The sequence below is a fragment of the Antribacter sp. NEAU-D49 genome (assembly GCF_057158775.1).
In genome coordinates this window covers 1-96735 of record NZ_JBXTSN010000020.1, presented here as the reverse complement: position 1 = coordinate 96735, position 96735 = coordinate 1, and the positions used below count along the sequence as shown (strand labels likewise).

Sequence of the window (96735 nt, the reverse complement as noted above, 5' to 3'; positions counted from 1 at the left end):
TGTCGCCACAGCCATACCCACAGCGAGCGACGAGGGGCGTGTGTCAGTGGGCGAGGTAGCCCAGGAGGTCGTGGCGGGTCAGCACGCCCGCCGGGTTGCCGTCCTCCACCACGAGCACCGCGTCCGAGTCCTGCAGGGCTGCGCGCACGGCGTCGAGCCCTTCGCCCGCCCCGACGAGCGGGAAGCGGTCCTCCATGTGGTCGCCCACCCGGTCGGCCAGGCCCGCCTTGCCGGAGAACACGGCGTCGAGCAGCGCCCGCTCGGTCACTGCGCCCGCCACCTCGCCGATCTTGACGGGCGGCTCGGCCACCACGACCGGCATCTGCGACACCGAGTACTCGTGCAGGATCTCGATGGCGTCGCGGACCGTCTCGCTCGGGTGCGTGTGCACCAGCTGCGGCATCCCACCGGACTTCGCCTTGAGGACGTCGCCCGCCGTGGCGCCCACCTCGGCGTCGAGGAACCCGTACGAGCGCATCCAGGCGTCGTTGAAGATCTTGGACAGGTACCCGCGGCCGGAGTCGGGCAGCAGCACCACGATCACCGCCTTCGCGGCCGCCTCGGGGTCCTCCTCCTCGAGCCGACGGGCGAGGCGCAGCGCAGCCACCACGGCCATGCCGCACGAGCCGCCCACGAGCAGCCCCTCCTCGCGGGCGAGGCGCCGGGTCATCTCGAACGAGTCGGCGTCGGACACCGCGATGATCTCGTCAGGCACCTGGGGGTCGTACGCCGTCGGCCAGAAGTCCTCGCCCACGCCCTCGACCAGGTAGGGGCGGCCGTCGCCCCCCGAGTAGACGGAGCCCGCCGGGTCGGCGCCGACCACGCGCACCGGTCCGCCGCCGGCCGCCGCGCGGGAGGCCGACACGTCGTGGAGGTAGCGGCCCGTGCCGGTGATGGTGCCGCCGGTGCCCACGCCGGCCACGAAGTGGGTGACCTTGCCGTCGGTGTCGGCCCAGATCTCCGGGCCGGTGGACTCGTAGTGCGACGCCGGGCCGTTCGGGTTGGAGTACTGGTCGGGCTTCCAGGCGCCGGGGATCTCCCGGACGAGCCGGTCGGACACGGAGTAGTACGAGTCGGGGTGGTCCGGCGGCACCGCCGTGGGCGTGACGACCACCCGCGCGCCGTACGCCGCGAGCACGTCCCGCTTGTCCTGACTCACCTTGTCCGGGCACACGAACACGCAGTCGTAGCCCTTGCGCTGCGCCACGAGGGCGAGGCCCACGCCCGTGTTGCCGCTGGTGGGCTCGACGATGGTGCCGCCCGGACGCAGGGCGCCCGACTCCTCCGCGGCCTCGATCATCTTCAGGGCGATGCGGTCCTTCACGGAGCCGCCGGGGTTGAGGTACTCGACCTTGGCGAGGATCGTCGCCGACAGGCCTTCGGTCACCGTGGTCAGCCGGACGAGCGGGGTGCCGCCTACCAGCTCGGAGATGTGCTCGGCATATCGCATGCCCTCATCATCCCGCATGCTGGACAGTCCGCCTGGTGTTGCCGCGGCGACGCGGGCCTCGGCCCTCAGCCGACGCCGGCCCGTGCGGCGGCGGCATACTGGTTCGCCCGGGCGGCGACGTCGTCGGCGTACTCCGCGGAACGGTTGTACGTGAGGACGGCGGCGCGCCACGACGCGGGCGTGCGCAGGTCGTGGTCCGCGCAGAGGTAGCGGGCGGCGGCCAGCGCGGCGTCGTCGACCTGGTGCGGGTCGGCGGCGCCGTCACCGTCCGCGTCGGCGCCCCAGCGCACCCAGGTGGAGGGGATGAACTGCAGGGGGCCGACGGCGCGGTCCCACACCGCGTCGCCGTCGAGCCGGCCGCCGTCGGTGTCGGGGATCGAGGCGACCCCCTCGCCGCCGTCGAGCGGCACGCCCACGATCGGCGGGTCTGGCCGGCCCTCCGCCGTGAGGACGGCGCCGCCGTAGCGACCGTGCCCCGACTCGATCGCGCCGATGCCCGCAAGGGTGTTCCAGCCCAGGCCACAGCCCGGCTGCTCGCGCTCCACCGTCAGGTCCGCGGTGGCGTACGCCGCGAGCGCGCGGGCGTCCACGCCGGTCGCCGCCGCGACCCGCTGCACCCAGACGGGGTCGGCCCGCACCACGCCGGGAGCGGCGGCCAGGCGTGCCGGTCCGACGCCGGACGGGTCACCTCCCGTGGTCGCGTCACCGGGCGGGGACTCGCTGCCGGACGGACTGCCCACCCCGCCGCTCCCGGCCGGGCCGGCTCCGCTCCCCGGCGGGCCGGGCAGGACGCCGTCGGACGCCGGAGCCTCGGTCACGGGTGCGGCGACGTGAACGGGCGCGGCGGGCGCCTCCGCACCCGACCACACCACGAGCAGCACGGGCACGGCTGCGACCCCGAGGAGCACGGCGGCGACCCCGGCCAGGGTGCGCACCTCACCGGCACGTGGTGGCACGGTCCCCTCCGTCAGCAGGCAGACCAGCAGGCTGCCCTGCCCGGGAGAACACCCGGTGAAGCCTGCGCGGTCGCCACGTGACCGAGGGACGACAGGAAACAGTCAGGCCGCCCGGACGACGTGACCACCTCGGCACCCCGGAGGGCGCGAGACAGTCCGTCCGTCCGGACGGCCTGACGACTTCAGCGGGACTGCGGTCAGTCGCTGCTCGAGAAGATCGCGATGAGGCGCAGGAACTCGAGGTACAGCCAGATCAGCGTGACAAGCAGGCCGAAGGCAGCCGACCAGGCGAACTTGGCCGGGACGCCCTGGCGCACGCCGCGCTGGATCGAGTCGAAGTCGACGATCAGCGAGGCGGCGGCAACGCCGATCGCGACGATGCCGATGATGATGCCGAGCGGGCCGGAGCGCAGGCCGAAGCCCTCGAGCACGCCGGTCCACGTCAGCACCATGTTGAGCAGCGCGAACGCGGCGTAGCCCACGAGCGCGATCAGCAGCCAGCGCGTGAACTTGGGCGTCACGCGCACCTTGCCGCTGCGGAACAGCAGCAGCGCACCGGCGAACGTGACGAGCGTGCCGATGATCGCCTGGGTGACCGCACCCGCGGCGATGTCGTTGTAGACGAACGAGATGCCGCCGACGAAAATGCCCTCGAACACCGTGTAGGCGATGATGAGGAACGGGCTGGGGTTCCTCTTGAACGCGTTCACGAGGCCCAGCACGAGCCCGCCGATCATGCCGATGATCCACAGCCCCGGCGCGAAGGTGAACGTCGCCGCCGCGACCACCACGAGAAGGGCGAGCAGGCCGCCTGTCTTGATGATCACGTCGTCGTACGTCATGCGACGCGTGTCGGCAGTGGTGGCGGCCGGCGCGCTGTACATCGCGTCGAGCTGTGCGGCGTCCATCGCGCCGTACTGGCCCGTGGGGTTCTGCGGCGGCGTCCCGTAGGCCGGGGTGCCGTAGGGGTTCTGGGTCGCGGTGTTGCCGCGGGGCGCGCCCGTGCGCTTGGGCTCACCAAAGATGCTGCTGTTCGAAAAGACGGGGTTGCTCATCGTGCTCCTCCTGGTCCGTGAGGTCCATCCTAGGGAACTCCGGCAAGCCCCCGGGAGTTCCCACGAGGACGAATCAGGAACAATGTCACAGCCGGAAGGGACCAAGACATGATCGAGGCCGTAGACCTGAGCAAGAGGTACGGTCCCAAGACCGCCGTGGACGGCGTCTCGTTCACGGTGGAACCCGGCCGCGTGACAGGGTTCCTGGGCCCCAACGGCGCGGGCAAGTCCACCACCATGCGGATGATCGTGGGCCTCGACAAGCCCACCACCGGCCGGGTCACCGTCAACGGCAAGCCGTACGGGCAGCACCGCAGCCCCCTCTCCGAGGTGGGCGCGCTGCTCGACGCCAAGGCCGTGCACACGGGCCGCAGCGCCTACAACCACCTGCACGCCATGGCGCTCACCCACGGGATCCCCACGCGCCGCGTGGACGAGGTGATCGACCTGACCGGCCTCCAGCCCGTGGCGCGCAAGCGCGTGGGCGGCTTCTCGCTCGGCATGGGCCAGCGGCTCGGCATCGCGGCGGCCCTCCTGGGCGACCCCAAGACGCTGATCCTGGACGAGCCGGTCAACGGTCTCGACCCCGAGGGTGTCGTCTGGGTGCGCAACCTGGCGAAGTACCTGGCGTCGGAGGGGCGCACGGTCTTCCTGTCCTCGCACCTCATGAGCGAGGTCGCGCTGACCGCCGACCACGTTATCGTCATCGGGCGCGGGCGCATCCTCGCCGACGCGCCGGTCCAGGACGTCGTCGACGGCTCGTCCCGCCGCATCGTGCGCGTCCGGTCCCCGCAGGCCTCCGACCTGGCCCAGCTGCTCACCAGGGACGGCGCGACCGTCGACGCCGTCGAGCCCAGCCTGCTCGAGGTCACCGGCCCGGACGCGGCCGCCGTCGGCGAGCTCGCCGCCGCCGCACGCATCGTCCTGCACGAGCTCACCCCCGTGGCCTCCACGCTGGAGGAGGCCTACATGGCGCTGACGGCGGACGCCGTCGAGTACCACTCCGAGGCCGTCGGACCGGACGGCGCCCCGGCCGGCGGCGCGAACGACGACGCGCCCGTCGACGCCCCGGTCAGCGCCGGGTCCGCCCCGAGCAACACCCCCACCGAAGGAGACCACCGATGAGCGCGACCGTTGACGCCCAGGGCGAGCGGACGACGTCGGGCACCACGAGCGGCACCCTGGCGCGCAACGTGACCTTCCCGCGGGTCGTGGCGTCGGAGTGGGTGAAGCTGTGGACGCTGCGCTCCACGTGGTGGAGCCTCGCGATCACCGTCCTGGTGGTGGTGGGCTTCGCCCTCGCGTTCAGCGCCGCCATCACGGCGCTCGTGAGCAGCGACCCCGAGGCACAGGCGGGCATCGAGGCGAGCGGCGGCCTGAGCGGGACGGACCTCGTCACGGCCGGCTACAGCTTTGCGGCGCTCGTCCTCGCGGTGCTCGCCGCGCTCTCGATGACCGGTGAGTTCTCGACGGGGATGATCCGCTCCACCTTTGCTGCCGTCCCGGGCCGCATCACCGCGCTGGCCGCCAAGGCGCTCGTGCTCGCCACCGTCTCGTTCGTGGTCTCCGCGATCTCGGTGGCGATCGCCTACGCCATCACGTACCCGATCCTGGACGGCGGGATGTCCGTCGACCTGGGCGACGACCAGCAGCTCCGCGCGCTGGTCGGCGTGCCGCTCTACGTCACCGTCGTGGCGCTCTTCGCCCTCGCCGTGGGGACGCTGCTGCGGCACTCCGCCGGAGCGATCGTGCTGGTCGCGGCCGTGTTCTTCCTGATCCCGACGATCATCGCGCCGATCGCGCAGATCAGCGGGATCGACTGGATCGAGCAGCTCAACAAGTGGTGGCCGAGCGGGGCTGGCGAACGCCTGATCGTGGGCCGCGAGGTCACCCCGGACACCCTCTTCGAACCGTGGACCGGGTTCGGCGTGCTGTGCGCGTACACCGCGGTGCTGCTCGTGGCGGCCGCGGTGTCGCTCCGGAAGCGCGACGCATAGCCTCTTCCGTCGCCGAGAGAGGCCTACGCCTCTCTCGGCGACGGGCGGGCGGCTTGGGTCGCGACATCCGTTGCCCTGGGCGATGGTGGAACGGGACCTGAAGCAGGCCGGGCCCGACCGCCGACCGGAGGGCGACATCATGGCGCGCGACCGGAAGACCGACCGCCACCTCGACCACACACCGGAGCTCCGCGCCCAGGAGGGCGACCGCCTCACCACGGCCCAGGGCGCCCGGGTGGACGACACGGACCACTCCCTCACCGCCGGCCCCCGCGGCCCGGTGCTGCTCGAAGACCATCACCTGCGCGAGAAGATCACCCACTTCGACCACGAGCGCATCCCCGAGCGGGTGGTGCACGCACGCGGCGCCGGGGCGCACGGCGTCTTCCGCGCCTATGGGAACGCCGCGGCCGTCACGAAGGCCGCGTTCCTCGCGACGCCCGACGAGGAGACCGAGGTCTTCGTGCGCTTCTCCACGGTGCTCGGCTCCCGCGGGTCCGCCGACACGGTGCGCGACGTGCGCGGCTTCGCGACCAAGTTCCACACCCGCGAAGGCACGTTCGACCTGGTGGGCAACGACTTCCCGGTGTTCTTCATCCAGGACGCCGTGAAGTTCCCGGACATCATCCACGCGGGCAAGCCCGAGCCCGACCGGGAGATCCCCCAGGCCCAGAGCGCGCACGACACGTTCTGGGACTTCATCGGGTCGCACACCGAGTCCACGCACATGGCGATGTGGGCGATGTCCGACCGCGGCATCCCTCGCAGCTACCGCACCATGGAGGGCTTCGGCGTCCACACGTTCCGGCTCGAGGCCGCGGACGGCGTCACGTCGCTCGTCAAGTTCCACTGGAAGCCGGTGCTCGGGGTGCACTCCCAGCTCTGGGAGGAGGCGCAGATCACCCAGGGCGCCGACCCGGACTTCCACCGCCGCGACCTGGCCGACGCGATCGCTGCCGGCGCCTACCCCCAGTGGGAGCTCGGGCTCCAGATCATGCCCGACACGGCGGAGGAGACCTTCGAGGGGATCGACCTGCTCGACCCCACCAAGATCGTGCCGGAGGAGCTCTGCCCCGTGCAGGCCGTCGGGCTGCTGACGCTGACCGAGAACCCCGAGAACTTCTTCGCCGAGACGGAGCAGGTGGCGTTCCACGTGGACCACCTGGTGCCCGGCATCCACGTCACCAACGACCCGCTGCTGCAGGGGCGGCTCTTCTCGTACCTCGACACGCAGCTCACCCGGCTGGGCGGGCCCAACTTCGCGCAGCTGCCGGTCAACCGGCCGCGCGCCGCGGTGAACGACCTGCTGCGCGACGGCATGCACCAGACGGCGGTGCACTCGGGGGTCGTCACGTACAAGCCGAACCACCTCGACGACGACCAGCCCCGGACTGGCCTGGAGGATGCGTTCGTCACGCCCCCCACGCCCGTCTCGGGCGAGAAGGGCCGGCACCACCCGGTGTCGTTCACCGACCACTTCAGCCAGGCACGCATGTTCTGGCTGTCGCTCACGCCCGTGGAGCAGGCGCACGAGGTGGAGGCGTTCACGTTCGAGCTGGGCAAGTGCCTGCGACAGGAGGTCAAGGAGCGGGTGCTCGCCTCGCTCGCCCGCGTCGACGCGGACCTGTGCGCCCGCGTCGCAGCAGGGCTGGGCCTGCCTGCGCCCGACGGCGAGGTACCGCAGGGGGTCACCCCGTCGCCGGCACTGTCCCAGGTACCCGCGGCACCCGGCCGCGTGGACGGGCGCGTCGTGGGCGTGCTGGTGGCCGACGGCGGGGACCTCGGTCCGGTCGCCGAGCTCCGGGCGGCGTACGCGGACGACCAGGTGGTGGTACGGGTGGTCTCCGACCACGGCGGCGAGGTCGCGGCCGGGTCCGGCGGCCCGCTGTCGAGGACGAGGTCGGAGGTGGTGGACCGCACCCTCCTGACCACGCGCTCCGTGGAGTACGACGCCGTCGTGGTCGCCCCGGGCGTCGCCGGAACCGCGGTCGCCACCGACCCCCGCACCGTCGTGCTGCTGCAGGAGGCCTTCCGGCACGGCAAGGCGCTGGTGGGGCTGGGCGACGGGGCAGACGTGCTCCGCGCGGCGGGCGTGGACACCGCCGCACCGGGCGTCCTCACCGACGACGGGGCCGGCGACGTCGTCGACGCGCTGCGGGAGGAGCTCGGGATGCACCGCTCCTGGGAGCGGCTCGCGCTCCTCGCGGGGGTGTAGGCGCAGCGTCTACGGTTCGGGCATGACCTTCACCCCCGTGGCCGACGGCGTCCTCGTCCGCACCGGCCGGCGCATGTCGACGACCACGACGCTGGCCCTCGGCCGCGACGGCGCCGGGCTGCTCGTCGACCCGTCCTGGGACGCGGACGAGCTCGAGGCCATCGCCGACGAGCTCGACGCCCTGGGCACGCAGGTGGCGGCCGGCTTCGCCACCCACGCCCACTACGACCACCTGCTCTGGCACCCGCGGTACGGGGACGTGCCGCGGTGGGCGTCGGCGGGGACGGTACGGATGGTCCGGGAGCACGGTGAGGAGCTCAGGGACAGGCTTCTCGGCCGGACCGGGTCCGAGGCGTCGGTCGCGCGCCCCTACCCGGACGACGTCCTGGACCTGTTCGCGCACGTCACCGAGGTACCGGCCCCGTCCGCGGGCCTGCCCGACCCCACGGGCGCGCTGCCCGGGACAGAGGTCGTGGTGCACGACGGCCACGCCCCGGGACACAGCGCGTTGTGGCTGCCGGGACCGCGGGTGCTACTCGCCGGGGACATGCTCAGCGACGAGGAGCTCCCGCTCCCCCTCGACCCCGACGACCTGCCCGCGTACGTCGAGGCCCTCGACCGGCTCCGGCCCTACGTCGGGACCGCCGCGGTGCTGGTGCCCGGCCACGGGACGCCGTCGTACAGCCCGGTGGAGCGGCTCGACGCCGACCGGCGGTACCTCGACGCCGTGCTGGCCGGGCGCGACCCGGACGACCCCCGCCGGGCCAACCCCGGCATGGCCGAGGTGCACGAGCGGGTGGTGGGGGTGGCGGGGGTGCTCCGCTGACCCCACCCCCGGTTCGTTGTGGGCATGGCTGTGGCGGGAATTCCGGTCCGATTCCCGCCACAGCCATGCCCACAACGAACAGGGGGTCAGACGGTGGCCGGCTCCGCTGTTCCCGGTGCGCCGGCCGTGGCCGTGCGGGCCGCCGCCCGTGCCGCCCGCCGGTCGCGACGCCGCTCGCCGCCCCGCTCCGCCAGCGTGTAGATGACCGGCACCACGTAGAGCGTGAGCAGCGTGGACGACACGAGCCCGCCGATGACCACGAGGGCCAGCGGCTGCGAGATGAACGCGCCGCCGCCGGTGATCCCGAGTGCCATGGGCACCAGCGCGAAGATCGTGGCAGCGGCCGTCATGACGATGGGCCGCAGGCGCTGGCGCGAGCCCTCACGGACGGCCTCGTCGATGGACCGGCCGTCAGCCCGGTACTGGTTGACGAGGTCGATGAGCACGATGGCGTTCGACACCACGATGCCGACCAGCATCAGGACGCCGATCAGCGCCGGCACCCCCAGCGGGGTGTCCGTGACGAGGAGCGCCACCAGCGCGCCGGTCGCCGCGAACGGCACCGACACCAGGAGGATCAGCGGCTGGCTGATGGACCGGAAGGTGGCGACCATCACGAGGTAGACGATCGCGATGGCGGCGAGCAGGGCGAGGCCCAGGTCGGCGAACGCGTCCGCCTGGTCGGTGGCCACGCCGCCGAGCTCGACGTGGGCGCCGGCCGGCAGGTCGAGCCCGTCCACGAGCGTGGTCAGCTCGGCGGTGACGATGCTCAGGTCCTGCCCGGCGGGCGTCACGGCGACCGTCGCGGACCGCTCGCCGTCCAGGCGCGTGACCGACGACGGCGAGCCGACCTCCTCGACCGACGCCAGCTCCGTGAGGGGCACCAGCCCGGTGGCCGTGGGGATCACGAGCGCCTTCAGCTCGTCCACGGTGGCCGGCGAGGTGGACGCGATGGTCACGTCCACCGGGCCGTCGCCCAGGTCGACCGTCCCGATCGGCTGCGGGCTCATGATCGAGGCGACGGTGCCGGAGATCGCGACCTCCGTGAGGCCCGCCGCCGCGGCGGCGTCGCGGTCCACCGTGACCTGCACGGTGGTCTGCTGGGCGGCGAGGTTGTTCGTCACCTCGGTGGCGATCGCGTCGTCGCCCTCGGCGAGCGGCAGGACGGCGTCGTACACCTCGGTGGCGGCCTCGGTCAGCGTCTCCGTGTCGGGCGCGGTGACGACCAGGTCGACCGTGGTGCTGCCGAACCCGCTGCCGCCCGCGGCGAGCACGACGTCGCCCGTCAGGTCGGCGCCGTCGAGCGCGTCGCGGATCTCGTCCTGCGCGGCGACGCCGTCGGCCTCCTCGTCCAGGGTGATCGCGAACGACGCGCTCGGCGCGCCCCCGCCCCCGCCGAACGCGGCGGCCGCTCCACCCGCGGATCCCACGGTGGTCTGCACGGACTCGACGCTGTCGATCCCGGCCAGGACGTCCTCGACCTCGCGGGCGGCCTCGTCCTGCTCGGCGAGCGCCGTGCCCGCCTCGAAGGTCTGCGTGACGGAGACGGTGTCCTGGCCGGAGTCGCCGATGAAGTTGGTCTTCATGCTGGGCACGAGCGCCAGGGTGCCGCCCAGCACGAGCACGGCGACGCCCAGCGTCACCACAGGGCGACGCAGGGCCGCGTCCAGCGAGGGCACGTAGGCGCGCTGCCAGATCCCGCGACGCTCCTTGGCCTCCGCGGCCTCGCGCAGGGCGTGCCCGCCGTCGGCGCCCACCGCCGGGGACTTCAGGAACCAGTACGCCAGCACCGGCACCACGAGGATGGCGACCACGAGCGACGCGAGCATCGCGATCGCGACCGTCACGCTGAACGGGCGGAACAGCTCGCCGACCATGCCGCCGACCAGCGCGATCGGGGCGAACACCGCGACCGTGCAGATCGTCGAGGCGGTGATGGCGCCACCCACCTCGCGGACGGCGGTCACGATCGCGGCGATCTTGTCCTCGCCGTACGACAGGTGACGCTTGATGTTCTCGATCACCACGATCGAGTCGTCGACCACGCGTCCGATGGCGATCGTCATCGCGGCCAGCGTGAGGATGTTGAGCGTGTAGCCGGTCAGGTTCATGACCAGGAAGGTCACGGCGAGCGACAGCGGGATCGAGATCGCCGACACGAGCGTGGAGCTCATCGACGCGAGGAACAGCAGGATCACGACGACGGCGAAGAGCAGGCCCAGCCCGCCCTCCGTCGCCAGGCCCTCGATGGACTCCTCGATGAACGGCGCCTGGTCGAAGACCACGCCGACGTTCACGTCCTGCGCGTCGAGGTCGTCCGCGAGCCCGTCCAGCGCGGCCTGCACGCCGTGCGAGACGTCGACGGTGTTGCCCTGCGGGGTCTTCGTGATGGACACGGCCAGCGAGGCCTCGCCGTCGAGCCGCGAGTACGAGGTGGCGGGCACGGGCGCGGCGGTCACCGTCGCGACGTCGCCCAGGTGGACGACGGCGGGGCTCGCCGCGGGTGCGCCGGTCGCCCCCGGCACGGGGCCGGCTGCGGCTCCCGCCGCGGCGGAGGCACCGGCGGAGGCGGTTCCGCCGGCGGCGGACGGGGAGGCGACGAGCGGGAGCGCGGCCAGTTCCTCGACCGACGAGATCCGGGAGCCCACCTGGACGCTGAGCGTCTGCTCGCCCGAGGTGACCGTGCCCGCGGGGATGATCATGCCGTTGCTCTGCAGCAGGGACGTGAGCTGGGCGGCGGACATGCCGGACGCCGCGAGCTTCGCCTCGTCGAGGTCGATCACGACCTGCTGCTCGGCGATGCCCGTGACCTCGACGCTGCGCACGTCGTCGACCTGCTCGAACGCGGGCACGATCGTCGAGGTGACGATCTCCGCGAGCTCCTCGTCGGACGCGCCGTCGGCGGAGACTGCGAGCTGGACCACCGGGAAGTCGTCGATCGACCCTGCGATGACCTGGGGCTCCACGCCCTCCGGGAGGCCGGCGGCGTCCCGGGCGGCGCTCTCGAGCGCCTGCGTCGCGTCGTCGAGGTCGGTGCCGAAGTCGAGCTCGACGGTGGTGACCGACATGCTCGTGGACGCCGTGGAGCTGACGCCGGTCACGCCGTCGACCGCCTTCACGGCGCTCTCGACCGGCTCGGACACCTGGTCGGCCACGATCTCGGGCGCCGCGCCGGGGTAGACGGCGACGACGGCCGCGGTGGGCAGCGACAAGGACGGGATGAGCTCCTGCTTCAGGGATCCCATGCTCAGGACGCCGAAGACGGCGATCGCGATCGTCGCGAGCGCGACCACCGCGCGGTTCGCGAGCGATATCCGGGCAAGACGGAACACAGTTCCTCCAGGTAGGGGGTGCCGGGCACGACGTCCTCGGCGCGATAGTTAGCCTAACGCGAAGCATCCCCGGAGGGTTCCCGTTACAGTCACCGGATGACCGACCCCAGGCGCGAACAGCTCGTCGAGGAGCTGACCGCGGCGCAGCGACAGCTCGGCGACCTCTTCTTCGAGACACGCCTGCGGCCGCTGCTCGAGACCGAGCTGACGGTGCAGCAGCTGCGCGCCCTCGCGATCGTCCAGGTGGACGGCGAGACCACGTCCCAGCGGCTCGCGGAGGTGCTCGGGGTCTCCGCCGCCACCGTCTCGGGGATCGTGGACCGGCTGGTGGCCGCCGGTATGGCCGAGCGCCGCACCGACCCGCACGACGGCCGCGTCCGTCTCCTACGCAGCACCGAGAAGGGCGCCGCCGCGATCCGGCGGCTGGTGGCCTTCGAGGACGACACCGATCCCGAGATGTTCGCGCTGCTCGACCTGGACGACCTGGCCGCGCTGACCCGCGGGGTGACGGCCCTGCTGGACGCGGCGCGGCGGCGGGCGCGCGGCTGACGGGCCGGCCGCCGTCAGCGCGTCCCGCGGAACGTGGCGCACTGGCCGATCCCGAGCCGCAGCCGCACCGTCCCGGTGCGGGCCACGCCGGTGAACCCTGCCTCGCGCATCGCGTCGGGGATCCGCTCCCCCGCGTTGCCGGCGGCCATCTCGGCGAGCGGCCCGCGGGTGGCGTCGGCGACGACGTCAAGAAGGTGCAGCTCGCCGCCGGGGCGGAGAACCCGCCAGGCCTCGCGCAGGGCCCGGACCTTCTCGTCGGCGTCGAGGTGGTGGAACATCATCGACGACAGGACCCGGTCCTGGCTGGCGTCCGGGTAGGGCAGCTCCCCCGCGAACCCCTGGTCCCACCGCACGTCGAGCCGACGGCGGCGCGCCTTCCGAGCCGCGACCGCGAGCGCCTTCGGGTCGGGGTCGAGCCCCGTGACGGCCACCGACCGGTCGCGTCCCGCCACCAGGAGCACGAGGCTGCCGGTGCCGCAGCCGATCTCGAGGACGTGAGCGCCCGGGGCGACCGCCGCGGCCTCGGCGAGCTGCCGGTGCGCCGCCCGGCCGCCGGCGAGCCGCGTGAAGACGTCGTAGAGCGGGAGCAGCCGGTCGTGGCCCATGGCCGGGAGGAACCCGTGCCGGCCGTGGGTGTGGTCGCTCGCGGCGCCGTGCGGCGCGTGCCCGTGGTCGGGTGCATGGTCGTCGTGGTGCCCGGTGTGCTCGCTCATGGCGGTCCGCCCTTCGTGATGTGATGATCTTTGCGTGCCTGCTCCCAGCATCGACGGTGCGCCTTCTGGCGCCAAGGACCGATCCTCCGGCGGAGCGGGACGATCTTTCGATCCGGTGAGCCGGCGTGAGGGTGCCGTCCCGGTGCACGGCTACCCGCGGTCACCAGGGACGCCCCCGGTGCGCGCGAACCGGGTGGGCGACCCCCGTCACCTCCCGCGCCCGCTGCCGCACGCGCACGACTTCCTCGTGGTCGGGATGGTGGCGTCCGGCCTCGGCACCCTGCGGATCGACGGCCGGGACCGCCCCTTGGAGACCGGCGACCTGTTCCTCATCGCGCCCGGGGAGGTGGTCGACGTCGGCGACGACGCGGGCGGCCCGCACCCCGACGTCCGGACCGTCTTCTTCCCGCCGGACGCGATCGAGCCGGGAGCCCTGCGCTCGTGGCGTGGCCACCCGCTGCTGCTCCCCTTCGCGCGGGGCCAGGGCGAGGGTGCGCAGCGGCTCCCCGTCCCCGCGGCGGACCGGGCCCGCTTCGCCGGGTACTTCGACGCGATCGAGCGTGAGCTCGACGAGCGAGCGGACGGCTATGCCGAGGCGGCCCTCGCGCACCTCACGCTCCTGCTGGTGGACGTGGCCCGGATCGCGGCGGACGTGGCGGGCGGGCTGCGGTGGCGCGACGAGCCGCTGCTCGCCGACGTGTTCGACCTCATCGAGTCCCGGTACGCGGAGCCGGTCTCGCTGCGTGACGTCGCCGCCGCTGTCGCCCTCACCCCCGCCCACCTCACGACGGTGGTGCGCCGCAAGACCGGACGCACGGTGCAGCAGTGGATCACCGAACGGCGGATGGCCGAGGCGCGGCGCCTGCTCGCCGGCACCGACCTCACCGTGGCCGCGGTGGGGACGCGCTCGGGGTTTCGCGACGCGGGCTACTTCGCACGCACGTTCCGGCGCGAGCACGGCACCACGCCCGCGCAGTGGCGGTCCGCCGAGCGGGGCACCGATATTCATGCATCCCGCAGGTAGTTCGTCTGTACCCTGCACCCATGACGACCACCGGCCGGAGCGCCGACGACGACTCCGCCCCCGACGACGCGGTAGAGCGCGTCGAGCTCCAGGTCGCTCTCCTGCAACGGCGTGCCGACCGGCTCCGGGCCGCGGCCGGCGGAGGCGCCGACAGCCCGGCCCTCGACCGGTCGAGCTATCTGCTGCTCCTGCTGCTCGAGGAGGCCGGTCCGCTGGGCATCAGCGTCCTGGCAGAGCACCAAGGGCTGGACGGGTCGACCGTCACGCGACAGGTGGCCGCTCTCGAGCGGACCGGCCTCGCCCGGCGCGGCCGGGACCCGGAGGACGGGCGCGCCGTCGTCGTCGCCGCCACGCCGCAAGGGCTCGACGCCCTCGCGCGCGAGCGGGAACGCCGCCGCCGACGGTTCGAGGAGATCCTGGCCGGCTGGTCGGCGGCCGAGCGCACCCAGCTCGCCGGCCTCCTGGAGCGGCTCAACGGGGACCTCGACGACTGGAGGCGCCGCCCTCCCACCGCCTGACTCCCCCGGGCCACACATCCAAAGAACTTGTTGCAAAGAAACTCTTGCAAAGACTCCTTTGCATGGGTAGCGTTGTCGTCGTACCGCAGAACGACACCCACCCAGCAGGCCGGGCCACCGGCCGGACCGCCAGGAGATCGCGATGACCAGGTTCGCCCCCGCTGTCCGCACCACCGGCAGCCGCACCACCAGCTTCATCGACCGCGAGCAGGCCCGCCACGAGCGCGAGCGTGCCGCCTACACGGAGCGGGCGCGGGACAACGCCGCCGCACGCCACCCGATGTCGCTCCGCTGAGTAACGTCAGCACCATGAGCACCGACCACGACCGCCCAGCCGCGCGACGCCTCGGCGACGCCATCCGCGAGAAGGTGGCGGACACCGTCGCCGAGGCCCGCGCGGGCGCGGCAGAGGGGGGCGTGGACGGGCTCGCCGAGTCCCTGTCCGGTCTGGGCGACCAGATCGGCGCCGCCGTCGACGACGCTGTGCGCAAGGCGCTCGGACCCGGCGCCCTGAAGGGCCTGGCCCACCCCCTCCGCGTCAAGATCCTCGACCTTCTGGGTACCCACGGCCCGCTCACGGCGAGCGGCCTGGGCGACCTCCTGGGTGAGTCGAGCGGCTCCACCAGCTACCACCTGCGCCAGCTCGAGAAGCACGGCTTCGTCCGCGAGGTGGAGGGCAAGGGCACTGCGCGCGAGCGCTGGTGGGAGCGGCCCCCGGGCCGGTTCTCGATCTCCGACCCCAGCGACCCGGAGGACCACTCCGGCCGCGAGACCGCCTACCTGGTCAACGCGGAGTTCGAGCGTGCGCGGCAGGACAAGATCTGGGCCCTGCTGCGCTCGGGCTACCGGCTCCCGGAGGAGTGGCACGACGTCGGCACGCTCTCGACGGCCAACCTCCGCGCCACGCCGGAGCAGCTCACCCGCGTGATCGAGGCCTGGGAGGCCTTTCACCGCGAGCACCTGGAGCCCCTCACGCGCGAGGCCGACAACCCCGGGGCCCGACCGGTGCAGGTCCACTTCAACGCGTTCCCCTTGTTCGAGCCGGGCGAGCTCCGCCCGGAGGACTCGCGCTGACGCCACCACCCCGGGGGCGCCGCTCTGCCGAGGGCAGATCTGCCGCAGGCCGAAAGCCCTACCCGGCCGGCCGTCGTCGGGCGAGGGTGAGGGCATGAACCAGCCACTGCTGCGGGCCGAGGCGCCCGCTACCGCCAGCCCGTTCGACGACCAGCTCTCCTCCCGGCTGCTGCACCAGCGGATCGTGGTGCTCGGCACCGAGGTGGACGACGCCGTGGCGAACCGCATCTGCGCACAGCTCCTGCTGCTGTCGGCCGAGGACCCGCGCGCCGACGTCGCGCTGTACGTCAACTCCCCCGGCGGCTCGATCAGCGCGGGCCTGGCCGTCTACGACACGATGCAGCTGATCCCGAACGACGTCACGACCGTGGGCTTCGGGCTCGCAGCCAGCATGGGGCAGTTCCTGCTCGCCGCGGGTACGCCCGGCAAGCGGTACGTGCTGCCGCACACGCGGGTACTCATGCACCAGCCGTCGGGCGGGATCGGCGGCTCGGTCGCCGACGTGACCATCCAGGCCGCGAACATGCTCCACACCAAGCGCGTGGTCACGGAGCTGAACGCCCGGCACACCGGCCAGACCCCGGAGACGATCGCCCGCGACAGCGACCGCGACCGCTGGTTCACCGCCGAGGAGGCGGTGGAGTACGGCTTCGTGGACCGGATCGTCGACCGTGTCGAGGACGTCCGGCCCACGGCGGGCCGCCGGGCGGGCCTCTGACCGGTCAGCGGCGGGCCGCCGGGCCGTACGTGCGCCACCGCAGGAGACGTTCGGCCGGTCCGCGCGCTCCCAGGCGCTCCAGCACCACGGCGACCACGACGGTGAGCGCCCAGACGCCCGCACCCACTGCCACGCCGCCCGCCACGGACAGGTCAGGCGCGAGGTCGAGCGCGTAGAGCGGGAAGATGACGCTCCACGCGACCGACTGGAGCAGGTAGCAGGTGAGCGACCGCTTGCCGGTGGCGACCAGCGCACGCACGACGGGTCCCGGACGGCCCTGCGCGCGCGCCGCGACGAGCCCGAGCACGGCCGCGTAACCGAACCCGCCGGCGTAGCCCGTGAGGAGGTGCAGCCACGACGCGGCCGCGCCGACGACCTGTCCGACGTCGCCCACGCCGGCCGCCACGAGGCCCGTTGGCACCCCACCGAGCACGCCGACGGTGACGCCCACGACCGCCGTCCGGCGCAGGAGAGGCAGGTGGTCAGCGGGCCGTTCGAGGACGCCGCGCCGCGCCGCCCACACGCCGACGAGCACAGGGAACACCGAGGTGAGCACCGTGACGGGCAGCATCACGGGCCAGGTCGCGAGGCGGAGCCCGGCGTCGAGCAGCGGGCTGTCGGTGAAGACCGACGACGCGGACGGGTCCGTGGGGACGATCCACTTGGTGACCAGCACGTAGACGAGCGACCCACCGGCGAGCCATGCGAACGCGTGGGCGAGGAGGCGACGGTCGGAGGCCTGGAGCAGGCCGGCGAACAGGACGGCGATCAGCCCGTAGACCCCGAGGATGTCGCCGAAGAAGAGCAGGACCGTGTGCACGAACCCGAGCGCGAGCAGCCACCGGCCGCGGCGCCGGACCAGGGCCCGGGTCCAGGGCCACGGCCTGCCCTCGGCGGTCCGCCGCCGATGGATCCACGCCAGGCCGTAGCCGAACAGCAGCGCGAACAGGGGGTAGCTCCGCGCCTCGAACAGCACGGTGACGGCGGCGCGGGCGAGGGGGTCGAACGCTCGGGACAGCGGTTCGGCCCGGCCGCCGAGCGCCATCTCGCGCAGCAGGGTGGCGTGCACCACGGCGATGCCGAGCAGCATCGCCCCGCGCGCCAGGTCGGGGCCGAGCACACGCCGGCCGGCCTCGACGGGGGCGGGCGGGGGCAGGTGGTCAGGGCCCGGAAACTGTACGGTGCTGGTCATCGGAGCTCGTCTCGTCGGCGTAGCGCGAGTCGCGTACGCGAGGCAGCGAAGATACGGTTCCGTATCTTCCGAACGAGACGAAGATACGACACCGTATCTAAGAAAGGAAGCCCCCATGCCTTCTGCCGAGGACGAGGGCGTGCGCCAGACCCGTCGGCACGGTCAGGACCTCGTCGACGCCATCTACGACGCCGTCCTCCTCGAGGCGGCGGAGCACGGCGTCGCGCGACTGAGCATGGAGGGCGTGGCGCGTCGGGCCGGCACCGCGAAGACGTCCCTCTACCGCCGGTGGCCCGCACCACGCGACATCCTGCTGGAGGCGCTCCACGCGCGCTACCCCCGCGAGCAGCCTGCCCCGGGTGCCGACGACCTCCGCGGCGATCTCGTCGCCGCGCTGCGGCTGCTGCGCGACCTGATGGGCGACAAGCGCCTGGGACCGGCGATGCTCGCCGTCGTCGCCGAGGCGTCCCGTGACCCCGAGCTGCACGAACGGCTGTACCGCGATGTCTTCGACGCCCACGGCGGGCGGTTCACCCGGACCGTGCTCGACCACTACGCGGCGCGGGGACGCATCGACCCCGGCCGGATCACCGACGTGACCGTCGACGTGGGCGAGGCCCTCGTCACGAAGTACGCGATGGACCGCGTCCGCCTGCCCGACGACGCCTACCTCGCGCGCGTGGTCGACGAGGTCATCCTCCCGGCACTAGGACAGGACCCGCGCGGAGGGGCCTGACAGGCCCGGGGGCTCGCCCACCGGGCGGAGTACCGCGGGTCACGCCGCGCGGAGCACGGCACGCCCCCGCTGCCCGACGGCGTCGGCGCGGGCGGGTGCACCGGACTGGGCCGTGTGGAACCCGGCCGGGGCGGCGCGGCGGGTGAGGTCCACGACGCGCGCGTCGTTGACCAGCGCCAGCTCGGTCCAGGCCCGCTCCACCAGGTCGACGAGCCGGAGCCCCAGCGCCTCGCACACGGCGGCCAGCACCTCCGACGACGCCTCCTTGCGCCCCCGCTCCACCTCGGAGAGGTAGGCGGTCGAGACGCGGGCGGCGGTCGCGACGTCGGACAACGTGCGGCGCTGGTCACGCCGCGCGCGGCGCAGGATGCCGCCCACGAGGTGCCGCAGCAGCGGCTCCCTGCCGCGATCCAGCACCGGCTCGTGCGCCGGGCCCTGCGCCGGCACGCTCGCAGCGGTCCGGCCCGTCACCTGGGTCACCGTCATGGTCGTCTCCCCGCCGTCGCCCGTGCTGCCAACCTACCCACCGTCACGCTACCCGCAGCGTCCGACAGTCCCGAAGGGTTCCGCCGTCTGCTGCGGGCGTAAAGGCGGGCGAAGCGCCGGCCCGGGCCCGGGCCGCCGTCGGGCCGCGCCCGGGCCGCCGTCGGGCCGCAAGAAGGTGCCCCCACCCGGGTTCGAACCGGGACTTGGCCGGGTTTAAGCCGGCTGCCTCTGCCAGTTGGGCTATGGGGGCGCACCCCGAAGATTAGCCCGGCAGCGCCGGATCGCCGGTGTCCACCCTCTGCCGGGTGTCCGCCCCGAGAACGCCATCAGGTACCGCTCCCGGGGAGGAAGTGATACCTGATGACGTTCTCGAAGCGGACCGGGGCAAGCCCCGCAGGCTCAGCGCTTGGCGATCGCCGGCTCGGTCCCGCCGGCCTCGGCCGTGGCCGCGGACGACTCCGCCTTCTGCTCGACCTTCTCGCCCGACGGCTTGGGCGGGACGGCGGCGGCGCGGAACTCGGACCGCGGGTCGTGCAGCGAGCCGAGCGAGACGAGCTCGCGGCCCATGAGGAACTGCCCGATCCAGCCGATCATGATGCGGACCTTGCGGTTGCCGGTCGGCATGGCCATGACGTGGTAGCCGCGGTGTGCGAGCCAGGCGAGCGGGCCGCGCAGCTTGAGGAAGCCGAACAGCTCCGCGACGCCCTTGTACAGGCCGAGGGAAGCCACGACGCCGACGCTCTTGTGCTTGTACTCGACGAGCTCGCGGTCCTTGAGCTGCGCCACGATGTTGTCGGCGAGGCGGACGGCCTCGCGGATCGCGTGCTGCGCGTTCGGGGGGCAGAACGAGCCCGGGTTGAGGACGTCCGGCACGGCGGCGCAGTCGCCCGCGGCCCACGCGCCCGCGATGACCTCTCCGGTCTCGGTGGCGACCTGCAGGGTGGGCAGCACCGTGACACGGCCCAGGCGGTCGAACGGCAGGTCCGAGTTCTCCTTGATGACCGGGTTCGCCTTGACGCCTGCGGTCCACACGATGGTGTCGGAGTCGAACTCCACGCCCGTGGAGGTCACCACGTGCCCGTCCACGCAGGACGAGAGGAACGTGTTGAGGTGGAACTCCATGCCGCGCTTCTTCATCTCCTCGAGCGCCCAGAGGCCCATGGGCTCCGAGACCTCGGGGAGGATGCGGCCGGCCCCCTCGATCATGACGAACCGCAGGTCCTCCGGGTCGATCGTGGGGTACTGGCGGGTGGCGTACCGCGCCATGTCCTCGATCTCGGCGAGCGCCTCGATGCCGGCGAAGCCACCGCCCACGAAGGTGAACGTGAGCATCCGCTTGCGGAGGTCGGCGTCCCAGGTGGACGACGCCACGTCGAGTCGGTTCAGCACGTGGTTGCGGACCGCGATGGCCTCCTCCACGTTCTTGAAGCCGATGGCGTTCTCGGCCAGGCCGGGGATCGGCAGCGTGCGGGACACCGAGCCGAGGCCCACGACCAGCTGGTCGTACGACACCTCGTAGTCGGCGCCCTCCTCGGGGTGGATCGACACCTTGCGGTTCGCGTGGTCGATGTTCACGACCTTGCCCTGCAGCACGTCGATGCGCTTGAGCGCACGACGGTGGGGCGCTACGACGTCACGCGCGTCGATCGAGCCGGCGGCCGCCTCCGGCAGGAAGGGGGCGTACGTCATGTACGGCCGCGGGTCCACGACGACGATCGCCGCCTCGCGCTTCTTCAGCTTCTTGCGCAGGCGCCGAGCCACGTAGAGGCCGACGGACCCGCCGCCGAGCACCACGATGCGCGGCACCTTCCGCGGGCGGGGTGTGGGCGCCGCCGCTTCCTGGGCAGGGCTGACCGAGGTCAGGTCGTTCTGAGGCATGATCCTTAGATTACCGCGCATCGGGCCCGGATTCAGACGGGGTCCGGGCCGGCTCACGCCCCGCCCGGGGCACGTGTGAGGACGCGCCCCGCGGGCGGAGCGCCGACCCTGGTCAGAGGGCCGGGCTCGCGCCCGCGCACCGGATCAGTCCGCGTCGGTCGCCTCGAGCGTCGGCGTCGGCACACCCTGGTCGCCGCCCGGGACGGTGCCCGACGCCGGCCGGTCGCCTCCCGGGGCGACGCCGGGCTGGTCGCCGGTCGCCGGGGCGCTCGGTGCGGGGGCGCCCGGTGCGGGCGAGACCTCGGCGCCGTCCGGCTGTTCGTCGGCCCCGTCCGCCGGGGCATCGGGGGCGCTGCCCTTCGACGGGATCTCCGTGGGCGCCTTGAGGAAGGGCCACGGCATGGACTGCGGCCGCACCCCCGTCAGCGGGACGGGGTGGTCGTTCCAGCCGTCGCCGTCCTCGTCGTACACCGTCTCGGTGTCCTCGAGCTCGACCGCCTGGAGGGGGTAGACGTTCCACCGCTCGCGGCCGTCACCGGCGACCGCCGGCTGGAAGACCCAGTTCCCCGGGAGGTCCGGCACCGCCCAGGTCTGGGAGGCGCCCTGGTCGGAGATCGTGCGGACGGGACGGCCGCGGTCGTCGAAGAGCTGGACGTTGCGCAGGGGGTTGCCGTCCTGGTCGAAGGCGAACAGGTTGGAGACCTGCATGCCGTCCACCCAGACGCCGTCGGACCCGGGCACGCCCGGGTAGTCCACGGGCGACGCGCTGAACTGCGCCTGGTTGTAGCCGTCGCTGAAGCCGGCGTCGTAGCCGGAGGGCGCGCCGTCGTACGGGTGCCCCACGGACGCCACGTACAGCACCAGCGGCACGGCCGCCACGGCCGAGCCGACCGAGGCCACCGTCAGCAGGCGCGGCGCCCAGGACCGGCGGGGCAGCCACTTCCCGCGGCCCCACTGCACGCTCAGGACGATCGCGGCGATCATGAGGAACTGCGCGGACGGGTCGTACGGCCACAGCCGGACCGACATGCCGAAGGGCAACAGCAGCACCGTGGCCACCACCCAGCCCCGCAGGATCCACCAGACCGGGACCAGAGAACGCAGGAAGTCGAGGACCGACGACCCGGCGGGCGACACGGCGACCGGCCGCCACGCGGCGGTCCAGCGCTCGGAGACCGCCTCGTACGCCGTGGGGATCCCCCGGCCCACGGCCCAGCGCCGCGGCGGGCGGTACTCCGCGGCCGCGGGCGGCGCGATGCCCGCGGCCGACCGCAGCTCCGCCGCGTAGGCCGCGGCCGGGCCGAAGGTCACGGCGAGGTCGAGGACCGTGGTGACCGGGGCGTCGCCGTCGGCCCGAACGTCTGAGACCGCCGGGACGCGGCCCTGGTCCGGGAGGTCGAGCAGGGCCTCGGTGAGGTCGGCCTCGAGGCCGTCGGTGAGGTCCTCGACGACGTCGGGACCCAGGTCGGACAGGTGCAGGCGGACCGCCTGCGCGTACCCGCGGACGTGCGCGGCGAGCGTGTCCGTGCCGGTGGTGACCATCAGGCTGCCTCGTTCCTGTTGCCGAGGAGTCCCGCGACGGTGCCGGTGAACTCCTGCCACTCCTTGCGCTGTGTCCCGAGCATCTCGCGCCCGTGCGCGGTGATGCCGTAGTACTTGCGGTGCGGCCCCTCGTCGGACGGCACCACGTAGCTCGTGAGTGCACCCGCCGCGTAGAGGCGGCGGAGAGTGCCGTAGACCGAGGCGTCACCGATGTCCTGGAGGCCGGCGGCGCGGAGCCTGCGCAGCACGTCGTAGCCGTAGCCGTCCTCCTGCTCGACGACGGCCAGGACGGCGGCGTCGAGCACCCCCTTGAGCAGCTGTGTCATGTCCACGGTGCCCCTCTCTCTCGCGGTGAACACTACTACGTGATGCGTACTAGCACCAGCGGCTCGCCGCTGCTAGCCCCGCCGAGACAGTAACTTTGTCCGACGAGGTCACTGTCTCGGCGGCGCTCCGGCGCCGAAACAGCAACTTCGTCGGACGGAGTCACTGTCTCGGCGGGGCTCCGGCGCCGAAACAGCAACTTCGTCGGACAGAGTTACTGTCTCGGCAGGGCTCCCCCGCCGAAACAGTGACGTCGTCCGACGAGGTCACTGTCTCGGCGGGGGTGAGGGCAGCTCAGGCGATCGACAGCGCGATGCCGTCCAGGATGTCGTGCTCGCTCGTGACCACCTCGGTGAGCGACCCGCCCGCGGCCTCGACGTCGGCCACGACCCGCCGCACCACCTCGGCCCAGACGAGCGCGCCGGCAGCGATCACGTCGACCCGGCCGGGGTGCATGAACCCCATCGCCGCCCGCTCCTCGCGCGGGGCGGCGAGCAGCGCGTCGCACGCGGCGAGGACGGCGCCGACCGGCAGCATGGACCCGTCGATCCGCTCGCGCTCGTACCGCTCCAGACCCAGGGCGTGCGCCGTCACGGTCGTGATCGAGCCCGCCAGGCCGACGAGGGTGACGGCCTTGCCCAGCGGGACCACGCGGGCGGCGTCGTCCAGGGCGGAACGCACGTCGGCCCGGGCGGCCTCGATCTCCGCCGCCGTGGGCGGGTCGCTCCGGAGGTGGCGCTCGGTGAGCCGGACGGAGCCCACGTCCATCGAATACCCGGCGTCCACGGAGCCGGTGCCGAGGACCAGCTCCGTGGAGCCGCCGCCCAGGTCGACCACGAGGAACGGCCCCGGGTGCGCCGCCCCCACCACGCCGGTGGCCCCGCGGAACGACAGCTGCGCCTCCTCGTCGCCCGTGATCACCTCGGGCTCGACGCCCAGGATCCGGTGCACGCCGGAGAAGAACGCCTCGCGGTTGCGCGCGTCGCGCGTGGCCGACGTCGCCACGAACCGCACCCGCTCGGCCCTCAGCCGCTCGATGACCTCCGCGTACTCGCGCGTCGACGCGAGCGTGCGCTCCAGCGCGTCGGGTGCCAGCTCCCCCGTGCGGTCGACGCCCTGCCCGAGCCGCACCACCTCCATCCGGCGGTCGAGCTCGGTGAGGGTGGAGCCGTCGGCGGGCACGTCGGCCACCAGGAGTCGGATCGAGTTGGTGCCGCAGTCGATCGCGGCGACGCGGGTGGTCATGGTGCAGGCCTCTCGTGCCGGGCGGGTGGGGTGGTGCGTGGTCAGCAGGTGCAGCGGTCGGGGCGCCACAGGGCGCTCGCCCGCTCCAGCGCCTCGTCACCCAGCGGGTTCACCCCGGGACCGGCGGCCAGCGCGTGCCCCATGAGCACGTGCAGGCACTTGACGCGCGTGGGCATGCCGCCCGCCGAGATCCCGGCGATCTCCTCGACGTGGCCCAGCGCCTCCCGCTCCGCGAGGTAGTGCTCGTGGGCGCGCCGGTAGGCCGCCGCCAGCTCCTCGTCCTCGGCCAGGCGGTCGGTCATCTCCTTCATCACGCCGTTCGCCTCGAGGGTCGACGCCGCCGCCACCGCACCCGGGTGGGTGAGGTAGAAGGTGGTCGGGAACGGGGTGCCGTCGGGGAGGCGGGGCGCCGTGCGCACCACCGTGGGCCGCCCGCAGACGCAGCGCGCCGCGACCCCCACCACACCGCGAGGCTCGCGCCCCAGCTGCTCGGCGAGGACCTGGAGGTCAGCGTCCGTCACGGCCTCCCCCGGGTTCGGGGCGGGCTGGCGGTCGTCGGTGCTGTGCGTCACAAGTTGGTCCTCGGGAGGGGAAAGGGGGCGGCTCCATTGTCCCCCACCGGCTACTCGCCGCCGCCCGCGATCCGGACCGAGTCCCACAGCGACGTGTACCAGGGCGTGTCGTCGCCGTCCGTACCCGTCGTCGGCCCCGTCCCCACCGGGCCCGACGTCGGCTCGTCCTCCGGCACCGAGTCCGCGTCCAGGGTGCGCCACACGGTGTCCCCGGGCATGACGAAGCTCAGCCGCGAGCGGGCCTGCTCGATGACGTACTGCCGGTCCTCCCAGCGGGCCAGCTCCACCTCGAGCTGCTCCCTCTGCTGCTGCTGGGTGGTGAGCTCGGCACGCAGGTCACGGAGCTGCGCCTGCTGGGTGATGACCGCGCGGACCGTCGGCAGGAGCAGCACCACCGCCAGCAGCACCACCACCGAGAGCACGATCGCGCGGACCGTCAGCACCTCGGGCAGCACCAGGCCGCTCCGGCCGCGCCGGCGCTCGGAGCGTGCCGGCCGGCGCGTCGCCGCGACGCTGCCGTTCACCGCCCGGCGGGCGCGCGGCTGCACCGGGCGCTTGCCGCCGGCGGGGGCGGTGCGCGGGGCGCTTGCGGCCGGCCGGGACGCGGTGGGGCGCGGGGTGGCGGGCTTGGGGGTCGCCGGCTTGGGCTTCGGGGTCGAGGCCTTCCCTGGGGCGGGCTTCGGCGCGGGCTTCGGCGTCGGACGCGGGGTCGCGCCCTTGCCCGACGACGCAGCACCCCGCGCCGAACCGGCGCCCGACGAACCGGCGCCCGCCGAACCAGCGCCCGCCGAACCAGCGCCCGCCGAACCAGGTCGCGCCGCGGGACGACGCGCCGGACCGGAGGACGACGGACGTCGGGACGAGGGCACGGCTCGATTGTGCCGACCCGCGGCGCCGGAGCGCGTGTACACGCCCGGCGCGGCGGCATTTCATCTGTAAATGTCCATCGCGGGCGCGCGCCCACACGCTCCGAGAACAACATTGCGCAGGCAACGAGGGACCGTTGCCTGCGCAATGTTGTTCTCGCCGCCGATGGGCGAGGCGTCAGCTCACGCCTGGAAGCGCGGGAACGCCGTACGGCCGGCGTAGCGGCCGCCCTCGTCCAGGGCCTCCTCGATGCGGAGGAGCTGGTTGTACTTGGCGATGCGCTCGCCACGGGCCGGGGCACCGGTCTTGATCTGGCCGGCGTTGGTGGCCACCGACAGGTCGGCGATGGTGGTGTCCTCGGTCTCGCCGGAGCGGTGCGAGGTCATCGTCGTGAAGCCGTTGCGCTGCGCGAGCGTCACGGCGTCGAGCGTCTCGGTGAGCGTGCCGATCTGGTTGAGCTTGACCAGGAGCGAGTTCGCCGACTTGAGCTGGATGCCCTTGGCGAGGCGCTCGGGGTTGGTGACGAACAGGTCGTCGCCGACGATCTGCACCTTGTCGCCCACGACGCCCATGAGCTGCGCCCAGCCGTCCCACTCGTCCTCGGACAGCGGGTCCTCGATGGACACCAGCGGGTAGTCGGCCACGAGCTGCTGGTAGTACTCGATCATCTCGTCCGAGGTCTTCTTGCCACCCTCGAACGCGTAGGTGCCGTCGGAGAAGAACTCCGTGGCGGCGACGTCGAGCGCGAGCGCCACGTCGGTGCCGGCGGTGAAGCCGGCCTTCTCGATGGCGACGAGGATCAGGTCCAGAGCCTCACGGTTGCTGGCGAGGTTCGGCGCGAAGCCGCCCTCGTCGCCCAGGCCGGTGGCCAGACCCTTGCTCTTCAGCACGGACTTGAGGGAGTGGTACACCTCGGTGCCGGTGCGCAGCGCCTCGCGGAACGTGGGGGCCCCGATGGGCGCCACCATGAACTCCTGCACGTCCACGTTCGAGTCGGCGTGCGACCCGCCGTTGAGGATGTTCATCATCGGCACGGGCAGCACGTGCGCGTTCGGACCACCGACGTAGCGGTACAGGTCCAGGCCTGCGCTCTTCGCGGCGGCCTTCGCGACGGCGAGCGAGACGCCGAGGATCGCGTTGGCGCCCAGCTTGCCCTTGTTCGACGTGCCGTCCAGGTCGATCAGGGCCTGGTCGATGATGCGCTGGTCCTCGGCGTCGTACCCGATCAGCTCGGGGGCGATCTCGTCGTTGACCGCGGCGACCGCGGCCTCGACGCCCTTGCCCAGATAACGGCCCTTGTCGCCGTCCCGGCGCTCGACGGCCTCGAACGCGCCGGTCGACGCACCCGAGGGGACCGCGGCGCGGGCGAACGTGCTGTCGTCCAGGACGATCTCCACCTCGACGGTGGGGTTGCCGCGCGAGTCCAGGATCTCGCGTGCTCCAACGGCTTCGATGCTAGCCACGGGCTCTCCTTGGAAGGTTTGTTGCTCGGAGGTTACGCACCCAGACTAGTGCCGCAGGGCAGGGGCAGCCTCCCCCGTCTCGCCATGCCGGACGGTTGCCTCCAGCGCACGTGAAGCAGCCCGCAGGGCGCCCTCCGCGTCCACCCCGTCGGCCTCCGCGCGGGCCACGACGGCGAGCAGCTCGCGTCCGTAGCGCTCGGTGAGGTCGCCGCCCGGGGCGTCCTGGACGTCGTCGGGCAGCAGGCCCGCCCGGGTGGCGCGCGAGACCACCTTCTGCGCGCGGGCCAGCGCGCCCTGGGCGAGGGGGATGCCCTCCAGGACGGAGGTGCGCTGCTTCTCCGCCTGCTTCAGCACCTCCCAGCCGGCGAGGACCGCCTCGCTCGTGAGGCCCACCTCCTCGGGGGCCGACGACGCCGCGAACACGTGCGGGTGCCGGCGCACCAGCTTGTCGGAGAGGTCGCGGGCGACGTCCTCGACGGTGAACGGGTCGCTGGTGTCGTCGGCCGCGATGCGCGCGTGGAACAGCACCTGGAACAGCACGTCGCCGAGCTCCTCGCGGAGGTTCGCCCGGTCGCCCGTCTCGATGGCCTCCGCGAGCTCGTGCGCCTCCTCCAGGAGGTAGCGCACGAGCGACTCGTGCGTCTGCTCCCGGTCCCACGGGCAGCCGCCCGGGGAGTAGAGGCGGTCCATGACGTCGATCACTCGCTGCAGCTCGTCCACGGAGACGAACCTAGGCGACGAGAACAACCTTGTGCAGGCAACCGGTGGCGGTTGCCTGCACAAGGTTGTTCTCGCGGGACGTTGTTCTCGCGGGACCGGAACCGCCAGAGACATAGCGGGTCCACAGCGTCGTGCGAGGTGCGGCCCAGGCTCCGCGAGCACGCTCGGAGCATGTTCCTCACCTACCTGCGCCGAGAGCTGCGCAACAGACAGAAGCAGACAGTCGTGGTCGCCGTCGGGCTCGCGGTGGCCATCGCCCTCGTCATCGTCGTCAACTCCGTGGCGGCCGGCGTCCGCGACGCCCAGGCGTCGGTGCTGGAGTCGGTGTACGGCGTCGGGACGGACGTCACCGTCACCCAGGCCGGGGCGCCGGGCGGCGGCGGCCCCGGCAGCTTCGAGTTCGGTGCCCAGGACGGGGAGGCGGCCGAGGACGGGACGCGCAGCCTGTCCCAGGACCGCCTGAGCGTGGCGCGCGGGTCGGCGTCGTTCGACTCCGCGGCCGCCGAGACCGTCGCCGGGATCGAGCACGTCAGCGGGGTGGCGGCGACGCTCACCCTGCAGAGCACGTCGTTCTCCGGCGAGATGCCCGACGTCGAGGCCATGCAGGAGCAGCTCGAGTCGGGCGAGCGGCCGGAGCCGGGCGCCGCAGCGGGCGGCGCCGGCGGGTCGTCGTTCGAGATCACGAGCTTCGACGTGACGGGCGTGGACCCGGCCGCGGACGCCGTCGGGCCGCTCACCACCGTCGAGGTCGCCGAGGGGCGCACGCTCACGGCCGACGACGCCTCGGCGGACGTCGCCGTGCTCGACGCCACCTACGCCGCCCAGGAGGAGCTCGCCGTCGGCGACACGCTGACCGTCGCCGGGACCGGCCTGGAGATCGTCGGCACCGTCGCGTCCACCACCGGCGAGGGCGTGGCCACCGCCTCCGACGTGTACGTGCCCCTCGCCGTGGCCCAGACCCTGGCCGGCCTCGACGGCCAGGTCACCGACCTGTACGTCTCCGTGGACTCCGCCTCGAACGTGGACGCCGTCGCCGCGGCGGTCGCGACCGCCCTGCCGGACGCGTCCGTGAGCACGCAGGCCGACCTCGCCGAGGGCGTCACCGGCTCCCTCTCGACCGCCTCGTCGCTGGTCAGCAGGCTCGGCACGTGGCTGTCGGTCATCGTGCTGCTGGCCGCCTTCGGCCTGGCGATCCTCTTCACCGTGTCGGGGGTCAACCGCCGCACGCGCGAGCTCGGCACGCTCAAGGCGATCGGCTGGTCCCGCAACCGGGTGGTGGGCCAGGTGGCCGGCGAGTCGGTGGTGCAGGGCCTCGTCGGGGGCGTCGCCGGCGTGGTCCTGGGTGGCCTCGCCGTCCTGGCGATCAACCTGGCGGGGATCACCCTCACCGGGTCGTCCGGGTCGTCCTTCGCCTTCGGCGGGGGCGGGTCCGTGGGCGACCGCATGCAGCAGCTCGGGGGTGCGGCGGCCGACGGCGCCGCGGCTCCCTCCGGAGGCGGCGGCCCGTTCGGCGGCGCCCAGGACACCGCCGCGAGCGCCGTCGACGTGGTCCTCTCCGCCCCGGTCAGCCTCTGGATCGTCCTCGCCGCGGTGGGCCTCGCGGTGCTCGGCGGGCTGCTGGCGGGCGTGGTCGGCGGTGGCCGTGCCGCCCGTCTTCGCCCGGCCGAGGCGCTCCGCTCCCTCGCCTGACCCCCTTCCGAAAGGCAACAGCCATGTACGAGATCACCGGTCTGAGCAAGACCTACCAGCAGGGCAAGCGCGTCGTACGCGCGCTGCACGACGTCAGCCTGCGGATCGACGACGGCGAGCTCGTCTCGATCCAGGGCCCCACGGGTGGCGGCAAGTCGACGCTGCTGCAGATGCTCGGCGGGCTGGACCGTCCCACCGCCGGGTCCATCACCCTCGACGGCGTCGACCTGGCGCGGATGAGCGACGCGGAGCTGACCCGGGCCCGGGCCCGCACCATCGGGTTCGTCTTCCAGAGCTTCAACCTCATCCCGACGCTGACGGCGCAGGAGAACGTGGAGACCGCGCTGGTGCCGGAGGGGCTCCCCGCCGCGGAGCGCGCGACCCGCGCGGCGGCCGCGCTGGCGTCGGTGGGGCTGGGCGACCGCGGCTCGCACCTGCCGGGCGAGCTGTCCGGCGGGCAGCAGCAGCGCGTGGCGATCGCCCGGGCGCTGGTGAAGAACCCCAAGGTGCTGCTGGCCGACGAGCCCACCGGGAACCTCGACGAGGACACCCGGGACGAGATCGTGGACCTGCTCGAAGGGCTGTGGAAGGAGCAGGGGCTGACGCTGATCATGGTCACCCACGACTCGGGCGTGGCCCGCCGCATGCCGCGCCGCCTGCGCATCGCGAAGGGCGCCGTGAAGGACCTGACGGCGGTGTGACGCCGGCCGGGCGGGCCGTCTGTCGACGACCCGCCCGGCCTTGGGGGGTAGGTGCCGCGCCCCAGGGGCGTGGGAACGCGTCACCCGTTCTCACGGGTCCCGGGCGGTGGTACCCGGGACCCGTGAAGCTCTCAGCAGGTGCCGGAGTCCTTCCAGGGGCTCCCCTTCGAGGCTCCCGGCTCCTGCGTGCGGCTGTGCCACCTGGCGGTCCACACGTGGCCGTCGTGCACCACGGTGTCGCCCTTCTCGTAGACCCACGTGGAGGTCCACTCGGGGTGCGTGCCCGAGGTGCAGACGATCTCGTCGCCCACCTCGGCCCAGGGTCCCCACGGCGTGCCGGGGGTCTGGTTCCGCGTCCACCACAGGGCCTCGAAGATCGAGCCGTTGTGCTGGACCTGCTCACCCGCGCGGTAGACCGTGCCCGCGTCCCAGGCCGGGACGGCCGGGCCCACGAGCTGTCCCACACCCCAGCGGGCGGTGGACTGGTAGCCCGCGCCCGTCGGGTCGGCCCAGTTGCGGATGGAGCTGCGGACACCGGCGGCCGCGTCGTTGACCTGGAAGTCCATGCCGTGGAACGTGTCCAGGCCGCCGTACTCGAGCAGCGAGACCGACGCCTCGACCCGGTAGCCGGTCTCGGTGCGGGTCGTGGCGCTCACGACGCGGTTGCGCTGGAACGCCTCGTCGCCGGTGCCGAACGAGACGGCGTTCTCCGCGCTGATGCGGATCTGCGTGTCGTCGTACCGGTAGGAGCCGTTCTTGGCGTTGCCCGGGTCCACGTAGAGCTCGACGGAGTCCTGGATCCACGGGTCGGAGCCGCTGACGTCCACGACGGGGTCGGTGACCTCGGCGAGCACGTACAGGGTGCTGCCCTGCCACAGGGTGCGGACCTCGGCGGCGGCGCCGTCGGTGCCCGACACCTGCTTGCCCGTGGTGACCACCTCGGCGTCGGCCCAGGCGGCGTCCACCGTGCCGTCGATCGCCGGGGCCGTGCGGGCCTCGACCACCTCGAGGAACGACAGCTCCTCGACCAGCGTCAGCGTCCCCGTCGCCCCGGGCGTGTTCCACCCGGTCACAGCGTCGTCGTCCGCGACGCGGACGTCGAGGGCGAGCGTGCCGCCCTGCGTGGCGGTGACGGGCAGGTGCACGACGGCGGCCCAGCCGCCCTCGCGCTCGGACGTCACCGCGGGGGCGTCGCCCGAACCGTCACGGTTCACCGTGTACTCGGCCGTACCCACCTGGAAGGTGACGGAGTCGCCCGAGCCGGCGGGGGCGGCGTCGGACACCGCGACGTAGGCCGTCACGTGGTCCGGGGCCCAGCGGAGCTGGAACTTTGCCTTCTCCTCGATGGTGTGGAGCGGGAGCCGCGACCACTCGGGCGAGGACGTGGCGGCCGCGTCGAGCGCGACGTCGCCCCGGAAGACGTTCGCCGTGCGCAGGCGGGCCGGGAGCTCGCCGTCGACGGCGCCGTAGTAGGCCGGCTTGGCCTGGAAGGCGTCGTTGAAGACCAGCGGGTCGCCGTTGTCGGCGCGCCACGAGCGGCCGTCGGTGAGGCCCCACACCGTGACCGAGTACAGGTCCTCGGCGTGGTTCCGGAACGACCGGAACGCGTCCCGGAAGTAGTAGCCCTGCTCGATGAGGTTCGCCTGCGTGACCGGCGAGCCGGTCGTCACGTCGAGCTCGGTGACCACCTGGGTCACCGGCAGGTCCGTGAAGCGGGCGATCGCGCCGTCGAGCGCCGAGACCGGCATGGCGAGCGACACGTGGAACTGGTGCCCCACCCCGTCGAGCGCCACGCCGCGGCTCAGCAGCCGCTCCACCAGCGCGCGGTAGCGGTCCTGCTTGCCACCCTGCTCGGTGTTGTAGTCGTTGATGAACAGCGTCACCGGACGCTCAGCGCCGGCGGCGGCGTACGTGCCGTTGAACGTCTCGTCGGCGTACTGGAACGAGAGGTCGATGAACTCCTCGCCCAGGATCCGGTACCACTCGGACCGGCGCAGGCCGTCCTCGTACTCGCCGCCGTCGCTGACGACCTCGTTCACCACGTCGAACGCCGTGACCGGGTTGCCGCCACCGAACTCGCCGTACGCGCTGAGCGCGCGGGCGACGTTGTCGATGTGGGTGCGCAGACGGTCGCGCAGGATCTGCTTGTCCGCCTCGGACGTGGTCAGCGGGTTGCCCGCCTCGTCCTGGAAGAACCAGGCCGGGGTCTGGCTGTGCCAGGTCAGCACATGGCCGTAGACGCGCAGGTCGTTCGCCTGGGCGTACTCCATGAGCGCGGCGGCCTCGGGGTGGATGCGGAACGTGCGGTCCGCGTCGTACCAGGCCTCCGGCTTCATGTGGTTCTCGGGGGTGATCTGGTTGAAGTGGCGCAGCAGGAGGTCCGACGCCGAGCCCACGGTCTCGCGGCTGTCGATCGCGACGCCCACCGGGAAGGAGGTGGTCTCCTTGATGCCCGTCAGGTCCTGGATCACGGGCGGCTCCGGCACCTCGACGACGATGTCGTCGACGAGGAAGTCGCTCGTGTTGGTGCCGTTGTAGTCCGTCTCGAAGTACAGGTACGCCGACTCCGCGGCACCCATGGTGAAGCTCTGCCGCACCTCGGTCCAGCCGCTGTTCGTCACGGTGTCGAACTGGCCCAGCGTCGAGTAGGACGTGGCACCGTCGACGGTGCGCGCCATGCTCAGCCAGACGGCGTCCGTGGCGGCGCCCGCGGGGAAGCGGACCTTGGCGGACAGGTCGTAGGTGACGCCCTCGGAGAGGAGGCCGGTCACGTCACGGCCGATGCCGTCGCCCTGGTTGTCCCGCCCGCTGACGATCGCGGACTGCGCGCCCGAGGCGGCGTCGGCGGTGGTGATCTCCACCGTGGGGTCGGTCGCGTTGCCCGCGCGCGGGCCCCAGCCGTCCAGGCCGGACTCGAAGTCCGTGCTCAGCGCGACCGAGCCGCCCTGCGGCGGGGTGCCCTGCGGGAAGGTGAAGGTCCAGCCCTCGGCCAGGCGCTCGGTGACGACCGTCCGCACCGCGGCGAGCGTGCCGTCACGGTCGCCGCCGCCGTCGTGCGCGAGCACGACCTCGCCCGGCTTCATGGCCGTGCGGAGGTTCGCCGTTAGCGTCGCGACGTCCTGCGTGGACCAGTCGTTGATCGTGTTGACCACGGCCAGCGGCTGCATGCCCAGGCTCACGGCCACGCCGGGCGTGACGCCCCACGAGCCGTTGGGGGCGCGCCAGAACGGGATCTGCGCGTTCGGGTCGCCCAGCGCGTCGCGGATGATGTTCATGTTGGCGACCAGGTCGGCCTGCACCTGCTCGGCCGTCCAGGAGCCCATGTCGGCGTAGCCGGTCGAGTGGTTGCACAGGACGTGGCCGTCGGCCACGATCCGGCGCAGCAGGATCGCGCCGCCCTCCGCCTGGATGTTCTGGCCGATGACGCAGAAGACGGCCTTGAGGTCGTTCTCGGCCAGATAGTCGAGCAGCTCCGGCGTGGTGCCGGGGTTGGGGCCGTCGTCGAACGTCAGGGCCGAGACGTTGCCGCTGCCCATGGCCAGGCGCACCGGCGTGGTGACGGGGTTGACCGCCCCGCCCGGGACGACGTCGGGCACGCTGCCTCCGTTCTCGGTGGTGACGACGATGTCGTCGACGAGGATCGTGTAGGGCGCGTCCAGGTTGTCGCTGCCGAGGTAGGCCTGGAGCGCTGCCGGGTCGCCGTCGGCGGGGGCCGTCCACGAACCGGTGACGGTGGTCCACTCCGTCGACGACAGGGTCGTGTTGCCGACCCAGTCGTAGGCGGGCTTCACCACGAAGCGGAAGCCGGGCGTGCCCGCCGCGCCCTCGGGGAGCCGGGCGCGGAGCGAGAAGTCGTAGGTGACGCCCGGCTCGAAGATGCCGGTGGGCGACTGGATGCCCTCGTAGTCGGCGGCGCGCGTGATGGACAGCGCCTGGCCGCCCGCCCCGTCGTCGACGAACGCGAGCGCGGCGGAGCCGCTCGGGGTCCAGGTGCCGGTGGTGCCGTCCTCGAAGTCGACGGCGGTGACGGTGGTGACGTCAGGGGTGGGCGCGGTGCCGGTGATCCGGACGTCGTCCACGAGGAACGAGGGGTGGACGCCGTCGACCGGCGCGGCCTCGATGTAGATCGTGGCGCTGCTCAGGGTCTCGGGGAACGCGTACGTGCCGCCGATCTTCACCCACTCGCCGGCGGTGGCCGTGACCGACCCGCCGATCCAGGTGTAGGTGTTGCCGCTGCCGTCGGCGGGCGTCTGCTCGGCCGTGAAGTGGACGCCGGTGCTGCCGGCGGTGCCCGCCGGAAGCTTGACCCACGCCTCGACGGTGTAGCTGCCGCCCGGCTCGAAGAGGCCGGACGAGCTGGTGGCGACGCCCTGCCACTCGGCCGTGCGGCCGGTGACGGCGAGGCTGGCGGCGCCCGCGTGGGCCTCCGCGTCCGTGATCGCGAGCGTCACGCCCCCTCGGGGACCCCAGGGGGCGTAGGTGCCGTCCTCGAAGCCGTTCTCGAGGAGGACCACGTCCTCGGCCGTCGCGATCGAGGCTGCCGTGACCGTCGTGACTGCGCCGGCCAGGACCAGCCCGAGCGCCGCGAGGGCACCGAGGGGTCGGGCTGTAAAACGATTTCTGAGATGCATGAAGCGCTCCCTTGCGCGCAGTTCCCGCTGTGTCTTCTCCGGGGGCGTCCCCGGCGTGCCGGGGGTTCCCTCACCTGGCGGCACCTGTGCCACCCGTCCCGGTGCGCTCGATGCTACAGACGGGCGCCGGGTCCGTCGAGGGCTGGTGGACTATTTTGTGTAACGTTTTCGACGCGGCTCGCCGCGTTCGCCGAGTTCGACGCCCCGCCCGACGAGCCAGGTGCGAGGACGCCGAGGCAGACATCGCCGACACCCGTCTCGCGGACGCACGCTCCGGAGCCGGCTCGGCCCACGTGGTCGCCCCAGGCGACGGATCGTTACCGAGGGTTTACACCGTTCAGCACGCTTTGTGACCGGTCCAGCGGTACTGTCCAAGCCTCCCGGGGGCGAACTCCTCGTTCCGGGAACGATGACGTGGGGAGGCTATGCACGTGAGGCAAGCTCGGATCACCACAGCGGCCGCAGGGTTCGCCGTCGTGGCCCTCGTGGCCACGGGATGTACCGCGGGCGGGGGTGAGGCGGAGACCGACGAGCCGGTGACCGTCCACCTGGCCCTCAACCAGGACGTGGCGACGCTCCTGCCGATGGACTCGAACGTCGACGACAACATCGCCGTCCTGGACGTCGTCTACGACGGCCTGGTGCGCTACGACCCCGAGACCACCGAGCCGTACAACTATGTGGCCGAGGAGATCTCGACCGAGGACAACACCGTCTGGACCATCACCATCAAGCCGGACCTGACGTTCCAGAACGGCGAGCCCGTCGACGCGGCCGCGTTCGCCCGTGCGTGGAACTACGCGGCGTACGGCCCCAACGCGATGGCCAACAACTACTTCTTCGAGCGCTTCGTGGGCTACGACGAGATGCAGGGCGAGACGGACGACGCCGGCGTCGTCACCGTCGAGCCGACGGCGACCGAGCTGTCGGGCGTCAAGGTCGTGGACGACCTCACGCTCGAGGTCACGCTGAACGGCCCGTTCGCGGGCTTCTCGACGATGCTGGGCTACACCGGCTTCTTCCCCGTGGCGGAGGCCTGCCTGGAGGACGTCGAGGCGTGCGACGTCAAGCCCATCGGCAACGGCCCGTTCCAGGTGGACGAGTGGGTCCAGGGCGAGAAGCTGACCGCCTCGAAGTGGGCCGACTACGCCCTCGACGAGGCCCCGTCCTTCGACGCCGTCGAGTGGACCGAGTTTGCCGGCAGCTCCTCCTGGGCCGACTTCATGGCAGGCAACCTGGACGAGGGCGCACCCAGTGCCGCCGACCTGGGCGACGTCGAGGCGGACCCCGACCTCGCCGAGCGCGTCGTCGAGCGCCCCGGTGCCGCCCTCACCTACGTCGGCTTCCCGCTGTACCTCGGCGAGCCGTGGACCAACGTCGAGCTCCGCAAGGCCGTCTCCATGGCGATCGACCGCGAGGGCATCATCGAGGCGATCGTCCCGGGCGAGCGCGTCCCCGCCGACAGCTGGGTGGTCCCGGGTGGCGTCCCGGGCGGCGAGGCCGGGACGTGCGAGTTCTGCACGTTCGACCCGGAGGCCGCCAAGGCCGCTCTCGCCGCGGCGGGCGGCTGGCCCGCCGGTCAGACCCTGACCATCACCGCGGGAACCGACGAGGAGGAGGCCGAGCTGTTCAAGGCCGTCGGCGACTCGATCCAGGAGACCCTCGGGATCCCCTACCAGCTCGAGACCACCGAGGACTTCAGCTCGAAGCGGCGCAACCGTGAGATGACCGGGATCTTCCGGAACAACTGGTTCCCCGACTACCCGCTCAACGAGAACTACCTGGCGCCCGTGTACGCGAGCGGCGACCCCGAGAAGGGCAACACGAACTTCGGCTACTACGGCGCCGAGTTCGAGGCAGCCATCGAGGCCGGCGACGGCGCAGCAACCCTCGACGAGGCCGTCACGCACTACCAGGAGGCCGAGGCCGCCCTGGCGGCGGACTTCCCGACCGTGCCGCTCTGGTTCAGCGTCAGCCGCAGCTACCACAGCGAGCGCCTGAGCAACGTGATCCTCGACCCGTTCAGCGGTCAGATCAAGCTCCGGCCGCTCGAGGTCGCGGCGGAGTAAGCGCACTCCCCTGCCGAGACAGTCACCTCGTCCGACGAGGTGACTGTCTCGGCACGGCACCATCGCCGACACAGTGACTCCGTCCGACGAGGGCACTGTCTCGGCGCGCCCCACAGAACCGAGGAAGACCATTGGGCCGCTACATCCTGAGACGCGTGCTGCAGGCCGTCGGCACGCTGTTCCTGGTGATGGTCGTGCTGCACCTGCTGACGACGCTCGCCATCCAGCTGAACGGCAACCCCGCGCTCGCCTTCTTCGGCGAGCACGAGCCCTCCGCGTCGCAGCTCGCCGCCGTGGAGAAGCGGTACGGGCTGGACGACCCCTGCTACGACCAGGTCGGCAACCCGTGCGCGGGACCGTTCGTGGACCGCCTCGTCGCGTACGCGCAGGGGGACTTCGGCACCAACCTGCGCGGGCGGGACGTCACCGAGATCGTGGCGCAGTCCGCCCCGCACACCCTCCGGCTGTTCGTCGTGGTGACGCTCACCTGGCTCACCATCGGCATGGTGCTGGGCTCGGTCGCCGCACGATGGCGCGGCCGCCCCGCGGACCACGGGATCCGGTTCACCACCGTGCTGGTCGACGCCCTCCCGGTGTTCGTGCTGCTGCTGCTCTACAAGTTCGTGGTCACCGTCCCGGTGCACCAGTGGGCCAGGGACACGTTCGGCAGCGAGAGCTGGCCCGCGCTGTGGTTCCGGCCGTCGTTCGACGCCGACCACCCGTGGGCCACGGTGATCGTCCCCGGCATCCTGCTGGGCGTCTCCGGCTCGGCCGCGTTCGTGCGCCTGGTGCGCGCCAGCCAGCTGGAGTCGTACTCGGGCGAGCACGTGCGGACGGCCCGCTCGAAGGGCCTCCCCGAGCGGTACGTGGTGCTCCACCACGTGGTGCGCAACTCGTCCATCCCCGTGGTCACCGCGATAGGCCTCGTCTTCACCGAGGCCCTGGCCGGCGCGGTCGTGACGGAGGGACTGATGAACATCAACGGCATGGGCGGCGTGCTGTGGGGCGCCGTGAAGGGCAGCGATGTCTCGCTCGTCCTCGGCGTCGTGACGCTCCTCGCCGTGGTGACCGTCGTCGTGATGATCGTGGTGGACGTCCTCTACGCCGCCCTGGACCCGAGGATCCGTTATGAGTGAGGCCCCCGCACGGACCCTGGCGTCCGACGCCTGGCGCAGCCTGCGCTTCCGGCCCGACGTGATCGTCGCCGCCGTGGTGCTCGTGTTCTTCCTGGTGATGGCCGCCTTTCCCGGCCTGTTCACCCGCACCGACCCCCGGCGCTGCGTGATCGGCGACTCCCGCCTGGCCCCGCAGGGCTTCGGTGGCGAGCACCCGTTCGGCACCGACAGCTTCGGCTGCGACCTGCTCGCCCAGCTGGTGCACGGGGCACGCCCGTCGCTCCTGCTCGCGTTCCTCGTGGTGGGGGTCGCGCTCGTCGTCGGCATCACGCTCGGCGTGCTCGCGGCGTACTACCTCGGGTGGGTCGACAAGCTCGTCACCCGCGTCATCGAGGTGCTCCTCGTGATCCCGCTGCTCCTCGCCGCGATGCTGCTGCTCTCCCTGTTCCAGGGCGTGGACCTGGGGTCGGGCACCCTCGGCACGATCCTGCTGCCCGCCCTGGTGCTCACCACGTTCGCCTGGATGGGCTACGCCCGGTACGTGCGGGCGAGCGTGCTCGAGGTCAAGAACCAGGACTTCGTCACCGCGGCCCGGGCGCTCGGCGCGTCCGACCTCCGCATCATGGTGCGCCACCTGCTGCCCAACGCCATCGGCCCCGTCACGGCCCTGGTGCCGACGTCGATCGCGGGCGTGATCGGCGCCGAGGCAGTGCTCTCGTTCCTGGGCATCGGCGTTCGCCCGCCCGCCATCAGCTGGGGACTCATGATCTCGAACGGCTCGGAATGGGTGACCGGCGGTCACCCGCACCTGCTCCTCTACCCGCTGGCCTGCCTCGTCGTGACGGTGCTCGCCCTCGTGGTGCTCGGCGACGCCCTGCGCGACGCCCTCGACCCGAGGCTGGCCGCATGAGCGGGCCCACCACCGAGCCGGGCACGGTGCACCCGGGTGCGCGACCGGCGTCGGGCACGCCGCTGCTCGAGGTGACCGACCTCGCGGTCGAGTTCCGCACCCCCGGCGGCGTGGTGCGCGCCGTGGACGGGCTCACCTACCAGGTCGAGGCGGGACGCACGCTCGCGATCGTGGGCGAGTCCGGGTCGGGCAAGTCGGTCTCGTCGCTGGCCGTGATGGGCCTGCTCGGGCCGACGGCGCGCGTCACGCGCGGCACCGCGCGGCTCGACGGGACGGACCTGCTGGCCCTGACGCCTCGCGAGCACCGCGCCCGCTGCGGGCAGGACGTCGCGATGGTGTTCCAGGACGCTCTCGCGGCCCTGAACCCGGTGCTCACCGTGGGCTTCCAGCTCACCGAGGCCCTGCGCGCCCGCCACCGGATCTCGCGCGGCGAGGCGCGGCAGCGCGCCGTCGAGCTGCTCGACCTGGTCAAGGTTCCGCACGCCCGCGAACGGGTGAAGGACTACCCGCACCAGTTCTCGGGCGGCATGCGGCAGCGGGTGATGATCGCGTGCGCCCTGGCCCTGGACCCCAAGGTCCTCATCGCCGACGAGCCCACCACGGCCCTCGACGTGACCGTCCAGGCGCAGGTGCTGCGTCTCCTCGCGGAGATCCAGGCCGAGCGGCAGATGGGGCTCGTCCTCATCACCCACGACCTCGGCGTGGTGGCCGGCGTGGCCGACGACGTGACCGTCATGTACGCGGGCCGCGCTGTGGAGCAGGCGGGCGTGCTCGGGGCGTTCCGCTCCCCCGCCCACCCGTACACGCGGGCTCTGCTGCAGTCGGTGCCGCAGCTCGGGTCGCGCACGCGCCTCCCCGTCATCCCCGGGCGTCCGCCCGGTCCGGGCGACCGGCCCGCCGGCTGCCCGTTCCATCCCCGCTGCCCCCTGGCGCAGGACGTCTGCCGCGCCGACCCGCCGCCCCCGCTCGTCGAGGCCGCCCCGGACCGCTGGTCCGCGTGCCACTTCGCGGGCGACGTGCTGCGGGGGGCGTCGGCCCCGGCCGAGACCGAGGCCCCGGCCGGGCCGGGCGAGGCCCCGGCCGAGACCGCCCCGGAAGGAGACCCGCGATGAGCGACGTCGTGCTCGAGGTCCGTGACCTGGTCAAGCACTACCCGGTGCGCCGCGGCCTCGTCCTCCGCCGCACGGTGGGCGCCGTGCGGGCCGTCGACGGCGTCTCGCTCAGCCTCCGCCGCGGCAGCACCCTCGGGGTGGTGGGCGAGTCCGGCTCGGGCAAGTCCACGCTGGCCCGCGTGCTGGTAGGCATCGAGGAGCCCACGAGCGGGCAGGTCCTCATGGACGGCACCGACGTCGCCACGATGTCCAGGGCCGACCGCCGCGCCCTTCGCCGTGACGTGCAGATGGTGTTCCAGGACCCGTACACGTCGCTGGACCCCCGCATGTCGGTGTCCGAGATCGTGGGCGAGCCCTTCGCCATCCACCGGACGATCCCCCGCGGCGGGCGCGAGCGGGCCGTGCGGGAGCTGCTGGAGCTCGTGGGCCTCGACCCTGACCACGCGAACCGCTACCCGCACCAGTTCTCGGGCGGGCAGCGCCAGCGTGTGGGCATCGCGCGCGCCCTCGCGCTGCGTCCGCGGATCCTCGTCTGCGACGAGCCGGTGTCGGCGCTCGACGTGTCCGTGCAGGGCCAGGTGGTCAACCTCCTCGCCGACCTGCAGGCGGAGCTCGGCCTGTCCACGGTCTTCATCGCCCACGACCTCGCGGTTGTGCGCAACATCGCCGACTCCGTCGCCGTGATGTACCTGGGCAGGGTCGTGGAGGAGGGTCCCGCCGACACGGTGTACGACGGCGCCCGCCACCCCTACTCGCAGGCGCTGCTCTCGGCGGTGCCGGTCGCCGACCCGACGGTCCGTCTCTCCGACGGCCGCGGCATCCTCCTGGAGGGCGACCCGCCGTCGCCCGTCTCGCCGCCGTCGGGCTGCCCGTTCCACACCCGGTGCTGGCTGGCTCCGACGCTGCCGGAGGCGTCCGTGCCCGTGCCCGAGGGCGAGGAGGTGCAGGCGAGGCGCGTGCCGCCGTCGTGCAGCGGGGAGGTGCCGCTGCTGCTGGGCGACGGCGCGCACCGCGCCGCCTGCCACTTCGCGCGGCCGCTGGCGGAGGTGCGCCCGTGACGCGGGTGCTCGTGGTGCAGAACTCGACCACGAGCGGCGCGGGCCGTCTCGACGGATGGCTCGCCGACGCGGGCCTCTCCCCCGAGCTGGTCCCGGGCGCCGACCTGCCGTCGGACCTCGCCGGCTACGCCGGGCTCGTCCTCCTCGGCGGAGGCTTCATGCCCGACGACGACGCCCGCCACCCCTGGCTGGCGCGCGAGCGCGCGCTGACGTCGCAGGCGCTGGCCGACGGCGTCCCCGTGCTGGGCGTGTGCCTCGGCGGCCAGCTGCTCGCCCACGTGGCAGGCGGGGCCGTGACGGCGGCGTCGGGCGAGACGGAGCGCGGCATGTGCGCGCTGCGCCTGCTGCCCGCAGCCGACGACGACCCGGTGTTCTCGGCCGTGCGTGACGTCGTCGGCGACGGGCCCCTGTGGATGATCGAGAACCACGAGGACTCCGTCACGGCGCTGCCACCGGGGGCGACGCTGCTCGTGTCGTCGGACGTGTGCGCCGTGCAGGCGTTCCGCGTGGGCGACGCCGCCTGGGGGCTGCAGTTCCACCCCGAGGCGCACCCCGAGCGCGTGGCGACCTGGGACGAGGCGGCCCTGTCCGCCGAGGGGGTGGACCGCGCCGCCCTGGCGGCCGCGGCGATGGAGCGGGCGGACGAGAACACGGCACAGGCGTCAGCCCTGGTGGCGGCGTGGGCCGAGGTGGTGCGCTCGTCCGCGGCCGGCCCGCCGAGACAGTGACCTGGTTCGACGAAGTCACTGTCTCGGCGGGGGTGGGCAACGGGATCGGCGATCGAGAGGACGCGACATGGTGTCGACAGGGACGCACTCCGACGGGGTGCCGGTGGTGGCGTACCGGGTGGCGCGGGCATCGGGCGAGGTGCTCGCCGAGCGCCTGCCCGACGAGGAGTTCTACGCCGCCTCGACGGTGAAGCTCGCGGTGCTGGTCGCGGCCGCCCGTGCGCTGGACGCGGGGACGGCGACCCTCGACGAGTCCCTGACCAGCACGCACACCTTCGCGTCCCAGGTGCCGGGGGCGCCGCCGTACACGATCGAGCCGGACGACATCGACCCCGGCATGCCCGCGCCGGGCATGCCGATGCCGTTCGGGGACGTGGTGGACCGCATGGTCACGGTGTCGTCGAACGAGGCCACCAACATGGTGGTCGAGCGGGTGGGCCTGCCCGCCGTGGCGGCCGCGCTGGCCGACGCCGGGGCGTCGTCGAGCACCTTCGGGCGCAAGTACTCGGACCTCGCCGCCGAGGCCGCGGGCGCCTCCCACCGGACCACGGCCGCCGACCTCGCCCGGCTGCTGGGCGCGCTGGTGGCCGGCCGGCTCGCCGGGGCCGAGCGGACGGCGTGGATGCTGGGGCTGCTGCGGCGCCAGGACGACCGGCAGCTCACCGCCGCGGCTCCGCCCGGGCTGGAGTTCGGGTCCAAGTCCGGCTGGGTGGACGGCATCCGGCACGACGTCGCGTACTTCGGCGACCCGGGACCCGGCGCGCTGGTCGTGGCCGTGTGCACCCGCGGCTACGACGCCCCGGCGGCCGAGGAGACGCTCAAGGCGCTGGGCGCGCTGGCGGTGACGCTCGCCGGGCGGTGAGCTGCGCGGCCGCCAGGAGAACGCGCCGGACTGCTTCCAGGCACGCCTAGCACTCGTTGACCGACCCTGGAAGCAGTCCGGCGCGTTCACCTCACGGCTCCGGCCGGAGGACCGCGACGCCCTTCTCGAGGTCGATCGTCGTGCCGGGGTCGGCGTCCGGTGCGAGCTGGACATCGTGCCGCTTGCGCTGAAGCTCCTCGGTGAGGTGCACGCTCGACGGCTGGAACACCTCCACGAGCTCACCGAACGCGCCCGAGGTAGCCCCGCCCTCGACAGTCCCCTCCGGGCGAGGACGCCCGCTCACCAGCAGCCCGATGAGGACCGACCCGACGACGGCCACCCCCGCCACGGCTGCCAGCACCACGAGTCCGGTCACCATGCGCTTCTCCGATCCGACGACGAGCCGCGGTCTGCCCCTGGCTCAACGAACGACGACGCCCCGTGGTTCGAGCGATCCTGCTACGCCGCCAGGCCCTTCGCCTCCGAGCGGTTCGGGTTGTCGTACGCCTCCGCCATGAGGGCGATCTCCTCGGCGGGCAGGCCGACCGACCGGGCGAGATCGGCCCAGCCGGCCGTCGCCGCCTCGACCTCGGCCAGGACGCGGCGCGCCTCGTCGCCGCGGAGGCCGTAGGAGTCTGCAGTGCGCAGAAGGTCGCGCACGTCCCGGTCGAGGCGGTCACCGTTGGGGCGCAGCGGCGTGGACTCGGCCACGGCGAACGGGTTGGGGTTCACGTCGAACAGCGGGGACAGGGTCCACCCGTCGGCCCGGCGCAGGAACCCGTGGTTCTTCATGTGGTCGTCGATGTTGCGGACCAGGAGCGTGAAGGCCACCCGCCGGAAGAGGTCGTGGCCGTCGGTGGCCGGGCGGCCGGAGTGGTCGGCGACCGTCTCCGCGAGCGTCCGGTAGTCGATGGTCTCGAAGAACGCCTTCTGCGTGAGGCTGTCCGCGGAGAGGAATCCGATGCGCGTGCCGTCGGGGGTCCGGTCGAACCGCCGGGTGAGCAGGATGGTGCGGCGCTCGTCCATGCGGTGCAGCCGGGCCACCGGCACCTCGATGCCCGCCCGGGACGCGAGCCGCAGGGTCACGTACTCCCAGGCCTGCACGTCCCAGCGGTCGCCCTGCTCGGGCAGCTTGGCCATCCACAGCGACCCGTCGGCGTCGCGCACCGTCACTTTGGGCCGCGCCCCGCCCATCGAAGTCCCGGCCTGGACGAGCAGCCGCACGTCCTGGTCGGTCTCGCGGTGGTTCGCCACGGCGTCGGCCGCGTCGGTGAGGGTGGGCAGGTCGAGGAGCGACGGCACCTCGGCGCGGGCCGGGGCGAGAAAGGTCTTGCCGCCGTCGACCGACAGCCGTAGCGCCCCCAGCCGCGTGTCGTCCTGGACGCCCAGGAGGAAGTCCACCTCGGTGAGCGTGAGGAGCCGCCGGCCCTCGGCCTTGGCGGTCAGCCGTTCCGCGTGGAACAGGAGGGTACGGCCCCACTGGTCCGGCTGGCAGTCGGCGAACACGCCGAACAGGGGCCGGTCGCCGCTGGAGGGGATGGACCCGGGCGTGAGGGGCAGCTCCGGGCACAGCGGGTACGCCCGCGGGTGGCGCAGGTAGTCGGTGTCGTACCGGAAGCTGGAGCCGATCAGCGCCCCGCCACGGTTCAGCACCATGTCGAGCTCCCCCGCGTGGACGTGCTCCGCGCCGGGAAGCTGCACCGCGACATGGATGGTCATCCGGTCACCTCGGTATCCGGACCCTCTGCGGGAGGGTCCGCTCGGCGTGGAACCGGCCCATCTCGGTGGTGAGCGGGTCGGTTGCTGAGACGACGGCGTCGGCGACGCCCAGGACGCGCAGGACGGCGAGGACGTTCTCGAGGCTGGCCGCGCCGGTACCCGTCTCGATGCCGCGCAACGTGGTGCGGGTGATGCCGGCACGGTCGGCGACGAGCTGGGCGGTCAGTCCGTGGATCTTGCGCCAGGCGCGGAGGTTCTCCCCGAGCTGCAGGAGGTCACGCTGGGTGCGTAGAGAGGTGCGGGCCATGGAGGTCGAGTTCCTTTCCGGTTACCAGGGTAACCGGAAAGCGCCCTAATGGACAGGGTACTGACCATTGTCCGTATCGATTCGATCCGCTCCGGTGCCATCCCGACCGGGTGATCGTCCGGGTGAATCCGCCGTGGACGCCCGGCGCGCCGGTCCCACCACGGGTCCCCGCACCTAGCCTCGACCTGCCCCGCCCCCCATCCGCCTCGCGCCCTACCGACCTGCACCGGACAGGAGCCTCGTGCCCGACAGCCCCACCGCGGCCGCACCGGCGGTCGCGCCCGGCCGCCTGCGCTCCCTGGACGGCCTCCGTGGCGCCGCGGCGCTCGTCGTCGTGCTGCACCACACGCTGATGGTCGTCCCCCAGCTCGCGATGGTGCACCTGGGGCCCGTGCTTCCCGAGCCGGGCTCGCCCGCGTGGTGGATCGTCGGCACGCCGCTGCGGATCGTCTGGGCCGGTCAGGAGGCGGTGCTGGTCTTCTTCGTGCTGAGCGGCTACGTGCTCACCGTCTACGCCGGGCGGCGGCTGGACGGCACGCACCCCGGTGCTGTCCGCGCCTACTACGCGCAGCGGCTCGTGCGGCTCTACGTCCCCGTGTGGGGGGCCGTCGCGCTCGCGCTCGCCGTCGCGCTCGCCGTGCCGCGGGACCCCAGCGCCGCCCGGTGGCTGGCGCTGCACGCCGACCCGGACGTGCTCTCGGTGCTCATGGACCTGACGCTGCTGGGCGGCATCGGGCCCGCCTGGATCAACAGCCCGCTCTGGTCGCTGGCCTGGGAGGTCTGGTTCTCGCTCCTGCTGCCCGTGATGTGGCTGCTGCTCCGCCGGCTCCCCGTGCGCGGCCACGGCGGGCTGTGGATCGCGCTGCTCGTGGCGGTGTCCGTCGCGGCCCCGCACCTGGGCCTGCCCGTCCCGCTCGCCCGGCCGCTGGAGTTCCTGCCGGTGTTCGGGATCGGCATGGTGCTGGCCCACGACGCGGACCGGCTGCACCGCGCGGCCGCCGCAGTGACGGCACGCGGCCCGTGGGCCTGGCCCGCGGTGCTGCTGGTGAGCTGGCTCGCGCTCGTCGCGCCGTCGCCCGGCTGGGGCGTGGCCGGGCAGGCCGCGGGTCTCGCGGCCGACGCCCTCGCGCTCGCCGGCGTGGTCGGCCTCCTGGTCGCCGCGATGACGTGGGAGCCTCTCCGACGAGTGCTCGAGCGGCGGCCGGCCCAGTGGCTGGGACAGCGGTCGTTCAGCCTGTACCTGGTCCACGAGCCGGTGGTCGTCGCGCTCGCGCTGCTCACCGGCACGACCGGCGCCGCGTGGCTGCCGTGGGGCACCCTCGCGGTGGCCGTGTCGCTGGTGCTCGCCGCGGGCTTCTACCTCGCGGTCGAGCAGCCGGCGCTCGGGCTCTCGCGCACCCTGGGCGAGCGCGCCCGCCGGTCCGCCTCGGCACCGGCCCTGGCAGACGAGGTGACGACCTCGGCACCGGCCGCCCGTGCTGCCCGACGCCGGACCGGTCGCCTTCCGCGCGAGGCGACCCGTCCGGCGTCGGGCCCCTGAGGCTGCCGCGGCTCAGGCCCGCGTGCCCACCTTTGCCGCCGCAGCCACGTCCGCGAGGATCACCGCGTCGATGAGCTGGCGAGCCCACGCGAGCACCTCGGCGCCGCGGAGGGGCCGCCCGCCGATCCGCGCCGTGGTGGGGTACGGGACCAGGAACGCCCGGATCGCGGGCTTGAGGATGGTGCCCGGGTAGAGGCGCTTGAGGCGCATCTGCGCGGACTCCGGCAGGTCGACCGGGGCGAACCGGATGAGCTTTCCCTGGGCGGTGATGTCGGACAGCCCGGCGTCGCGGGCGTAGTTGCGGAAGCCCGCGACCTCGAAGAGGGCCTGGGCCACGTCGGGCAGGGCGCCGTACCTGTCCACGAGCTCGGCACGCACCTCGTCGAGCGCCGCGGCGTCGTGCGCGGCGGCGATCTTCTTGTACGCCTCGAGCCGCAGGCGCTCGGTGGCGATGTACGTCTCGGGCAGGTGCGCGTCGACGGGGAGCTCGATGGTGACCTCGGGCTTCTCCTCCTCGCGGTCGCCGCGGAACGCCGCGACGGCCTCGCCCACCATGCGCACGTAGAGGTCGAACCCGACGCCCGCGATGTGGCCCGACTGCTCCCCGCCGAGCAGGTTGCCCGCGCCGCGGATCTCGAGGTCCTTCATGGCGATCTGCATGCCCGCACCGAGGTCGGTGTGGGCGGCCATCGTGGCGAGCCGGTCGTGGGCCGTCTCCGTGAGGGGCCGCTCCGGCGGGTACAGGAAGTACGCGTACGCCCGCTCACGCCCGCGCCCCACCCGGCCGCGGAGCTGGTGGAGCTGCGAGAGGCCCAGGGCGTCGGCCCGCTCGAGGATGAGCGTGTTCGCGTTGGAGATGTCCAGGCCGGTCTCGATGATCGTGGTGCAGACCAGGACGTCGAGCTCCTTCTCCCAGAACCCGCGGATCACCTGGTCGAGCTGGCTCTCGGACATCTTGCCGTGGGCCACGCCGATGCGGGCCTCGGGCACCATCTCGCGCAGGTGGGCGGCAGCCCGGTCGATGGACTCCACCTTGTTGTGCACGTAGAAGAGCTGACCCTCGCGCAGCAGCTCGCGCCGGATCGCCGCGCCGATCTGCTTCTCCTCGTACGGCCCCACGTACGTGAGGACCGGGTGCCGCTCCTCCGGCGGGGTCGCGAGCGTCGACATCTCCCGGATGCCGGTCACCGCCATCTCGAGCGTGCGCGGGATGGGCGTGGCGCTCATCGCCAGCACGTCCACGTTGGTGCGCAGCTGCTTGAGCGTCTCCTTGTGCTCCACGCCGAACCGCTGCTCCTCGTCGATGATGACGAGGCCCAGGTCCTTGAACCGGACCGCGCCGGTGATCAGGCGGTGCGTGCCGATCACCACGTCCACGGTGCCCTGGCGCAGGCCCTCGATCACCGCCTCCGACTCCTTCTCGCTCTGGAACCGGGACAGCGCCTTCACCGTCACGGGGAAGCCGGCGTAGCGTTCGGAGAACGTCTCGAAGTGCTGCTGCACCAGCAGCGTGGTGGGCACCAGGACGGCCACCTGCTTGCCGTCCTGCACCGCCTTGAACGCCGCCCGGATCGCGATCTCCGTCTTGCCGTAGCCCACGTCGCCGCAGACCAGGCGGTCCATCGGCACAGGCTTCTCCATGTCGGCCTTGACCTCGTCGATCGTGGCGAGCTGGTCGGGCGTCTCCACGTAGGCGAACGCGTCCTCCAGCTCCCGCTGCCACGGCGTGTCCGGGCCGAAAGCGTGCCCCTGCGTGGCCATGCGGGCGCTGTAGAGCCGGATCAGCTCCGACGCGATCTCCTTGACGTGCTTGCGGGCCCGGGCCTTGGTGTTCTTCCAGTCGGCCCCGCCCATCTTGCTGAGGCTGGGCGACTCGCCGCCCGAGTACTTCGTGACCTGGTCCAGCTGGTCCGTCGGCACGAAGAGCCTGTCGCCCGGCTGGCCCCGCTTCGACGACGCGTACTCCAGCACCAGGTACTCGCGCGTGGCGGCGTTGCCGCCCGTACCGAGGGTGCGCTGCACCATCTCCACGAACCGGCCCACACCGTGCTGCTCGTGCACCACGTAGTCGCCGGCCTTCAGCTGCAACGGGTCCACCACGTTGCGGCGCCGCGACGGCATGCGCCGCATGTCCCGCGTGCTCGTCCCGGCGCGGCCGGTCAGCTCCTGCTCGGAGAAGACGGCGAGGCGCAGGTCGGGCGCCACGAACCCCTTGCCCGCCGTGGCGGGGACCACGTGGACGATGCCGCCCTCGGGCGCGTCTCCCGCCAGGCTCGCCTCCAGCCGGGCGGCGGTCCCGGCGGCGCCCAGCTGCTCGGTCATGCGCTTCGCGGGGCCGTGGCCCTCCGTGGTGAGGACGAGGGTCCAGCCGGCCTTCTGCAGGGTCTGCACCTCGTCGAGCGCACGCTGCAGGTCGCCGCGGTAGGACTCGACGTCGCGCGCGGCGATCGTGAACAGCGCCTCGCCGTCCAGGTTCGCGGCACCCTGGGCGGGCTGACCGTCCGAGGCGAGCGCGGCGCCGTCGGCCGCCAGCTCCGCGTCCTGCGTGAACGACGACAGGGTCCACCAGCCGAGCCCGCGCCGCGCGGCGACGTCGCGCACCTCGGCGAACGTGGCGAACGACGCGGCCGACAGGTCGATCGGCGCGGCGCCGCCGGCGACCGCGCCCGACCACGCCGCGGCGAGGAACTCCTCGGTGGTGGCGACGAGGTCGTGGGCCCGGCGGCGAACGCGTTCGGGCTCGTTGACGACCAGCAGGGCGTCCTCGGGCACGAGCTCCAGCACCGGGACCATGTGGTCCACGAGCACGGGGGCGAGCGACTCCATGCCCTCGACGGCGATGCCGGCGGCGATGCGGTCCAGCATCTCGACGGCGCCGGGGAGCTGCTCCACGAGGCTCGCGGCGCGCTCGCGCACGGCGTCGGTGAGGAGGATCTCGCGGCAGGGCGGGGCCCAGAGACCCTGGTCGGCGATCTCGAGCGACCGCTGGTCGGCCACGGAGAACCAGCGGATCTCCGTGACCTCGTCGCCCCAGAACTCCAGCCGCAGCGGGTGGTCCTCCGTGGGCGGGAAGACGTCGAGGATGCCGCCGCGCACCGCGAACTCGCCGCGCCGTTCCACCATGTCGACGCGGCTGTAGGCGGCGTCGGTGAGCCGCTGGGCCACGTCGGTCAGGTCGGCGGTGCTGCCGATGCCGAGGCTCACCGGCTCGAGCTCGCCCAGGCCGTCGACGACCGGCTGGAGCAGCGCGCGGACCGGCATGACCAGGACCCGGATCGGGCCCGTCTGACCGGTCTCGGCGGTGGGGTGCGCCAGGCGGCGGAAGACCGCGATACGGCGGGCCACGGTGTCGGCGCGGGGCGAGAGGCGCTCGTGCGGCAGCGTCTCCCACGCCGGGAGGACCGCGACGTCGTCGTCGTGACCGTCGGGCAGGTAGGCGCGGACCGCCGTGGCGAGCTCGTCCGCCTCGCGGCCCGTCGCGGTCACGACCACCAGGGGACGGTGCCGTGCGGCGGCCGCCAGCAGCGGCGGGCGCACCCCCGCCGGGCCCACCACGTCGGCCGCGCCCCGTACCTGGACGTGCTCGACGGCGGCGGCGGCTCCCGGGTCGGCGAGGAGAGCGGGCAGCAGGCCGGTGAGGTTCATGGAGGTCCTTCGTGGCTCGCGGGCGGCGGCAGGTGGTGGCGCATGAGGCGGCTGGGGCGCCTGCAGTGGCCGGCAGCGTGCGGAGGACGCACGACGGCGGGCCCACCTCCCCCTCGGCGGGGGTGGCGGGCTGGATCCAGGTTACTCCTCGGGTCCGACACCGGTGATGCCGCCCGCCCGCCGGGCCCGCGCACGGCCCCGCCCGGCGTCACTCCACCGGCACGTCCGTCAGCCGCAGCGGCTCCGTCCCCGTCGCCTCGCCCAGCTGGAGCGTCACCGTCTCCGCGCCGGGCACGTCGGGGTAGATCGCCACGTAGGTGAGGGTCTGCCCGCCGTCGATGCGCCGCAGCGTGTCGGTCTCGCCGAGCGGGAACCACACCGGCCGCCCGCCGGCGGTCTCGCCCGCCCGGTAGTCCAGCGGGTACACGGCCGTGCCGCCCGACAGCACCGTCAGCGCCATCGCGTCCTTGGGCGAGTCGTTGCCCTCGCCCCGGTACGACCAGATCCCGTTGAGGAACGCCACCCCGAACGCCGAGTCGACCTCCTGGTCCAGGGCCGTGACCTGCACCTCCACCACGAGGTGCCCGTCCACCCGGGTGGCCCGCGGAGCGCTCACCCGGTAGGGGCGCGTCGCCTCCACCTCGACGCCCTCCGGCCCGGTCCCCGTGGGGCCGGCCTCGAACGCCGGCAGGTCGCCCGACGTCGCCACCGGCACCTCCGTCACCACCTCCGACGTCAGCGTGAGCGTGACCCGCCGGTTCAGCGCCCGGTTGGTGTCGCCGTCGTTCGGCACGAGCGGCTCCGCCTCGCCGCGGCCGGAGGTGCGGACCGGGTAGTCGCCCGTGTCGATGCGCTCCGCGAGCGCCGCCGCCACCGCTTCCGCCCGTCGTTCGGACAGGTCGAGGTTGTAGGCCTCGTCGGCGACGTCGTCGGTGTGCCCCACCACGTCGATGGTTCCCGGGGCCCGTCCGGCGAGGTGGGCTGCTGCCGCGTCGACGGCGGCGAGCGCCTCGGGCGCGAGGTCTGCCGAGTCGACGGCGAACAGCACGTCCGCGCCGAGCGTCACGACCACCTGCTCGGTCGAGGTGAGGGTCGACACCGCCCCGTCCAGCTCGCGTGTGTACGACTCGAGGGTGGCGACGGGCGCGTCGGCTATCGCGCCGAGGTCGAGGTCGTTGCCCGACGCCGGGCGGTCGCCTCCAGTGTCCGGGTCGCCTTCGCCCGGGGTCCCCGAGGCACCCGGTGACGCGACCGCCGAAGGCGACCGTTCGCCGTCGGGCAGCGCGTCGATGACCGGGACCTCCGGGAGGTAGGCGCCCGGGAGGAGGAGGCCGGTGGTGTCGCCCTGCGGGGCGGCGTACGCGGCGGAGACGCGGAGGCCGTCCGCGGGGAGCTGGGCCGACGGCTCGAAGGTGGTGACGGCGTCGCCGTCGGCGTCGAGGGCGACGCTGCTGACCGTGCCCGCGGGGAGGTCGACGAGTCGGACGGCCCCGCCGGCGGTGGTCTGGACGCCGATCTCGGTGTCGAAGAGGTCGTGCACGGGGAGGTCGTCCGCCGACGGCTGCAGGTCGAGGGTGAGGACCGCGTGCTCGCCGGCCCGGACGACGGGGTGCACCTCGATGGTCACCTCGCCGCCGCCGGCGACGACGGTGGTGGTCGCGACGACGTCGTCCGGGCTGGGGCCGGTCGGCGAGGCGGACGGGCTGCTGGAGCCAGGGGCCGGCGTCGGGCCGCTGGACGGCGTGGCGGTGCAGGAGGTCAGGGCGAGGGCCGTGACCAGGGCGAGGGCGGGGAGACGGCGCACCCCAGACTCCTACCACGGGCCGGACCGGCGCGCCGAGGACCGCGCCCGGCTCGGGCGAACCGGGCGCGGCCGGGTCTGGCGTGTTGCACTTCAACTCTGTAACCTCTTGCAGCAAGATCCGGAAAGCGCCGTGCAACGCCGCGCGGCTGTGCCGGGAATGCTCGTTAAGGAGCCGCAATGACGCGGAGACTCGTCAGACCTCTCGCTGCCCTCGTCTCGACCCTGACACTGGGCCTGTCGCTGGGCGTCGCCGCCACTCCCCCAGCCACGGCCGCCACCCCGCCGAACGGCGGGGACGACGTGATCCTCAACCTCTTCCAGTGGACCTGGGACTCGGTGGCCGCCGAGTGCACCAGCACGATCGGGCCGGCGGGGTTCGGCTACGTGCAGGTGTCGCCGCCGCAGGAGCACGTGCACGGATCGCAGTGGTGGACGTCGTACCAGCCGGTCAGCTACCGCATCGAGTCCAAGCTCGGCACGCGCGCCGAGTTCGCGGCCATGGTGCAGACCTGCCGCAACGCGGGCGTGGGCGTCATCGCCGACGCGGTGGTGAACCACATGGCGGCCGCGTCGTCGACGTCGACGGGCGTGGCGGGCAGCACGTACGGGCCGGACTCGTTCCCGGGCATCTACGGCTACAACGACTTCAACGACTGCCGCTCCAACATCTCCAACTACGGCGACCGCTACCAGGTGCAGAACTGCCGACTCGTGAGCCTGCAGGACCTGCGCACCGGCTCGAGCTACGTGCAGGACCGCCTCGCCGCCTACCTCAACGACCTGCTCTCGCTCGGGGTGGCGGGTTTCCGCATCGACGCCGCGAAGCACATCCCCGCCGCGGACCTCGCGGCCGTCAAGTCGCGGCTCAGCAACCCGAACGTGTTCTGGGTGCACGAGGTGATCGGCGCGCACGGCGAGCCGATCCAGCCGTCGGAGTACCTGAGCAGCGGCGACTCGCACGAGTTCCAGTACGCGCGCGATCTCAAGACCCACTTCGACGGGCAGATCAAGAACCTGCGCTACATCGGCGACAACAAGCTGCCGTCGGATCGCGCGCAGGTGTTCGTGGACAACCACGACACCGAGCGCAACGGCGAGACCATGACGTACGCCTGGGGCGCGAAGTACACGCTCGCGAACACGTTCCTGCTGTCGTGGCCGTACGGCTCCCCCACCGTGTACTCCGGGTACCGGTTCAGCGGCAACGACACGGGCGCGCCCGGCGCGACGTCCACCACCGTGCCCGACGCGAGCTGCAGCAACAGCCAGTGGGTGTGCACCCAGCGCTGGACCGAGGTACGCGGCATGGTGGGCTTCCACAACGCCGTGACCGGCACCGCCGTGACGAACTGGTGGGACGACGGCAACAACCACATCGCCTACGGCCGCGGCACGCGCGGGTACGTGACGATCAACAACACCGGCTCCGCCGTGACGCGTACGTACCAGACGTCGCTCCCCGCGGGGACGTACTGCGATGTCGTCGCGTCGACGACGTGCTCCGTGACGCGGACCGTGAACTCGGCCGGGCAGTTCACGGCCAGCGTGCCCGCGTACGGGTCGATCGCGCTGCACGTCGGGGCCCTCTCGGGCTCGACGCCGCCGCCCGCCGGGCAGGGCGACGTGTCCTTCGGCGTGAACGCCACCACCGTGTGGGGGCAGAACGTGTACGTGGTCGGGAGCCTCCCGCAGCTCGGGTCGTGGAACCCCTCTGCCGGCGTGGCGATGTCGTCGGCGGCGTACCCGGTGTGGCGGGCCGTCGTGGACCTCCCGGCCGGGACCACGTTCGAGTACAAGTACGTGAAGCGCGACGGGTCCGGGAACGTCGTGTGGGAGAGCGGCGCCAACCGGGTCGCCACGGTGGGCGCCAACGGGGCGCTGACGCTCAACGACAGCTGGCGGTCGTAGGGCGCCGGCGACAGATCCGCGAGTCGGACACACACACTGTCTCGGCGGCCTGGTCGCCGAGACAGTGCCGTCGTCCGACGAACTGACTGTCTCGGCGGGAGGGTCGCGCAGAGTGGCAGTGTCACCCACCCCGCCTAGTATGGCCGGGTGAGCTCCCACCCCTGGCCGACCACCGGCGTGCCCGGCGGCACCGGCCCGCCGGGTGGACGAAGGCCCCGCCTCACGTGGGCCGACGCCGCCCGGGGGCTCGCGATCGTGCTCGTGGTGCTCTACCACGCGGCCGACTGGTTCCGGGTGGCGGGCTTCGACACACGTGACCTCCAGCAGGTCAACATGGCGCTGCGTTCCCTCCGGATGCCGCTGTTCTTCGCGGTGTCAGGCATGTTCGCGGCACGCTGGGTGGCCGGCGGCTGGGGCGCCCTCGCCCGCGGCAAGCTGCTGTTCCTGCTCTGGGTGTTCTGGATCTGGGAGGCCGTCACGGCAGTGGTCCGGCTCGCCCTGGGGATGCGCGGCTCCGCCGAGGAGGTGTGGCCCACCGTGCTCGGCGAGATCCTCCTCGCCCCGCTCGCGCCCCGCACGGAGCTGTGGTTCCTCTGGACGCTGGCGGCGTTCTTCGTCCTCGCCCGCGCTGCTCGCCGCGTGCCACCCGCCGTGCAGGTCGGTGCCGCGGCCGTCGTCGCGGCGTTCGCGCTGGCCGGGTGGGACGTCGAGATCCTCGCCTGGCGCGGGGTCGCGGAGTTCCTGGTGTTCTTCCTCGGCGGCCTGCACCTGCGAGCGTTCCTCGAGCGCTTCGCCGCCTCGCTGACGTGGGTGCTCGGCCTGGGGGTGGTCGTCGCGTGGGGAGCCGTGGTCGCCACCGCACGTCTGCTCGACCTGGAGGACGTGCCGGGCGTCTACCTGCTCTGCGGGGCGGCCGGCGTCCTCGCGGGCGTCGTCCTGGCTCGCGCGCTGTCCGGCCTGGGAACCCTCCGCCGGCTCGGCGCTCGCACGCTACCCATCTACGTGGCGCACGCGGCGCTCCTCCTGCTGATCGCCGTCCCGCTCGGCCGCATCGTCTTCGCCCTGTTCCACCCCCTGGGCGAGGTGCTCCCGCCCGAGCTGCTCGCCGGCCTCCCGGGGCGCGGCTGGGCCACGCAGCCATGGCCCCTGACCAACCTGCTGCCGCTGCTCGCCACCCCGCTCGTGGTCTGGCTGGGGCTGCGGATCCAGGACCTCGCGGAGCAGGCGGGAGCGTGGTGGCTCTACGACCCCCCCTGGCCGCCCGCCTCGCGAGTCACGGCGTGACCGCGGCCTCGACCAGCGACAGGATCCCGTCAGTCTCGGTGTAGCGCTCACCAGTACGCGGGCAGAGCCAGCCGCCGTCGGCCTCCTCGAGCGGCACGCCCGCACGGCCGACCCACCGGATCCGGCGCGCGGGGACTCCCGCCACGAGCGCGAAGTCCGGGACGTCCCGCGTCACGACGGCGCCCGCCGCCACGGTGGCCCAGCGTCCGATCGTCACCGGTGCGACGCACACGGCCCGCGCGCCGATCGACGCGCCGGTCCGCACCGTCACGCCGACGGCCTCCCAGTCGTCGCCCGTCTTGAGCCGGCCCTCCACGGTGACGGCCCGCGGGTAGAGGTCGTTGGTCAGCACGGCAGCCGGGCCCACGAACACCCCGTCCTCCAGGACCGCCGGCTCGTACACGAGCGCGTAGTTCTGCAGCTTGCAGCTGTCGCCGAGCCGCACCCCGGGACCCACGTAGGCCCCGCGGCCCAGGGTGCAGTTCTCGCCGACCACGGCGTCCTCGCGCACCTGCGCCAGGTGCCACACGGACGAGCCCGCGCCGATCGTGGCCCGCTCGTCGACGTCGGCCGACGCCGCGATCCTCACCATGGTCCGCCTCCCGTCCTTGCGCCTTCGCGCGAGGGTAGCCGGGCGCACTGCGCGGCACACCGCCCGGACGGGCCGGCACCGGGGTGAATCCGCGAGTTCACCCCGGCCGCGGTGCCGGTCCGGATGTCGCCCGGACATACAGTGGCGGCGCCCCTGTTCGTCGCGCCGCCGGAGACACCTTGACCGCCGCCCAGACCGCCGCGCCGGCAGCGCACGCACCGCACGGACCCGCACCGCACGGGCCGACGGCGGCCGCCCCGCCCCCTCCCCGCCCGCAGGCACGGCGCTCCGCCCGCACCGCCCGGGTCTCCTCCACCGTGGTCACCCTGGGCATCGTCAGTCTGCTCACCGACGTCTCGTCGGAGGCGGTGGCCGCGGTGCTGCCCCTCTATGTGACGGCGTCACTGGGGCTCACGACGGTCGCGTACGGGTTCGTCGACGGCCTGATGCAGGGGGCGAGCGCCCTCGTCCGGGTCGCGGGCGGCTGGGCCTCCGACCGCGGCGACCACCCCAAGTGGGTGGCGGCGGTCGGCTACGGGCTGTCGGCCCTCACCCGGGCGGGCCTGCTCCTGGCATCGGGGTTCGCCGCGGTCACGGCGCTGGTCGCGATCGACCGGGTCGGCAAGGGCATCCGCACGGCCCCGCGCGACGCGATGATCGCCGCGTCGTCGGACCCCCGCAGCCTCGCCCGCTCGTTCGGCACGCACCGGGCGCTCGACACGGCGGGCGCAGCCCTCGGGCCGCTGCTCGCGTTCGTCATCCTGTGGCTCATCCCCGAGGGCTACACCACGGTGTTCGTCGTCTCGCTGGGCGCCTCGGTCCTCGGCCTCGGCGCCCTGGTCCTCCTGGTCCCGGACGTGCGCCCGCGCCGGGCGGCCTGGCTCGCACAGCACAAGACCCGCGAGGGCCGCGGCCTGCCGAAGTGCAAGGGCTGCACGTGCGACGCCCTCGGCGGGCTGGAGCCCGCGGGCCGGCCCTTCAGCTGGTCGTTCCTGCGCGACGGCGCCACGCGCTGCCTCCTCCTCGTCGCGACCGCTCTCGGCCTCCTCACGGTGGGCGACGGGTTCGTCTACCTCGCGCTCCAGGACCGCGACGGGTTCGCGACCCAGTGGTTCCCCCTGCTCTACGTGGGCACCAACGCGGCGTACATGCTGCTGGCAGCCCCCGCAGGGCGCCTGGCCGACCGCCTCGGCCGCGGTCGCGTCGTCGTCTGGGGCCACGTGCTCCTGGTCGGGGCGTACGTGTGCGCGGCCCTGCCGACGGGCGGCATGGCGCCCACGCTGCTCGCGCTCCTCCTGCTCGGCGCGTTCTACGCCGCGACCGACGGCGTCCTCGCCGCCCTGGCCGGCTCGCTCGTGCCGCTGCCCGTGCGCGCGACGGCGATCGGCACCGCCCAGACCGTCGTGGCCGTCGCGCGCATGATCGCGTCCGCGGCCTTCGGCGTCCTGTGGTTCGCCGTGGGGCGCGAGCCCGCGCTCGTGCTGGTCACCGTGGTCCTGGCCGTCGCCGTGCCGGTCTGCTGGGTCGTGCTACGCCGCGCGGACGCCCGGCCGGACACGCCGGCCGAGACGCCCGACGCGGACGCCCCGTGACCGCGCGGCACCGGGTCGTCGCCTTCGTCGCGCTCCTGGTCGTGGTCGTCGCCGGCGTCGGCTGGTTCGCTGCCGCCGAGCTCGCGCAGTCCCGGGCGCAGAGCACCGCGCCGAGCGACGTCGCCACGGCGGCGCCCGACGACGTCGTCGGCCCCCGGCTCGTGTTCCGCAGCACCGCTCCCGGGGACCTCTACGGGCGGGTCGCCGCCGTGCCGCTCGACGACCTCGACGGTCCGCGGGCGGTGTCCCCCGTGGCGTGCGACCGGGTGGACGCGACGGCCGAGAGCGTCGTCTGCCTGCGGACCCAACGTGGCGTCGTGACCACCTTCGAGGCCCAGGTGCTCGACGCCCGCTGGCAGGCCACCGCCACCTGGCCCCTGCCCGGCACGCCGAGCCGCACCCGCTTCTCGCCGGACGGCGGCCTGGTGGCGACCACGGCGTTCGTCACCGGGCACTCGTACGCGGGCACGGGCTTCTCCACGGAGACGGTGGTGCGCCGGTCCGACGGCGGCGACGCCGTGAACCTCGAGGAGTTCACCCTCCTGGTCGACGGCGCCCCGGCCGCGCCCGTGGACCGGAACGTCTGGGGTGTCACCTTCGTGGACGGCACCACGTTCTACGCCACCGTCCAGTCCCGGTCGCTGGGCCGCACCTGGCTCGTCCGGGGCGACCTCGCCGCGCGGACCCTCACCACCGTGCGCGACGGCGTGGAGTGTCCCTCGCTCTCCCCCGACGGCACCCGGATCGCGTTCAAGCACGACGCCGGCCCCGGAGCCGGGGTGCACTGGACACCCGCCGTGCTCGACCTGGCGACCGGCACGGTCAGCGTGCTCGACGCCGAGACCCGGAACATCGACGACCAGCTCGCCTGGCTCGACGACGGCACCCTGCTCTACGGCGTGCCGCGCACCGAGGAGTCGGGCGTGACCGACGTGTGGTCCCTCCCCGCCGACGGCACCGGGGCTCCCGTCGTGGCAGTCCCCGAGGCCTGGTCACCGGCGGTCGTGCGCCCCTGACCGGCGCCACCCGCCAGGCGAGGAGCGCGCGGACCCCGCCGTCCGGCGTCGTGCAGGTCGAGGGCACTCACCGAGGCCAGGCCTGCCCCGGCGAGGAGCGCCGCGCCCGCCACGGCGGCGAGCACCGTCCCCGCCAGCCCGCCTACCGGGCTCGGGCCGGTTCCGACGACCACGCCAGCGGCGGCCACCCCGGCCGCGGCCGAGAGCGCGAACGGCCAGGCCGAGACCCGGCGGCTGCGGGCGGGGGCTGCTGCGTGCAGCGGTGTGGGCGGGCGCAGCACCGTCAGGGCGACGCCCAGCACGCCCCACCAGCACGCGGCGACGACGAGCGGGAGGACGACGTCGCCGGCGTCGTGCCAGCTGCTCACGACTACGCCCAGCTCGGCGCCCACCACCAGGACGGCGCCCACCGCCGCAACCCGGCCGCGCACCCGGTCCGGGACGGCCACGAGCACCGCGAACAGCGCGCTCGCCGCGGTCGCGGCGTGACCCGACAGCGGCGCCCCGCCCTCGGGCGCGTACGACGGAAAGGGCAGCAGGTCGCGCTTGACGACCTGGGCCAGCAGGAACGGCCCCGCCGTGCCGGCCAGAGCCACCGCGGCCCGCAGGAGCCCACGCCGGGCGACGACGACCAGCGACACCGCCACCACGACGAGCAGCACCGGCGGCATGATCCACTTCAGACCGCCGCGGAGGACGCGCCACAGCCCGTCGGAGTACGGCTCGAGCACGTCGGTGAGCAGGGCCGACCAGGCGTGGCCGGCGGGCGACCCGAACGCCGCGGCCAGGACCGGCGGCAGCACCAGGCAGGCCGCGAGCAGCGCCGACGTCGCGGCCGGGTGCCGACGGCCGGTCACAACCGCGACCCCGTCCGGCCGGAGACCAGTGCGGGCGGCGTGAAGCTCGGCGCCCAGGCGGTCACCTGCCTGCGGAACGAACCGGCCATCCCGACCAGGAGGAACAGCGCCCCCATGGTCATCGGGAAGGCGAACGCGTCGAAGAAGCTCATGCTGACGAACCCCACGGTGACGGAGGCGACCAGGCTGAGCGCCAGGTCCTTGCTGCGCTCGTCGGTGGACTCCTTGCGCGCGTGCAGCAGCACCCCGACGGTCACGAACCAGATACCCAGGAAGAGCAGCGTCCCGACGATCCCGATCGACACGAGAAGCACGAGGTACTCGTTGTCGAAGATCCGGTACTTGGGCAGAAAGGTGCCCAGGCCGCGGCCGAACAACGGGTCACGGGCGATGAACTCGGCGGCCATGCCGAAGCTGTCGGTCCGGGACGTGATGCTCGGGTCGTCCGAGTCGGTGAAGAGGCCGAGGATCGAGTCGAACACCTGGGGCGCGACGGCGAGCCCCGCGAGCGCACCGGCCACACCCAGACCACCCACGACCGCCCGGCGCACCGGCGGCCACCCCGCCATGACGATCAGCAGGCCGATGGCCGCGCCGATGTAGGCGGAGCGTGAGCCGGTCAGCGGCGTGAGGACCAGCAGGAGCACCGCCGGCGTCCACCGGCGGACGGCGGGGCGCTCCCGGTGGTGGAAGGCCACGTGCAGCGCGAGCGGCAGCAGCATCATGACGAGGACGCCGTACTCGAGCGCGTGCGCGGCCGTCCCGGCAGGCCGGTACATGCCGTTGCGCCAGGTCAGGGCAAGGTCACCCGAGCCTGTGAGGCCGGGGATCACGATCCTGTCCACCCAGGCCTGGCCCGTCGCGATCTGCGCGAGCCCGAGCGCCGCCAGCAGGCCGCCCGTGAGAGCGAGCCGCCAGACGAGCAGGTCGAACCGTTCGCGGGACGGGATGCCGTCGTGCGCCACCAGGAGCGTGCCCGACCAGGCGACGAGCGACAGCAGCGCCACGTCCGCCGGGCTGATCTCGTCGACGCTGATCGGCCGGGCCATGGCGAGGACGTACGTGAGGGCCACGCTGAACAGCCAGACGGCCAGGGCGATCCGGATGGGGTGGACCCGCAGCGGGCTGGGCCGGGACGTCCCGACGCCGAGGAGCAGCCACAGGAGGAAGCCCGCGAGGCCGAACAGCATCGAGGGCGCCCCGGCGCTGCCCAGCGGACCCAGGACCTGCTTGGCCGGCACGGCGAACAGCAGGACCAGGTACAGGGTGAGCCAGAGGACGCCGTCGAGCCGCAGACCCGTGCCAAGCTCGGCCCGCTGCCGGAGGGTCAGGCCGCTCGCCGGGCTCCTCACTCGTTCTCCGGGCCGTTCGCGGGCTGCTGACCCCCCTGGCCGACGACGTGCCAGCGCGTCCCGCCGGTGTCGTCCGGGCGCACGCCCGGGCTGACCGGCGGGATGGCGAGCGGCAGGCCGGGGTGAGGCTGCGCGGGCTGCGGAGCCGGCGCCGGCTGCGGAGCCGGAGCCGGGCCCTGCTGGGCGGGCTGCGCGGCCGGCGCGGGCTGCGGCTGGACCAGCGGGACCGGTGCCAGGACCGGCTCGGCAGCCGGAGCCCGGTCGGCAACCGGGCTCGAGGCCTGGGCGGGAGTCTGCGCCCGGGGCTGCACCACGGGCGTCGGCGCCGTGATCGGCCGCGGCTCGGAGGAGGAGGGCGGGGCCGTCGGGGCAGACGCGGCCGTCGGAACGGACATCGGGGGCGCGACCGGGATCGCGATCCGCGGGGTCGGGGCCGCCGGCGTGACGGGGGCCTTGACCGGCGCCGGCCCGGCCGCTGTCGGCCCGCCCGGGTGACCGGCCGCCGTCGGCCCACCCGGCTGACCGGGCGAACCCGGCCCACCTCCCTGGCCCTGGCGCTGCTGCGCCTGCCCCGGCGGGATCGCGAGCGCGGGCGACTGGCCGCGGATCGCCGCGACCGTCGCAGCCACGTCCGTGACGCCGTGGCGCGACGCGGCGCCCGCCACGACCTGTACCGGGCCGTCCACGGCGAGCGGGTCGCCGCCGGAGCGCGACCGGGAGTAGCGGGCGGCGTTGCGGCGGCGCAGGACCAGCCCGTCGATCGCGACGGCGAGGACACCGGTCGCGACGAGGCCGCCGCCCACGGCGGCGATGACCATGCGCAGGGTGCCGCTCGTGTCGGGCTCCGCCTCGGTGTCGAGCGTGAGCTCCATGGTGGTGAGGATGGTCTCCTCCGGCGCGTTCGCCTCGCGCTGCAGCCGCTCGAGCTGGACGGGGACGTCCTCCGCGATGAAGTGGAGCGCCTCGATCGTGGCTTCCGGCGTCTTCTCCGTGACGTCGACGGCGATCACCGGACCCCGGGTGGACTCCTCCATCACCACCGCGAACTGGGCGTCCGGTGCGGCCTCGGCCAGCACCTGGGCCGCCTCGTCGCCCCCGTAGTAGGCGATGACGAGCCGCGCCGGCAGGTCGAGGCCGCTGAGGTTCAGCAGCGGGTTGCCGCCCTCCTGGAGGAGCTGCTCCGAGGGGAGCACGAGGAGCAGTCCCCGGGCGCTGTAGACGGCCGGTGTGGTGAGGTACGCGCCGTACGCGAGCCCTCCGGTCGCGAGGAGGCCCACGAGCACCACGTACCAACGGCGCCTGAGCGCTCCGACGATCGCGGAGAACGACATAGTGCTGGATTCCCTCCCAGGCGGGCAGCCGGCGTGGCGGCCCAACGGTATCGTGCGGCGGGTGCGGCGATAATCGCCGGTGCCAGCCGTCCGCAGGCCGAGCACCAATTCTCCATCCAGAGAGTCCATCGGGGACCGAACATGACGCTGTGGGACCTGTTCGAGCTGGCGGTGCGCCGGTGGCCGGTGGTGCTCTGCGCGCTCGCCGTCACCGCGGGCCTCGGCTGGGTCTCCATCCAGGACGACGGCGTCTACTGGTCGCGCACCCAGGTGGTGTTCCTGGCCCCCCTCAGCGAGGAGAACCCCAACGCGCTGCGGACCCAGTCGGAGTCGCTGATCATCACGGCGGGACTGGTCGCGAAGGAGGTCAACGGGCCGGGGGAGGTCACCAAGTTCGGGTCGCCCGAGGTCACCCTCGTCGGTCTGGGGGTCCGCGAAGGGTGGTCGGTGCGGCAGCCGGACACGGGCGGGCAGTGGGCACCCAACTTCGACCAGCAGGTGCTCTACCTCGAGGTGGTGGGGCCCACCCCGGAGCATGTCGAGGCGCAGCAGAAGGCGGTCTTCGAGCAGATCGCCCAGGAGCTGGACGCACTGCAGCGCGACCTCGAAGTTCACCCGATCAACGACATCGACGTCACGATCGCACCCGAGTCGACGGCCGTCTACCACGCGACCGGCAGCACGGTCCGCGCCCTCGGGATGACCACCGTCCTGTGCGGGGCCGCCACAGTCGCCCTGCTGTTCGCGCTCGAGATGCGGGCCCGCCGGCGCTGGCTGCGCGAGCAGCGCGACACGCCCACCACCGCCATCCCGATCGTCCAGGCCCGTCCGCCGTGGGCGTCCGCGCCCGGGCGAAGTGGGGATGAACTTCGCCGGACGGCGCCTTCAGGGGGCTGACGCCTCGCTAGTCTGCGAGCGCGCCCCGTCGGCGGCGCCCTGGCTACCTGTGGAGGCGCGATGGAGGGGCACCCGCCCCGGGCGAGCGTGGTGATCCCTGCTCACGACGAGGCGGAGACGATCGGCACGCTCCTGGACACGCTGACGGCGTCCGCCCCGGGCGAGCTGGAGGTGGTCGTGGCCTGCAACGGGTGCACCGACGACACAGCCCAGGTCGCCGCCCGGTACGGGGTCACCGTGGTCGAGGTCGCCGAGGCGTCGAAGATCGCCGCCCTCAACGCCGGGGACGCCGCCGCGACCGTCTTCCCCCGCGTGTACCTCGACGCCGACGTCACGGTGACGCTCGCCGCGCTGCGCGCCGTCGTCGCCGCCCTGCACCGTGGGGAGGTGGCCGCCGCGCCGCTGCCCGTCGTGGACACCACCGGGTGCGGCCCGCTGGTCCGCGCCTACTTCGCCGTGTTCGACCGGCTCGGGTACGTCCGCCGGGCAGCGCTCGGCGCGGGCTTCTACGCCCTCTCCGCCGAGGGCCGGCGCCGGTTCGGCGTCTTCCCGGACGTCGTGGCCGACGACGGCTTCGTCTACAGCCTGTTCACCACGGCGGAGCGGCACAACCCGCCCGGCGAGACGTTCGTCGTGCGCCCGCCCCGCACCCTCGCTGCGCTCTGGCGCCGGCAGGTGCGCATCGCGTACGGCAACGTGGAGCTCGAGGCGCGCGGTCACTCGGTCGCCGCGCCCGGACCCGGCTGGGTCGGAGTGGTGGGGGCGCGTCCGTGGCTGGCCCCGGCGGGGTTCGTCTACGCGGCGGTGAACGGGTCGGCCAAGCTGGCCGCGCGCCGTCGGCTCCGGTCCGGCCTCGCGGCCGGGTGGAACCGCGACGAGACGTCGCGCGCCGCGGCGGTGGCCAGGTGAGCCCGCGCCGCGGCCCGCTGGCCGCAGCGTCCCGGCTGCTGAGCCCCGCCACGTGGCGGCAGCTCGCCCGGGTGGTCAACTTCCTGGGGTACGACGGCGCAGGCGTCTCCGACGCCTCCGTCGGAGCCGGGGTGCGCCTGTCCCCCACCGTGTCGGTACGCAACGGCGTCCGGGTCACGATCGGGGCCGGCGCCAACGTGGGCCAGTGGTGCTACCTCTGGGCGGGCGAGACGACCGGCCGGATCGAGATCGGCGCCAACGCGCTGCTCGCCCCCGAGGTCTTCGTCACCGCCTCCAACTACGACGTCGACGCCGCAGACGGCCCGGTCTCCGGCCTCCCCCGCCGCGAGGCGGACGTCCGGATCGGTGCCGACACCTGGCTCGGCGCGCGCGTGGTGGTCCTGCCCGGCGTGACCATCGGCGACGGGACCGTCGTGGCGGCCGGGTCCGTCGTCGCCAAGGACCTGCCGCCGGGCGTGATCGCCGCGGGCGTTCCCGCCCGCGTGCTGCGCCGCCGCGGGGAGCGCCGGTGAGCGCGGGCCTCGGGCACGTCCCCGGGCCGACGGCGTCGCCCGAGCTCAGCATCGTCGTGGTCACCTATCACAGCGCCGGCTGGATCGGCCGCTGCCTCGGTGCGCTGCCGGCCGCGCTCGGTGCCCGGCGGGCGGAGGTCGTCGTCGTCGACAACGCCTCGACGGACGGCACCGCCGACCTCGTCGCCCGGGACCATCCGGACGTGACCCTCGTGCGGAACGCGGTGAACACCGGCTTCGCGTCGGCGGTGAACGCGGGGGTGGCGGCGTCGTCGGCCCCCTGGGTGGTGCTGCTCAACCCGGACACGATCGCCCGGCCCGGCGCCCTCGCGAACCTCCTCGCGTTCGCCGGGTCCCGTCCGGGCCACGGCCTCTACGGGGGCCGGACGCTCACGGAGACGGGCGAGGTGGAGCCGTCGTCGTGCTGGGCCCTGCCGACGGTGTGGAGCACCGCCTGCTTCGCGCTCGGCCTGTCCACCCTCTTTCCGCGGACGCGGCTCTTCGACCCTGAGTCGATGGGACGCTGGCCGCGCGACACCGTGCGCGAGGTCGGCATGGTGACCGGCTGCCTGCTCCTCGTGCCGCGGGCCGTGTGGGACGAGCTCGGCGGGCTCGACGAGCGCTACTTCGTCTACGGCGAGGACGCCGACCTCGGCGCCCGCGCCCGCGCCGCCGGGTACCGGCCGATCATCACGCCGGACGCGGAGGTGGTCCACGCGGTGGGGCAGTCGTCGTCGGGCGACGGCGGGAGCCTGCCGCTGGTCCTCGCCGGCAAGGTCACCTACGCGCGGACGCACTTCCCGGGCCTGTCCGGGGCGGTCGTGGTGGGGCTGCTGCGGCTCGGCGTCGGCGTGCGCGCTGCCGGGGCCCGGGTCAGCGGCCGCGGCCGGAAGTGGGCCGTGGGCTGGCGGCGCCGCGCCGAGTGGTGGCACGGATTCCCGATCGGAGAGAGCGTATGAGCGTCACCCACGTCCTCCTGACCCGCTTCAACCTGCCGTCCAAGGGGGCAGAGGAGCTCATCCGGGCCAAGGAGGGCTGGCTGCGCGAGCGGGTGGCGCTGTTCGAGCGCTACTGCCTGCCGAGCGTCGCGGCCCAGACGGACCGTGATTTCGCCTGGCTCGTCTACATCGACCCGCAGAGCCCCGACTGGTTCCAGACGTGGGTCGACGACGCCGGGGCCGGGCTCTTCCGCGCCGTGCGCCGCGAGGAGGTGCCGCGGGAGGCGCTGCTCGCCGACGTCGTCGAGGTGGCCGGGGGCGTTCCCGAGCGGCTGCTGACCACCAACCTGGACAACGACGACGCGGTGGCGGTCGACTTCGTGGCGCGGCTCCGGGCGGCAGCGGGCGCTGCGGTGGGCTCTGGTGCCGCCGGGGCTGGGGCCGGCGATGCCGCCGGGCGGACCGCGATCTACCTGGAGAACGGGCTGATCCGCGAGGGCGGCCGGCTGTACGAGCACCGGGACCGGTCCAACGCCTTCTGCTCGGTGGCCGAGCCCTGGGACGGCGCCATGAGCTGCTGGGCCGACTGGCACAACCGGCTCGAGCTGCACATGCCCGCCCTGCGCCTGGGCGGGGCGCCCGGCTGGCTGCAGGTGGTGCACGGCACCAACGTGAGCAACCGGGTCCGGGGGCGGCTCACGAGTCCGGCCCCGTACCTCGACCTCTTCGCGGCGGGGCTGGAAGGCCTGCCGGTCCCGGCCGGCCGCGAGCTGGCCGCCGACCGTCTGGTGCGGTCCCCGCTGCGCGCCGGCCGCGACACCGCGCGCGGGCTCGCCAAGCGCTCGATCGAGCTCGTGGGCGGGCGCGACGCGGTGGACCGGATGAACGCGGTGCGGAGGTCTGCGGTGAAGGCGGTCACGGGCCGCTGACGGCGGCCCGCGCGTCCCGTCCGCTTCGAGAACGTCATCAGTACTGGTATCCGCGTCGACGCGATACCTGATGACGTTCTCGAAGCGGACCTCGGTTGCGCGAACCGTCGGCGGGAACGACTACCGCCCGCTCGTCGTGAACCGGCCCTTCAGCCGCAGGAACGGCTCCTCCACGAACCGGTAGGACAGCGCAGGGATCACCACCGTGAGCACGAGCACGACCGGCAGCGCCGGGACCTGCTCCGGCAGCGCGAAGCCGACCAGCGCGGCGATCGGCGGGTTCCAGAGGTAGATGCCGTACGACCGCTTCCCCACCCAGGTGAAGGGGGCGGTCGACAGGAGGCGGGCGGCCGCGCCGTCGGGCCGCTGGACCACGAGGGCGACGAGCGTGGCTGCGGCGAGCGCCGCGAGGGTGGAGCCGCCGTAGCGGTAGAGGGGCGCGGTGAGGTCCGCGGGCGTGACGGCGAAGGCGACGAGCGCCGCGGCGGCGATCGCGCCGTGCCAGGCCCGCACGGGGATGGTCCAGCGGGCGAGCACCACCGCCAGGAGGCAGCCGATCAGGAGCTGCTCCGCGCGGGTGTCGGCGGCGTAGTAGATGCGCTCCAGGTCCCAGCCGGCGAGGGCCGCACCGAGCCGGTAGGCGACGGCGGCGGCCGTGATGCCGGCGATGATCGCGAGCCGGTGCCGCCGGACGCGGGCCAGGAGCACCACGACGGCGGGCCACACCACGTAGAAGTACTCCTCCACGGAGAGCGACCAGGCGTGCAGCATCGACCCGAGCGGATAGCCCGCGGCCGCCAGCGGCGACGACGTGTACGTCACGGCGGCCAGGGCGGCGATCACGCTCTCGCGGCGGTCGGCGCCGTCGAGCAGGAGCAGGTACGCGGTGATGAGCAGCCCGGCGAGCAGGAGCAGCGCGGGGAACAGCCGCAGCGCCCGCCGCACGTAGAAGTTCCGGAACGACACCCCGCCGCGCAGGTCGGTCTCCCGCAGCAGGATGCCGGTGATGAGGTACCCGCTGAGCACGAAGAAGACGTCGACGCCGAGGTACCCGCCGGGTACCCAGGTGACGACGTCGTGGAAGAGGACGACGGCCGCGATCGCGACGGCGCGCAGGCCGTCCAGCGCGGGCCGGTGTGCACCGGAGGGCTGTCCGCCGGAGGGCTGCATGGGGGTCATCCTGTCAGGGTCGCGGCTGGCCGATGGCGGCACCGCGGGCGTCGGCCGCCCCCGGTCCGAAGCGGTAGTTGTCCTGCCAGCGGGACCACCCCGGGCCCGTCGCCACGTAGGTGTCGCCCCAGCCGGTGCCGGTGAGCCGGTTGTTGACGGCCACCATGCCGCTGTACGGGTAGGTCATCTCGTGCAGCACGAGCTGCCATCCCTCGCCCTCGAGCAGGTTGCCCTCGATGTGCACGTTGTCGATCCGGCCGGCGTACGTCTGGATGAAGAAGGCACCGGTCGCGTTGCCGGAGTCGCAGTCGAACCTGTTGTTGCGCACCACGAGGGACCGGTCCGGCCGGGACGCGGCGGAGAAGTCACGGATGGTGAACGCGTCGGAGTGGTTGCCGCTCCCGGCGGCGTCGCCCCAGGCCACGTGCCCGGTGACGTAGTTCCGCTCCACCCGCATGTCGTGCTTCTCGCCCGCATTCATGACGGCGATCCCGCTGCCGAACCCGTGCACGTAGTTGCCGACCAGGTCAGCCACCCCCATGAACGCGACGACCATCGCGGCGGACTGCGTGTCGAGCAGGGAACCGTCGATGTCGCTGTCGCGGATGACCACCCGCTCCGGCGCGATCCCCCCGGTGATGTTGCTCTTCGTGGTGATCACCGGGTTGCCCGCCGACACCTCGCGGGGCTTGACGCAGCTGCGCTCGATCGTGATCCCGCCCGCCGACAGGTCGATGGCCTCGGTGATGAGCATCCCGGAGATGACCGTCCCGCGAGGCACCTGCCACCCGCCCGTGTACACGGGCAGGGCGTCGCACGACAGGCCGTGCGGCCGCAGGCCCACCGTGCTCGCGTCCACCGTCCACCCCGGCCCGGAGGTGCTCGGCGGCACCTGCGGTCCCGCGGCGGCGGGCTGCGGGACGACGGCGGCGGGGGCCCCGGCGTCGGCCCCTACGCCTCCCCCGGCCCCCTCAGCCTCCTGCCCGGTGGGCTCGGGCGTCGGCGACGGGCTCGGCGACGCGGACGACGATGCCGACGGGGAGCCGGACGGCGACGCGGACCCGCCGTCGGACGGCGAGGCCCCGAACGGCAACGGGCCGTCGAAGCCCGGGCGGCCGGGCGTCTGCGCGCCGCTGGCGAGCAGGGGCACGAGCAGGACCGCGCTGAGCAGCGCGACCAGGGTGGTGACGACCCGTCGGCCGGCGCCGGGACCTAGGCGGGTCAGGCGGCTGTGACGAGGTTCTGCGTTCATGGACCGGTCCTTCGGCGGGAGGCGTCCTCGCCCGGAGCCTCGCACGGGCACCCCGGCGCGACAACCGTTCGTCGTGGTTTCACCCTGCTTGTCCGGCGCCTGGCGGGATGCGCGAGTTTTCGCCCGCCGCCTGGGTCGATTTCGCCCGCGAGACCCCGTCCGCGGTGTCCTCGCTCGCCTAGATTGACGTGCGTGACCCACCCCTCCACCGTCCCCGGGCGCGACTGATGTGCGGCATCGCCGGCGTGCGCGACCTGACCGGCGGCGTCGTCCCGGAGACCGCGCTCACCGCCATGGCGGGCCTGCTGTCCCACCGCGGCCCCGACGAGTCGTCCCACTGGTCGGAGCCCGGGACGGGGTTCGCCCACACGCGGCTGTCGATCATCGACCTCTCCGCCTCGCACCAGCCCATGCACTCGGACGACGGCGAGTGGGTGCTCGTCTTCAACGGCGAGATCTTCAACTACCGCGACCTGCGAGCCACCCTCGCCTACCCGTTCCGGACGGACGGCGACACCGAGGTGCTCCTCGCGGGTCTCGCCCTGCGCGGGATCGGGTTCGTCGAGGAGCTGCGCGGGCAGTTCGCGTTCGCGGCGCTCCACCGCCCGTCGGGAACCCTGCACCTGGTGCGCGACCGGCTCGGCGTGCTGCCGCTCTACTACCGGCACGACGGCGACCGGCTCGTCTTCGCGTCCGAGGTCAAGGCCGTCAACGCGGTCGCCGAGGGCACGCCCGCGGTGGACCCGCTGAGCCTCGATGCCTACCTTGCGGGTCGCTCGGTCCCGGCGCCCCGCACCCTGTTCGCGGGCGTCCACAAGCTGCCCGCCGCCCATCGCGCGGAGCTCGCGGCCGACGGGACGCTCACCGTGCGCCGCTACTGGTCGGCCCCTCCGGTGGACGCGGGCAGGCGGTGGTCGGACGCCGAGGTGGTGGACGCCGTGGACGAGGCCGTGCGCGACGCCGTCGCGGCCGCCCTGGTGGCCGACGTCCCCGTGGGCTCGTACCTGAGCGGCGGCGTGGACTCGAGCCTCATCGTGGCCGTGATGAAGCAGCTGCGCGGCGATGCCCCGGTGGAGACGTTCGCGGCGGGGTTCGGCGACCCGCGGCACGACGAGCTCGGCTGGGCACGGCGCGTCAGCGAGCACGTCGGCACCCGCCACCACGAGGTGGACGTGCGCGCCGCCGACTTCGAGGAGCTGTGGCCGCGGCTCACCTGGCACCGGGACGCGCCGGTGTCCGAGCCGGCCGACATGGCGGTGTTCCGCCTCGCCGAGACGGCCCGCAGGCACGTGTCCGTGGTGCTGTCCGGCGAGGGCGGCGACGAGCTGTTCGCCGGCTACCCCAAGTACCGCGTCGCGCCCTGGCTGGACGCGTCCCGCGCCGTGCCGGCGCCGCTGCGCGGTTCCGTGGCCAGGCTCACGGAGTCGCGCCTCCCGGCCCGGCTGGGCCGGGCCCGCATCGCCCTGCGGGCGGTGGCCGCCCCGACCGAGCGCGACCAGCTGCAGAGCTGGTTCGCGCCGTTCACCGCCGACGAGCGGCAGGTGCTCCTGGGCACCGCGCCCGCTCCGGACCGCCTCCGCGAGGTCCCCGCCGGGGCCGACGCCGTGGACCGGATGCTCCGCTACGACCTGGAGAGCTGGCTCCCCGACAACCTCCTCGAACGGGGCGACCGCATGAGCATGGCCTCGTCGCTCGAGCTGCGGCCGCCCCTGCTCGACCACCGGCTCGTGGAGCTCGCGTTCCGCCTGCCGTCGTCGGTGAAGGTGCGCGGCGGGGTCACCAAGTGGGCGCTCAAGGAGGTCGCGCGCCGCTACCTGCCCGCCGAGGTCGTCGACCGCAAGAAGGTGGGCTTCCGTGTCCCGCTCGACGCGTGGTTCCGCTCCGGGCTGCGCGACTCCCTCTGGGGACGGCTCACCGACCCCGTCTCGTTCGTGGGCGCCACCCTCGACCGCACCCTGGTGCGCGACCTGCTCGAGCGCCATGACAGCGGCCGCTTCAACGAGGAGAGCCGCATCTGGACGCTCCTGTCGCTGGAGATCTGGCACGAGACCTGCATCCGGGACGCCCGGGTCGCGGGCGTCCGGAGCTGACGCCCGTGCCTCGCCTCGCCCGCTTCCGCAAGCCGCCGCGCCTGCTGGCCCAGCTCGCCGTCCAGCGGGTCGCGAACGCGCTGGACGTCGGTGCGCTCGACGTCCCCATCCTCTTCGAGGACCTCGCCGACTCCCACGCGCTGGCGCTGCGCCGGGCCGACGACGCCGCGGCCGGCCCCGGCCAGTCACGTCGCGCACGGCGCTCGGCCGACGGCGGACCGCCCCGCGTCGCGTGGCTGGCCATCCCGCCCGCGGCGGGCTCCGGCGGCCATACCACGCTGTTCCGCATGATGCGCGCCGCCCAGGAGGCGGGGCTGCGCAACACGCTCCTCTTCTACAACCGGTTCCACAGCCCGGTCGAGGAGTACACGGAGATCGTGCGGACGGGCTGGCCCTGGCTGGACTGCGAGATCGCCGAGGTGGGCCCGGTCGTGGAGGGCTTCGACGCGTGCGTCGCCTCCTCCTGGCCGACGGCGCACGTGCTCGCCGGCCGGGCGGCCCCCGGCACCCGGCTGCTCTACTTCGTCCAGGACTACGAGCCGTACTTCTTCCCGCGGGGCGACATCTACGAGTTCGCGGCCGACACCTACCGGTTCGGGTTCCGGAACATCGCGCTCGGCCCCATGGTGCGTGAGGCGCTCGCCCGGGAGGTGGGCGTGCCGAGCGACCTGGTGCCGTTCGGCGGCGACACGTCGGACTACGGTCTGGTGGAGCCCGTGGTCCCGCGCCGTGGTGTGGTCTTCTACGCCAAGCCGGGCAACGACCGGCGCGGCTTCCGGCTCGCGGTCCTCGCGCTGCAGCAGTTTCACGAGAAACACCCTGACCAGCCCATCCACGCCTACGGCGACCACGTGAGCGGGCTGGGCTTCCCCGTCGTGGACCACGGGCGGCTGACGCCGGAGAACCTCGCCGCGCTGTACCGGTCCGCTGCCGCGGGGCTGAGCCTGTCGTTCACGAACATCTCGCTCGTCCCCGAGGAGATGCTCGCGTGCGGCACCACCCCCGTGCTCAACGACACCGGGTTCGCCCGGGCCGTCCTGGACAACCCGCACGTGGCCTGGGCCCGGCCGACGCCGTCGGCCCTCGCGGCGGCCCTGTCCGACGCGGTGTCGCGGCACACGCCCGAGGTCGCACGGGCCGCCGCGCGCAGCGTGCGGGCGCGGTCCTGGGCCGAGACGGAGCAGGCGGTGGTGCAGATCCTGGCGGACGAGCTCGGCGTCGAGCTGGCAGCCGGCCGCGCCGGCTGATCAGACGATGGCCGGTCGCTCCACGGCTTCGACGAACTCGTGGACGTTGGTCGACGGGTTGTCGTTCGGGAACGTCGTGCCATCACCGCTGTGCCGGTCCGTGAGCTGACGCGCGCGCCGCGCGGCCTCGCCTCGGAGCGGCACGAGCGCGGCAGCGTCGATCTGCTTACCTGCGACGGCGACGAGGCCGTTGGCTCGCTTGCACGCGGCGCTGGTCTCGATGTATCCGGACACGTCCTGGTAGTGCAGCAGGACCCACACCTCGAAGCACGGGTTCGAGATCGCGAGGTGGACCTTGTCGTACTGAGCAGCGAGCGCCACAGCATCTCTGAGCTTGGGATGCTCCTGCGGAGCCTCGACGTCGAACAGGCACCAGATCTCGTCGAGCTCCTCATCGGCCGCGCTCTCGATCGCCAGTTCGACCAGCGGGAAGGGCACGGTGTGGTCGTCGGCGATCTCAATCTGGATGCTGGCGTTCGCTCGCACGTTCTCAAGCCGCTTCAGCTCTTTGACGTAGGCAGGTTCTGTGACTTTTCCTTCGGTGAAGACCAGGATGGTCCTCCTGGGCGGACGAGTCCCAACCTTACGTCCTAGCGACTGCTTTCGGCCCATCGTCCGGTCAGCCGATCAGGCCGAGCGCGCGAAGCTGGACGGGGTCGATGTCAGGAAGTGCACCGTAGCGCCCGTGCAGGTAGGCCGACTCGATGTTGACCGATTTGCGCACCCGCTCGCCGGCAAACTCTGCGAGAGCGCCGAGTTCCGTGGAACCATCTGGACGCTTCTGCGTGAGCCAGACCTCGTCGCGATTCAGGTGGTTGAGCAGGCTGGTGTCGTGCGATGTGAAGATCAGCTGAGCGCCCCGCGGGTTGGTCGCCTTGTCATGGAAGATGCGTAGCAACTGAGCCGAAAGCACCGGATGGAGGCTGGCGTCGAGCTCGTCGAAGACTATCGGCGATCCCAGACGGAGGGCCCTGATGACCGGGGCTATCAGGGCGAACCACGTACGCGTCCCCTCCGACTCCTGGAGGAGGTCGAGCGCTGCACCACCTCCGGGAGTCTCGTGGACGAGACGAGGTCTAACACTGACCTGGGACTGTTGATTCGCCCCAGGTGACCGCATTTCGTCTCGCTCGATGATCACTTCACTTACGCCCAGATCGGCGAGTCTCAAGAGCGCGAGTGCTTGGTTCCGATCGCTGAGCAGCTCCTCTTCGAACAACGTCGGCTGAACTCCCGCCTGCGACGCCTCGAAGAGCCGGATTGTCGACAGGCTCGATCTGTCAGAGAAGCGAACGCGTCGCCGGTTCGGGAGTTTTCCGAAGGCGGCGATCCCGGCGAAGACCGCCGCAAACGATGCCGCCTCCGGAAGGTCGAACCGTCGCGCAAGCGAGAGCAGGAGCGTCGTCGGCGTGACTAGTTCCAGAACGGCCGAAGCAGACCCGAGCGACCGGTTCAGCGAAATCTCCCCGCCATCGCGCGTGAAGATCTTCCGTGCCTTTTTCTGAGGGTAGTGGTACAACTCCTCGCGGCGGATGGTGGTGCTATCAACCTCGAGCAGGTATTCGAACCGAACTCCGTTGAGGACATAGTCGACAGTGAACTCCGTTGGCGCCGCGGGGTCCGCCGCGAACGCGAACGGTTCCACCGGAATCTCGTCCTCCCAGAGCCGGAGCGAGTCCCGCACTGCGTCGACGAGCCACACGAGGGCCGAGAGAACGTTCGACTTGCCCGAGGCGTTGGGGCCGTAGATGGCGGTACGGGTCAGCACGCTCTCGCCGATGTTCGGGACCTCGCGCGCGGCCTCTCGCTCCGCGTCAACAGCAACCATGGAAAGCTCGACGGGCGCGGCGATGGAGCGGTAGTTGGCGACCTCGAAGCGGACGAGCATGGTCCCAACCTATCCCGATCCCGCAGCCAGCGCTGTAATCTCGTCACTTCCGTACGAAATTCAGCCTTAGCCTGCGCGGATTCTGCAATCCGATCGCGGCGACGAGGTCACTCCTGGTGACGATGTCTACGCAGAGTGACGACGCCGGCACACCTCAGGCTGCCCCGAGGCGTTAGCCCCGGCTCGCGCCCGTGCGCAGGAACCATCGCACGCGCGGCACCGCCCACCAGCCCACCAGCACGCCGTAGACCGCGGCCGCGACCCCGAACGATGCCCCGAGCGCCGCCACGTCGTGCGCGACGAGCCCGCCCACCACGTGTCCGCTCCATCCGGCAGCCACGGCCCCGAGCGCCGGGCACCACAGCGCCGACACGAGCGACAGCCCGGACGCCCCGGCCCGCGCCACCGCGACCCCGTACATCGGCAGCACCACGCAGAGACTCACCACCAGGTGCGCGTAGGCCGCGCCCATGAGCCCCAGCCCGGACACGCCCGCAACGAGCGCCGCGACGAGCCCCACGAACCACACCACCTGCACCACGAGCACGCTCGCCGACCGGCCGTGCGCGTACAGGTAGGCGGCGAAGAGGTCGAACACCACGCGCAGACCGCCCAAGGCGAGGAGCGGCACCAGCACGGGAGCGGCGGCGTCCCAGGCGTGCCCGTACACGACCGCGACGAGCGGGTCGGCCCCCGCGCCGATCATGCACGCCCCTAGCGCGGCCACGGCCCACACGGGCCCCACCACGGAGGCGGGCGCCCGCTTGTCGGCCAGCACCTCGGGCCGGGAGAACAGCGGCAGCGCCACGCCCCGCACGGCCTGCCCCAGGAAGCTCATCGGCCACGACGACACGTTCGACGCCAGCACGTAGTAGCCCAGCGCCGTCGGCCCGGCGAGCCGGCCCAGGATCAGCTTGTCCACGCCGAGCACGGCCCACGACAGGATGTTCGCCCCGGCCACCGGCACGCCGAACCGGACCACGGACCGCACGAGCGTCACGTCCAGCCCGAACGACGGCCGCACCCCCGCCCGCACGAACTGCAGCACCGTCGACACGAGCTGCGCCGCCACCCTCCCCACAGCGAGCGACAGCACCCCCCAGCCGAGCAGCACCAGCCCGATGGTCACGACGGTGCTCACCAGGAAGTCGGCGACGCCGATCACGAACAGGCTCCGCTGGTCGAACTCGCGTTGGAGCCGCGCGTACGGCACCACGCCCACGCCCGCCAGCAGGATCGTCACGGCCAGGACCGCAATGGCCGGGGCCGCGTCCGGGGCCCCGAGCGCCCCGGCGAGCGGCACCGCCGTCGCCGCGGTCGCGACGGCGAGGACCAGGCTCACGACGGCGGACACCGTCGCCACCGTCGGCGCCCGGCGCTCCGGCTCGGTGCTGCGGATCAGGTCGGTGCTGAGCCCCAGGTCGGCGACCGCGACGAGCACCGTCTGGACGGTCAGCGCCACGGCGTACACACCGAACTCCTCGGGCGACAGCAGCCGGGCGATGACCACACCGACCGCGAGCCCGCCCACCTTGAGCAGCACCGTCGACATCGCGCTCCACGCCAGGCCGCCGCGCACCCGCCGCGCGAGCGACGGCCCCGGCGGGGCCTCGACCGGGTCGCCGACCGGGTTCTCGACGGCCGTCATCGGGCCGCCCCCGCGGCGCGGAGCGCCACGTCGCGCAGAAGCGCGGCGTGCCGGGCGACCATCTCGTCGGCCGACAACGCGGCCAGGATCCGCGCGTCCGGCTCCACCCGGTCCCGCCCCGGCAGCGCGGCGAGCGCCACGGCCAGCTCGGCCTCGTTGTGCTGCGTCCGACGACGGCGCGACGCCCGCACCGCCCCGTCCGTCAGGAGCGCCGCACCGGTGGGCGGCGGCACGACCGTCACCCGGCCGGGAGCGAGGGCGGCGAGCTCGACGGCGCCGCCGACGTCGGACAGCACGACCGGCAGACCGGCCACCACCGCCTCCGTCGCCGCGACGGACCAGCCCTCGAAGAACGAGCCGAGCACGAAGGCGTCGGCGGCGGCGAGGAGCGTCGCGGGGTCGGAGGGTCCGAGCAGGTGGACGCGCCCGGCGGCGCCCGAGGCGACCCGTTCGGCGTCGGCCCAGCGGTGCTCGAGGACGTCCGCGACGCCGCCCGCGACCACGAGCCGCAGCCGGGGCTCGGCCCGCAGGGCGCGGGCGAACGCCCGCACCAGCCCTGGCACGTTCTTCTGGGCGTCGTAGCGGGCGAGGCTGACAACGAGGACGTCGTCGGGCTCGACGGGGACCACCCCGGCGAGTGCGGCACGCGCCTCGGCCCGGCCGGACCCGGCGACACGGTGCGCCACGCCGTTGGGGATCACGACCACGTCGTCCCGGGACCCGCCCGTGTGCTGAGCGTGATGGCGGGCGACGGCGTCACTGACGGCCACCACGGCATCGGCCCGGGCGCACGCCGCCGACACGGCCACCCACTCGGGCGCCCGGCGGTGGATCTCGAGGTTGTGCGCCACCCAGACGGACGGCCCGCCCCAGGTGGCGACGCCGTGGGCCGCCGAGGCGTCGTGCACCTGGACCACGTCGGGCGCCAGGCCGGTGAGCACGCCCGCGAGGTCCGTCGGCGTGGACCGCAGCACCGTCACGCCCGCCGCCCGGAGCCGGTCGGCTGTGCGGCCCTCGCTCGTGCCGACCACCACCGGGCGGAGCCCCTGTGCCGGGAGCCCCAGCGTGAGGGTCTCGACCACGGCCTCCACCCCGCCGACGTCGAGCCCGCCCGCAACCAGCACACACGTCATCGCCGGCCCCGCCCCGCCCCCCACCGCTGTGGGTACGCGTATGGCCGCCGACTCAGCCTGCAGGGCGACCATCTGCGTACCCACAGCAAGGGCGGGGAGGTCCGCCCGGCCCAGCAGCGCGCCCGCCACCGTTCGCGCGTGCCCGTACCGCAGGCGGGGCGGGAGCAGGTCGGACGCGGCCGACGCCGTCCGCAGCGCGCCCGCTCGCAGCGCCCCGACCCGCAGCGCCCCCGCCCGCATCACGCCGCTCATGCCGGGCCCCGGCCCGTGGCCTTGCGGGCGACGCGGCCGGCCTCCTGCGCGAGGTCCGCGGCCCACTCGCGCGCGGTGTACAGCCGCGGGGCCTCCTCGTAGAGGGCGGCCAGCCGTTCCGCCATGGCGGGCAGCCCGAACCGGCCCAGGGCGAACTCCCGCCCGAACGCGCCCAGCTCGGCCCGGCGCGCCGGGTCGCCGAGGAGGGGGCGCAGGGCGCCGACCAGCGTGCCGACCGGGTCGGGCACGGGGTCGGGGCTCCAGTAGCTGTTGCGGGCCAGCGCCTCCGCGGTCGCCGGCTCGAACAGGCACGACCAGCCCGCCTCGCCCTGCACCACGAGCGGCGTGCCGAACGCGAGAGCCCGCGCCGCGGACCCGCCCATGCCGAGCACCACGTCGGAGGCGTCGTACGCGGGGCGAGGGTCCGCCGTCGGGCCGAGCAGGCGGACCGCGTCGCGGCCCAGGGCCGCGTTGACCTTCTCCGCGCGCTCGCGCAGGCGTGCCTCGGCGTCGCCCGTGCCGATCACGGCGAGGGTGACGCCGTCCAGGTGCCGCACCGCGTCGATCGCTATCTGCACGGGCAGGGCCTTCATGTCGGTGTCGAGGCGGCTGACGATGCCGAGCAGCACGTCGTCCTCGCCGAGCCCGAGGTCGCGCCGGAACGCGGCGCCGTCGGCACCGCCGGGGCGGTCGGCGACGGTGTCGACCGGCGGGCTGATCAGCACGGTGTGCCCGGGCCGGTCCACCGCCTCGTCGAGGAGGTACCCCGTGCCGACCACGAGCGGCACGTGCCGGAACACGACGGGCGCCACCTGCATCTCGTACACGGTGTGCACCCACGGCCGTCGGCCGCCGCGTGCCGGGCCCCAGAAGACCGGCCGGTCGCCACCCCAGGAGCCGTAGACGTGGACCAGGTCGGCGCGCACCCGGTCAGCCACCTCGGCGAGCTGCCGCGCGTGCGCACGCATCCCGGGCGCCGGGTCGTAGGGCTCGACGGTGACCCCGCGGGCGGCGGCGACGTCGAGCAGCGACGGACCGTCCGGACGCGAGTCCCGCGGCCCCACCAGGTGCGACTCGACGCCGTGCGCGCGCAGGGCCGCGGCCAGGTCGACCGCGTTGATCTGCGTGCCGCCGAGCTCGAGGCTGTTGAGGCGCACCAGCACACGCCGGGAACGACTCACCGGCCGGCCACCCCCGAGGCGGCGGCGTCCACCACGCGGCCGGTGCCCGCGCCGGCGACACCAGCACCCGGCCCCGCGACCGCCCCCGCCAGCACCTCCACCACCCGCTCCTGCTGGGCTGCCGTCAGGTGCGGGAACATCGGCAGCGACAGGAGCCGCGACGCCGCGGCCTCCGCCACGGGGAACGCGCCCGCCCCCAGGCCGAGGGACGCGTAGGCGTCGGTGAGGTGCAGCGGCGTGGGGTAGTGGATCGCCGCGCCCACGCCGGCCGCGGCCAGCTCGGCGAGCACCCGGTCCCGCTCCTCGACCCGCACCACGTACAGGTGCCACACGTCGGTGCTGCCCGGCCGCGTGGCGGGCACCCGCACGCCGGGCACGTCGGCCAGGAGGGCGGCATACCGCTCGGCCGCCGCACGCCGGGCCGTGTTCCAGCCCTCCAGCCGGCGCAGCTTGGCCCGGAGCACCACGGCCTGCACGGCGTCGAGCCGCGAGTTGAACCCGACCCGGTCGTGGACGTACTTGACGGTGCTCCCGTGGGCGGAGACGTTCCGCACGAACGCGGCCACGTCGGCGTCGTCGGTCGTCACGGCGCCCGCGTCGCCGGCCGCGCCCAGGTTCTTGCCCGGGTAGAAGCTCGTGGCCGCCACGCGGCCCATCGCGCCGGAGCGCCCGCGGGCCGACGACGCCCCCTGGGACTGCGCCGCGTCCTCCACGATCACGAGGCCGTGCCGCGCGGCGACCGGCTCGAGCGCCTCGACAGGAGCCACCTGCCCGTACAGGTGGACGGGCACGACCGCCCGCGTGCGAGGCGTCACGGCGGCCTCGACGGCGGCGGGGTCGATGAGGAGGTGCTCGTCGTCCACGTCGACCAGCACGGGGACGGCGCCGATCCGCGACACGGCCTCGGCCGTGGCGATGAACGTGTTCACCGGCAGGATCACCTCGTCGCCCGGGCCCACGCCCACGGCCCGGAGCGCGAGCTCCACCGCGTCGGTGCCGTTGGCGACGCCCACGCAGTGACCCACGCCGGTGTACGCGGCGTACTCCTCCTCGAAGGCGGCCACCTCGCGGCCGCCCACGAACGCGGCGGAGGCGAGGATCTCCTGCCACGCGGGCAGCACCTCGCCGGCAATCTCGGCCGACTGCGCGGCCAGGTCGAGGAACGGAACCTTCACGGGTGCTCTCCCAGCTGTCGTGCGGGCACTCCGGCCCACGTCTGTCCGTCGGGGACGTCCGTCAGCACGACGGCCCCCATGCCCACGGTGGCCCCCGCGCCGACGGTCACGCCGGGCCGCACCGAGGCATTCATCCCCAGGTAGGCGGCCCGCCGGACGCGCACGCCGCCGCCCAGGGACACGCCGGCGGCGAAGGTCACGAAGTCCTCCACGGCGCAGTCGTGCGTCACCGTCACGCCCGGCATCGCGACCACGTGCGCGCCCAGCACCGCGTCCGCCGTGAGGGTCACCCCGGCGAGAAGGATGGAGCCCGCACCCACCGGGCAGCCCCCCGGGTTGCGCACCGACGGGTCCACCACGGTGGCGAACCGGTCGTCGCCGACCCCGGCACCCGCCAGCCGCTCGCGCACCGCCGCCCGTCCCCGGCCGGGACCGATGCACAGCAGCAGGCTCGCGCCGGCGTGCGCGGGTGCGTGGTCGATCCCACCGAGCACAGCGACCCCGCCCACCTGCGACGGGAGGTCCGCGTGCCGGTCGTCCAGGATCCCGGCGACCGGGCGCCCGGCCTCGCGCAGCACGGCCAGCACCTCGCGGGCCAGCCCGCTCGCGCCGACGAGCAGGACCGGCGCGTCGTCCGCTCCCCCGGTCATGTCACGCGCCGCGGACCACCGCGACGACCCGGCCGAGCTCGTCGTCGGTCATCTGGTGGAACAGCGGCAGGATCAGCGTGCTGTCGGTCAGGTGCTCCGTCACCGGCAGCGGCACCGTGCCCGTGTCCCGGCCCGAGTGGGCGGGCTGCCGGTGCGCCGCCATGATGCCGCGGCGGGCCGATACCCCCGCCTCCGCGAGGGCCAGCAGGAGCCCTTCGCGGTCGAGCGGGTACTCGGGCAGCACCTCGAGCCACAGGGACTGGAAGTTGCTCGTGCCCCAGTCGGGGTCGGCGACGAGCCGCACGCCCGCCACGTCGGACAGCGCCTCGCGATAGGCGGCGGCCAGCGTCCGTCGTCGGGCCACGACCTCCGCGAGGCGGCCCAGCTGGACCAGGCCCACCGCCGCCTGGAGGTCGGTCATGCGGAAGTTGAAGCCGATCTCGCCGTACTCCTCGGGCGGCGCCACCAGCGCCGCGTGCCGGTCGGCGGCAGAGACGCTCATCGCGTGCTCGCGGAGGCGGCGCGCCCGCGCCGCCCACTCGGGCCGGCTCGTGGTGAGCATGCCGCCCTCACCCGTGGTGAGGATCTTGCGCGGGTGGAACGACCAGGCGGAGAGCTCCGCGCCTGCCCCGACCGGCCGGCCACGGTACGTGGAGCCGGCGCCGCAGGCGGCGTCCTCCACCACGACGATCCCGAGCGGATCGCACAGCGCCCGCACCGGGTCGAGGTCCACGGGCACACCACCCTGGTCGACGACGATCACCGCCCGCGTGGCCGGCGTGAGCGCGGCCGCGACCGTCTCGGCGGTGACGTTGCCCGTCACGGGATCGACGTCGGCGAACACCGGCCGCGCGCCCACGTACGTGGGCGCGTTCGCGGTGGCGACGAACGAGAAGGAGGGCACCACGACGTCGTCCCCCGGGCCCACGCCCGCCACGACCAGCGCGAGGTGCAGCGCGGTGGTGCAGTTCGACGTCGCCACGGCCTCGCCGGCCTGCATCGTCTCGGCGAAGGCCCGCTCGAACGCGGCCACGCGGGGGCCCTGCGCCACCCAGCCCGACTCGATGACCTCCGTGACGGCGGCCACCTCCTCGGCCCCCAGCCACGGCTTCATCACGTTGACGCGCGAGGGCGCCTCGCTCGCCGCGGTCACGCGGCGCCCCCGGCCGGGGCCGTGGCCGCCGCCGCCGTGGCCGTCGCGTGCGACGACAGGGCGCGGCCGGCCGCGATCTCGTCGCGCAGCGGGCTCCACCACTCGACGAGCTGGCGCAGCCCGTCCTCCAGGCCGATCGTCGCCTCGAACCCGAGGTCCTCGCGGGCGGCCGTGGTGTCGGCGAGCCGCCGCACCACGCCGTTCACCGCGCGCTCCGGCCCGTGCTCGACCGGAAGGTCGGAGCCCATCGCGCGCAGCAGCGCCTCCGCGAGCTCGAGCAGGCTCGTCTCGGTGCCGCTGGCGATGTTGTAGACGCCCTCGGTGACCGGCGCGACGGCGGCCAGCACGTTGGCCCGCGCGATGTCGGGGACGCAGACGAAGTCCATCGTCTGCTGGCCGTCACCGAAGATCAGCGGCGGCCGGCCGTCGGCGATGCGCTCCATCCAGCGCACCAGCACCTCGGTGTAGAGGCCGTGCACGTCCATGCGGGGCCCGTACACGTTGAAGTAGCGGAGGGCCACGTAGTCGAGGCCCGTCATCGCGCGGAACGAGCGGAGCATCCCCTCGTTGAACGACTTCGACGCACCGTAGAAGGTGTCGTTGTCGTGGTGGTGGTGCCGCTCCGGCGTCGGGAACTCCTCGGCCATGCCGTAGACCGACGCGCTCGAGGCGGCGACGAGCTTGCCGACCTTGTGCTCGGCGGCAGCCTCGATGACGTTGAACGTGCCGTCGACCATGACCTCCAGCGCGAGGCGGGGCTCCTCCGCGCACTGCGTGATCCGGATCGCCGCCTGGTGGAAGACCAGGTCCTTGCCGCGGGTCAGGTCGTGGACGGTGTCGCGGTCGCGGATGTCGCCGTCGACCAGCGTCACCCGCCCCGTGGCGAGCGCGTCGTCAAGGTTGGCGCGGCGGCCGCGCACGAGGTTGTCGAGCACGTCGACGTGGGCTGCGCCCGCGTCGAGGAGCTGGTCCACGAGGGTCGAGCCGATCGTCCCGGCGCCTCCGGTGACGAGGATGTTCGCGCCCTGCAGGGTGGTCATGCGGAAATCTCCAGCTCTCGTTCGAGGTAGGGGGTGACGGCTGTGCCGCCGGCGGCGAGGCTCGACGACGCGGCCTCGAGGACTCCGAGCACGCGCCGCCCGGCACGGCCGTCGGTCAGCGGCACGCGCGCCTCGCCGATCGCGTCGGCCAGCTCGGTGACCATCTGGCCGAGAGCCTCGCGCTCGGGCAGGGCCGGGGACCAGGTGTCGCCCAGGCGGTAGGACACGGTCGCGGCCCGGCGCTCCTCGCCGTCGGCCACGATCTGCTCGTAGTCGACGCCGCGGTCGTAGACGCTGAGCCGCTGCTGCGGGTTGAGGTCGTCCCACACGAGGGTGCGCTTGGACCCGCCGATGGTGATGCGGCGGATCTTCGTGGGGCTCAGCCAGTTGACGTGCACGTTCACGACGGCGCCGCTGTCCAGCGGCATGAACAGGTACCCGACGCAGGCCTTGCCCGTGCCGAGCGGGTCGCCGCCGTGCGCCGCGACCGACAGGGGCCGCAGCCCGCCGGGCAGCACGAAGTCCACGATCGACAGGTCGTGCGGGGCGAGGTCCCAGAACACGTCCACGTCGGGCTGGATCAGCCCCAGGTTGATGCGCACCGAGTCGATGTAGAGCAGGTCGCCCAGCTCGCCGGTCTCGACGAGCTCCCGGATCTTCCGCACGGCGGGCGTGTAGCAGAACGTGTGGTCCGTCATGAGGACCAGCCCGCGGGACGCGGCCTCCGCGACCATCTCGTCCGCGAGGGCCGCGCTGTCGGCGATCGGCTTCTCGACCACGACGTGCTTGCCGGCCCGCAGCGCCGCCATCGCGATGGCGTGGTGGGAGCGGGCAGGGGTCGCGATCGCGACGGCGTCCACGTCGTCCCGGGCCAGCAGCTCGTCGAGCGACGTCTCGACGTCTGCTCCGCCGGAGGCCCGCGCGACCCGCGACGCCCGGTCCCGGTCCAGGTCGCACACCGCCGCGAGCTCCCACCGGTCGGAGGTGGCGAAGTTGCGCGCGAGGTTGGGCCCCCAGTACCCGGCGCCGACCACGGCGGCACGCAGGACGTTCGGCTCGGACATGTTGCCTTCCTTCAGGCTGGGATCAGGTGGCCCGCTCACCGCACCTGGGGGCCGGGCCGCGATCAACATAGCCGCGGGCATGCGCCCGGAAGCCGCCCCGCAACCCAGTTCACCCGTCACTCCCGGGTGAAGTCCCCCGGCCGGATTTCACCTGGCAGGCGTCACGTCGCCCCCCTCGGGAGCGCCTAGCCTGACGAGGTGCGTCCCTCCCTGGCCCGGCTCGCCGTGGCCCTCGTCCTGACCACGTCGGCCTGCACCGCCTCGCCCGACGGCGGGCCCGGCGCCCCGGGCGCGGACGGCACCTCCGGCACGGCCTCGCCACGGCCCGTACCCACCGTGACGGGCCGCAGCGGCGGGCAGACCGGCGGCGAGGGATCGGAGTCGCTGCCGACGCAGGCGGCGACCGCGGGGACGCTCGGGGACCTCGCGGCCGCGGCACCCGCGGCCGGCCGACGCTCCGCGGCCCCGGCTCCCGGCAGCGCGGACGGCGGGCTCGCTGACGGCTTCCCGGTCGACGTGGTGGCCGTCCCGGCCGGGCTGGTCGTCGCCTCCAGCTCCGTGTCCGCGGAGGGCGCCCGCTACCAGGTCACGCTCGACGGCCGGGCCGACGGCGGCTGCGGGCCCCTCCTCGTGGCCTACCGCACCTGGTTCACGGGCGGCGGGTTCACCGAGACGGCGGCCGACGTCGGGCCCGGAGCCACCACGGCGACCTTCGTGCGCGACGACGGGTCGGTGGTGCTCGACGCGCGCGACCAGGACGGCGCGTGCGAGGTCACGCTCTTCGGGAGCCTGACGGCGGGCTGAGGCTGCCCCCGCCCCCCGTCGAGACAGTGCGCTCGTCCGGTTCGCTCACGGCGACGACGGCGCGAACAGGACGTCCACCCAGTAGCTGTGGTTCACCGTGGAGCCGGGGAAGCCGGTCCCGTACACGTACGCCCCACCGGGGACGAGCGTGCTGAGCGGCCCCTGGACCCGCGGCGTGGCCAGCGCGTCGACCGTCACGGCGTAGTGGCCCGCGGGCGCCCGGTAGGACGCCACCAGGTCGGTCCCTGCGGCCACGGTGACCGGCTGGTCGAAGAGGAGCGTCTGCCACCCGGTCGCCGTCTCGTCGGCGAAGGTCCCGCTCGCGAGCAGGCCGCCGGACGCGGACCACAGGTACCCCGTGTGGGTGCCGGTGTTCTGCGCCCCCTTGTAGAACCGGATGCCGTGCACGGTCCCCGCGGCGCTCACGTGCACGCGCGTGCCCACCTGGACGGGGTCGGGGTCGGACCAGCTCGCGACGGCAGGTGCGTCCGCCTCGGACCAGAGGCTCACCGTGCCCGCGGGCAGCGGCACGCGGGTCGTGAACATCCACGAGCCCACGGTGTCCCCGGCCACGGCGACGCTCGCGGCGACGAGCACGCCGGCGGGCAGGCCCGCGGTCGGCGTGAACGTCACGGTGCGCGTCGCGGCGTCGAACGTGCTCACGCCGGCGACCGTCCCGGCCGGGCCGGAGAGCCGCAGCACGGGCTCCTCGCCGACGGGCGCGTACGTGAGCCGCGCGCTCACGGTCGTCGCCGGGTCCACCCCGGTCGCGCCGCCTGCGGGCGTCGTCGTCACCAGCCCCAGCGACGCGCTGGTGAACACGGGGTCCACCCAGTAGCCGGCGTCGTTCCAGGAGTACTGCGGGAAGCCGCCGCCGTAGGCGAAGACCCCGGCACCCACGGGGGTGCTCAGCGGTCCCACCGTGCGCGCCTGCGCGAAGTGCCCCGCGCCGGCCGCGTAGTGCCCGTGCGGCGCCAGGTACGACACCGTGTACGTCGTGCCGGCGACGACCGGGTACGGCACGGGGAAGGGAACCGTCTGCCAGCCCTCGGTGGTCGCCGTGGGCGCCGTCGTGGTCGCCAGCACCGACCCGGTGGCCGACCACAGCGTCACCGTGTGCGGGCCGTCGTTCCCGGCCCCGCGGTAGAACCGCACGGCCGACACCACGCCCGAGTGGTCGGCCACGAAGCGCGTGCCCAGCTCGACGGCTGCGCCGTCGTCGCTGGAGCTGATGGGCGGCGTCGCCCCGCCGAAGATCGTGCAGGGGCACGTCCCAGCCGCGGGCTGCGTGGTGAATGTCCAGTTCAGCGGCCCGACGGCGGTGCCGTCGTCGGCCGTCTGCGCGCTGAAGGCCACCGTGTGCGCGCTGCCGTGCGTGAGGTCGGTCGCCGGGTCGAGGGTGATCGTCCGGCCGTCGGCCGACACGGCGACGGTACCCGCGGCGGCAACCCCGGCGCCGTCGGTCACGGTGAGCGTGGCGCCGGGGGCGACCGCCTCCGAGACGGTGACGGACACGGGCGTGCCGACCGCCACCTCGACCGCGCCCGCCGCCGGGGTGCGGCTCGTGACCGACGGACCGGGCGGGGTGGGGTCGTACACCACGTCGACGAGATAGCTGGAGGACGTCGGCGTGGTGGGACGGCCGGCCCCGTACGTGTAGACGCCCGCGGTGGCCGGGGTGCTGAGGCTGCCGACGGTGAGCGGCGTGGCGAGCCCGCCCGGGGTCACGGAGTACCGGCCGGCCGGGGCGCGGTAGCCCACCGTGTACTGGACCCCTTCCTGGACCTGGGCGGGAACAGCGAAGGGCACGTCCTGCCAGCCCTTGCTCACCGTCTGCGTGACCTGACCCTGCGCGAGCACCTGACCGTCAGGCCCCCACAGGTAGGCGGTGTACGGGCCGGTGCCCGTCGGCCCCTTGTAGAGCTGCGCGCCGGTCACGGTCCCGGCCTCCGCCGGGGTGAACCGCACGCCGAGGGTGACCGGGTCGGGGTCGGGGACGTCGACCAGGTCGGGGACCACGGCGTCGTCGTACAGCCCGCAGGGGCAGGCGGCGGACGCCGGGCGGACCGTCCGGAACGACCACGTGCTGCCGCTCGAGACGCCGAGACCGTCCAGGGACCTGGCGGCCACCGTCGCCGTGTGCCCCGCGAAGCCGGCGAGCGGCGCGGCGGGCGTGAACGTGACCGTGCGGGTCACAGCGTCGTACGCGGTGCTGCCCGCGACCGTGTTGCCCGCCTCGTCCACGAGGGCGAGCGACACCGAGGCGGGGTCGACGGGCTTCGACAGCCGCACGCGCACCGCCGAGCCGAGCGGCACGCTCACGGAGCCACCGAGCGGTTCGGCGGCGAACGCCGCGAGCGGCGAGTCGTCGCTCGCCGTGAAGAGCGGGTCCACGTAGTAGGCGGCGTTGCCGAAGGAGCTCGTGGGGAAGGTGCCGGGCTGCCCGAACAGGCCCGCGGGCGTGGCGCCGAAGCCGCCGTCGACCAGGAGGGGGGCCGCGTCACGGCCACGGGCGACGAAGGCCCCCTCGGCGATCGCGTACCGGCCTGCGGGCGCCGTGTACGACACGACGTACGGTTCCCCGGCGGCCACGGGAACGGGCTGGGCGAACCGGACCGTCTGCCAGCCCGTGGACGTCTCGTCGATGAAGGTGGCCTGGGCCAGGACCTGGCCGTTCCGGTCCCACAGCGTGCCGCGGTGCGTCCCCGTGTTGCCGGGTCCCTTGTAGAAGCGGACGCCCGCGACGAAGCCCGTGCTCATCGGCGTGAAGCGCAGGCCGAGCTCCACCGGGGCCGCGTCGTCCGCCGCGGGGACGGGCGGCACCTCGTCGCCGAACACCGTGCAGGGGCACGCGACGTCGACGCTCCGGGCCACGGCCGCGCCGATGTTGGCGCTGTCGTCCACGGCACGCGCGCGAAGCTCCACAGCGCCCGAGCCGGACAGCCGGCCGGTGTACGACCAGGTCTCGCGGCCCTGCGCGGGGTGCCAGGTGGCACCGCCGTCGAGCGACACCTCGACCCCCGCGACGCGCCCGCCGACGTCGGACGCGGTGCCCGAGACCGTCACCAGCGAGCCGTTCGTGAGGTCGGCACCGGCCGCGGGGGCGGCGAGCTGCGCCGTCGGCCCCGTCGTGTCGGACGATTTGGGCGTGGCGACGATGCCCGCGGGGGTGGCGGGCTGGGCGTCCATGTCCGCGAGGACGTTGGCGGTGGCCTGCCGCATGCGCGGGTCGGCGGGAGCGCCGAGCCCGTCATGCTCGGCATCGAGACCCCACGTCCACTGGACGGAGCCGGCGGAGAAGACGAGCGCGCCGCTCGCCGCCCGGTACTGGGTCACGTGGTGCGTGGTGGTGCCCGGCCGCACGGTGTTGCCGAAGTCCTGGAGGTACTCGGGGACGGCGCCCACGGTGGTGGAGAGCCGGATGAGGCCCGGGGGCCGGTGCCCGTTGTCGAGGTCCTCGTTGGACTCGTAGCCGACGGTGTGCGGCGCCAGCTCCGCTGAGGTGCCCGCGGGCAGCGTCGCGAGGCTGGTGCCGCGCCACAGCCGCAGCCTGCCCTCCTCCGCCGAGACCGTCACCGGCAGGTCGGAGAAGTTGGACATGTAGAGGGTGCCGGTGAGGGCGTTCTCAGGCGTGCCGCCGCCGTCCGCGGGCGCGGCGAAGCGGGGGTCGCGCCACGTACCGGTCCACTCGGCCGACAAGGTGTCGAGCTTCTTGTTCGACCAGGTCTCCTTGTACGAGACCATCGTCCGGTACGGGGTCGAGGCCCCGGCCGTGGACGGCGCCCACCGGGTGCGCCAGTACACCTCGTTGCCGCTGAGGAACATGAGGTTCACGCCGGCGTCCCGTGCCGCCTCGACGTTCGCGCGCTGCTGCCCCGACCAGTACTCGTCGTGCCCCACGGAGAGGAACACGTCGTGGTTGAGCAGGAGCTCGCCGTACCGGTCGGTGTCCACCCCGGCCTGGTACGTGACGTCGTACCCGTTCTGCTCGAGGAACCGCACCATCGCGTACTCGGCGCTGAAGTAGAAGTCACGGCCTCGCTCGTGCGAGCGCGTGGCGAAGGGCCGGTTGTAGCTGAGCTCGTACGCGCGACCCACGGCGCCGCCCTGGTAGAAGCTCGACCCGCCGTAGGTGTTGTAGGCGTGCCATGTGGTGTCCGACGTCTGGAAGACGATGTCGGAGTGGCTGTCGTCGTCGCGCACCACGAAGGTGATGTGGCTGGCGCCACCCGTGTCCGTGCGGGTCAGCAGGGCTACGTAGACCCCTGAGACGGCGTCGGCGGGGACGGCCCAGGAGGCCGAGAGGTTCCAGCTCCCGCAGTCGTAGAGCCCCGTCTCCAGGTCCGACTCGCACTCGGGCTGCACCTGGGGAAGCGTGGCCGACACCGGCACGGCGGTGATCCACCGGGCGCCGAGCCCCTGGTACCAGCCGGTGCGGTAGACGTCGATCGTGTACGCCGTGGCGTCCGTGTCGATCTTGAAGCCGACGGTGTCGCCGGCGTCGACGCTGATGTCCGTGGCGAAGCCCTGGATCTCCGGGTCACCCGCGCCCTCGATGTCCCACTCGCTCGCCGGGTCTCCAGGCTTGGAGTTCTCGCAGACGACGGGGCTGGAGCCGGGACCGCAGGGGTCGGTCGCCGCGGACGCGGGGGCGACGACGGCGCCTCCGCCCAGCGTCGCGACCAGGCCGGCCGCGGCCAGCATGCCGATCAGGGTGGTTCGCACGCCCGCACTGTATGCCGGTGATATGGCGTCACCTGGCGGTTCGTGCTCTATTCACCCGGACGAGGCCGGGTGAACCGCGACGCGCCCTGTCACACCGTCGAACGCACCGACGTACACCTCGGCCTGCCGCTTCCAGGACAGCTCGTCCTCGATCCGCGCCCGCCCGATCAGCCCCATGGTCCGGGCGCGCTCCGGGTCGTCGAGGATCTCGAGGATCGCGTCGCCGAGGTCCCGGGGGTCGTTGCCGGCGACGTAGCGCGCGGCGTCCCCGGCGCTGCGCCGGGTCTCCGTGAGGTCCGTCGCCACCACGGGCAGCTCGTGCGCCATGTACTCGAGCGTCTTGTTCATCGTGGACCGGTCGTTGAACTCGCTCGGGGGGTCGGGCGTGACGCCGAGGTCTGCGGACGACAGCCAGCGCCCGATGGCGTTGTGGTCCACCTTGCCGGTGAACTGCACCCACTCGTCGAGGCCGCGCTCGGTGCACTCCTGGCGGAGAGCCTCCAGGGAGTCGCCGAAGCCGAGGAGCGCGAACCGCACGTCGGTGCGCCCCCGCGCGCGGATCACGTGGTCGGCCGCCGCGAGGAGCCGGTCCACGCCGTCCTGCGGGCCCATGATGCCGACGTAGCAGACGAGGTGCTTGGCGTCGCCGCGCAGCTCCGGCCGGGACTCCCGGCGACGCATCTGCTCGGCGTCGGGCGTGCTCATCACGACGACGCTCCGGTCGGCGGGAACCTTGCCGCGCGCCTGGGCGATCTCCTGGTACGACGTGTTCGTCGAGATGACGCGGTCGGCGGTCCGGTACGTGGCGCCCTCGAGCAGGCGCAGCACCCGGTGGAGAAAGCCGGTGCGGCCGAACCGGGCCTCGTAGACCTCGGGGCAGAGGTCGTGCTGGTCGTAGACGAACCTGACCCCGAACAGCACACGCCACAGCAGCGCCAGCGCCCAGTACGTGTCCGGCGGGTTGCACGCCTGGATCACGCGGAACGGGGCGTCGCGGTACACGCGCACGGAGAGCCGGGCGGTCTGCAGCCAGCAGACGAGGAACTCCCGGACGTAGCCGGCCACGCCGACCGAGTCGGGCGGGGCGGGGTAGGAGTAGACCGTCGTGTCGTCCAGCATGAACCGGTCCTGCTCGTCGCGGATCTCCTTGGGGCAGATCACGCTGACGCGGTACCCGGCGTCCGTCAGAGCGCGGCACTCCGTCCGGACGCGGCGGTCGATCCGGAAAGGCAGGTTCTGGATGACGACGAGCACATGCGGCTGCGACGGAGCTGCGGGGGCCATGCTTGAAGTATCGAAGCGGACCCGCGCCGTTCACGGCTGTCCACGGGGTGAAAGCCAGACTTCACCCTTTCGCGGCTTTTCACCCGTTGCGCTCCTTTTCACCCTTTGGCTGGGTGGAACTTCCCCTGGGCCGCGAGCAGCCCTTCGGTGACCAGCATCTCGGCCGCGTCGGCCGCGTCGTCGAGCAGGATCGGCAGGTCCTTGCGCTCCGTCGCGGAGAAGTCCTTGAGCACGTAGTCGGCCGTGTCCATGCGGCCCGGCGGCCGGCCGACCCCCACCCGGACCCGGAAGTAGTCCTTGGTGCCGAGCGCCTTCGAGATGTCGCGCAGCCCGTTGTGGCCGCCCTCGCCGCCGCCTGTCTTGAGCTTGATGGTGTCGAACGGGATGTCCACCTCGTCGTGCACCACCACCAGGTGGTCGGGGTCCACGCCGTAGTACTTCAGGAGGCCGCTGACAGGCCCGCCCGACGTGTTCATGTACGTGGTGGGCTTGGCCAGGACCACGCGGGGCCCGGGGACCCCGCCCGGCAGCACGCCCAGCCGGCCCTCGGCGACGACGGCCTGCGCCCGCGCGTGGCGGGCGAACCGGCCGCCCGTGCGCGCGGCGAGCAGGTCCAGCACCATCTGGCCCACGTTGTGCCGGTTGCCGGCGTACTGGGGCCCGGGGTTGCCGAGCCCGACCACGAGCCAGGGCTGGTCGCTCACGTCATCTCCTCGTCAGGGGGTACAAACCCGCAGAGTGCCAGAAGCTCCCCGGGAAACCTACCGGGGAGCTTCTGGCACAGGCTGGTGCTACGCGGAGGCTCAGGCCTCGGCGGCAGCGGCCGACTGAGCGGACTGCTCGGCAGCCTGGGCCGCGTCCGCGGCCTCGTCGGCAGCGTTGCCGCGCGGCTCGGCGATCGCGACGACCAGGTGGTCGCCGTCGGTGAGCAGCGTGGCGCCGGCGGGCAGCTTCACCTCGGCGGCGCTGATGTGCGCGCCGGCCTCGAGGCCCGTGATGTCGACGTCGACCGACTCGGGCAGGTTCGTGGCCTCGGCCTCGACCGACAGCGTCTGCGTCTCGACGAGGTGGATGGTGCCCGGGGCCGACTCGCCGACCACGTTCACCTGGATGTCGACGGTGACCTTCTCGCCCTTGCGGACGACGAGGAGGTCGATGTGCTCGATGACGTTGCGCACCGGGTCGCGCTGCACGTCCTTGGCGATGGCCAGCTGGCCCTTGCCGTCGAGCTCGATGGAGAAGAGGGCGTTGCTGTGGCGCAGCGCGAGCGACGTCTCGTGGCCCGGGAGGGCGACGTGCACGGGGTCGGTGCCGTGGCCGTAGAGGACCGCGGGAATCTTGGCCTCACGACGGATGCGACGGGCGGCACCCTTGCCGAACTCGGTACGGGTCTCGGCGACGAGCTTGATCTCGGACACGATAAATCACTCCTGGGAGGAAAATGGCTGTGGAAGCGGGGCGGCTGCGTCGGCGTGGGACGCGTGACGGACGCGAGGCAGCGCGTACGGGATCCGGCCCGAAGGTCCGGGACATCCACCGACGGCCGCCCAGTCGATCACGGACATTGGGGCGCGAAGCGGGTCTTTCGATCCGCTGCGGCCGTCAGACGTCCCTCGCCGAGGCAACCGGAATACTGTACCCGTCCGCTGGTCGCCACCGAAACTCGGGGGCTGGTCTGGTTCGACACACCCCGCCTCAGCGGGTGGTGTCGCGCTCCCCGACGGCCGGCAGCTGCTCCGCCACGGCAGGCAGCTCGGCGGCCACCGGACCCACCGGGGTGGTGCGCCGCGGGCGGTAGACCACCTGCGAGTGGAAGACGAACCGCAGCAGGAAGGCGACCACGAGCGTGATGGCCTGCACGAGCACCGCGGGGGCCCCCGTCGCCTCGACGATCCAGACGAGGAACGGCAGGCGCAAGGCCGCCTCCGTGCCGTTGAAGGCGAACGAGTGGGCCATGCGGTTCCACAGGCTGCGGCCCTCGTTCCGCAGGTCGCGGAAGACGAAACGCTCCTGGAGGAGGAAGTTCGTGGTGATGGTCACCGCCGCAGCCACGACCGCCGCCCAGACGTAGCCCATCTGGAACGGGTGGACCAGCAGCCACATGATCGCCAGGTTCATCACCGCGCCGAAGCCGCCGATGATGGCGAACCGCGACATGCGGCCGAACCGCAGGGACGCCAGCTGCTCCACGTACCGCAGGCCGTTGACCAGCGACGCCTTGGACTCACCGGCGAACCGCTCGCCGAACACGAACGGCTCCTCGGCCACCACCACCGTGTTGCGGGCGAGGATCTCGAGCAGGATCTTGAAGCCGCGCGGGCGCAGCGCGTCGAGCTCGAGCGCGTCGGGGCGCACCGCGAAGAACCCGGTCATGGGATCGGTCACGTTGCGCAGCCGCTTGGGGAACATGGACCGTGCGAGCAGCGACGACGCCGTCGACACGAGGTGCCGCCAGCGGCCGTCCAGGCCCGTGGCGTCGCCACCCTTGAGGTACCGCGAGGCAACGACCACCTCGGCGCCGAGCTTCTCCCCCGTCGCGACGAGCGACGGCACGAGCTCCGGCGGGTGCTGCAGGTCGCCGTCCATGACGACCGCCCACTGAGTGGTGACCGAGCGCAGGCCCTCGACGACCGCCCCGCTGAGACCGCCCGTGGGGACGTCCCGGTGGATCATCCGCACGGGCAGCTGCGCGGCGGCCGCCACCCGCTCGATCTCGGCCGGCGTGTCGTCGCGCGAGTCGTCGACGAAGAGCACCTCGGCCCCGCGGCCGGCGAGCGCTTCACCGAGGCGGCGCACCAGCTCGGCGATGTTCGGTCCCTCGTTGAACGTCGGGACGACGACAGTGATGCTCATGAGCCCTCCCGACGTTTTCGTGGTCCATGACACGGTTCCCCATCGGTCACGTTCTCGTCAAGTCAGCAAAATCGCTTAGGTAGTTCCCCCGGGTCCGTCGCCTCCCGGTTTCCGGCCGCACTCACGCGCGTCAACCCGCCTGCGCTAATCTCTGCGGGCGAAAGACATCGTGCGCTTTCGCCTTATCTGTCCGGAACTCCAGGGGGTGCCTCCGTGACGTCCGCGACCGGTCCGTTCGGCCCGCCGCCGAACGCCGCTCCGCTCGTGCCCGGCGACCCCGCCGAGCTGGGTGGCTACACGCTCCTCGGACGGCTGGGGAGCGGTGGCATGGGCACCGTGTACCTCGCGCGCATGCGCAGCGGCCGCCTGCTCGCGGTGAAGGCCGTGCTCGCCGAGCACGCCCGCACCCCGGACTTCCGGGTGCGCTTCCGGCGGGAGATCGAGGCCGCGTCCCGCGTCCGCAGCCCGTTCACCGCAGCCCTGGTCGACGCCGACCCGGACGCGCCCCGCCCGTGGATGGCCACGGAGCACGTACCCGGGCCTACGCTCGCGCAGGCCGTCACCGACCGCGGTCCCCTGCCTTCGACGGCGGTCCGCTCGCTGGTCGAAGGCGTCGCCGAGGCCCTCGTCGCGATCCATCGTGCCGGGCTGGTCCACCGGGACCTCAAGCCGTCGAACGTCATCCTGGCCCCGGACGGGCCTCGCGTCATCGACCTCGGGGTGGCCCGCACGCTCGACGCGACCGGCCTCACCACCACCGGGCTGCAGATCGGCACCCCGCACTTCATGGCGCCGGAGCAGGCCCGCGGCCTGGCGGTGACTCCCGCCGCCGACGTGTGGGCCCTCGGTCTCCTCGCGCACGTCGCTGCCACCGGGCTGCGCCCGTTCGGCGACGGCACGCCGAGCGCGATCCTCTACCGGGTGGTCCACGAGCAGCCGGACCTCGGCCCCTGCCCGGACTGGCTCCGCCCGCTCGTCACCGCGTGCCTCGCCAAGGACCCGGCCGCGCGGCCCACCGCGGCGGCGGTCGCGGCCGCCGTCGGGCAGCGGGGTGCGATGCCGCTGGGCGCCGTCACGGCGCCGGTGGTCGACGACGACCCGACCAACCTCCGCGGGGCGCCGCTCGGCGTGCCGCTGCACACGCCCGTGCCGGACCCGTTCACGGCCATGCCCACGGCGACGCACCTCGCGGCGCCGGTGACGCTCCCGGAGGGGCCTCCCGGCGTGGCCGGGGCGGAGGGCACGCACGTGCCCCGCAAGCCGCGCCGTGCCCTGCTGGTGGGCCTCGCGGCAGTTCTGGTGGCGGGCCTGGGTACGGCCGCCGCCTTCGCCTTCGTGCCCGACGACGAGCCCACGAGGCCCGTCGTCACGATGCCGACCGTCTCGGCGTCACCGACCCCTCCCCCGCCGGAGCCCTCGTCACCACCCCCGTCGCCGTCGCCGTCGCCGTCACCCACCCCCTCGCCCACCCTCCCGGAGCCCGAGCCGAAGCCGGTCGTGGTGGAGCCGCCGCCCCCGCCGCCGCCTGCCCTGTTCACCGTCGGCACGGTGGGGATCGCCGGCAACCCCGTCTTCGACCAGGACCTCACCGCGACGGCCGACGGGTGGACGCCGGCTCCCGAGGCGACCACCTGCGTGTGGTTCCGCGGCACCACCCGGCTCGCGACCGACGGCGGCTGCACGTACCGGGTGCAGCAGTCCGACGTCGGCCAGCAGCTGAAGGTCGAGCTGACCGCGACGGCCGCCGGCCACGAGCCGGCCACCGCCATGTCCGGGCACACCCCTGAGGTGATCAAGGCGACGCTCACCGTCGACAAGCCGCAGGCCACCGGCACCCTGAAGGTGGGCGAGCGGCTGACCTGCAAGGTGAACAGCATCCCCGGCGCCACGTACGCCTACCGCTTCTTCCACGGCGACGGCGCGGGCGACCCGACGGAGTTCGCGAAGACGGGCCGGCCGCTCACCCAGCACTACGCGACCATCCCCTCGGCCGCGAGCGGCTTCAAGGTGCGTTGCCAGGTGACCGTCACGAAGCCGGGGTACACGACCGTCGACCTGAGCAGCTCCGCAGTGGGCCCGATCAAGCCGTAGCGACGAGGCGTTGCGCTTCCCGGCCCAGAGCTGACTCGAAAGCACCACTCATCAAGCGGATCTCACGGCCCGGCAGGCCCGCTTCGATCGCACGACGACGCCAACCGGCAACGGTCTCGACGATTTCTGCAAGCATCTCCGAGGCACGGGATCGTTCGACCCTGAAGACGTCCGACCACGCGAGAGCGTCGGCCACGGTGCTGCCGGCCCCGAGCTCGGTGGCGAAACGCACCGGACCGGGGTTGGGGTTGACGTCGAACGCAGGTGACAGGCGCCAGCCGTCCGCTACCCGAAGGAACCCGTGGTTCCGGAGATGGTTGTCGGTGTTGGAGACAACGAGCGAGAAGAGCGCTCTGCGGAGCATCTCAGGCAGGTCGGTGTCGGCGGAGGCCGCTTCGCGCTCGAAGAAGTCGGCGACGTCCACCATCGTGGTACCCCGTTCGCCGTCGGTTGCCTGCGACAGCGTGATGGCGGACATGTAGCCGATCCGACGGGCCCCGACCCTGTCGAATCGCTCGAGGAGGAGTACGTTCCTCCCGCCGATCTCGACCAGCCGGTGCGGAGGCACGTCAATTCCTGCATCCCTCGCGAGGTCCAGGGTGAGGCTCTCCCACCCGGGAACATCCCACTCGTCCCCTGCCGGGTTGGGGAACTTCGCGATCAGAAGGGTGCCGTCGTCGTCGCGAACCGATGCCTTCGGCCTCGCACCCCCCAAGGAGCTTCCAGCAGCAATGAGGTCGTGCAGGTCTGCATCTGCGGCCGGGTCCCGCGCGAGGTCATCGCTCAGGGCCAGTAGTCGCTCCAGGTCGACCATTCGCGGGACACCGTCATCGTCGCCGGCTCGGTACTCACCTGGGGCGACTGCGAACCGGAGCGCACCCTGACGAGTCTCGTCGTGCACGCCCAGCAGATAGTCCACCTCGAGCAACGAACGCCGCCTGCCGGAAGCGAGATCCTCGGCCCGTGTCGCCGCTCGCTCGAGGAGAGCCCGCCCCCACCGGTCCGGCGTCGAGTCGTTGAAGCAGCGAAAGAGCGCCCGGCCCGGCGAGGCATGGATCGGCCAGTCGACGAGGGGGAGCTCGGGATCGAGAGGGTACGCGCGAGGGTCTGCCAAGTACCCGGTGTCGTACTGGAAAGCCGACGACTCGGTGCTCCTGACGTTGTTCACGAGCAGCGTGCCAGCGAGCACCTCGAAACCATCGGGCAGCACGAGGGAGACGACGAGCCGCGCCGGCATCAGAGGCTCCTCGGCCGGTGGACCCTCGTCGGTAGGTTCTGTTCCGCCCGTAGACGTCCGACGGGGTGCTCGAGAGGGTCGATCGCCGCGACGACGGGGTCGATCAGCCCAAGGACCCACAAGACCCGGAGGACGTTCTCGACTGATACGCCCCTCGACCCGGACTCGATCGCCCGGACCGTCTGAGCAGAGATGTTGGCTCGCTCGGCAAGCATCTGCTGCGTGAGTCCGTTGAGCTTTCGCCATGTACGCACATGCTCTCCGAGGTCACGAAGACCCTTGCCGACCTTGGCCGGTACGCGGGCGACCATGTCTCCTCCAAGCGATGCGATCGTATCCATACTAGGCGATAGACGATCTCATCGCATTGCGAGAACAGGTCCGGGCGCTTCACCTGCTCGCGAACGGCGCGATGACCTCGCGGACCGCCGCGGCGGCGCCCCAGTGGTCGTCGTCGTGGGCGATGATGCTGAGCAGCTCGCGCAGGTGCAGCACCGGCATGCGCTCCTGCCAGCCGTCGTGGAGCGGGGCGGTCTCCGCGTACGCGGAGAAGAACCGGTCGGACTCCGGCGGCCGGGTCGCGGACCAGACCATCGACAGGTCGGACTCGGCCCAGGTGTAGGAGACCGCCGGGTCGACGAAGAGCGGCTCACCCGCGGCCGACGCGAGGAGGTTCTCACTCCACAGGTCGCCGTGGTTGAGCACGGGCGGCTGCTCGGGCACGAGGTCGGGCAGCGCGGCGCACAACCGCTCCAGGGCCCTGCGGTCCTCGGCGTCGAAAGCCGCCTCGACCAGCGGTTCGGACAGCCATCGCAGCACGCGGCGCTCGGCGAAGAACCGGGCGCCGTCGTCGGTCCAGGTGTTGTCCTGGCGGAGGCGGCCGAGCCAGCCGTCGTGGTGCCAGCCGAACCGGGTCCCCACGGCCTTCGTGTGCACCCGGGCGAGCATGCGGCCCGCCTGCTCCCAGAAGCCCTCCTCGTCACGGCGCGGCTCCACCGCTTCGAGGACCAGCAGCTCCGGCGTGCTCAGGAGGATCTCCGGCGTGCTCGCCCCGCCGAGCTCGCGGAGGGCGCGGAGGCCCTCCGCCTCGATCTCGAACAGGTCCGAGGCAGGGCCGGCCAAGGTCTTGGCGAAGATCCGGCTGCCGTCGTCGAGGGTCACCAGGGCGGCCGTGGCGACGGCGCCGCCGGTCGCCGGGACCACCGAGCGAGGGGCGTAGCCGGCCGCGCGCAGCCGCTGGGCGAGCAGGTTCGTGTCCACCGCGGAATTATCGCCCCGTCTGATCGGCAGTTCGGTGGGGGGGGGGGGGGGGGGGGGG

General features: G+C 73.4%; 78 protein-coding genes and 1 tRNA gene. 34 read left to right on the top strand and 45 right to left on the bottom strand.

The features are described from left to right. Window positions 1–43: 43 nt before the first annotated feature. From AC060K_RS15810 to AC060K_RS15800, 3 genes are all read right to left on the bottom strand, one after another. On the bottom strand, window positions 44–1450 hold the full coding sequence (locus AC060K_RS15810) for a cystathionine beta-synthase (protein ID WP_483766362.1): 1407 nt from the start codon (window positions 1448–1450) through the stop codon (window positions 44–46). Between the two features lie 65 nt (window positions 1451–1515). Beyond that, window positions 1516–2406, bottom strand: coding sequence for a lytic murein transglycosylase (locus tag AC060K_RS15805; protein ID WP_483766361.1), 891 nt, complete (start codon window positions 2404–2406; stop codon window positions 1516–1518). 197 nt (window positions 2407–2603) lie between these two features. Continuing rightward, the gene (locus AC060K_RS15800; protein WP_483766360.1) at window positions 2604–3461 is read right to left on the bottom strand and encodes a Bax inhibitor-1/YccA family protein; all 858 of its coding nucleotides are present in this window, start codon (window positions 3459–3461) and stop codon (window positions 2604–2606) included. A 108-nt stretch (window positions 3462–3569) separates the two neighbouring features. On the opposite strand from AC060K_RS15800, the gene AC060K_RS15795 reads away from it, so the two are divergent. The 4 genes from AC060K_RS15795 to AC060K_RS15780 all read left to right on the top strand — a co-directional run bounded on the left by AC060K_RS15795 (window position 3570) and on the right by AC060K_RS15780 (window position 8499). Next, a complete protein-coding gene (locus tag AC060K_RS15795) occupies window positions 3570–4586 on the top strand; it encodes an ABC transporter ATP-binding protein (RefSeq protein WP_483766359.1) in 1017 nt (338 codons plus the stop codon). Then, the gene (locus AC060K_RS15790) at window positions 4583–5458 is read left to right on the top strand and encodes an ABC transporter permease (RefSeq protein WP_483766358.1); all 876 of its coding nucleotides are present in this window, start codon (window positions 4583–4585) and stop codon (window positions 5456–5458) included. The genes AC060K_RS15795 and AC060K_RS15790 overlap by 4 nt, the downstream gene beginning before the upstream one ends. A 139-nt stretch (window positions 5459–5597) precedes the next feature. After that, window positions 5598–7673 (top strand): catalase, encoded by a 2076-nt coding sequence (locus AC060K_RS15785; protein WP_483766363.1) that lies wholly within the window; start codon window positions 5598–5600, stop codon window positions 7671–7673. 22 nt (window positions 7674–7695) lie between these two features. After that, window positions 7696–8499 (top strand): MBL fold metallo-hydrolase, encoded by an 804-nt coding sequence (locus tag AC060K_RS15780; RefSeq protein ID WP_483766357.1) that lies wholly within the window; start codon window positions 7696–7698, stop codon window positions 8497–8499. An 86-nt stretch (window positions 8500–8585) separates the two neighbouring features. On the opposite strand, the gene AC060K_RS15775 is transcribed toward AC060K_RS15780, so the two are convergent. Continuing rightward, window positions 8586–11831, bottom strand: coding sequence for an efflux RND transporter permease subunit (locus tag AC060K_RS15775; protein ID WP_483766356.1), 3246 nt, complete (start codon window positions 11829–11831; stop codon window positions 8586–8588). 96 nt (window positions 11832–11927) lie between these two features. Between AC060K_RS15775 and AC060K_RS15770 the strand changes: the two genes are divergently transcribed. After that, on the top strand, window positions 11928–12380 hold the full coding sequence (locus AC060K_RS15770; RefSeq protein ID WP_483766355.1) for a MarR family winged helix-turn-helix transcriptional regulator: 453 nt from the start codon (window positions 11928–11930) through the stop codon (window positions 12378–12380). Between the two features lie 14 nt (window positions 12381–12394). Here the strand turns inward: AC060K_RS15770 and AC060K_RS15765 are convergent, their stop codons facing one another. Then, window positions 12395–13093, bottom strand: coding sequence for a class I SAM-dependent methyltransferase (locus tag AC060K_RS15765; protein WP_483766354.1), 699 nt, complete (start codon window positions 13091–13093; stop codon window positions 12395–12397). A gap of 115 nt (window positions 13094–13208) precedes the next feature. Here AC060K_RS15765 and AC060K_RS15760 point away from each other — a divergent pair, with 115 nt between their 5' ends. The 5 genes from AC060K_RS15760 (at window position 13209) to AC060K_RS15740 (ending at window position 16427) form a co-directional block, all read left to right on the top strand. Beyond that, complete coding sequence (locus AC060K_RS15760; protein WP_483766353.1) at window positions 13209–14117, top strand: AraC family transcriptional regulator; 909 nt, start codon at window positions 13209–13211, stop codon at window positions 14115–14117. A gap of 20 nt (window positions 14118–14137) precedes the next feature. Continuing rightward, window positions 14138–14635 carry a MarR family winged helix-turn-helix transcriptional regulator gene (locus AC060K_RS15755; RefSeq protein ID WP_483766352.1) on the top strand — a complete coding sequence of 166 codons (498 nt, stop codon included), beginning with the start codon at window positions 14138–14140 and terminating at the stop codon, window positions 14633–14635. Window positions 14636–14777: 142 nt separating this feature from the next. Beyond that, a complete protein-coding gene (locus AC060K_RS15750; protein WP_483766351.1) occupies window positions 14778–14930 on the top strand; it encodes a hypothetical protein in 153 nt (50 codons plus the stop codon). A 14-nt stretch (window positions 14931–14944) separates the two neighbouring features. Then, window positions 14945–15709, top strand: a complete 765-nt coding sequence (locus AC060K_RS15745) for a helix-turn-helix domain-containing protein (RefSeq protein ID WP_483766350.1) — start codon at window positions 14945–14947, stop codon at window positions 15707–15709. 94 nt (window positions 15710–15803) lie between these two features. Then, window positions 15804–16427, top strand: a complete 624-nt coding sequence (locus AC060K_RS15740) for a ClpP family protease (RefSeq protein WP_483766349.1) — start codon at window positions 15804–15806, stop codon at window positions 16425–16427. Between the two features lie 4 nt (window positions 16428–16431). Here the strand turns inward: AC060K_RS15740 and AC060K_RS15735 are convergent, their stop codons facing one another. Beyond that, window positions 16432–17619, bottom strand: coding sequence for a DUF418 domain-containing protein (locus tag AC060K_RS15735; protein WP_483766348.1), 1188 nt, complete (start codon window positions 17617–17619; stop codon window positions 16432–16434). A gap of 115 nt (window positions 17620–17734) precedes the next feature. Between AC060K_RS15735 and AC060K_RS15730 the strand changes: the two genes are divergently transcribed. Continuing rightward, window positions 17735–18355 (top strand): TetR/AcrR family transcriptional regulator, encoded by a 621-nt coding sequence (locus AC060K_RS15730; RefSeq protein ID WP_483766347.1) that lies wholly within the window; start codon window positions 17735–17737, stop codon window positions 18353–18355. Between the two features lie 39 nt (window positions 18356–18394). Here the strand turns inward: AC060K_RS15730 and AC060K_RS15725 are convergent, their stop codons facing one another. From AC060K_RS15725 to AC060K_RS15680, 10 genes are all read right to left on the bottom strand, one after another. Beyond that, the gene (locus tag AC060K_RS15725; RefSeq protein ID WP_483766346.1) at window positions 18395–18841 is read right to left on the bottom strand and encodes a helix-turn-helix domain-containing protein; all 447 of its coding nucleotides are present in this window, start codon (window positions 18839–18841) and stop codon (window positions 18395–18397) included. 176 nt (window positions 18842–19017) lie between these two features. Beyond that, a tRNA-Leu gene (locus tag AC060K_RS15720) sits at window positions 19018–19091 on the bottom strand. 149 nt (window positions 19092–19240) lie between these two features. Continuing rightward, window positions 19241–20719 carry an NAD(P)/FAD-dependent oxidoreductase gene (locus AC060K_RS15715; protein WP_483766345.1) on the bottom strand — a complete coding sequence of 493 codons (1479 nt, stop codon included), beginning with the start codon at window positions 20717–20719 and terminating at the stop codon, window positions 19241–19243. A gap of 144 nt (window positions 20720–20863) precedes the next feature. After that, window positions 20864–22261 carry a hypothetical protein gene (locus AC060K_RS15710; protein ID WP_483766344.1) on the bottom strand — a complete coding sequence of 466 codons (1398 nt, stop codon included), beginning with the start codon at window positions 22259–22261 and terminating at the stop codon, window positions 20864–20866. Next, on the bottom strand, window positions 22261–22593 hold the full coding sequence (locus AC060K_RS15705) for a PadR family transcriptional regulator (RefSeq protein ID WP_483766343.1): 333 nt from the start codon (window positions 22591–22593) through the stop codon (window positions 22261–22263). The genes AC060K_RS15710 and AC060K_RS15705 overlap by 1 nt, the downstream gene beginning before the upstream one ends. Window positions 22594–22879: 286 nt before the next feature. Next, window positions 22880–23830: a Ppx/GppA phosphatase family protein gene (locus AC060K_RS15700; protein WP_483766342.1), complete on the bottom strand. Its 951-nt coding sequence runs from the start codon at window positions 23828–23830 to the stop codon at window positions 22880–22882. Window positions 23831–23871: 41 nt separating this feature from the next. Next, complete coding sequence (locus AC060K_RS15695; protein ID WP_483766341.1) at window positions 23872–24402, bottom strand: DUF501 domain-containing protein; 531 nt, start codon at window positions 24400–24402, stop codon at window positions 23872–23874. 50 nt (window positions 24403–24452) lie between these two features. Continuing rightward, a complete protein-coding gene (locus tag AC060K_RS15690; RefSeq protein ID WP_483766340.1) occupies window positions 24453–25271 on the bottom strand; it encodes an FtsB family cell division protein in 819 nt (272 codons plus the stop codon). A 180-nt stretch (window positions 25272–25451) separates the two neighbouring features. Continuing rightward, window positions 25452–26732, bottom strand: a complete 1281-nt coding sequence (gene eno / locus AC060K_RS15685; protein WP_483766339.1) for a phosphopyruvate hydratase — start codon at window positions 26730–26732, stop codon at window positions 25452–25454. 45 nt (window positions 26733–26777) lie between these two features. Beyond that, window positions 26778–27452: a nucleoside triphosphate pyrophosphohydrolase gene (locus AC060K_RS15680; RefSeq protein ID WP_483766338.1), complete on the bottom strand. Its 675-nt coding sequence runs from the start codon at window positions 27450–27452 to the stop codon at window positions 26778–26780. Window positions 27453–27623: 171 nt separating this feature from the next. On the opposite strand from AC060K_RS15680, the gene AC060K_RS15675 reads away from it, so the two are divergent. Both AC060K_RS15675 and AC060K_RS15670 read left to right on the top strand, forming a co-directional pair. Beyond that, window positions 27624–29141, top strand: a complete 1518-nt coding sequence (locus AC060K_RS15675; RefSeq protein WP_483766337.1) for an ABC transporter permease — start codon at window positions 27624–27626, stop codon at window positions 29139–29141. A 23-nt stretch (window positions 29142–29164) separates the two neighbouring features. Further along, window positions 29165–29842, top strand: a complete 678-nt coding sequence (locus AC060K_RS15670; RefSeq protein WP_483766336.1) for an ABC transporter ATP-binding protein — start codon at window positions 29165–29167, stop codon at window positions 29840–29842. A 131-nt stretch (window positions 29843–29973) separates the two neighbouring features. On the opposite strand, the gene AC060K_RS15665 is transcribed toward AC060K_RS15670, so the two are convergent. Beyond that, entirely contained in the window at window positions 29974–34473 is a 4500-nt protein-coding gene (locus tag AC060K_RS15665) for an endo-1,4-beta-xylanase (RefSeq protein WP_483766335.1), read from the bottom strand. 431 nt (window positions 34474–34904) lie between these two features. On the opposite strand from AC060K_RS15665, the gene AC060K_RS15660 reads away from it, so the two are divergent. From AC060K_RS15660 to AC060K_RS15630, 7 genes are all read left to right on the top strand, one after another. Beyond that, window positions 34905–36542: a peptide ABC transporter substrate-binding protein gene (locus tag AC060K_RS15660; protein WP_483766334.1), complete on the top strand. Its 1638-nt coding sequence runs from the start codon at window positions 34905–34907 to the stop codon at window positions 36540–36542. A gap of 155 nt (window positions 36543–36697) precedes the next feature. Next, the gene (locus AC060K_RS15655; RefSeq protein WP_483766333.1) at window positions 36698–37678 is read left to right on the top strand and encodes an ABC transporter permease; all 981 of its coding nucleotides are present in this window, start codon (window positions 36698–36700) and stop codon (window positions 37676–37678) included. After that, window positions 37671–38567: an ABC transporter permease gene (locus AC060K_RS15650; RefSeq protein ID WP_483766332.1), complete on the top strand. Its 897-nt coding sequence runs from the start codon at window positions 37671–37673 to the stop codon at window positions 38565–38567. Before AC060K_RS15655 ends, AC060K_RS15650 begins: the two co-directional genes overlap by 8 nt. Continuing rightward, on the top strand, window positions 38564–39679 hold the full coding sequence (locus AC060K_RS15645) for an ABC transporter ATP-binding protein (protein WP_483766331.1): 1116 nt from the start codon (window positions 38564–38566) through the stop codon (window positions 39677–39679). Before AC060K_RS15650 ends, AC060K_RS15645 begins: the two co-directional genes overlap by 4 nt. Next, entirely contained in the window at window positions 39676–40737 is a 1062-nt protein-coding gene (locus AC060K_RS15640) for an ABC transporter ATP-binding protein (protein WP_483766330.1), read from the top strand. Before AC060K_RS15645 ends, AC060K_RS15640 begins: the two co-directional genes overlap by 4 nt. After that, window positions 40734–41465 carry a type 1 glutamine amidotransferase gene (locus AC060K_RS15635; RefSeq protein ID WP_483766329.1) on the top strand — a complete coding sequence of 244 codons (732 nt, stop codon included), beginning with the start codon at window positions 40734–40736 and terminating at the stop codon, window positions 41463–41465. Before AC060K_RS15640 ends, AC060K_RS15635 begins: the two co-directional genes overlap by 4 nt. 67 nt (window positions 41466–41532) lie before the next feature. Next, entirely contained in the window at window positions 41533–42327 is a 795-nt protein-coding gene (locus tag AC060K_RS15630; protein WP_483766328.1) for a serine hydrolase, read from the top strand. Between the two features lie 91 nt (window positions 42328–42418). Here the strand turns inward: AC060K_RS15630 and AC060K_RS15625 are convergent, their stop codons facing one another. The 3 genes from AC060K_RS15625 to AC060K_RS15615 form a co-directional block, all read right to left on the bottom strand. Further along, window positions 42419–42706 (bottom strand): DUF6191 domain-containing protein, encoded by a 288-nt coding sequence (locus AC060K_RS15625; RefSeq protein WP_483766327.1) that lies wholly within the window; start codon window positions 42704–42706, stop codon window positions 42419–42421. A gap of 80 nt (window positions 42707–42786) precedes the next feature. After that, a complete protein-coding gene (locus AC060K_RS15620; RefSeq protein WP_483766326.1) occupies window positions 42787–44046 on the bottom strand; it encodes a type II toxin-antitoxin system HipA family toxin in 1260 nt (419 codons plus the stop codon). A gap of 4 nt (window positions 44047–44050) precedes the next feature. Beyond that, window positions 44051–44353: a helix-turn-helix transcriptional regulator gene (locus AC060K_RS15615; RefSeq protein ID WP_483766325.1), complete on the bottom strand. Its 303-nt coding sequence runs from the start codon at window positions 44351–44353 to the stop codon at window positions 44051–44053. A 241-nt stretch (window positions 44354–44594) separates the two neighbouring features. On the opposite strand from AC060K_RS15615, the gene AC060K_RS15610 reads away from it, so the two are divergent. Beyond that, window positions 44595–45893, top strand: coding sequence for an acyltransferase family protein (locus AC060K_RS15610; protein WP_483766324.1), 1299 nt, complete (start codon window positions 44595–44597; stop codon window positions 45891–45893). A gap of 12 nt (window positions 45894–45905) precedes the next feature. Here the strand turns inward: AC060K_RS15610 and mfd are convergent, their stop codons facing one another. Beyond that, the gene (gene mfd, locus AC060K_RS15605; protein WP_483766323.1) at window positions 45906–49538 is read right to left on the bottom strand and encodes a transcription-repair coupling factor; all 3633 of its coding nucleotides are present in this window, start codon (window positions 49536–49538) and stop codon (window positions 45906–45908) included. Between the two features lie 208 nt (window positions 49539–49746). Continuing rightward, window positions 49747–51342, bottom strand: coding sequence for an OmpA family protein (locus AC060K_RS15600; RefSeq protein ID WP_483766322.1), 1596 nt, complete (start codon window positions 51340–51342; stop codon window positions 49747–49749). 177 nt (window positions 51343–51519) lie between these two features. On the opposite strand from AC060K_RS15600, the gene AC060K_RS15595 reads away from it, so the two are divergent. Both AC060K_RS15595 and AC060K_RS15590 read left to right on the top strand, forming a co-directional pair. After that, window positions 51520–53250 carry a carbohydrate-binding module family 20 domain-containing protein gene (locus AC060K_RS15595; protein WP_483766321.1) on the top strand — a complete coding sequence of 577 codons (1731 nt, stop codon included), beginning with the start codon at window positions 51520–51522 and terminating at the stop codon, window positions 53248–53250. A gap of 147 nt (window positions 53251–53397) precedes the next feature. Further along, window positions 53398–54534, top strand: a complete 1137-nt coding sequence (locus AC060K_RS15590) for an acyltransferase family protein (RefSeq protein WP_483766320.1) — start codon at window positions 53398–53400, stop codon at window positions 54532–54534. Here AC060K_RS15590 and AC060K_RS15585 read toward each other — a convergent pair. Continuing rightward, entirely contained in the window at window positions 54524–55126 is a 603-nt protein-coding gene (locus AC060K_RS15585) for an acyltransferase (RefSeq protein WP_483766319.1), read from the bottom strand. The two genes, AC060K_RS15590 and AC060K_RS15585, sit on opposite strands and share 11 nt — an antisense overlap. Window positions 55127–55305: 179 nt before the next feature. Between AC060K_RS15585 and AC060K_RS15580 the strand changes: the two genes are divergently transcribed. Both AC060K_RS15580 and AC060K_RS15575 read left to right on the top strand, forming a co-directional pair. Beyond that, window positions 55306–56718 carry an MFS transporter gene (locus tag AC060K_RS15580; protein ID WP_483766318.1) on the top strand — a complete coding sequence of 471 codons (1413 nt, stop codon included), beginning with the start codon at window positions 55306–55308 and terminating at the stop codon, window positions 56716–56718. Then, window positions 56715–57734: a TolB-like translocation protein gene (locus tag AC060K_RS15575; protein ID WP_483766317.1), complete on the top strand. Its 1020-nt coding sequence runs from the start codon at window positions 56715–56717 to the stop codon at window positions 57732–57734. The genes AC060K_RS15580 and AC060K_RS15575 overlap by 4 nt, the downstream gene beginning before the upstream one ends. An 853-nt stretch (window positions 57735–58587) precedes the next feature. Here AC060K_RS15575 and AC060K_RS15570 read toward each other — a convergent pair. Both AC060K_RS15570 and AC060K_RS15565 read right to left on the bottom strand, forming a co-directional pair. Beyond that, window positions 58588–59943, bottom strand: a complete 1356-nt coding sequence (locus AC060K_RS15570) for an O-antigen ligase family protein (RefSeq protein ID WP_483766316.1) — start codon at window positions 59941–59943, stop codon at window positions 58588–58590. Beyond that, on the bottom strand, window positions 59940–61274 hold the full coding sequence (locus AC060K_RS15565; RefSeq protein WP_483766315.1) for a hypothetical protein: 1335 nt from the start codon (window positions 61272–61274) through the stop codon (window positions 59940–59942). Before AC060K_RS15565 ends, AC060K_RS15570 begins: the two co-directional genes overlap by 4 nt. A gap of 141 nt (window positions 61275–61415) precedes the next feature. Between AC060K_RS15565 and AC060K_RS15560 the strand changes: the two genes are divergently transcribed. From AC060K_RS15560 to AC060K_RS15540, 5 genes are read left to right on the top strand one after another with little or no spacing between them, the layout of a single operon-like run. Next, a complete protein-coding gene (locus tag AC060K_RS15560) occupies window positions 61416–62171 on the top strand; it encodes a hypothetical protein (RefSeq protein WP_483766314.1) in 756 nt (251 codons plus the stop codon). A 60-nt stretch (window positions 62172–62231) separates the two neighbouring features. Further along, entirely contained in the window at window positions 62232–63080 is an 849-nt protein-coding gene (locus AC060K_RS15555; RefSeq protein ID WP_483766313.1) for a glycosyltransferase family 2 protein, read from the top strand. Beyond that, window positions 63077–63613: an acyltransferase gene (locus AC060K_RS15550; RefSeq protein WP_483766312.1), complete on the top strand. Its 537-nt coding sequence runs from the start codon at window positions 63077–63079 to the stop codon at window positions 63611–63613. The genes AC060K_RS15555 and AC060K_RS15550 overlap by 4 nt, the downstream gene beginning before the upstream one ends. After that, window positions 63610–64572 carry a glycosyltransferase family 2 protein gene (locus AC060K_RS15545; protein ID WP_483766311.1) on the top strand — a complete coding sequence of 321 codons (963 nt, stop codon included), beginning with the start codon at window positions 63610–63612 and terminating at the stop codon, window positions 64570–64572. Before AC060K_RS15550 ends, AC060K_RS15545 begins: the two co-directional genes overlap by 4 nt. Further along, complete coding sequence (locus tag AC060K_RS15540; protein WP_483766310.1) at window positions 64569–65480, top strand: glycosyltransferase; 912 nt, start codon at window positions 64569–64571, stop codon at window positions 65478–65480. Before AC060K_RS15545 ends, AC060K_RS15540 begins: the two co-directional genes overlap by 4 nt. A gap of 120 nt (window positions 65481–65600) precedes the next feature. On the opposite strand, the gene AC060K_RS15535 is transcribed toward AC060K_RS15540, so the two are convergent. Both AC060K_RS15535 and AC060K_RS15530 read right to left on the bottom strand, forming a co-directional pair. Further along, entirely contained in the window at window positions 65601–66659 is a 1059-nt protein-coding gene (locus AC060K_RS15535; protein WP_483766309.1) for an acyltransferase family protein, read from the bottom strand. A gap of 4 nt (window positions 66660–66663) precedes the next feature. Then, a complete protein-coding gene (locus AC060K_RS15530) occupies window positions 66664–67902 on the bottom strand; it encodes a hypothetical protein (protein WP_483766308.1) in 1239 nt (412 codons plus the stop codon). A gap of 188 nt (window positions 67903–68090) precedes the next feature. On the opposite strand from AC060K_RS15530, the gene asnB reads away from it, so the two are divergent. Together asnB and AC060K_RS15520 are read left to right on the top strand one after the other, a co-directional pair. Continuing rightward, on the top strand, window positions 68091–69992 hold the full coding sequence (gene asnB, locus AC060K_RS15525; protein ID WP_483766307.1) for an asparagine synthase (glutamine-hydrolyzing): 1902 nt from the start codon (window positions 68091–68093) through the stop codon (window positions 69990–69992). Window positions 69993–69997: 5 nt separating this feature from the next. Beyond that, window positions 69998–71239 carry a rhamnosyltransferase WsaF family glycosyltransferase gene (locus AC060K_RS15520; RefSeq protein ID WP_483766306.1) on the top strand — a complete coding sequence of 414 codons (1242 nt, stop codon included), beginning with the start codon at window positions 69998–70000 and terminating at the stop codon, window positions 71237–71239. Here the strand turns inward: AC060K_RS15520 and AC060K_RS15515 are convergent, their stop codons facing one another. The 10 genes from AC060K_RS15515 to AC060K_RS15470 form a co-directional block, all read right to left on the bottom strand. Continuing rightward, entirely contained in the window at window positions 71240–71851 is a 612-nt protein-coding gene (locus AC060K_RS15515; protein ID WP_483766305.1) for an RloB family protein, read from the bottom strand. A 7-nt stretch (window positions 71852–71858) separates the two neighbouring features. Beyond that, window positions 71859–73127: an AAA family ATPase gene (locus AC060K_RS15510; RefSeq protein WP_483766304.1), complete on the bottom strand. Its 1269-nt coding sequence runs from the start codon at window positions 73125–73127 to the stop codon at window positions 71859–71861. A 172-nt stretch (window positions 73128–73299) separates the two neighbouring features. Then, the gene (locus AC060K_RS15505; protein WP_483766303.1) at window positions 73300–74775 is read right to left on the bottom strand and encodes an oligosaccharide flippase family protein; all 1476 of its coding nucleotides are present in this window, start codon (window positions 74773–74775) and stop codon (window positions 73300–73302) included. Next, a complete protein-coding gene (locus tag AC060K_RS15500; RefSeq protein WP_483766302.1) occupies window positions 74772–76160 on the bottom strand; it encodes a glycosyltransferase in 1389 nt (462 codons plus the stop codon). Before AC060K_RS15500 ends, AC060K_RS15505 begins: the two co-directional genes overlap by 4 nt. Further along, window positions 76157–77341, bottom strand: coding sequence for a glycosyltransferase family 4 protein (locus AC060K_RS15495; RefSeq protein WP_483766301.1), 1185 nt, complete (start codon window positions 77339–77341; stop codon window positions 76157–76159). Before AC060K_RS15495 ends, AC060K_RS15500 begins: the two co-directional genes overlap by 4 nt. Continuing rightward, complete coding sequence (locus AC060K_RS15490; RefSeq protein WP_483766300.1) at window positions 77338–78516, bottom strand: DegT/DnrJ/EryC1/StrS family aminotransferase; 1179 nt, start codon at window positions 78514–78516, stop codon at window positions 77338–77340. The genes AC060K_RS15495 and AC060K_RS15490 overlap by 4 nt, the downstream gene beginning before the upstream one ends. Continuing rightward, window positions 78513–79166 (bottom strand): NeuD/PglB/VioB family sugar acetyltransferase, encoded by a 654-nt coding sequence (locus AC060K_RS15485; protein ID WP_483766299.1) that lies wholly within the window; start codon window positions 79164–79166, stop codon window positions 78513–78515. Before AC060K_RS15485 ends, AC060K_RS15490 begins: the two co-directional genes overlap by 4 nt. Window position 79167: 1 nt before the next feature. Beyond that, window positions 79168–80319, bottom strand: coding sequence for a DegT/DnrJ/EryC1/StrS family aminotransferase (locus AC060K_RS15480; RefSeq protein ID WP_483766298.1), 1152 nt, complete (start codon window positions 80317–80319; stop codon window positions 79168–79170). Then, window positions 80316–81359 (bottom strand): NAD-dependent epimerase/dehydratase family protein, encoded by a 1044-nt coding sequence (locus AC060K_RS15475; RefSeq protein WP_483766297.1) that lies wholly within the window; start codon window positions 81357–81359, stop codon window positions 80316–80318. Before AC060K_RS15475 ends, AC060K_RS15480 begins: the two co-directional genes overlap by 4 nt. Next, window positions 81356–82423 carry a Gfo/Idh/MocA family protein gene (locus AC060K_RS15470; RefSeq protein WP_483766296.1) on the bottom strand — a complete coding sequence of 356 codons (1068 nt, stop codon included), beginning with the start codon at window positions 82421–82423 and terminating at the stop codon, window positions 81356–81358. The genes AC060K_RS15475 and AC060K_RS15470 overlap by 4 nt, the downstream gene beginning before the upstream one ends. 198 nt (window positions 82424–82621) lie before the next feature. Here AC060K_RS15470 and AC060K_RS15465 point away from each other — a divergent pair, with 198 nt between their 5' ends. Next, on the top strand, window positions 82622–83227 hold the full coding sequence (locus AC060K_RS15465; RefSeq protein ID WP_483766295.1) for a hypothetical protein: 606 nt from the start codon (window positions 82622–82624) through the stop codon (window positions 83225–83227). A gap of 45 nt (window positions 83228–83272) precedes the next feature. Here AC060K_RS15465 and AC060K_RS15460 read toward each other — a convergent pair whose 3' ends face one another. From AC060K_RS15460 to AC060K_RS15440, 5 genes are all read right to left on the bottom strand, one after another. After that, window positions 83273–87952: a DUF4082 domain-containing protein gene (locus AC060K_RS15460; protein ID WP_483766294.1), complete on the bottom strand. Its 4680-nt coding sequence runs from the start codon at window positions 87950–87952 to the stop codon at window positions 83273–83275. Between the two features lie 51 nt (window positions 87953–88003). Next, the gene (locus AC060K_RS15455) at window positions 88004–89236 is read right to left on the bottom strand and encodes a glycosyltransferase family 4 protein (RefSeq protein WP_483766293.1); all 1233 of its coding nucleotides are present in this window, start codon (window positions 89234–89236) and stop codon (window positions 88004–88006) included. Between the two features lie 98 nt (window positions 89237–89334). Then, window positions 89335–89940 carry an aminoacyl-tRNA hydrolase gene (pth, locus tag AC060K_RS15450; RefSeq protein ID WP_483766292.1) on the bottom strand — a complete coding sequence of 202 codons (606 nt, stop codon included), beginning with the start codon at window positions 89938–89940 and terminating at the stop codon, window positions 89335–89337. 99 nt (window positions 89941–90039) lie between these two features. Continuing rightward, window positions 90040–90654 (bottom strand): 50S ribosomal protein L25/general stress protein Ctc, encoded by a 615-nt coding sequence (locus AC060K_RS15445; protein WP_483766291.1) that lies wholly within the window; start codon window positions 90652–90654, stop codon window positions 90040–90042. 277 nt (window positions 90655–90931) lie between these two features. After that, on the bottom strand, window positions 90932–92089 hold the full coding sequence (locus tag AC060K_RS15440) for a glycosyltransferase (RefSeq protein ID WP_483766290.1): 1158 nt from the start codon (window positions 92087–92089) through the stop codon (window positions 90932–90934). Window positions 92090–92302: 213 nt separating this feature from the next. On the opposite strand from AC060K_RS15440, the gene AC060K_RS15435 reads away from it, so the two are divergent. Then, a complete protein-coding gene (locus AC060K_RS15435; protein WP_483766289.1) occupies window positions 92303–94180 on the top strand; it encodes a serine/threonine-protein kinase in 1878 nt (625 codons plus the stop codon). Here AC060K_RS15435 and AC060K_RS15430 read toward each other — a convergent pair. The 3 genes from AC060K_RS15430 to AC060K_RS15420 are packed head-to-tail and all read right to left on the bottom strand — an operon-like array spanning window position 94170 to window position 96677. Next, complete coding sequence (locus AC060K_RS15430; protein WP_483766288.1) at window positions 94170–95417, bottom strand: type II toxin-antitoxin system HipA family toxin; 1248 nt, start codon at window positions 95415–95417, stop codon at window positions 94170–94172. The two genes, AC060K_RS15435 and AC060K_RS15430, sit on opposite strands and share 11 nt — an antisense overlap. Next, on the bottom strand, window positions 95417–95758 hold the full coding sequence (locus AC060K_RS15425; protein ID WP_483766287.1) for a helix-turn-helix domain-containing protein: 342 nt from the start codon (window positions 95756–95758) through the stop codon (window positions 95417–95419). Before AC060K_RS15425 ends, AC060K_RS15430 begins: the two co-directional genes overlap by 1 nt. 49 nt (window positions 95759–95807) lie before the next feature. After that, entirely contained in the window at window positions 95808–96677 is an 870-nt protein-coding gene (locus tag AC060K_RS15420) for a fructosamine kinase family protein (RefSeq protein ID WP_483766286.1), read from the bottom strand. Window positions 96678–96735 lie beyond the last annotated feature (58 nt).

Coding starts and splice junctions, on each gene's coding strand:
- AC060K_RS15500 (WP_483766302.1), bottom strand. CDS start 76,160: ATGAGCGGCGTGATGCGGGCGGGGGCGCTGCGGGTCGGGGCGCTGCGA.
- AC060K_RS15740 (WP_483766349.1), top strand. CDS start 15,804: ATGAACCAGCCACTGCTGCGGGCCGAGGCGCCCGCTACCGCCAGCCCG.
- AC060K_RS15555 (WP_483766313.1), top strand. CDS start 62,232: ATGGAGGGGCACCCGCCCCGGGCGAGCGTGGTGATCCCTGCTCACGAC.
- AC060K_RS15735 (WP_483766348.1), bottom strand. CDS start 17,619: ATGACCAGCACCGTACAGTTTCCGGGCCCTGACCACCTGCCCCCGCCC.
- AC060K_RS15700 (WP_483766342.1), bottom strand. CDS start 23,830: ATGACCACCCGCGTCGCCGCGATCGACTGCGGCACCAACTCGATCCGA.
- AC060K_RS15470 (WP_483766296.1), bottom strand. CDS start 82,423: ATGTCCGAGCCGAACGTCCTGCGTGCCGCCGTGGTCGGCGCCGGGTAC.
- AC060K_RS15540 (WP_483766310.1), top strand. CDS start 64,569: ATGAGCGTCACCCACGTCCTCCTGACCCGCTTCAACCTGCCGTCCAAG.
- AC060K_RS15785 (WP_483766363.1), top strand. CDS start 5,598: ATGGCGCGCGACCGGAAGACCGACCGCCACCTCGACCACACACCGGAG.
- AC060K_RS15455 (WP_483766293.1), bottom strand. CDS start 89,236: ATGGCCCCCGCAGCTCCGTCGCAGCCGCATGTGCTCGTCGTCATCCAG.
- AC060K_RS15715 (WP_483766345.1), bottom strand. CDS start 20,719: ATGCCTCAGAACGACCTGACCTCGGTCAGCCCTGCCCAGGAAGCGGCG.
- AC060K_RS15595 (WP_483766321.1), top strand. CDS start 51,520: ATGACGCGGAGACTCGTCAGACCTCTCGCTGCCCTCGTCTCGACCCTG.
- AC060K_RS15780 (WP_483766357.1), top strand. CDS start 7,696: ATGACCTTCACCCCCGTGGCCGACGGCGTCCTCGTCCGCACCGGCCGG.
- AC060K_RS15665 (WP_483766335.1), bottom strand. CDS start 34,473: ATGCATCTCAGAAATCGTTTTACAGCCCGACCCCTCGGTGCCCTCGCG.
- AC060K_RS15565 (WP_483766315.1), bottom strand. CDS start 61,274: ATGTCGTTCTCCGCGATCGTCGGAGCGCTCAGGCGCCGTTGGTACGTG.
- AC060K_RS15535 (WP_483766309.1), bottom strand. CDS start 66,659: ATGACCCCCATGCAGCCCTCCGGCGGACAGCCCTCCGGTGCACACCGG.
- AC060K_RS15440 (WP_483766290.1), bottom strand. CDS start 92,089: ATGAGCATCACTGTCGTCGTCCCGACGTTCAACGAGGGACCGAACATC.
- AC060K_RS15670 (WP_483766336.1), top strand. CDS start 29,165: ATGTACGAGATCACCGGTCTGAGCAAGACCTACCAGCAGGGCAAGCGC.
- AC060K_RS15585 (WP_483766319.1), bottom strand. CDS start 55,126: ATGGTGAGGATCGCGGCGTCGGCCGACGTCGACGAGCGGGCCACGATC.
- AC060K_RS15425 (WP_483766287.1), bottom strand. CDS start 95,758: ATGGATACGATCGCATCGCTTGGAGGAGACATGGTCGCCCGCGTACCG.
- AC060K_RS15810 (WP_483766362.1), bottom strand. CDS start 1,450: ATGCGATATGCCGAGCACATCTCCGAGCTGGTAGGCGGCACCCCGCTC.
- AC060K_RS15530 (WP_483766308.1), bottom strand. CDS start 67,902: ATGAACGCAGAACCTCGTCACAGCCGCCTGACCCGCCTAGGTCCCGGC.
- AC060K_RS15650 (WP_483766332.1), top strand. CDS start 37,671: ATGAGTGAGGCCCCCGCACGGACCCTGGCGTCCGACGCCTGGCGCAGC.
- AC060K_RS15505 (WP_483766303.1), bottom strand. CDS start 74,775: ATGACGGCCGTCGAGAACCCGGTCGGCGACCCGGTCGAGGCCCCGCCG.
- AC060K_RS15620 (WP_483766326.1), bottom strand. CDS start 44,046: ATGACCATCCATGTCGCGGTGCAGCTTCCCGGCGCGGAGCACGTCCAC.
- AC060K_RS15800 (WP_483766360.1), bottom strand. CDS start 3,461: ATGAGCAACCCCGTCTTTTCGAACAGCAGCATCTTTGGTGAGCCCAAG.
- AC060K_RS15640 (WP_483766330.1), top strand. CDS start 39,676: ATGAGCGACGTCGTGCTCGAGGTCCGTGACCTGGTCAAGCACTACCCG.
- AC060K_RS15750 (WP_483766351.1), top strand. CDS start 14,778: ATGACCAGGTTCGCCCCCGCTGTCCGCACCACCGGCAGCCGCACCACC.
- AC060K_RS15745 (WP_483766350.1), top strand. CDS start 14,945: ATGAGCACCGACCACGACCGCCCAGCCGCGCGACGCCTCGGCGACGCC.
- AC060K_RS15645 (WP_483766331.1), top strand. CDS start 38,564: ATGAGCGGGCCCACCACCGAGCCGGGCACGGTGCACCCGGGTGCGCGA.
- AC060K_RS15710 (WP_483766344.1), bottom strand. CDS start 22,261: ATGGTCACCACCGGCACGGACACGCTCGCCGCGCACGTCCGCGGGTAC.
- AC060K_RS15790 (WP_483766358.1), top strand. CDS start 4,583: ATGAGCGCGACCGTTGACGCCCAGGGCGAGCGGACGACGTCGGGCACC.
- AC060K_RS15675 (WP_483766337.1), top strand. CDS start 27,624: ATGTTCCTCACCTACCTGCGCCGAGAGCTGCGCAACAGACAGAAGCAG.
- mfd (WP_483766323.1), bottom strand. CDS start 49,538: ATGAACCTCACCGGCCTGCTGCCCGCTCTCCTCGCCGACCCGGGAGCC.
- AC060K_RS15725 (WP_483766346.1), bottom strand. CDS start 18,841: ATGACGGTGACCCAGGTGACGGGCCGGACCGCTGCGAGCGTGCCGGCG.
- AC060K_RS15615 (WP_483766325.1), bottom strand. CDS start 44,353: ATGGCCCGCACCTCTCTACGCACCCAGCGTGACCTCCTGCAGCTCGGG.
- AC060K_RS15485 (WP_483766299.1), bottom strand. CDS start 79,166: ATGACCGGGGGAGCGGACGACGCGCCGGTCCTGCTCGTCGGCGCGAGC.
- AC060K_RS15630 (WP_483766328.1), top strand. CDS start 41,533: ATGGTGTCGACAGGGACGCACTCCGACGGGGTGCCGGTGGTGGCGTAC.
- AC060K_RS15765 (WP_483766354.1), bottom strand. CDS start 13,093: ATGAGCGAGCACACCGGGCACCACGACGACCATGCACCCGACCACGGG.
- AC060K_RS15730 (WP_483766347.1), top strand. CDS start 17,735: ATGCCTTCTGCCGAGGACGAGGGCGTGCGCCAGACCCGTCGGCACGGT.
- AC060K_RS15515 (WP_483766305.1), bottom strand. CDS start 71,851: ATGGGCCGAAAGCAGTCGCTAGGACGTAAGGTTGGGACTCGTCCGCCC.
- AC060K_RS15770 (WP_483766355.1), top strand. CDS start 11,928: ATGACCGACCCCAGGCGCGAACAGCTCGTCGAGGAGCTGACCGCGGCG.
- AC060K_RS15560 (WP_483766314.1), top strand. CDS start 61,416: ATGACGCTGTGGGACCTGTTCGAGCTGGCGGTGCGCCGGTGGCCGGTG.
- AC060K_RS15795 (WP_483766359.1), top strand. CDS start 3,570: ATGATCGAGGCCGTAGACCTGAGCAAGAGGTACGGTCCCAAGACCGCC.
- AC060K_RS15510 (WP_483766304.1), bottom strand. CDS start 73,127: ATGCTCGTCCGCTTCGAGGTCGCCAACTACCGCTCCATCGCCGCGCCC.
- AC060K_RS15755 (WP_483766352.1), top strand. CDS start 14,138: ATGACGACCACCGGCCGGAGCGCCGACGACGACTCCGCCCCCGACGAC.
- AC060K_RS15625 (WP_483766327.1), bottom strand. CDS start 42,706: ATGGTGACCGGACTCGTGGTGCTGGCAGCCGTGGCGGGGGTGGCCGTC.
- AC060K_RS15475 (WP_483766297.1), bottom strand. CDS start 81,359: ATGACCACCCTGCAGGGCGCGAACATCCTCGTCACCGGAGGCGCCGGG.
- AC060K_RS15430 (WP_483766288.1), bottom strand. CDS start 95,417: ATGCCGGCGCGGCTCGTCGTCTCCCTCGTGCTGCCCGATGGTTTCGAG.